We start from the raw sequence: 115,343 nt of genomic DNA, 5'->3' as shown, positions 1-115,343 counted from the left end.
GGCTCCTAGAGCTGCTGCAAATATTGCTGCAGAGAAATCGGCACCACCACGTCCTAGAGTCGTTAGTGTCCCTTTGCGAGTAGATGCAATGTATCCTGGAGCCACTGCTTTACCAGAGAAATGAACAAAGGCTTCACGTATATAACGATAGCTACTTTCAAAATCTACATTTGCCTTACCGTAGTTGTTGTCTGTTTTGATCAACTTCTCTGAAAAAACACGAGGTACATCAAGGTATGCAGATAGAATTAGAGACGAGAGTTGTTCTCCAAATACCATCAGGCGGTCCAATGTTTTTTGTGTAAGCTCACCAATAAGAGATACCCCTTGTAGGATACTCTTTAGTTCTTCCATTTTGTGCAGGATCTCTGTTTCAACCGCTGCATCTTTAAGGTCTAATTTCTTTAAGAAGTCAAGATGAATCGTGGTAATCGTATTCAAAGGCTCAGAAAAGGTTCGTGGCGTGGTGACCGCACTGTGGCCCGCCTCAATAATTAGATCCGTGATGGTGTCGAAAGCAGATACCACTATCAAGGTATCCCCATGGTTGCTTTCGATAATACGTTTTACTTTCTTAATTTGCTCTACTGATTTAAGAGCAACTCCTCCAAATTTGATTACTTTCATCTTATATTTCAATTTTAAGAATATAAAAAAAGACTGAGAAGATGTCCCTCTCAGTCTTTCTTATGGTTATTTAAAACCACAGAATGCTTTGGGGCAATCTACGCATCGGCCTCCGATTTGTTTTGAATGGTTTCAACAATCTTGGTTTCGATCTCTTCTGCCAATTCAACATTATCTTCGATTAATGTCTTCACGGATTCTCTACCTTGGCCTAGTTTGGTTTCGCCATAACTGAACCATGATCCGCTCTTCTTAATAATGCCATATTCAACACCAAGGTCGATAATCTCACCTGTTTTCGAGATTCCTTTACCGTACATGATGTCAAATTCTGCTTTACGGAATGGTGGTGCTACTTTATTTTTTACCACCTTCACTTTGGTATGGTTACCTAAAACCTCTTCGCCGTCTTTGATCTGTGTTCCTCTACGAATATCGATACGAACCGAAGCGTAGAATTTCAAAGCATTTCCCCCCGTGGTGGTTTCAGGATTCCCGAACATCACACCAATCTTTTCTCTAAGTTGGTTGATGAAAATACAACAGGTTTTCGTCTTATTGATCGTACCTGTTAGTTTACGTAATGCTTGAGACATCAAACGAGCTTGAAGTCCCATACGTGAATCACCCATATCTCCTTCGATTTCTGCCTTCGGAGTAAGGGCTGCTACTGAGTCAATTACAACAATGTCTATCGCACCACTACGAATAAGACTATCGGCGATCTCAAGGGCCTCTTCACCATTGTCTGGTTGAGAGATTAAAAGATTGTCAATATCCACCCCTAGGTTTTTTGCATAGTATGGATCGAAAGCATGCTCGGCATCGATAATGGCAGCGATACCACCCGCTTTCTGAGCCTCTGCAATAGCGTGAATAGCCAAGGTCGTTTTACCCGACGATTCTGGTCCATAGATCTCAACAATACGTCCTTTAGGAAGTCCACCAATACCAAGTGCAACATCTAAACCTAAAGAGCCTGTAGAGATGGCAGGAATATTTTCTTCAGCTCTATCACCAAGCTTCATTACTGATCCTTTACCATGAGATTTTTCAATCTTATCCATGGTCATCTGTAATGCTTTCAGTTTTTCTTGTTTAATTTTATCTAACTCTTCGCTCATAATTGTAATACTGCGTCGTTTATTATTATTTTAAATCGTATACTATTTACTCCAATCCTAGTTCTAGTTGATCCGAAATCTGTTGACTGTGTGTTTTTGTTTTCACTTTCTCAAAGATATCGGTAATGATACCGTTCTCATCGATCACAAAAGTCTTACGAATCACTCCCAGATACTCTCTTCCATACAGTTTCTTTAATCCCCAAGCACCATATGCTTGAAGAATCTCTTTTTCTGTATCCGCAATAAGAGGAAATGGTAAACCATGTTTGTCTACAAATTTCTTGTGGCTGGCTGTTGAATCTGGACTTACTCCAATTACTTCATAACCATTGTCTTGCCAAAATTTGTAGTTGTCGCTAAGATTACACGCTTCGGCAGTACAGCCAGGTGTGTTATCTTTGGGATAAAAGTAAAGAATTACCTTCTTTCCACGAAGCGACTCAAGATTTATTATACGATTATTTTGATCTACTCCTTCAAAATTAGGAGCTGCATCACCAACTGATATTGTTGCCATAGCCTATTTAATTAATATATAATACCGTAAAAAATCGCTTACTTCGAATTTACGAAAATAAAGCGAATTCACTATAGAATATAATATCAACTGTTTTTATTTAATAATGTTTAGCCTAATACAATTATTTGCCTGTTTCAATAGTGTTTGTTGTTTATGTTTACTGTAATTAAATCGACGGTTAAAGTATGAAATTATTACATATAAACAAATTTTATGTTGTTATTGATAGGCTTATTTTGCATAAATTAAAAAAACAGTAACATTTATGATGTTTGTCATGAAAATGGTTTTTTAAGTCCATTCGTTAATGATCAAACAAATTGTAAATGTTGATTGTTTTAACCGTTGTGATTATATCAAATACGTGTGCCATTGCTGTTGAGGTAGTTGTAAATAAAAAACATAAAATGGAGTAATCTGAGATATAATAACCTATTTTTGTAATTAGGATATAACCCAATGCTTGGGTTTTTATTTAATCTCTTTGTGAAAGGATTACAATATGAAACAATTCTGTTAACTGCGACCAAGAATCGTGTTTCGCGAAATATGTGGTGGACGTTCATGTAGGATTGGGAATTATAAGACATGGCAATGGTTTTGTGTTGGTCTACCTCTTTTTAGGGATATGTTAAAACTACGTTTTTTGTTATGTGTATATCACAATTAAAAAAACATATAGCAATAACTATTTATGATTGAGATATGAATAGTCTACTTGATGCGTTATTATTTAAAGACGTTGCCAATTGTCGTTTGATGATGAGTGCCAGTTACTTCTAAAGGATTTTGTTCAATAATGGTTGTTTTGTTTCTCCTTCAGAGGTGTTTGAAAACGTAGCATATACAACGTAGCGTGGAATTACATCTGACATATTCTTGTCTTAATGTATCGAATGTAAATTGAGAAAAGTAGTCTAAAGATAGAGGATTAGATTATAAAGAGATATAGATGTTCGAATAATATCAAGTAATAACTACAATAGAAAAAGATCTATCCAAAATTAGGGAATCTTTAGATTCAAGAAGGATAGAATCAATACAGAATTTTTTTTACTTGATGATATGTTTTTAATATTTAGAGTTTAAAAAGAAGTTTATGAAGGGAATAAAAAGAAAAATTGACCTTGATACATGGAATAGAAAAGAGCATTTTGAGTTCTTTCGAAATATGAAAGAGCAATTTCATAGTGTTTGTGTAGAATTAGATGCAACAAAAGCTTATGATTATTGTAAGCAAAATCATATCTCTTTCTTTCTAAGGTATATGCACTCTTTAGGGATGGCAGCTATGGATGTTGAGAATTTTCGCTATAGAATAGAGGATGATCAAGTGTATTGTTATGACTCTGTTGATTTAAGTGCCACTATTGGACGTGAAGATGAAACATTTGGATTTGGTCTATTGGGGTTTACACCAGATTTAAAAAAGTTTGTAGAGAATGCTGAAGGAGAAATCGCACGAGTTAATTCGGTTAATGGTCTAAATCTTAGTTCGAATGCTGGTAAGAATAATTTGATATATTGTTCTGCGATACCTTGGCTTCGGTTTTCATGTATTACGCATGCTAGCAGTTTCTCATCGGATGATTCTTCACCCAAAATTACTTTTGGGAAAAGTGTTATGGATGGAGGTCGAAGAGTGATGCCTGTGTCTATAGCAGCTAATCATGCTTTAGTTGATGGTATTCATATTGCGAAATTAATTGATCGATTACAGTATTATCTTGATACCCCTGTTTAAGTATTGAATAAATACAGTGAGGTGACTATTAAATTCACCTTTCTGTATGGGGTCAGAATAGGTGCTGTTATGTTTTAAAAAAGCATGTGTTAATCATGTAATGTTTGATATTTCTATTTGTTTGTTCTTTTTTATACTACTTGTCAACCATTTTGAATGAAATCTTTTAAAGTTGATGAATAGTTAGATGTTTTAATATTAGTTTTGTTTAGATCATAATTTACATGTTCAAATATCTTTTTTTATAGAAAGTGAGATTTGGAAGATGAAATGAAATGATTCCTTTTTGTTATTAATGAAGATTGATTATTTTCAAGGAAAGATTTTTATATAAAAAATATGACGAACTATAGAGAAACGGGAGGTACAGGTAAGTTCGGAACGATGCCAGTATTCTTTACTGCATTGTCTACCATTTTGGGAGCGATACTGTTCTTGAGATTTGGTTGGGCTGTGGGACAATTGGGTTTTGTTGGAGTGATGGGAGTGATTATTCTTGGTCACATGGTCACCATTCCAACTGCTATGTCTGTTGCAGAGATTGCAACGAATCAAAAAGTTCGTGGAGGTGGTGCTTATTACATCATTTCACGATCATTTGGATTAAACATAGGTGCAGCTGTAGGTATAGCGCTATATCTGTCACAAGCCATAAGTATCGCATTTTATGTTATTGCATTAGGTCAAGCATTTTTGCCGTTACTATCGTGGCTCTCGTCAGAGTTTGGTATTGTGATCTATGATATCCGAATGATTAATATCCCTGTGATGGTGTTGTTGTCACTGTTGATGCTTACCAAGGGAGCGAATGTAGGTGTCAAAGCACTGTATGGAGTTGTTGTTATTTTGTTTGCTTCATTGGCATGTTTCTTTTTGGGAAAAAGTCAGATTGATCCTAGTGAGGTAAATTTGGTGGCACACGTAGCAAACAATAAGAGCTTCTTTTATGTGTTTACCATTGTTTTTCCAGCATTTACGGGGTTGGCCGCAGGGCTTGGATTGTCAGGTGATTTAAAACAGCCAGAGAAAGCAATACCCAAAGGAACGATTTGGGCTACTGTAGTTGGTTTGGTTATATATATCGCCATCGCGATTAAATTCACATATTCTGTTACACCAGAGCAGATGGTGGGAAGTGAGCTTATAATGAGTGATATTGCTATTTGGGGACCTATTATTCCTATTGGTCTAGCAGCAGCATCCATGTCTTCTGCATTGGGCTCTATAATGATTGCACCAAGAACTTTACAAGCTATTGGTGCGGATGGTATATTTACGAATAAGAGAATAAACAGCTGGTTGTCTCATAGTCGTAGTAAAGATAATGAGCCAATCAATGCGTCCTATTTCACGATTGCTATCGCGATGATCTTTGTGGTGGTAGGTGATGTGAACTTTGTGGCGGAGATTATCTCTATGTTCTTTATGATTACTTATGGAACGATATGTTTGATCTCTTTCTTAGAGCATTTTGCTGCCGATCCTGCTTATCGTCCTACATTTAGATCTCATTGGGTTATCTCATTGATCGGAACGATTGCTTCTTTCTGGGTGATGTTTAAAATGAATCTACCTTATGCTGCCTTATCTCTACTCTTTATGGGAATCATTTACTATATGATTACTCGTAATAAGAATGAGAAGCGAGGGTTTAATAAACTGTTTAGAGGTGTTATCTTCCAAATTAGTCGAGAACTACAGGTGTTTGCGCAGCGGGCAGATAGAGGAAGTCGAGAAGAGGGCTGGCGTCCTTTTGCGATCTGTATATCATCAGATACGTTTAAGCGTAGAGGTGCATATGATTTTATGAGATGGTTGTCATATAAATATGGTTCGGGTACCTATATTCACTATATAAAAGGGTTGTTAAATGAAGAGACTAGAGAAGAGTCTCAAGATGTTTTACAAAGATTACTGCGTTTAACTTCTGTAGTAAAGAGTAGGGTCTACTTAGATACGATCATATCTCCATCATATACTAGTGCCATTGCACAGGTGGTACAGTTGTCTGGAATTTCAGGTCGTGGAAATAACCTGATTCTTTTTGAGTACTCTAGGAGTTCCATTGAGAATCTCCAAGATACTCTGTCTAACTATGAGTTAATGGTCTCTTCTGGATTTGATATCTGTATTCTTAACTCTAGTTATAAGGGTTTTGGAAGTAAACGAGAGATTCATATTTGGATATCTCCAGAGGATTATCAAAATGCGAATTTGATGATACTTTTAGGGTATATCCTTTTGGGGCACAAAGATTGGCATAAAGGTTTCATCAAAATCTTTTCTATTGCATCTGAAGGAAAGAGGGAGATTGAACGAGAGTTACTCGTGAAGCAAATAAAGGAAGGCCGTATTCCTATTCATCCATCTAATGTGGAGATTCTGACGGTAAAAGAGGGAGTGAGTCGTAAAGAGATGATTAGAGAACGCTCGATAGATGCGGACTTGACCATCTTGGGATTCCTCTCATCAGATCTTTATCGAGGTGTAGAGAAGTTTGAAGGTTATCATGATATGGGTAATATTCTTTTTGTTGGAGCACATCATCAGAAAGTAATTACAACTCCTGATAATGTAGAGTAGTTTTTAAATTGTAAAAGATTCGTTTTATGGAATCATAGCCTTACCATTTGTGGAAGTATCTTTTCTTTGAAATGCTCTCCATAAATGGTAAGCTTATATAGAATCCCAAAGTATTTGGTGATAGTTCTGCATAACTATATACAATACCCAAAGAGAGTGTTTCAAAGAGTTTATGAAGTGTATATCCTGTTTGTATTCTATCAGGAAGTCCTTCTGTGAATTGTGTCTTTATATAGATGCTTTCATAGGCAGAAGTTTGGTGTAGAAAATCAATCTGTGTCAGCAAAAATCGTCTGCTTTGAAGTGTCAATGTGATATCTGTCCATGGTTTTGAAGTGGCCATTCCATAATCATCTTTTAAGAACCATTCATTAGATATTGCCCTGGTGGTTACATCGGAACTTGTACTTTCATATTGATGGAACTGTGAAAAATGAAAAGGAGTTGTTCCTAGAAATGTACCTGTGTTTAATGTCCAAAGAAGTCTATGAGTACTTCCATATGTGGTTCCATGGTAGGTGAGTTTAAGTTGTTGAAACCACTTCTCTTCGTCTATTTTTGTTCCCAAAGTATAGTGTGCTTGAATAAAGCTCTCCTTCCGATCGGTAAAGAAGTACCTCACTTTTGCCTCTTGGGTGAATAGTAGCATCTCTTCTGTTTGGTTTGGCTCTAGTTGGTTGTTGAGAGGCATATTACTTTCAAAATTACGATCTGATTTATTGTTTAGAGTGAAATCAGTAACATTCTGAAGAGGCAATACTTTTTCTAGCTCGATATCATAACCTATATCCCATTTCGATTTGTTATCCATTCTTCGCCAAGAAAAGGTGGTGTTTTGTGAGCGATAATACTTTTTATAATTGCGTTTGGCAAACAGAATGGCAAAGAGATCTAGCATGGCAAGTTCTCCTTTTTCTTTCTTGAAATCTTCGGATAAATTTTGGATATTGATAAACCAATAATTTATTTGGTCTTTGGTGTACCCCAAATGAACTCTTCCGAGAACCTCTTTGGTAGAGAGGTCATAAGCCAAAGAGCCGTGGATTTCAAAAAGACCTTTATCGTTTATAATCCATTGGGTGGTTAAAGATTGCCATAGGCTAAATCCATCAACTAAATTAAAGGTACTCTCTCCTTTGTCTAATAGACCATGATAGGTAATTATTTTTGTGCTGTCTTTTTTATACCAACTCTTTGGTGATAATATTCCTGGAAGTAGTTCTATCTCTTTGACTTCTATTTTATTAACCTGTTCAAATCCTTGCGCTTTCACTGGATGTGTACTTGTAATAAAGTAGATGGAGAGAATGATTATATAGATATGACGAAATGATCGGTGTATTGACTTCATAGGGTCAAACCTAATAAAAAGATCACAACAAATAATGATAATAAAAAGAATCTGTAACGTGTTTTTTCTTTTCAGGGTAAAAATCAATCCTATACAGTTAGTTATGTATGGTTAGTTTTGTACTTTTATGCAAAACCCAATAAATATTACTTATATATCAATACAAACACCACATGAATAAATTAATATTATGGATTCCTTCATGGTTTTGTCTATTAGCCTTGACTTTGGTCGGTTGTCGTACCAAGCCTAAAGAGATGAAAGAGGTGAAGACTTACGTTATCTATATGGGAGGACAATCCAATATGGTAGGACAGGGGAATAAAAAGTATTTAGGAGATTCAATAAAATTATCTCCAAATGTAAAGTTCTTAGATTATAGTCTTGACGTCTCTTTGAAGAAAAGTGATTATAAGTTTGGTCCAGAATATGGAATGTCCCAAGTACTAACTAAATCTTTCCCGAATAGTAAATTCATATTTATTAAATATGCAATTGGAGGAGCTTCGTTATTAGATTGGGCTCCAGAGTACTCTAAGGAGAAGGCTGAGATTACAGGTCATCCTGAGTTTGGTGATATGTATGGTAAATTTATTCAAAAGATAGAGAAAGAGGTGCCAGAAGAAGACTCTTTTCCTTTGGCTTTTCTGTGGATGCAAGGTGAAAGAGATGCTGTTGTCCCAGATGCAGGTAAGGAGTATGAAGAGAATTTAGATCATTTGATTCGTTCTTTTCGTCGTGACTTAAATGCAGAGAAACTTCCGTTTATTATAGGTCTGATTGATCCAAAGCCCGAGAGATATGTACTGAAGGATCATGTGGTGCATTCTCAAAAGATGATTGCCAAGGAGTTACCAGAAGTATTTACTATAGAGACTTCAGATTTAAGTAAGATGAAAGATCAGGTACATTATGATTCCAAAGGCCAGATGGCTCTTGGAAGACGTTTTGGCCACCAAATAGAGAAAATACTAAAGAAAAAAGAGCATAAGATTATCAGTTTCTAAATAAGAAGATCAGATAAAAGAGAAGGCAGAATATTCAACGAATACTCTGCCTTTTACTTTGATATATTAAAGGTAAATCTTACATCTAAATTAGATGATCATACCTGCTCCTACCGTATTATTTGTTGCTTCATCAATGATAACAAAGCTACCAGTAATTCGGTTTTGTTTGTATGAATCATAGAACAAAGGCTTTGATGTCTTTAGTTTGATTCGAGCGATATCATTCAACCCAACAGTCGTGTCTTCTGCTATTTCAAGTGTGTTGATATCCACTTTGTTAACTACCTCTTGGATGATTCCTAGAACATCAGAAGAAGTATGTTTGATTGTATACTTACCTCTTACACGCATAGGGGTTTCACTCATCCAACAGATCATTGCTTCTATCTGTTGGCTTGATTTAGGGCAGTTGTCAGCAGCACTAATAAGAGAGCCACGACTGATGTCGATTTCGTCTTCTAGCTGAATAGAAACAGATTGAGGTGCAATCGCACGATCTAGTTGTTCCTCATAAAGATTGATGCTTTGGATTTTCGAGACTTGTTCGCCAGGAAAAACTTTTACTTCTTGTCCCACATGAAATTCACCACTAGCCACACGTCCTGCGAATCCTCTGTAGTCGTGAAACTCATCGCTTTGAGGGCGAATGACAAACTGAACAGGAAAGCGAGCATCGTTACGATTAAGATCTTCCCCAACAGGAAGTGTCTCTAACATTTGAAGTAATGTTTTTCCTGTGTACCAAGGGCAACGAGTAGATGGATCTACTACATTGTCTCCATCTCGCGCACTCATCGGGATAAAGTAGAAGTTTTTGATGTCTAACTTCTCCGCAACAGATCTAAATTGTTTCTCGATACGATCATAAGTTTCTTGATCGAAATCTACCAAATCCATTTTATTGATACAGACTACTACGTGTGGAATTTGTAGAAGAGATGCAATATATGCATGACGACGTGTCTGCTCAATAACCCCATTACGAGCATCGATTAAGATAAGTGCAGCATTTGCAGTAGATGCACCCGTAACCATATTACGAGTATACTGAACATGACCAGGAGTATCGGCAATAATAAATTTGCGCTCTGGTGTTGCAAAATAGCGATAAGCTACATCAATCGTAATCCCTTGCTCTCTTTCAGCACGAAGACCATCAGTTAGAAGTGCAAGGTTTACTTGCTCCTCCCCTTTATTTACACTCGCATTTTCGATCGCCTCCATTTGGTCTTCGAAAATAGCTTTACTATCATATAATAAACGACCGATAAGCGTACTCTTTCCATCATCCACACTTCCTGCGGTAGTGAATCGAAGTAGCTCCATGTCTAAATATCCGTTTTCTTTTCCTGTCATCTTTGAAAAAAGATTTTAAAGGTTTAAAAATAATCGTTTGTAGTTGATATGAAGAAACTGCAATTACTTAGAAGTATCCTTGTTTCTTTCTATCTTCCATAGCAGCTTCTGAACGCTTGTCATCAGCACGACCACCACGCTCTGTAACTCTTGTTGAAGCCACCTCTTGGATGATCTCTTCTAAAGTATTTGCTTTAGATAGAGTCAGACCAGTACAAGTAATGTCACCAATCGTTCTACAACGAACTTGCTTGGTTTCATAGTTCTCTCCTGGTTTAAGTGTCAAGCAGTCTGATTTAGCCAACCATGTACCATCTCTTAAGAACACTTCTCTTTCGTGTGTGTAATATAGTGATGGCATCTCGATATTTTCAAGAAGGATATATTGCCAAACATCCATTTCGGTCCAGTTACTAATAGGGAATACACGGAAGTGCTCTCCTACATGTTTCTTACCATTGAAGATGTTCCAAAGTTCAGGACGTTGGTTTTTAGGATCCCATTGTCCAAAATCATCACGATGAGAGAAGAAACGTTCTTTCGCACGAGCTTTTTCTTCATCACGTCTACCACCACCCATGGCACAATCGAACTTCTCGTCTTCAAGTGCATCTAAAAGCGTTGTAGTTTGTAAAGCATTACGACTAGCATTAGGCCCCTTTTCCTCTGCTACACGACCTTGATCAATAGATTCCTGCACATACTTGACAATAAGTCTTGTACCTGTCTTCTCACATAGATCATCACGATAGTCTAATGCTTCTTGGAAATTATGTCCTGTATCGATATGCATCAATGGGAAAGGTACTTTCCCAGGGAAAAATGCTTTTCTTGCTAAGTGGAACATTACAATTGAGTCTTTACCTCCTGAAAATAACATTACAGGACGCTCAAATTGCGCAGCTACTTCTCTTAAAACAAAAATAGATTCTGCTTCAAGTTCTCTTAAGTGATTAATTGTATTTTGGTCCATACAAATTACTTATATTTCATTTCTTTCGTAATAGAAAAATTGACACTTATGGTCAATTAGGTCACAAAAATAGCTATTTGATTAAGGAATTGAAAACTTCCACCATATTACTTTCTTTGGAATGAATGATTAATACTCAAACGATATTAAAATGAAGGTTATTGTTCGGTTTTATTTAGTCTACTTGTGTCGAGAAAATTATCTTACTAGACACAGATCGCTCTTCGTTGAATCTCTTGTTTTACAAAATGATTTTACAATAGATTATCCAGTACCTTCATATTCGATTGTTATTACTTTGGTATAATCCATATCCTCCACGGAAAGTCTTTCTTTGATACTTTAGATCAATGCCTAAAATCTTTACCATGGTAAATTGGTTTAACCCAATTTTTACGTATAACAAATTCTCCAAAAGTCTCTTGCTTATCTCTGTTTGATGCGTAGTCAGAAAGGACTATATCAAGCTCAGTTAGTATTTGAGATTCATTGAGATTCTCTTTAAATAAATTGCTTAAACGGTCTCCACTATGTGATGCTCCTAGATAAAGATTATACTGTCCAGGCGCTTTTCCTATAAGTCCAATTTCTCCTAGTAAAGGTCTACCACAACCATTAGGGCAACCTGTCATACGGATATTTATCTCTTGATCAATAAGGTTTAGTCTTTGCAGTATTGCCTCAATTTTGTCATTTAAAAGAGGAAGATAACGTTCGGCTTCAGAAAAGGCAAGAGAACAGGTATTTAGTGCAACACAAGCAATGGAGTTCATCCTTATTCCGGATAGTTGCTCGGGAAAGAAGCCTGCATCTCGAATGCTCTTCTCTATCAACGACTTATTATCTTCGTTAATATTACCTAAGATTAGATTCTGATTGCCTGTCAATCTGAAATCACAGATGTTCAACTCTGCAATGTTGCGAAGTGTTGACTGGATATTTTTCTCTTTGTCAGAAACCCTTCCTCCTTCAATAAATAAGGTTAAGAACCATTTGTTGTTTACCACTTTTTGCCACCCAAAAGTGTCCCCTGTTTTATGAAATTTAAAAGCTCTTGGTGTTTCTAGTTCGAACCCAAGTGCTTGCTCTAACTCTGCTTTAATCCATCCATCTTTATTGTTGTCGATGGTATATTTAAATCGGGCTCTTTTTCTATCGCTTCGGTTTCCATGCTGTTTTTGGATACGAACAACATGTTCAGCGACATCCACCGCCTTATCTGGTGTTACAAATCCAATCACATCTCCCAATCGAGGATAGGTATCTTCTCTCCCAAAGGTAGATCCCATTCCTCCTCCAACAACTATGTTAAACCCCTCTAGTTTGCCACTCTTCTCGATGGCGATATAACCTAAGTCTTGAGAGAAAATATCACTATCGTTATATGGCGGATTTGCGATGCCTATTTTGAATTTTCGAGGAAGATAGGTCTTACCATATATTGGCTCTACTTCTGCTTTACTATCAGCAACCATCTCTTTGTCTAACCATATTTCATGGTAGGCAGTGGTGCGTGGAGTTAGATGATCACTAATTGCTTGTGCTGTGTTTTGTAATTCGTCATGAATATTAGAACGGTGAGGATGAGGGTTACACATCACATTTCTATTGACATCACCACATGCCGCGATCGTATCCATTAAGTGGTTATTGATAGAGCTAATAGTCGTTTTTAAATTGCTTTTTATTACTCCATGAAGTTGAAATGCCTGTCGTGTTGTAAGTTTTATTGTCTGGTTTGCATATGATTTAGAAAGCTTATCGATACCTAACCATTGGTCTGCTGTTGCTATCCCTCCTGGAAGCCTTACTCGAATAAGAAATGAGAAATCTGGTTCGAGCTTCTGTCTCTGTCTCTCTCTATCGGTATCTCTATCGGTTTGTTGATATAAACCATGGAATTTACTTAACTGGGTATCGTCCTCTGCAATAGCCCCTGTTAGTGTGTTTAATAAACTCTCGTTGAGTGTCCCTTTAAGGTAACGACTCTCTATTTTTATTCTTTCTACATCAGAAAGTTGAATGGTGGTTTTGGTCATAATGGTTGTTTATATATTTAATATATATCTAATTGAAATCTTTGGGTTTTCTTAAGTCCATCTAAATATGTAATGGCAGCTTCATGGGTCAATCCCCCTTGCTTGGAGATAAGCGTTTTGAGAGACTCTTCTACATCTTTAGCCATATGTTTTTTATCTCCACATATATATATATGGGCATTGTCATTATTGATCCATTGCCACAGTCTCTCTTGTTTTTCTGCAATGCGATGTTGTACATATACTTTTTGCTCTTGATCTCTACTAAATGCAGTGTCTATATGGGTAATAGTACTCTTTTTTAGATAGTGGAGCCATTCTCTTTGATATAGAAAATCACTTTTGAAATGTTGCTCGCCGAAGAATAACCAACTCTTTGGTTTGGTGACAGATTCAATGTTATCAATCTCTTGTATGAAAGATCTGTAGGGGGCAATACCTACACCTGCTCCAATCATAATGACAGGAGCCTGTTTGTCTTTCGGTAGTTTAAATCCTTCATTTGATTCGATAAAAATAGGAATAGATTGTCCCTCTTCTACGCGATCAGATATGTAGGTTGAACACGCTCCTTCTTTCTCTCTCCATTCATTTTTATACCGAATGGTATTGGTGGTTATATGTACTTCTTTCCCAACTTCTTTGGAGCTAGATGAGATAGAATATAGTCTTGGTGAAACAGGGGATAACAATTTGATGAAGTCATCAAAAGAGGTCTGTAGTTCGAGGTCATGAAGTAGGTCAAGTATATCTTTATGATAGAGATATTTCTCCGTTGCTTCCCCATTAGAAAGAATCTGTTGTAGGTAATTAGAACGGGTATACTTTTGAAAATTATTTAATACATGAACAGATAATTTAGTCAACTCGACATATTGCTTCAATATTACCTCTGCTTCTTCACTACTCTCTTTGAATAGAGCAGTTTTATTGGGTGATACATTCAGGTAATTGAGGATGTCGTGGACTAACTGAGGAGGGTTAGAGTGATGAATTCCTAATGTATCTCCAGGAGTGTAATTTAGCCCAGATCCTTCCAGTGAAAGCTCAATATGGTAGACCTCCTTGTTTGAATCTGTTCCAGTGATTCTCTGCTTTGTTAAGATGGTGGCAAAAAATGGATTATTTCTATTATACTTTGAATGTCCTTGTGTGTTGTTGGTATATTCTTTTTTAATTATTCCTTCGCTTGATTGGCTCTTAATGATACGTTGTGTCCACTCTAGTGTGGCCTTCTCATAATCAACACCCACTTTTTCTATCGGGATAATTGGGTTTGCTCCTCTTTTTTCTAATGCATCAAAGAAATCAATACCTGCTTGACAGAATTTAGGATAGCTGATATCTCCAAGAGCAAGAACTCCGTAGGATAATCCATCAAACTGAAAAATTCGTTTCCCTTGAAGCGTTTCCAATGCATCTTGTGCTGTGATTGGAGGAATACCATCTCCTTGAGTACTTACCACAATTAATAAATTCTGAACTTCTCCCCACTTCTTAATCGAAAAATCTTCAATAGAGAAATACTCAGATATGTGATGATTCTGCTTTAAACACTTGTCAATAATCTCAGCAGCATGTTTGCTGTGTCCTGTTTGACTACCATATAAAATGGTATACCTTTGTGGTTCGAATATTTCATCTTTCTCGTTTTGATGACGGGTGTCTAAAAAAGCTGATAAAAATCCATGTGCCCATATCTTTTGGTTCGAATCCCATTGCTTTATAATATTTTCTATTTGTGATATTTCTTCTCTTGTTGTCATATTATATTGGTTAATTGTTGTTTCTCGATATAATTTTGAATTAGATTCCTAACTTTTATAGATTGGAAGACATTTTTACCATTAGATCCTACAGAAATTGTCATATCATTGTCTTTGTAAATAGCTGGTGAAACAAAATCACACATAACTGGATTGTCATGAATATTAACGAGGATATGCTTTTTATGTCCATCTAAGAGAATCTTTTGATCTAGAGTGTCATTATTCGAACATGAATAAATGATGTGGTATCCTTCTAAATCAGAGGTGCTATATGTTTTCTCTTTCCAAGAGATTACCATGTCTTTTATTTGTGGTAATATGGTTTGAGCTATAATACTGATATTGTGGGTAAAACGTTGAAGAAGCTTGACTTTCTTTAGTGCACTTTTACCACCTCCAATAATAAGGATGTTTTTGTCTGAGACGTCGACCAAAATAGGCATGAATTGTTTTGACATGATAGTGTGTTTTAGATTTCATATTCTATGTGACTTTCTTTTCCAATGGAAATGCGATTCCATGCTCTCTCATGAAAAAAGTATAGTAACATCTTCGTGAAAAGTTCAATGCCTCCAATGCTGAGGGCATATTCCCATCTCTCTGTGATGATGTAGGAGATAATTAAAGTGTCTATACTACCTAATACTCTCCATGAGATTGATTTTATAATACTCCGATATGCTTTTTCTTTCACGATACTAAGTTTTTATACATCGTAATGAATGATTATAAAGATCTTATTGTATGTAGAGCAAAAGTGAAATAAAAAAAAAGTCCTTTTGCATCTTGATACAAAAGGACTTTTCTATTTAAGAAGATTTACCTTGAATATCACATACAGCAGCAACAACACATCATACACATGAATGTGCATGAGCAACAAGAAGCTGTATGTAATTTCTGGATATTCATAATTGAGTTCTGAGTTCTAGTTGAATACTTATTTTAATACAAATGTAGAATAACAATTAAGATTTTTATGTCTTTTATTGTTAAGTTACTGTTAATTCAATTATGTTTATATTCGATGTCCAATACTTCGGTAGTTTTCCATATAAACAACTAATAGTCAGTTGTTTATCAGTTGAATTATTTTGTTATATCATTAATTTTCAGTATCTTATATATGTGTAAATTACAATATTTAAGTTGACTACTGATGAAAAAAACGATATATAAGGAATGTATTTCTAGAACACTCTCCAAGATGTCAGATATTGGTTTGGCAAGACGTAATTTTATGATTGAGACAATTTATTTATTCTTAAGTATTATGGGAAAAATAAACTTTTTACAGTTGTCTCGTTATGGATCTAAAAATGAAAAAACTTATAGGAATCAATTTGAAAAACGTTTTGACTTTCTGAATTTTAACTATTATCTACTTGAAGAAAATAAGTGTTCTGAATATGTTATAGCTTTTGATCCTTCATACATCAATAAGTCTGGCAAACGTACTGCAGGAATGGATGTGTTCTGGTCAGGGTGTGCAGGAAAGGCCAAACGAGGATTAGAGATTGGAGGTATTGCAGCAGTAGATGTTGTTAAAAACACAGCCTTTCATCTTGAAGCTGTTCAAACAATACCCAAGCCAAAGCAGAATCTAAATGACTGGTATATTAGTGTGATGACTGAAAGGATATCATCGCTTAAAAAGATATCTAAATATCTTGTTGTAGATGCGTGGTTTTCAAATAGAAAGTTCATAACTAACATGATAGAACATGAAGTAAATGTTGTGTCTCGTCTTCGTTGTAATGCTCATCTTAAATATTATTATACGGGATCAAAGACTGGTAAAAGAGGGAGACCTAGAGTGTATGGTGATAAAGTAAACTGTAAAGAGATTGATGAAAAATACTTTGATTTGGTAGAGGAAACAGAAACTTATACCTTATATTCAGCTGTTGTATATTCGATTTCATTGAAGAGAAAAATACGTCTTGCTTATTATCAATCTTTAAATGGTAAAGGGAAAACGGATTACAAAATGTATTTCTCTACAGACATTAATTTAGAGCCAACAAAGATATATGATTATTACAAGAAGCGTTTCCAAATAGAATTTATATACAGAGATGCAAAGCAATACACCGGATTGAATGATTGTCAGGCTCAAAGTGAAAACAAACTCCACTTTCACTTTAATATGTCTATGACATCAGTGAATATAGCTAAGATAGCTGATTGGCTAGATCAAGAGAGTATACAGCAATCCCCTTTTTCATTGAATAACATCAAGAAGCTGAATTTTAATGAGTTAATGCTAAATGTGTTTTTATCTAAAATTGGGGTAAATACTAACTTGCAGAAAATACAGAAAGTGATAAAAAAGATCCGATTATATGGGACAAATGCCGCCTAAAAACTTCCGAAGTATTGATGTCATGTTAAGATGTTTATTATTAAGGGGTAATAAAGGGGCTATCCAAAGAGATGGTTGGATTTGAATATTTATAATGAAAGAGAGGAGTCGGTTAATGAGGTGACAAAATGAATAGTATAACCGATATCTCCTTATCTCTTTCAATGTAAAACAAACATTACAAAATCAAACACATGTCTTTGGTAGCCCCTTCTAAGATTTGAGCAGTTATTTGAGAGAGGTTGTTGAATTGACATTAAGTACTCTCATTATTTAATGTCAAGATTATAATAGAGTTATAAAAATATTCTTGTTTTGAAGGGAAGTAAATATTAAATCAGCTTTTTATCTTATAAACAGCAGACATACCACATGTTTTTATGCACTGACCACACTCGACACATTTGTCTTTATCAATGACTGGAAGTCCGAATCCATTTTGTGTTATTGCATCAAATTTACAAATGCTGAGCATAGGACAACGGTGGTTTTGAGGACATCTGTTAGGATCAACTGTTAGTGCCATAATTTTAATGTTTAGGACATAAAAGTAAGGATTAGGAAGAAGAAGTATGTTTTTAATGACCTTCTTCTCCACATATCAATAGTATCTCAATGATCTTCATATAGAGCCGACCATAGGTTGTTGGTTCGCAAAGAGTTACTTTTTGTAGTTTGATTCTTTTAGAATTTCATCTATTTTATCAAGATCAGTGTCGTCAGTATGTTCGATATCAAGGCTTTGGGTTGCGATATTTGCAAAGACACCATAAACACCATTGACTTGAAGAAGCTTACTGTTTATGTCAGAAACACATGCGCCACAGCTCACATTTTTTACTTTGAATGAAGTTCTCATTTCTTCTCTTTTTTAAAACTATTGACCATCAATGCTCCCATCAAAGAACCATAAAGCGAACTTCTTATAGGGCTACTTGTGATCGGACATGTGCCAGATTCACAACCAATCCACCTCCAATATAGATAACCTCCAACAGCTCCTATGATAATTCCGATAAGAGTGGCTCTGTATTTAATAATTAATGACTTTATCATCACTTCGTTACTTTTAGAACTTTCTCTATCGCTTCAATAAATGCCTCTTTAGGCATTGCTCCTTTAGCTAATTGAGGTTGTTCGTTCAGTGGAATAAAAAGAAGCGATGGTAGACTCTGAATACCAAAAGCGGCAGCTAGCTCTTTCTCTTTCTGAGTGTCCACTTTGTAAATCACTATTTTATCACCATACTCTTTCGCTAATGCTTCTAAAATAGGAGCAGTCATTCGACATGGACCACACCAATCGGCATAAAAGTCAATAATGGCAGGTTTATTCCCTTTGTATTTCCACACTTTGGAATTCTTCTCATAATCGTATACTCTGTCTAAAAAGTCTTGTTTACTTAATTTGACCGTATGATGTGTCTCTGTCGAAGAGTTAATTTCTTTGTTCTCAGTTTTCACCGCTGCATTACCATTATATGTCACCATGGTAATGAGCATCATCGTGAACAGAATAATATTAAATTTCGTCATCTGTTTTGTGTAATGTTTGTTTGTCTGCTAATTGGTATTATCCTCTTCTTTCTTCTTTGGCACATTACAACTGTTCCCTTGACATCCACAAGATGTATTGGTAAGTGCTTGCCAAATGAGTAGGGCTGCAAATAGAAGCCACCCCCATTGTTCGGATTCGATAGAGTAGTAAATTGCATATCCAGCAAATGCTAGTCTCACGATTCTCATTATATTCCAATTTTTCCAATCGATCATGATTATACGTTGATCAGTTCTTTTTCTATTGTCTCTTCTAAAGCTTGCTTGTGCATTGCTCCCGCTTGTAACTTAGGCACTCCCTCTTTAGGAATGAATAATAGAGAAGGAATACTTCTAATTCTAAATACCGCAGAAAGCTCTTGTTCGTTCTCTGTATTTATTTTATATATATCGATTTGACCATCATATTTTTCAGATAACTCCTCAAGGATTGGCGCAATCATTTTGCATGGATTACACCAGTCTGCATAGAAGTCGATCAACGCTGGTCGATCTCCTTTGAATTGCCACTCTTGATTTTTTTCGTAATTAAAGATTTTTTCTTTAAAAAGATCGGTTGTCATTTTTTTTGTTGCCATAATAATATCTCCTTAAATGATTATTTGATTACAAACTTAAGCGAATGGTTTTTATTAGTCAGTGATAAATGTTACAGAGCTTTTTACCTCCTTATTTGTTTGTAATCGATGTCACAAGGCGATTGTTTTTACAGACCTCGTTCAGTGATAAGTGTTACAGTAGCTTGTTTTGATTAGTATGTTAGGTTGCTGTGTTAATTGTTGGAATATATTTGGGATAGGAGGGACCCAATATTTTTATGATTTTCGTAAAATGTAGTGATATAGTTGTTGAAAAATAATAAATTACAAGAACGTTTTCACAAGTTAAAAATGTAATTTCACCAATGATACATAACTATTGGGGAGTTCCAAATGGGGCTTCTCTATAAAAAATATAACCATGAGAATATACCTACTAATTTGTCTCTTCGTTTCTTGCTATGCCTGTAACAAGGTTGAGATTACGAAATGCAATAAGGTACATGTAAATACATCAACTATCACGAAGAATGTGATTATTCATGCAGATGAGTATCTTGCATTAGAAACCAATGAAGATTGTGTTGTTGGCAATATTGATAAACTTATAGCCTATGACAATAAGATATATATCTTAGATAGAGAGGTAGCGGAATCAATTTTCATCTATGATAATTATGGTCGGTTTATTTCGAAAATATCCAATAAAGGAAAAGGTCTGGGCGAATATTTAATGATAGATGACTTTCTTATTGATGACCAGAATGGGGAAATCCGGATTCTAGATTTGGATCAAGGTAAAATCATATGTTATGATGATAATCGCTTTATAAGGGAGGTTGAGATTGATAATGAATTTTGTTTTATAGAGAATTTCGGAGATCATATCATTGGAATTAATGATTACTGTGGGACGAAAGATGACTGTTATGGGGTGTTAGTTCTTGATAAAAATCTAAATGTAGAAAGAAAGTTAGCTCCATTTACTAAGAATGATCATCGAGTTCTGTGGGAGTTAAGAAAACCTGTTTATAAGGATCAGAGTGGGGTATATATCACCGAAGCTTTTTCCAATGTAATACACCGAATGGATAAAGATTTTAACTACGAACCCTATGTTTATATTGACTTTGGCAAAGAAGCATTTCATCTAGATAAAAATGATGTAGATAGAAAAACCTACTTGAAGGAATTGTCAAAAACAGATAAAGCCTTCTTGGTTGATTATTTCATGAAAAACAATCACTTTACTTTCTTCGAATTCTTTTATCAACAATCTATGACGTATTGCTTCTATAGTGATAATAATCCTCATGAAATCATGTTGACACACTCTTTACAAGATGCCAATGGTGTTGTTTATACCCCAATATATATGGATGAGGATTATATGTATTGTATGGTAAAGGCCTCCAACTTCATGAAAGAAGGTTCTGGATATAAACAGAAAGTGGGGGATATCGATTTGATGAATAACCCCATTCTAGCGAAGATACGTGTGTCAGATATTCGTGATATGATAAAAGAATAATAAATTATTTCCGTATAATAGAACTCTAGGGGATAAGTTTGGCATGAACCACCATGGCACCTTACCCCCGAAATTGTTATTGACCACAATTAGATTCTGACTCGTAAAGGTAGTTATACAACTTTACGGATTATTGGAATACGTCTTATTTGTATGGATAAGAAGAAAGTCAAGAAGATACATGTAGGGGACAGAATTATAAACTTTAGTCCTTTAGTAAGAGGAATATCTTTCAGCATTACAGAGCAAGTTGCTAGAATAATTGGATGAATGATATATACCAAGTATGTGTTCTGTGCAAGCGTCTTCATCAAAGCGTCCGTATGGTTGTATTTTTGTTGAAATAATTGAATCAATAATATGATGATGCCAAATCCTGTTAACTGTTCCCAAATGCAGAAGGCTAGAGATTGCCAGTTCACACCTCCCATAAAGCTTGTGATATTGCCTCCCAGTAGAGAGTTAATAACAAATACCAGAGGAAAGAATATAAAGATCAAACAAAGAACAATGATCAACCATTTCTTTGGAGATAGTAATTGAATTTGATCTAACCAATTTTGTTTGGCTAAGCATAAACCAACATAAAAGAGTACGATATATTGCGCAAAGTGTCCCAATTGAAAATTCAGTATAGGAAGACTATAGCCCAGTGGAATAATGCATCGAATAATAAATGAGATCATGGCTGTAAAAAGTGCAATAAGTATCGTGTTTTTAAAATGGAACCGATGATTGTCATTTTTATGTGATAGCCATGATTCCTTGAAAATTAGTGCTACGATAGAGAAAAGAAGTAGTGCAACGACAAACCATAAAGGGCCAGCACCAAGATGATGGATATCCATTACAAAATCTCTCCATGTCACATCTCTACCATAACCGATCTTACAAATACCATTAACTATGGGAGATAATGCAAACATATATACAAGTAACGGTAGCCCTAATCTGATTAACTTATCTTTTATAACCTTTGGACTACTGTTTTTCGTCGCTGAAAAATAGAGAAAGTAAGATGATAACATAAAAAACATCCCCATAAAGAAGGATTGGTTAATAGCAACAAGCCATGTTAGAAGTGTTGTAGTGATGATATTACTCGATGGTTCTAAATAATACCATAACCCTTGAGCTCCATAAGTAATGGCAAGGTGATGTATAATAACCAAACAAGTCAATAATATTCTAAGGTTATCAATGTAAGTTGTACGATTATTTTTCATTGTTTTAAATATAAAAGTTGTATTTGAAAAAAGAAAGTGTGGTTGAGATCTAATGTTTTTATATCTGTGTGAGACGCATTTTTGTAACAGAGCTCTGTGTTCATACAACCTGTATTTACCTTTAGATAGGTATTGTCTAATATCTTTTTACGAACAAAGCCGCTAATTTTATAACGTTGGTAGCGTAGGTACGAGCTTAACTCATTTTTAAAATGTTGCTGTACTGAATAGTTAAGGAAGGGCATGTTTCCCTCAATGCCATATCTCCATCTGGTGCTTGGAGCATGAGTGATAAATGCATAATCGGGATACCTAAAATAGAGTTGCACATTGTTTATTTGTGCATCAATAATCATTAGTAAGGAGTTGAATTTCTTTTCATATCTCATTGCGTATATATATCCTATTCCAACATTGAGGTGAGATGATAATCTCTTTCCAAAAAGAACGGAGCTTTGATGACGAAGGTTCTCTATGTTAGGTTTTAGTTGAGTTGAGGAACTCATATAAGGTAAAATCTCGCCGTAGATATAGAATTTATTTCTCAATAATTGTAGATAAGCGAGCTTATAACTAGCAAACCAGAGATTCGAAATCTCAACATCTTGAAGAACTGAAATGGATAGTTGATTAATGGAAGCTCCCTGAATTATGAATGATCTATTTTGGTTGAAAATTAATGGGTAGTTGAATTCTAACTCAATCAAATTTGCCAGAATATTCTTAGATTGGTCCGTTGATTGAAGAGAGGAATTTAGAAATTCGTTATTTAAACTTAATACAATGAATTCATCTTTAATATTACTCTTGTGATCTGAATGGAACGCAAGACACTCGTTGACATTCAAGGCCATCATAATATAGAAGCTTAAAATTACTCGAATCATTTACACGATTGTTTTACTTTGTTTTAATTGATTATGAAGCAAAACTATAGTGTACATTGTCTGTAGAATAATTTCAACCAATTAGATGCATATCTATTCCGAAATAGATGTGTTTTTATTCATTTTCTTGAACTCAGAAGGTGAGAGGTTGGTGATTCCTTTAAAGGCTCGATTAAATGATGATGGGTTAGCATAACCAAGTTGATAAGAGATCTCTTTCATACTCATGTTTGGTGATTTGATTATAGTCTCTTTTGCTTCTTTAATTCTATAGTTATTCAAAAATTGATTGAAGTTGGTATAACCACATCCAGAATTAATTGCTCTTCTTACAAGATACTCTTTGATTCCAATTTTATCACTCAGATCAGTTATTGTCAGACCAGGTACCCTGTATATTTTGTCATTTTCCACTATCAATTTGATTCTAGTGATAATATCATCTAATCGTTTACTGTTATTTGATGATGTTGTTTTATTAGTATATAAATCACTCTGATGTATTGTAATGTCAACCTTAATCTCGACCAATAAAGAAATAAATATAACTTGACTAATTAATGCAATAATGATTAATGGAGTAGGAAGTTTAAATGGGTGAATATTGGAGAATGAAATCAAAAGTGTAATTCCAATTATTGCATTAATGATGATTGTATTATAACGACTAATTCTTCTCTTTTGTACAAGATCCATTTTATAGCCTTTACAGGCCAAAAGTGTGGCGTAAACTAGGATTGAAATGGATATTAAATACCCAAATTTTGCCATAAAACGGTATTTTACGATGAAGGAAATTAGAAATAATAATAGGTCAATAAAGTAGATTACTAGAAGGATTAAGATAGTTCTCTTGAAAGAGTAATTTTCATCTGAAAAGTACTCTTTACAAAACAATGCATAGGTAAATGGTAGAGCAACTGATATTGGGAATAGGAGAAAAAACACCTTTTTATTGGATAGAACTAGATCCGAATATGTGCTGTAGAATATAATACAGTTTAACGCAAGTGTTAAAATGATCCATGCAATTCTTGATTTTGGTTTGTATCTAATAATTTGTGTGATAATAATTGAGAGTACAAAAAAGAAGATAGATTTAATAACGATTAATACGTATGTCATGTTTAAAATAGTTTGTGACGATTTGTAGTTGAAATTTTGAATTAACAGAATGGACAACTTATCATAAATAGTTGGATATAAAGGTTGTCAATTTCAGAATTGTTCTCCAATTCCGAAATTGATAATCTTTTTTTTAATATGATAACTATCCATTTGTCTTATCACAATAAATTTGCCATTCAGATTATCTTAATAATTCAATATAATGAAAAGAAAATTAATCTCGGTTTTCGCCTTGATCAGTCTCTATTTAATCTCTTTCAAATTAGAGGCACAAGAGTCACAAAAGAACTTAATGGGAATATTTACGGGTGGAGAAGCTGTACACCATATAGGATGGTTCATGAGTCCTGAAGTGAGAAGTTTCTACAACAAATCACAGTTCAAAGATAATAAGAGTTTACTTGTTGGTGGTAAATTAGGGCTTATGATTAATCATTCATTCTATTTTGGTATTACAGGCTATGCCAAAATAGGTGATATGCGATATGAAAAGCAAGAGACTACAGTAGGAGTCGGTATGGGATACGGTGGTCTTTTTATCGGAAAATCATTCCTATTTAATGAAATAATTCATCCAAGAATAGGATTAAGTGGTGGATATGGAGGATCTTCTGAATACTTAATGAAAGATAATGTAAGAGGCGCCAATCACGTTGCAGGATTTATGTACATAGAACCAGAATTGGCCTTAGAGATCAATATTAGCAATCATGTACGTCTCGTTACAGGGGCAACTTATCGGATAGTGAATATGTCAAATTTTGAATTACTCTCTACTGGTGATTTAGATGGTCTATCTATCAATTTAGCTATTGTTTTTGGTAAATTTTGAGTTTTGTATAACATTATTTATACAAGTTTCTTTGTAATTCCTTCCATAGTTTTCATAGGAACTAATATTTGCTCTTTCATTAGAAATTTCATTGAGATTTATTAGAACTTATTGGGCTTGTTCATTAAAATAGTAAAGGACCTGTTTGTTATCATTAGATTTTGAACAGGTTCTTTAGTTAAAATAATTAATATGTTTTTATGTAAACCGATTTACATAAAAACATATATTGTTGTAATCCATGATTTAATAATTATTTCCTAATCATCGTCTTCCCTCTTCCTCTTCTTGTATATACCTGTCGTCGGGTCAATCTCTTCCTTTACCCCTGCGATATCAAATAGTATCTACAAATTCTCACAAAGATTGCCACTAATACTCAGTATTTTAGACATTAGTAAACAATCCGTGGATATTGTCAAACACCAGAGTTGTTCTGTTCTCCTATATTTGTTCGTAAATAAAATAAACTGAAAACACACATGACATATCGTATCTACAGTTCTTTCTTGGGACTAATTCTATTATTATGTTTGAGTAATATCACTTTTGCTAAAAAACAACAACCCAATGTGGTGCTTGTTGTAATTGATGACTTGGGATGGAAAGATCTAGGTTGTTACAACTCTAGTTTATATGAGACTCCAGCCATTGATAAATTGTGTAGCGAAGGAGTTCAATTTACAGACTCATACTCTTCCCATCCGATGTGTATTGGTTCTCGCTTTTCGATTATGACGGGAAAGTATATGGCAAGAAATCTAAAGAGCAAAGAGTATGGTATCATGGACTTAAAAGAGTTTACTATTGCCGAAGCGATGAAGGTGGAAGGATATAAGACTTTCTTTGCAGGCAAATGGCATCTTGGAAATGAAAAAGCATATCCACAACATCAAGGATTTGATATCAATGTCGCAGGACATCATAAGGGATCTCCAGGATCTTATTTCTATCCATATAAGCGTAAAGGAAAACCGGAGTATGATACTCCTGGTTTAGATGATGGGAAAGAGGGAGAGTATATCACCGATCGTTTGACCACAGAGACCGTTCGTTTTATTAAGAAGAATCGTAAGAAACCTTTCTTTGTAATGCTTTCTCACTATGCCGTACATACGCCATTTGAGTCTAAAACAGATTTGAAACAGAAATATGATAAGAAAATCAAATCACAGAATATTAAAGTAGGTTCAAGCCAAAAGGTTTGGAAAGCAGATGAAAAGTTATTCCAAGACAATGCAACCTATGCTGGCATGATTGAGAGTGTTGATCAGAGTATTGCCAGAATTGAAGCGCAATTAAAGAAGCTGAAATTAGATGATAATACGATTGTTATTCTTACCTCTGATAATGGGGGAGATGCTTGTAAAATGGGACATAGAGGTAAAAGTACCTCAAACCTCCCTTTAAAAGCAGGAAAATGCTGGTTATATGAGGGTGGAATACGTATTCCATTAATTGTTAAATGGCCCAATAAGATTCGCCCAGCAAAATCGTCTCATATGGTTTGTAATGTTGATCTCTACCCAACCATTCTAGACCTAGTAAAGGGAAAGGAGTATCCAAACCAATACTTAGATGGAACTAGCTTCTCTACGACTTTATTGAAAGGAAAGAGTGCGCAGCGAAAACCAATATATTGGCATTTTAATGTAGGTACTCGTCTACAGAAAATCATTGGAATGCCTAAGGCAACCGCAATGAGAGATGGTAAATATAAGTTGATTGAGTGGTACGAAAGTGGAAACTATGAGCTTTATGATATAGAGAGTGATATATACGAATCACAGAACTTAAAAGATGAAAAACCTGAGTTAGCAAAAAGTATGCTAAAACAGTTAAGAGAATGGCGCAAGGAGGTGAAAGCGCCTAATTAATAGTTGGATTATTATTTTACAAAGGCGAGGCAGCAACTGTTAGTCAATCTATGTATGCTAAATAATTAGAGCCAAATTGATTGTTGTAAAAGTGTAGATTGTGTTGATGTCTCCCTTTATTTTTATTGATACTTTCAGGATATAAAGTATCATGTTAATCTCTATTCATAAAATTAAATGGACTACTGTTGAACTATATATTGATACTTTGGTCGAACGCTTAAACTTTATACTAATGACACCTTTTTATAATATGAGAAAAAAGACAAACATCTTTGGATATATACTTCTCGTTTCCATTACCTTTTTTATTACATTAAATGCTTTTGCAAAAACAATATCTGATGAACGCAGTACCTCGACAAGAAGAAAACCTTGCTGCGGGGCAAAAGAACCGTTTATTGTCCTTGGTTACCTTCGCCCTAATGAGTTTGAGGATATCGATAAAATGGATCTAAGTAAGACCAATTATATCAATCTCTCCTTTGCAAATATCAATGAGGATGGAAGGTTGATGTTCAAGAAAGATTTTAAACCGTTGGTGAAAAAACTAAGATCTAAAGATATTCGTGTAATGATGGCTATCGGAGGTGGCAAAGTTCATGGTAAGACCGCAGACTATTGGAGAAAGCATCTTTCAGATCCCTATAGAAGTAAATTAGTTGCTAATATGGTTCAATATGTCGAAAAGCACAAGTTAGATGGTATTGATGTCGACTTTGAGAATCAGTTTTTAACGAGTCTAGGAGAAAACTTCAACTTATTTGTATTAGACTTACAGAAGTCACTACATGCAAAGAACAAGCAGATAACAGCTGCTTTTCCCTGTCGAAGAATTAATGCGAATGTCTCAAAGGAGGCTATAGGTGCTTTTGACTTTATAAATATCATGTCCTATGGTACAAAAGGTCCATGGAGACCAGACAATCCTGGTCAACACTCACCTATGTCTCTTGTTAAAACAGTTAATGACTTCTGGGTCAAAGAGCAAGGGGTACCCCATGATAAAATTGTATTTGGACTTCCTTTTTATGGGTTTGATTTCGATCAAATGAAAGGAAATAAGAAAGGTGGGGTAATATGGTCGAAGATTATCAAGAAAAATCCAGAGTATGCTTACATAGATCAGGTAGGACAGTTGTGGTATAATGGTATTCCAACTATTGCGAAGAAAACACACGAAGCTTTAAAATTGTTCGGAGGTGTAATGGTGTGGTCCTATGGTACTGACGTTTACAATGATATGTCTCTCTTAAAAACAATAAATCAAGTGATCGAAGCCGGTCTGAGAGAGAATCAAGATATTCAAACATTTTATCAAGATGGTGATGGTGACGGTTATGGAGATTTGAATAAACCATTTCAAGCATACAACACACCCAAGGGATATGTTGCTAATAGATTAGATACGAATGATAGGGATGCAACAATTCATCCATAAGATTATTGTTTGATCTAAGAATAACAGCACTTACCCTCACCTATTAGGTGCTGTTATTCCTTTAATTATGTCTATTATAGAGATGCGAAGAAAGCAGATGAATTATTGAAGAGGTAAGGTTCATTCCATTTTTATCTATTGGGCTTCATCGTTCGAATTCATAGATTTTGCGATAGGAGAGATGTTTTATTGATATATAAGAATTAAAATATGAGAATAATAAAAATCAAAAAAATAGATTTTTATTATCTTGCATTTATGAATCTATATCTTAGCTCATCTAAATTTTGGTGTACAATTATATTTTACTTCATCCAATTGATTTTTCCCTTAGGTGCAAACTGTAGTGTGAATCTGGATGAAGAGATAATCCTTTGTGATTATGTAAGAAAGAACAGTTCCAATCAAATATCTGATGGGTATAGAGCATTCATCGTTTCATCCGAAGTACAGCTTTCTAATATTTTGGATAGTTCATATCATTTTTTGAAGAGAAATGAAGAGGAAATAATTATTCTCATACTTGAAAATCCCATCCCAACAGCAAAGAGCCTGATCGAAAAACATAAAGCATATGAACTCCTAGAAACTCCTTCTTCTACTTTTATTCGTAGTATTGACCTGCTTGTGAAACAGAATAAACGCCTCATTATTTTTTCTAACGAGAGCTCCTTGACCTTTTTCAATAAAAGAGATCATATATGCTATTATGAGGTAAATGATACGTTTCCTGTAGATTATATGTCTGGTTTTAGAGGAGATCAATCAAAGGACTTAGTTGTTTTCAATATGGATAGTTACGCTTTGAGCCATAGTGAATCACCAGTAGACTCTATTCCAATCCAGTTTAACTCTATTTCGGGCAAATTACCCAACTTCTTTATGACAGAGTTTCCTCAATATTATCACTCTTTTATAGAGTATATGGGTGCTTATAAGTGGCATACTGCAACTGTTCGAATGAATGACTCTCTTTTGAGCGATATGAGCTGGAAGGAGATGCCTAGAATGAGATCTTATGGTAAGGTTCATACTCATGAACGTCAGATTAGTCCACAAAAGGATGGATTTCAATTCTCCCCAGATGTATTCCAATTTAATAAGATTAACTCCTTTGAAACGAAGATATTTCATGCAACCCCAAGAGAGCTTACTGATGGTCTAATTCTTTTTCTTGATTTCAGTAAAGACAACAATAACTTGTTGAACGAAGGGATGATACCAACCTATAGCAAACTGAAGTATGTAAAGGATGAACAGAGGAAGTGGTGTGCCTCTTTTAATGGTGAATCAGACTATATTGATTATGCTTCAGGACTTGATATCATAGACAATTTAACCCTATCTGTATGGGTTAAACCTGAGAATATTGAAGGGAATCAAAGTATACTAGGTAAAGGAGAAACTTTTTCAGTTAAATATAGAGATGGTCGACTGCTATTTACTTCGCCAGGAATTAAAGATCATATTACAGATTCTATCGTTGTTAAGAGTCATCAATGGCAACATATCTCATATGTATTTTCCGCCAATAAAAAGTTGCGGTTTTATATAAATGGTATTTTTGTAGGAGAGAAGAAAGCTGCAGGTGTTACCCCGACCAATAATTCAGTATTGATTGGAACAAATCTTTGGGGAGAATATTTTCATGGGAAGATGGATGATCTGGCAATATGGAATAGATCATTAAGCGATGAAGAGATCATCAAAATATATCAAAAAGGGATTTCATTAGATAGTCCCAAACGCAGTAAATGGTATCTTTTAGGAGTTAGCTGCTTAATCATATTAGTCCTATTGATCTATTTATACAGACGTTCAAAGCGTGGCATTGGTTTACCATACTTCAAAAAAAATAGTCTGATAAACAAACCATCTAACAAGGAACATAGAAGAGATACAACTCCTATAATTGCTCCATCCATCCAGCTTATCGGTAGATTTAGGATGATCAATCGAGATGGTACTGATATATCGTCGAAGTTCTCTACCAGAAGAAAACAACTGTTCATCTTAATCTTGTTATCAAAATACAGAGGTGGAGGGATTGTGTCCTCACAGTTAACAGATAATCTATGGCCTGGGTATTCATCAGATAAAGCAAAAAACAACCGTAGTACTCAAATGAAGAGACTTCGCGAAATACTGAATTTAGATACGGGAGTGTCTATTGAGTTCTTTAATAAAAAATGGTGTATTAATCTTGAACATGATGTTTATCTCGATTTAGATCGATATTTTCAACTCCAAAATAAGATTATTGAAGACCAATATATTCATCTTCCAGATATTGAAGATCTTCTAGATATCCTCGAAAAAGGGCCTCTACTCCCGAACCTAAATGAAATATGGTTAGATGACTTTAAATCTCAATTTGAAGATAAGCTCTTCGATCTATTAATGCCACTATACGAAAACCAAGATTTCATATTAGATAATCATCGTGTTATCCGATTATCCAATGTGTTACTTATTTATGATCCTTTAAATGAAGTTGCTATAGAGCACAAAGTCCGATCGCTTATTAGTTTAAATAAGATATCATTGGCTAGAGACTCTATTACTCATTTCTATAAAATATATCAGCAGTACTACAACCAACCTTATGATGGCTCTTTATCTGAGCTTTTTGAGATGTAGCCTTATGCGAAAAGAGTAATTAAAGTATACCAAGTCTTCTTCATTCTACCACCTTCAAAATTAATGATCACTTAGGGCTTTATCTCTTCTTCTCAAACACCATGTGACCAACTTATCATAGTTTGTATAAAAGCTACTATTGGAAGTATCTTATTCCCTAATAGTACTCGCTTCTCCTTTGATACGGCACATGTTCATTTGATTAGATTGTTCTTGTTCGAGGAGCTTCTATTTCAACTTTCCAAACGATAAGCATTGATCAAAAACGTCTGTTTTCCGATCATTGGAATGTCTGTTTATGTCTGATCAATGTTTGAATATGTTTTTTAATTTAATAAAATGCAAGGTGTTTATTGTTTAAAATCAGATGTTTACTGTCGTATTTGAAGTTGTTACCCCTATTGTTACCCTATTTTTTAACCTCCCATATGATAATATTGGTCATAGATTTTACGATCAGTGTTTACTATGAAACATGTCACAAAATGTTTCAAAAACCAATCATCTTATGGATAAAAAAATGAAGAGTGATAGACGAAAGTTTCTGAAGAATTCCTTATCTGCATTGGCTGCAATAACAATTGTGCCAAGACATGTCTTGGGAGGGAATGGTTTTACTGCACCAAGTGACCAATTAACTAAAGCAATCATAGGTGTTGGAGGAATGGGGCGTGGCCATATCTCATATGAAGGAACTAAACTTCTGGCTGTATGTGATGTGGATCGAAGTCATTTGAAGAAAACATTGGATAAGGTTGGAAAGGGAGTGACAGGTTATACTGATTATAGAGAGTTACTACTTCGAAAAGATGTTGATGTGGTTCATATCGCTACGCCTCCTCACTGGCATGGGTTGATGGCTGTTGAGGCTGCAAGAGCTGGCAAAGATATTTGGTGTGAAAAACCAATGACTCGTACCATAGGAGAAGGAAAGCGTGTGGTGGAAGAGGTAGAGAAGCATGGTAGTATGTTTCGATTAAATACATGGTTCCGATTTAAGGATACTTTTTATGGCCTAGGTACCCCTGTAAAACCATTAAAGAAAGTCATTGATAGTGGCGTTCTTGGGTGGCCATTAAAAGTTACAGTGAGTGGTATAACAGGCTACAACTGGAAATTCTTTTGGAGTGGCAAACATAATCTGCCAGAGATGCCGATTCCTAACCAGCTAGACTATGATATGTGGCTTGGTCCAGCTCCTGAAAAACCATATAATCCTGCCCGTGTTCATTCTAATTTTAGAGGCTATTGGGATTATGATGGAGGTGGATTAGGAGATATGGGACAACATTACTTAGATCCCGTACAGTATCTTTTAGGTAAAGATGACACCAGCCCAATTCGAATAGATGTAGATGCACCCCAACAGCATTACGATGCTGTCGGTTCATGGAGAAGGATTGAATACACATATGCTGATGGGTGTAAGATAATCTTAGATGGTGAAAATAGAGATAAAGATGCTGCATATATTGAAGGTCCGAATGGAAAGATCTTTAAGAATTTTAAATCGGACATCCCCAACTTAGATAAGTTAATTGAGACACTTCCAGATCCAGAGCCTCAGATCGAACTATTTAGTGATTCGGTACGAACTAGACAGAAATTTGCTTTGAATGAAATGAATGGTCATCGATCATGCACACTTGTTAACCTCGGGATCATTGCTGTTCGACTTGGTCGAAGTCTTGATTTTGATCCAGATAAGCAAGTATTCATAGATGATGAAGGTGCAAACCGGTTGATTGACCAACCAATGAGAGCACCATGGACATTTTAAAGAAGTAATTAATATCATTTTAATAATACCAATGTGGTTAATAAAGGATCTATAAAGGTTTGTTGATATATTTTGTGTAAACAAATTAGAACCCAAGAATATAGCTCAGTTATAGATGTAGTTGGTATAACAAATAAATTATGAAACAAATCGTATTATATCTCTCAATAGTCCTCCTATTTCCGTTTACACTGAAATCTCAGGAAAAGGGTGTTGTCGATAGACAAGTTGACGAAATTCTAGTACAGATGCCATGTGAGAACCTGACACAGCTCAATAAATTAATGGATAAAGTATTATCCTATGGTTCTCCCTTCTTAGTAACTCTAACAGAAAAGACTACACCATTAGGAAAAGGGAATAATATAGCTGTACGTTATACAATCAATAGTTTAGCGAGATATACAAGTAACTTGGAGGATAAAAGTAAAAAACAACTCCTTGAAGAGGTGCTGTTGAAAGCAATTCAAACTGAAGAGGATTATGAAGTCAAGGTGTTTTTTATCAATCAATTGAACCTCATTGGTAGTGGCGAAAGTGTTGATAAACTAAAGCCTTTGCTTGTAGATTCACAATACTGTGAACCAGTAAGTCAACTATTTCTATATATCAGAACAGAAAAAGCAAAGAATGCTTTTATCGATGCACTACCAAATGTAGAGGGACAAAGGCTCGTAACGATAGTTAAAGCTTTAGGTGATCTTAAGGGGAAAGAGATCAATGATAAGCTATTAGCACTTGTCGATCATAAGGAACCTAAGCTCCAAAAGGTAGTATATGCATCTTTGGCTTCTATTGGAATGCCTGAATCATATGAAGCTTTTATGGATGCATCTAAGAGGGTGGACTTTGAATATGAGGAAAATAATATTGTTGGGTCTTTTATCACTTATACAGAAGCGCTAGGTGAAAATGGTTATTTAAAGAGCTGTAGAAAAGCATGCAAAAGTATAATAGATCATAATGGAGAGCCAGAATTACTCCACAATAGGGCTGCTGCAATTAATATCTTTGCACATTTTTTTCCCAAGAAGGCCACAAAACTCATACTAAAAGAGGTGGATAATAAGGATGAGAAGTTTCGTTCTTCGATATTAAGCTCTGCCCAAAAGCTAGTGGATAAAAAGAGTGTAAAGAAATGGATTGCAAAAGGAGAGTCATCTTCTGATGCTGTAAAAGAGGATATAATATTGATGTTGGGAAGAGCAGATGAAGATGCTGCAGTACCTTTCTTCATCGAGAGCCTTACCTCTTCTTCAGATCATGTGCGTTCTGCTGCAATCATCTCTTTGGCTTCACTAGCACGAGAAAAAGCCATCCCTACAATTGTTCAACATATTGTGGAAGGAAAAGATATCGATCAATCCAAAGAGTGTTTACTGTGTCTTATCGATTATGAAAAACTAAACTTGATAGGAGAGTCTCTTGATAGCTCAGCGGGAAAATCGAGAGCTGCATTAATTGATGTTATTTCTGCAAAAGCTGGAGATCAATATTTTGAGCAAGTGCTTTCATATTCGAATGATACGAATAGTGATGTAAAAGAAGCGGCTTTAAATGCAATGCAAAGTATCTCAAGAGCCCAAGATTTAGATGCCCTATTGTTACTTCTAGAGAGCGTCGAAAGAACTTATGTTGAGACCATTCAAAAAGCCATTTATCGTGCGGTAGAAGATCAACAAAACATGGATCTTTGTGTAGATAAATTGCTGACCTCATTAGCTCAAAGTGATGATAAAGCTCGTTTTGTAAGAATACTTCCCAAAGTAGGAGGAGAGAAAGCATTGAAGGAAGCTTATGATTTGTATTACCAATCTCAAGGATCCTTAAAAGAGAGTGCATTAGAAGCTTTGTGTGAATGGAAAGATTATACTGCTGCTGCTGCTCTCTATACCATCTGTGAAAAGTCTATAGAGTACCAACATAATGCATTTGTAGGTTTTGTGTCACTAATCTCACATTCCAATCTTCCAAATGACCAAAAGTTATTAGAGCTCAAAAAGATAATGACACTGGCTGCAAGTAATGAGCAAAAACTTAAGGTTATAACCTCTCTGGGAGGAATCAAAACTTATCAATCCTTGATATATGCATCCACGTTCTTAGAAGAGAGTGAATTACAACAAGCAGCCTGCCAATCCATAAGGAAGATAGCACTTCCTAGGGGTGGTAAATCGGACGGTTTTATTGGAGAAGAAACTTTTAAGATTTTAGAGAAAGTAAGAACTTGTATTTCTGGAAAAGATAGTAACTATTTTAAGATTAGTATCCAGAAATATATGGATAAGATGAAGAAGGATGGAGGTTATGTCTCTCTGTTTAATGGAAAAGATTTAAGTCATTGGAAAGGGTTTATAGCACCTCCACTTAAGGTCGAGAAGATGAATGCGAAGGTCTTATCTAAGAGACAACAAATGGCCAATATCAAAATGCATAATAACTGGAGTGTGAAAGATGGAGCAATTGTATTCAGAGGAGGTAAAGGTGCCAATTTGTGTTCAGAGAAAGAGTACGCTGATTTTGAGATGTTGATTGATTGGAGAATAACAAAAAATGGGGATAGTGGAATCTACTTAAGAGGTACACCACAAGTCCAGATTTGGGATATCGCAAGAGTAAAGGTAGGTGCACAAGTAGGATCAGGTGGTCTGTATAACAACAAAAAGAATCCGTCCAAACCTTTAGTGGTAGCCGATAATCCAGTTGGTGAATGGAATACATTTCGTATCAGAATGAAAGGGGATAAGGTGACGGTTTTTCTTAATGGACATCTGGTGGTCAATAGTGTAATAATCGAAAATTATTGGGATCGTAGTCGTCCGATATTCTCTAAAGGAGCTATTGAACTACAGGCTCATGGTACAGATATCAAGTTCAGAGATATCTATGTTCGCGAGATAAAGAACACGATTAATGCAACGCACTAAGAGGAGCTATAAGTGATATTATACACACTATAATAACCATGTGGATAACCATGTGGTCTACTCTAAATGATGCAATATTTAGTATAACCGTTTGTGGTTTTATGCATTAATAATCCTGAATAATTTATTAAAGAGAAACATTGATGAAAAATATAAAAGACTGTAACTATACCTCTTCACAATATATTGCTTTAATATTTTGTCGCGTTCTGATTGGATGGCATTTTTTATATGAAGGGATCGTAAAATTAATGAACCCAAATTGGAGCGCAAAAGCCTTTTTAATGGACTCAAATGGTCTGTTTAAATCTCTATTTTTCGAGATGGCACAAAATAAGATATCCCTACATCTTGTTGATATACTAAATCAATGGGGGCTTATATTGATAGGGTTGGGACTTATGATTGGACTATTCTCTCGCCTATCTTCTATTCTAGGAGTCGTTATGCTTGGTCTTTTCTACTTGTCACACCCTCCAATTATTGGGGCCAACTATCTTTTGCCTTCAGAAGGGAGCTATCTTATTGTAAATAAGAATTTAATAGAATTGGCTTCATTGGTTGTAATATATCTTTTCCCAACCAGCCAAACAATAGGTGTAGATCGATTCATTTTTAATAGATACAGATGATGGAAGATAAAAATATAAATACAAAGCCTAAAAGGCTGAGTCGAAGAGATATATTAAAAGGATTGGCAACCGTACCGATTGTTGGCGCTTTAGCTTATGGTGTTTACCAGAAGAAGAAATATTACGATGTTCTTAACCAAAATCTGCTTGAAGAACTTGACGTGGATGTTAAGCAAAGAGAAGATCTAAAATTTAATACCGATAAAGTATTACGTATCGGTGTTATTGGTTATGGTCGTCGCGCGAGTTACCTCTTAAGGTCATTAGGCTTTGCTCATCCTGATTATATAGAAAAGATGATGCAAAAGGCGAAAGAGAATGAAGGGTGGAATAAGCGATTACAGAACTTCATGGATCAAGAAAACCTTGGAGTTGAAGTTACAGGTATCTGTGATATATATGATGTACACGCAGAAAATGCGATACAAGCATGTCAAAACATCTATCGTCAAGGAAAGAGTGGTAAGATGGGAAAGGCTCCCAAGAGGTATCACACTTACAAAGAGCTATTAGAGTCACCAGATATTGATGCTGTAATCATCGGAACACCTGATCATTGGCACGCGCCAATAGCAATTGAAGCGGCAAAAAAAGGAAAACATGTCTATTGTGAAAAGCCTCTGTCATGGACCATTGAGGAGACCTATGAGGTGAGGAAACAAGTGAAAAAAAATAATATCGTTTTTCAGCTAGGGCATCAGAACAGACAAACAGATAGCTATCATGTTGCCAAAAACATCATTGAGAAAGGAGCTTTAGGGAAAATCTCTCTCATCGAAGTCTGCACAAACCGAAATTCAGATAACGGAGCATGGGTGTATGATATCGATCCCAAAGCAAATAGACGCAATATTGATTGGAAACAATTTATAGGACAGGCACCATGGCATGAATTCGATGTAGCGCGTTTCTTTAGATGGAGATGTTGGTGGGACTATAGTACGGGGTTAAGTGGTGATCTGTTCACCCATGAATTTGATGCGATGAATCAGATATTGGATCTAGGAATGCCTTCTTCTGTGATCGCATCAGGAGGTATATACTATTTTAAAGATGGGAGGACTGTGCCAGATGTATTAACGATGGCATATGAATATGAACATAAAGACATGACGCTGCTCTATAGCGCAACACAGGCAAATCAGAATAATCGAGGTCGTGTCATCATGGGACATGATGCAAGTATGACTGTCGGTAGCACTCTAGAGATTAAAGCTGATCGAAATTCGACCAAGTATAAAGAGAAGATAAAAAATGGATTGATTGACCCCGACAAACCTATCTTTAATTATGTCCCTGGTAGAAATCAAGTAGATGCTGTAAGCTCTGCGACAGAAAAATATTTTGCTGGTAGAGGACTGCTATATACCTATAGGAATGGAAAGCAAGTCGATACCACCTACCTACACTTGAAAGAGTGGTTATACTGTATCCGATTAGAAGATGGGACCCAACCAAGTTGTGATATCGATAGAGCCTTCGAGGAAGCCATGGCATCACATATGGGAACCGTCTCGTATAAAGAAGGACGAAAGGTCTATTGGGACTTCGAGAATGAGAAGATAATCTAAAACAGGATACGATTTGAAATATAAGCACTATGAAAAAAAACAAGATAATAGACGTAGGAGTCGTAGGTTTTGGTCTCTCGGGAAGGGCATTTCACTCCCCTTTCATACATACCAATCCTCTTTTTAATTTATGCTGTATCGTCTCGTCAAAAGATGATGCCAAAACAATATATCCCCAAGTGGAAGTGGTTAGAGATATTGATGATTTGCTAAACATGAATAATATCGAATTGGTGATTATCAGTACTCCTAATCATCTCCATTTTGAACAAGCCCAAAAGGCATTGATGGCTGGGAAACATGTAATCATAGAGAAACCAATTACTCCAACTTCTGAGGAGGTCATCACACTATCTCGGATTGCCCAAGAGAACCACCGATTATTAATCCCGTATCATAATTTTAGATGGAATGGAGATGCACAAGTTGTAAAAGAGATAATAGATAAGGAAGTACTTGGTGATATACATCATTATGAGGTTCATTTTGATCGTTATCAACCTAATTTATCTAACAACCCATGGAGATATACCGACACCACAGCTGGGGGGACACTTTATGATTTGGGAGTGCATCTGATTGACCATACACTAACGATCTTTGGTAAACCAGATGGGGTATACTGTAGGCTTTTTAACCAACGCGAGGGAAGTGTTGTGGACGACAGTTTTGATCTACAGCTCTTGTATAAAGATAAAAGTGTAAGAATAAAAGCAGGAGTATTTGTGAGAGAGACAGGTGCTCGATTTACAGTACATGGAAAGAAAGGATCATTTGTAAAATATGGTATAGATCCACAAGAAGCCATCCTTCGTAATGGGGGCATGCCTATTGGAAACAACTGGGGTGTTCAAGATGAGAAGTATTGGGGAATACTAAATACCGAAATAGATGGATTGCATTATCGAGGAAAGGTGGAGACGATACCAGGCAATTATCATGGTTTCTATGAAAACGTGTATAATGCAATTGTGTTGAATGAAGAGCTAGAAGTGACTTTAGATCAGGCTTATCTAAATATGCTTCTCATAGAAAAATCAATAGAGAGCTATAAGACAGGAATGCCAATAAATATATAAATAACAGATAAAAATATAACCCATGAAAAACAACTTATTATTTCTAATATTACTATTATGTTTTACCTCTTGTGCAAAAAAACAGACCTTGAATCATTTGACAAAACAGGAGCAAAAACAAGGATGGGAACTCCTATTTGATGGAAAAACCACCAATGGCTGGAGAACTTATGGTAAAGATGATATTTCTGGTTGGAAAGTCATCGATGGCGTCCTATATAACTCAGGCAAAGGAAGTGATCATGGAGGCGATATTATTACAATGAAAGAGTACGACAACTTTGAATTATATATTGAATGGCGAATAGACTCAAAAAGCAACAGCGGAATCTTTTATCATGTCAACGATAAAGTTGAGAATGCAATCTATAAAACAGCACCTGAATACCAATTATTGGATGACAAAGGATGGCCTACAAAACTTAATGCTTCGCAATACACAGGGGCAAACTATGCAATGAATCCCCCAACTGGAGCAGAAGTTAGACCTCTTCATGAGTTTAATAATAGCCGTATTATTGTTAATGGACCTCATGTTGAACACTGGTTAAACGGCGTCAAAGTGGTTGATTATGAGTTGTGGTCTGAGAGTTGGGAGCAGAATGTAAAGGATTGTAAATGGAGTAAATATCCCAACTATGGTCGATTCAAAAAGGGACATATAGGCCTTCAAGACCATGGTGGATCTACTCGTTTTAGAAATATAAAAATTCGCAGATTATAGTAATATTCTTTGAAATACTACTTGATTGATAAGCCTCTACTCTTCATTAAGAGAAGAGGCTTTTTTTGAATAAATGGTTTTGAATATAATATGTAGGAGGTACAGATATTAATTAAATAGTGAGCTCGTATTATAAAATATGTAAATATATGTATATTTGTTGTGTGAGACAAACCAAATAATCAACAATTCAAATATTAATCTAATTCCTATTATTACCATGTTATTTATAAAGAAGATTTTAGTCTTTTCTTGCTTTCTTCTGTGTTATACGTCGCTCTATGCCCAAAAGTTTGAGGTTAGAGGTAAAGTAGAAAATAAAAACGGTGAGGCGGTTCACTATGCAAATCTCTATATAGCGAAATTCAACAAAGGTGTTAGTTCAAACAGCGATGGTTTTTTTAAAATCACCTTAGATAAAGGAGAATATGTTCTGACTATTTCTGCCATGGGATACAAAACCCAAAAACAGCAATTGGATGTCAAAGATAACATGACTCTAGATATAAAACTAGAAGGTCTTTCTTATCAGTTGTCTGAAGTGAAGGTAACACCATCGAAATTTGATAGTGCACAATATGTAATGAGGAAAGCTATAGCTAAAGCGCCTCAATATGCCTATAGTGTCAAGCGCTATGAAGCCGATCTATTTGAGTCTACGGAAGTGGATATTCATCATCTCCCAAAGCTTCTTGCAAAGAAATTGCTTAAAGAAGCGAATATCAAAGAGGGGGATTTGGAGTTTACCGAATCATTGAGTCATATTACCTATACTGTCCCCAATAATTTTAAACGAGAGATCAAAGCGATCAACTATGTCCTCCCTCGAGAATTAGAGAAAAGTGGAAACTTTAATATAGTTGTTGAGGACTTATACCGGACCAATGATAAAATATTGGGTAGTATTCTTACCCCTTCTACCTTTGATAAATATCGATATCGTTATAAGGATAGTTATTGGTTAAACGATAAAAAGATACATGTAATTGAATTTAATTCCATATTACCCAAAGGCCCTAAAGGAGAAATAACCATCTTGGACAACTGTTGGAGTATTAGTCAATTCTCTATGAAGATCGATCAGAAGGAATTTTCTTATGAAATAGAGCAGAGTTATTATAAACCCAAGGAAAACATTGTTCTCTTATCTTCCGCTCGATTGACTAATACAATAAATATATTTGGAATACATTTTGATATACACACAAGTGTGTCATATTCATATAGTTTGGTTGATGAGGTAAAAGAGAACGATGTTCTGGTAGCCGACAAGACAAGTAGATCTGACTCCGTATACTTGTCCCCAAAAGAGTTGATTAAACTAGATAAATGGAACAGAAAAATGGGGGCTATTTTGGAGAAAGAGAAATTATCTGTACGAGACCTCTTTCGGATGAAGAAATTAGCACAAAAGAGCACGATAATAGAAAACAATTTAGATGCTTCTGAGATAAATACCTCCTACTTCGATCGTCATCAAAACTATGAAGTGTTGCCTTTTGATTCGGCAAGTGTTGTAAAAGATGAGACATTTTGGAAGAAGTATCGTATCACTCCATTGACTCCACTACAGAAAGATCGTTTGAAACAACAAAAAAAATTCTATGCCACAAAGAATCGGCAGGTAAATAAAGAAACGGCTATGAGTTTAAAGCTCTTAGGATCTCTATTTTTGGGTCAAGATTATAATATCGATAGCACCAACAACAGATCTTTATCTAGTGTTGGACTTATCTACTCTTTAATGGACCCTTTTAATCCGGTAGATGGAGCGAAGCCTGGGGTGTTGATAGATTATGATAATCAAGCCAAAGGGCTTAAGACAGCTCTAGATTTTGAATATGGATTCTCTTCAGAAAGATTGTCGTGTAACTGGAAAGGAGAACAAACCTACAGTAAAAAGCACTCTGCCTCATGGGGTTGTAACGTTGGAACAAAAACGGAGGATTTTAAAAAAGATATGTCTATGCCTTCTTTTATTGATGCTTGTTCAAGCTTATTAATGAAGAAAAACTATAAACGCTACTATCTGTCGAATTACCTGAATCTTTGGCATCTTATGGATATTAGTAAAGGGCTAAGTATAAGAACTGCTATTGGCTATGAACAGAGAAAACAGTTATATAATAATACCAACTACTCTTTTGGTAAGAAAGATGTAATGTATCATAGTAATGTGCCTGAAAATAAAACAGTCACCCCTTCCATGTTAGAAGATTCGAATAGTAGTTATTTTGACCTGTCCTTGACTTATCAGTGGGCCAATAATCCCAAAATGCCTTTAATATCATTGTCATATCATCAGGCCGTTGCGATATCAGATTGGAATACCCAGAGTCGGAATGCCCATCTTTATGGAAATATTCGTCAAAAAATAAGAACATTAAATGCAAATTATAAATTGCAATTTTCAGGAGGTAAAATTTGGAACGCAAGTCACTTCTCCGAATACCAACATTTTATTGGTAGTGAAGTGCCATTCAATTTTTCATTTAAATCACTTCTCAACGACGTAGAAGTCCCTACTTGGGAGTATTTCTCACTAAGACAAGATTATTCCACCAGTGAATCCGATTGGTTTCTTAATGCAACATATACTGCCGAATATCATCGGCTGTTCCTTAAACAACTCCCTATATTACGTGGATTGGAATACGATGAGATAATCACGGTGAACTACCTGAAAAATAGCTTTGAGAGTAGTTATGTTGAGTTCGGTTATGGATTAGGTAATTTATTGGGTTTGGATGTTTCTAGATTAATGTTTAATGTAGGTTATCAGAAATATAGAGAACCAATATATGGTGTGAAACTATTAATACTATGATACTAATCTTGTAAAAAAGAGATGATTATCTTGAACCGTAGTATGACCGTTGAAAAAGAGGGAGTAATACTTTTTACATCGCCTTTAGAGTTATGGCGTGACAGTTGGAAAGAGCACTGTGCGAAATGTAAATGTAAAGGAATCCCTACTATGTTAGACTCAAGAAAGGCCATATTTCTGTTCAAGATCATGGTGTCCTAACTCGTTTAGGAATATGAAAATTAGAGAACTTAAATTAATCTTAGACAGACATCCTTTCGATCTATATAATTCTCTATCTTGTAAAAAGGATAGAGAATTAATAATAGATTAGTTGGGATATTGCTTACCGATTATGGTTTCATTATTCTTTCAATAAGTTCTACAAGGGCTCTTCTATCCATTGCCCCCGCTTGAATAATAGGTTTCCCTTTCATCGGTGCAAATACAAGGGTAGGAATACTACGAATTCCAAAAACTGCCGAAAGTTCTTGCTCTTGCTCTGTGTCTACCTTATAAATATCGATCTTGTCTTTGTAGTCATCCGAAAGCTGTTCTAATATAGGTGCAATCATCTTACATGGGCTACACCAATCTGCATAAAAGTCAATCACTGCGGGCTTATCCCCTTGAAATTCCCATTCACTCTTTTTGTCGTAGTTAAAGACTTTCTCTTTAAACAGCTCGTTATTCATCTTTTTTGTAGCCATAATCCATTATTTTATATTCTTAACACACTATGAAACAGATTAGATAGGTGTAAGGTTCGATCTATTTGACGTCTAATGATCAAAGGGTCGTTTCGATCTATTTTTAAAACGTGTAATCATCGCCTAGATCATCAATTGGTGATATTAATTTGAAATTTATAGATGCAATACAAGGAAAAAAATGTATATTGGGTACTACTACAAATATTTGATATACAAGGTGTCTAAGGTCGTTTTTAGAAGTTAATTTTAAACTGGCCGACTTATGAATTATCAATGCCTTGGCATTCATCAATACTTCCTAGTTACCTGCTAGGAGGTTAACAGCACTCTCCTCCCACCTTTGTCCATGTTTTAGCCATGGTTCATCCATGCTTCAGCCATCGATACCCCCGAAATCGATGGACAAACCATGGACGAACCATGGCTGAACCATGGACAAAGGTAGGAGAAGGTACCTAGGAAGGTAGGAGAAGGGTATAAGGAACTCCCTGTTGTTTATCCATCATATCTTGATTTATTAGATCTTAAGGGTTGTGTGAGTTATTCTAAAGTTTTATAAAGGAATAAATCCTAGTCAGGGTTAATTTTATTTTTTCTCCATGTTTAGAATACACCCTTTTAATTGGGCACCACTGAACTCTCTCATGTTAGAGATGTGTAATTTTAATTCGATCTTTAATTTTACCCTTTTCGTCTCAAATAATGATTTAATATGGTCAGGTTTTGTATTTATACCTGATTGAAATAAACTTAGCCTAATGTTGAATATTTTAATGCTGCATATAAAATTCGTGGCTTTAGGGAACATCCCTACTTTATTAATCTGTAGCACTTTCAGTGCATGTTGTAACATCAGCTCGAAACAAATGAGTTAGTTCATTTGACCAATAAACTTGTCTATTAATGATGATAAATACTGACGTGAACTAAAAGGTTGTTACACTAGCTTGGTAGTTGAATGATAAATTCAGTATTGGTCGTATTGGTGTTGAGCGTCAGGTTTCCTCCCATTTTGATGACCAGCTGCTTACTTAGACTAAGCCCTATGCCTGATCCACTCTCTTTGGTGGTATAGAATGGCGTAAAGATCTGTTTCTCTGTCTCTCTATCTATTGGCATTCCGTTATTTGTAATGGTTATGTGGGTTCGATTATATCGCTGGTGACTCTCAATAATAATCTTAGGATATTTCTGAACAGCGAAGTTAAATGACTCTAAGGCGTTCTTGATGATGTTCATCATGACATGATGAAGTAGTTTGGCATCACAAAATAGAGCTGATTCTTCTGGAATATTACATATGATATCTACTTTGTCAGCATGAGGCATCTCTTTGTAGAGAAGGAGCTGTGAATCAAACTGCTCTTTTATATTGAAGGCTATTGGTTCTGGCTCTGGTAAGATGGTGAACTGACGGTAATTGTTAACAAACTGCACGAGCCCTTTTGCCTGATCTTCGATGATATTAAGGGCTTTTACGGCATTATCGATCTGTTGCTGACCAATTGTGTCAATGGTCGCATTTTGATCCCCTTGTTTAAAGTATCCCAAGATCACGTTGGAGAGGGATATCATGGGTGTCATGGCATTCATGATCTCATGGGATAAGGTTCTAGACAACTTGATCCATGCTTCTGTCTCATTCCTATTTAGTTCGAGAGTGATATCATGCACTGCGACTATAGAGATTCTCTTTCCATCGATAATGAGCTCTGAGGTGTTAAAGAGAAGCTTACTGTTGTCTCCTTCAAACAGATGCTTTTGTTGCTTGTTACTCTTTATTTGATCCTTTAAGAAGGTGGGTATAGAGGTGTTTATTTTGTTTAATGACTGAATATGATGTAAGTTCTCTAGCCCAAGAAGTTGCTTTGCTTTGGGGTTACAATCAATCACTCTATCGTCTTCTCCATATGAGAACAGTCCAGTATTTGATTTGTCTATAATGGCACTATAGTATAGCTCTTTATGTAGGATCTCCTGTTTGTTCTCTTTGTATAGTTGAACAATCTGGTTGATCTTTGTTGCAATATCACGTGATACTGGGCTTCCTTTCTGATCATCTATTTTCATCGAGGAGTCTTTATTGAGGATGCCGAGCAGGTAGTGATCGATCTTCTGTAGCTCACTGTATACCTTTCTGATACTGGCGTAACATAGATAACCACAAAAGATGGAGCATAGTAGCCATACGAGGTGATAAGAGAATATTATCCCATAGAGGATTCCCATGCTTGAAAGAATGATTCCTATGATACTTCCTGCCAGATGAACAAATAGATTTGGGATTCTCATAGGTTGTGTTTCTTTAGTTTGTTGTACAAGGTTTGTCTTGTAATACCTAGCTTGGAAGCGACCCTTGAGAGGTTGCCTTCTGCTGCTTGTAGATGTTGTGAGATAAGCTTTTTCTCCATCTCATGAAGATCCAAATCTAAGAGTTCAAGAGGAGCTGAAGCTTGGGCATTGGTAAGGTTGAGGCTTTCGATACAAGCACTATCTGTCAGTATGGTTGCCTTCTCCATACAATGTCTTAGCTCCCTAATATTTCCAGGCCATGTATATTCAAGCATCTCTTTCTGTACTTTGGTGCTGAGATGAAGAGATGGCTTATTGTATCTCTTTCCATACTGTTTGAGGAAGTGGTTGGCTAGAAGAATGATGTCATGACCACGTCTTCGTAGTGGAGGAAGCTCTATTTGAATGGTATTTACACGATAGTATAGATCTTCGCGAAACTGTCCATTCTGAATCATCTCTTGTATGTTCATATTGGTAGCACAGACAAGTCGCACATCAAAGCTTTCGGCACGATTACTTCCCAGTTTGGTTACTGTACGTGTTTGTAACGCAGACAGTAGTTTCGATTGTAGGTCCAAAGGAAGGTTGCCTAACTCATCTAAAAAGAGAGTTCCCTTATTGGCCGCTTGAAACTTACCAATGCGCTCTTCATTGGCTCCTGTGAAGGCACCTTTGGAATGTCCAAATAGTTCGCTCTCAAAGAGCGTTGCGGCTATCGCTCCCATATCGACGGTGACGAGTAGTTCCTCTTTTCGATGGGACATCTGATGAATATATTCGGCGAATACCTCTTTTCCCGTTCCATTCTCTCCCGTAATCAGTACATTGGCATGGGTTGCAGCTACCTTCTCTGCAATAGCCATCACCTCCTTAATGGCAGGCGAAGTGCCAATGATCTCGACATCTGGGGTGTGTAGTAAGTTCTGCAGTTTGTCGGTCTTACTCTTTAGTTTTCGGTTCTCTTGATGGCTAAGGCTCATCTTTAGCGCAGCATGTATTGTAGTGATGATCTTTTGGTTATTCCATGGTTTAAGAATAAAGTCAAAAGCCCCATTTTTTACCGTCTTGACTGCCAGGTCAATATCTCCAAAAGCCGTAATCATAATGACACTCACATGTGGATGGTTTTGTGTGATTTGACTTAACCAGTAGATCCCCTCATTGCCTGTATTGATTCCAGCATCGAAATTCATATCCAGAAGAACGACATCAATCTGATGCTCTTGGATCTGTTGTAATATCAAGTTAGGATTCTTTAGTGTCAATACCTGATGGAATTCACCACATAAAAGTAACTCTAGCGTGGTGAGAATACTTTGATTGTCATCTATAATAAGAATATTTCCTTTTTTCATAACCATTTAATGCTTTGTAACCTAAAGTTATGAAACTGTATGATGAATTGACACATGGTGTCTAATTTTTTTACACTTACTGTTCTCGTTGTTTTGCTGTTTGTGTTGATAATGAATTGTTTGCATGTTTTGGCACGCAGGTTGAATGAATAAAGACAAACAACAAGCGTCGTTATGAAAAAGATCGTTATTATATGTTTATGGTTTCTGCCGTGTCTCTTATCAGCTCAAGAGAGATGGGATTTGAAAGCGTGTATCTCTTATGGGTTAAAACACAATGCGCAAGTGATGTGTAGCTCCTTAGATGTGGAGGCCCGACGAGCCGACCTAAGGATGAGCAAAGAGGCACTATTACCTAATATATATGGGTTTGCCGATATGCGATCTAACTATGGACGGAGTATTGATGGCAAGACCAACCAACTAAGTAATATACACAACTACAGTAGCAATGCGAATATTTCGACCAGTGTGGTGCTGTTCGAAGGGTTCACCAGAGTTAATGAGATTGCTTACCATCGTTATAATGTGTTACAAGGTAATGATGAAAAGAGACTCGCCGAAAACAGTACGGTGTCTACCATTATCAAGGCATATTATCAATTGCTCTTGGCTTCCGAAATGAAGACGATGGCACAGAAACAGAGAGATATTGGCTATCGACTACACCGTGATATGCAACAGTTTGTTAAAGTAGGACGTGAGTCAAAAGTAAAAGAGCAGAAGCTGTATGCACAATACCTATCTGATAAAAGTAAGTATATCAAAGCTTCTTCAGATGAACAGATGGCACGAAACCAGTTGAACCATGTGCTTTCACTAGATGTGCCTATAAAATTAGATACGACGTTAACCTTTAATACCCCCTTATTTACATTGGATAGTTTGGTCTCTCCATCGATGAACTTAGCCGACTTGAGTAGCTGTTCTCATCAGATTGATAAAGATACGAAACGTCTTAAGATGATAAGAGGAAAACGATTGCCTACTCTTACGCTTGGTGCCTATTATGCAACCAACTACTATTTGTCGAATAAAGATGGCGTAAGAAATGATCCTTTTATCGATCAGATAAATAACAATCAAAACCAACAGATATACTTAAAGTTATCCATCCCTATATATGATAATGGACGACATCGTCGAAATATACGAAAAGCTCGTATTCAATTGTCAATGGATAAGGTGCTGTTGAAGGAGAAAGAGCGAATCGTTCACCAGATGATCCAAGATACTTGGGTGCAATTAAATAGTGCCAAAGAGCGATATAGCGCATCCAAAGCACTATATGATCACAGTTCCATGGCACTAGAACGTGTCCAAAAAGAGCTAAAGGTGGGAATGGTTAACCCGCAAGATGTAGCACTGGTGAGACAGCAGTTCTCTGAAAGCTGGTATGAGATGTTACAAGCTAAATATGAGATGGATATTCAACGACTGCTTTTGAGATATTATGAGTTAGGGGACTGGAGTTTTATTAAAAAATAGAGATCATGGATCGCGTTATAGAAAAGAGATGGAAGTTTAAAATGCGCTATGTCGTCATGCTTTTCGTTATGTTAGTGATAGCATTAACTCTTTATCGACTCTTTTGGATGGAGCATATGACAGTGTATAAAGAGAGAAAAGATCGATTGATCACATCCCAAGTGTCCCAAGGACATTTTAATGACTATATATCGGTGAATGCCAAAGTGGCTCCAATATCTACTATTATTTTAGATGCTCGCATAGGCGGAAGAGTAGAAGCAAAATATGTGGAAGAGGGTACGATGATTGAAAAAGGAGCGGTGATTCTAAAGATGAGCAACCCCGACCTGCATCAAAGCATACTCAATAGTGAGGCGCAGTTGGCTGAAAAGAGTAACTTCTTGCGCAACACGATGGTCACTATGGAGCAGGAGAAGTTGAATATAAAGAAAACGCTTCTTACTTTAGAGTTCGAAATAAAAAATAGACAACGCAAGTGGGAACAGAATAGATTTCTATTTCAAGATAGTTTGATATCCAAAGATCAATATATCGACGCTAAAGAGGCATATGATTATGCCGTTCGTAGCTTTGATCTTTACAAGGAGAGACAGTGTCAAGATTCGATTTATAGAACCAACCAGTTGGAGCAGATGAATAGGAGCTTAGATAACATGAGAGAGAATCTAAAATTGGTGCAACAGCGTAAAAATGCACTAGAAGTCAAAGCTCCTATTTCGGGTCAGTTAACCACATTAGATGTGGAGGTTGGGCAATCGGTCATGAAAGGACGGACGCTAGGACAAGTCGATATTCTTAGTGATTTTAAGATCGTGACGCTGATCGACGAACACTATATTGACAAGGTTCATGTGGGGCAAGAGGCCTCTTTGAAAAGAGGCGATATGACTTTTAAATTAAAGGTGCGAAAAGTCTACCCTGAGGTAAAAGAGGGGAAGTTTAAGACCGAACTTCTCTTTGTAGGAGAAAAGCCAGAGAGGCTCAGAAGGGGACAATCCTACTATATCGATCTTCGGTTGGGAGAAGAGAAGAGCTCTTTGTTGGTCGAGAGGGGACCTTTCTATCTAGATTGTGGAGGAAACTGGGTATATGTTCTTTCTGAAGATGGCAATCGTGCCATTAAAAGAGAGGTGAAGTTGGGACGACAAAACCCCGAATATTATGAGGTGGTCGATGGTCTTAAAGAGGGCGAAACAATAATTATATCACCGTATCAAAAGTATGGTAGTAGTGAACTTTTAAAACTAATCAATTAAACTATATTCTTATGATTAAAATGAAAGCCATCGATAAAGTGTTCCGTACGGAGGAGATTGAGACAGTGGCACTGAATAGTATAGATTTCCATGTCTCGAAGAGTGAATTTGTTGCCATTATGGGACCATCTGGTTGTGGGAAATCAACGTTAATGAACATCTTAGGGTTATTAGATAATCCATGTGGTGGAAGCTATGAGCTGAAGTCGGAAGAGGTCTCTAAGTTAAAAGAGCGAGATCGCACCAAGCATCGTATTGGGAAGATTGGATTTGTATTCCAAAACTTCAACTTGATTGACGATTTAACTGTAGAAGAGAATGTGGCTTTACCTTTAGAGTATCTGTCTAATTCACGTTCTGAACGTAAGCGCTTGGTCACTGATGTCTTAACCCGTATGAATATAGCTCACCGTGCAAAACACTATCCCAAACAACTGTCTGGAGGACAACAGCAGAGAGTCGCTATTGCGCGAGCCGTAGTATCTTCTCCTGATCTAATTCTAGCAGATGAGCCTACAGGAAACCTAGACTCAAAGAATGGACAAGAGGTGATGTCGTTACTTACAGAGCTACATAAATCAGGGACGACAGTTGTGATGGTAACCCATAGCGATCGCGATGCTAGCTATGCCGATAGAGTAGTGCATATGTTGGATGGTAAAGTTGTCGTGGAGAAATTCAAAGAAGCCTAATCCCCCCTACCAATGGTTAATCCCTCAGTGATGAAAAGAAAGATAGCACGTTTTATATATGATTTTAAAAGAGAACTCCTCTCTAATAGTATCAGTATTCTGGGTCTCAGTATTGGTTTAACGACGGTGATATTGACCAGTTGTTGGGCAATGTTTGAATATAGTTATGACCGCTTTAACGACGATTTCGAGAAGATATACTGTGTGAATGCTCGTATTTTGTATAAGGGCAAAAAGATGCAGGATAATACGTTAGGGTCGGCTTATTACTTAGAAGCACCGAAAATGATGCCTGAGATTGAGAGTGCTGCGATGGTCTGTCAAAGAAATGCTACGCTGATCTCCTATGGCACCAAAAAGGTGATGCAAAACGGTATTGTGGCAGTGTCGTCTAACTTCTTCTCTTTCTTTACTTACCCCTTTCTTTATGGCGATCCAACATCTTGTTTAGAAAAGATTAACCATGTGGTCATTGATAGAGAGACGGCGATAAAGATATTCGGAGCATTAAATGTTATTGGAAAGAACATGACATATCGTGGTCATCTGTTGCAAGTCTCTGGGGTGATAGAGAATATGCCACGAAACTCACATCTTCAAGTCCATATGCTTTTTAACCGAGAAACTCTCTATAAGTTCAATCCTAAATGGATCGATTCATGGGTCTATAATGATATGTTTGCTACCTATTATAAGCTTGGAGATCATGTGGATAAAAACAAGCTTGCAAAGAAGATAGAGGCAGAGGTATATGATCACTGTGAGGGAGCCAAAACATTTAAGATAGAGGTCTATTTAAGTTCACTGGAAGCGCAGCATCTTTATAATGATGAGAATTCGATTGTTGCCAAACAGATACATACCTTAGGCTTTTTATCGATCATTATTTTGATTATAGCATGTGTGAATTTCTCCAATGTGTTTATTTCGATCTCCATACTAGATGGGAAGAGGGTGGCACTATATAAGTTATTTGGTGCTTCTCGTTGGCACATCATGTATCAATATTTCAAAAAAGTGCTGGTATATGTGGTTATCGCTACTATCATTGCACTGTTTATGTCCTACCATTTGACCTCATTATTCAATGAGGTGTTTCATGCCGATGTTGAATTGGATTTTGGAAACCCTTCGTTATGGGGACTACTATTGGGGGCAATACTTTTTACAACTTTTATCTCCGTACTTTATCCTGCATTGTGGTTATCTAACTACTCGATTATTGATATTCTATCTGGACGCTTTCGTAAGGTGGGCAAAAATGTAGTACAATATCTCTTTATGATTCTTCAGTTTGTGATCTCTATTGCTTTTATGATTTATGTGATGGGCATCGAGCGACAATTAGAGTTTATCGAAAGTCGGAATGTGGGGCTGAAAAAAGAGAATGTAATCTACTTTCATGCTGCCAACAACCCTACTCGATGTTATGAATATTTCTCTCAAGAAGCCAAAAGAGACGATCATCTTAAAGAGGTCTGTTTTGCTTCGACACTACCATCTTTTTTTATGAGTGGTAATATGGCTGCTCCCATAACTGATAAGGAGAATCAATTTCTTGTGGAACAGAAGAAAGTCTCGAAGAACTATATGGAGTTCTTTGGAATAGAGATGACAGGACAGCGGTTCGGATCTACTGTTCGAGATAAAAGTGTTATTGTGAATGAGTCAATGGTTCATAAGTTAAATCTCAAAGAACCATTAAATAAACCGTTCTATCTTGGGGATAATAAATATATCATACAGGGGGTTGTAAAGGGCATACATTACAATTATACCGACATGGTACAGTACCCTGTTTTGTACTTGCCGGTGGACGAAAGTCAAATAAAAAGGTATTTTACTATAATGGTTCGCGTAGACAATGAATCTAAAGAGAATCTACAGTTGGTGAATACTATTTGGCATAAACTGGAGCCCAATCTAGATATTTATCCCAGTTATCTATCGGAATCATTTGGTCGTTTATACCAGAGTCAAAAAGATCAAAGACGGATGTTTAGTACAGCCATGGTGTTGGCATTTCTACTATCCATACTCGGGATGTTTGCTATGGCAAATCTATCGGTGGTGATGAGACAAAGAGAATTTGCCATCAGAAGAGTCAATGGAGCCACTTCAAGGCAGATATTCCTATTGCAATGGTTCTCATTTATGAAACCCATTATCATCTCTTATGTGATTGCATTACCCATAGCATATCTCTTCATAGAGCGCTTTTTAGAAGACTTTGCCCTAAAAGTGACTATTGGTATAGGTGTATACCTGATAACGGCTCTAATCGTCTTATTTACGACTTTTGTTACTGTTTTCTATCAAGGAGTGAAAGCTTCCAGAACCAATCCTATCGAGGTGTTGCGATATGAGTAAACCTCCTATAATTCAATGATTAAGATTTCAATGTATGAAAAATAAAATAGATCGTTTTATACAAGATTATAAAAAAGCCCTTCTTACCAATACCATCAATCTTTTGGGTATGGCTATAGGTCTGGCTGTAGTGATACTTATTGGCTGGTGGACTCTTGTAGAGCTCAGTTTTGATCGCTTTCATGATGGTGTAGACGAGACATATCGTGTAATGGTCGAAGGGGTCTACAATGATGAGAAGGATATTGACCCTACTGTCTCTCCTTGTTTCTCTACTGAACTTCCTAAGATGATGCCAGATATCAAAGAATTTACTTCGGTTGTACAGGAAAGTGTTAAGATGGTGAAGGCTGAAGGTAAATCATTTTATCAATCGGATATTGGAATGGCATCCAGTAACTTCTTTACGTTCTTTGATTTCCCGCTTCTATTTGGTGATAAAAACCAATGTTTGAACGCTTATGATAAGATCGTAATTGATGAAGTTACCGCATTGAAGTTATATGGAAAGAGAGATGCAATAGGCAAGATATTTGAGTTTCAAGGACACACTTTTAAAGTCTCTGCCATCATGAAAGAGATGCCTTCTAATTCAAGCATACGTTTACGTGTAGTAGGCTCTGTAGCATTTATCTACAAAGCATATCCATGGGCACGAGCTACTTGGTCTGGATTTGATCGTTTCTCTACCTACTATAAGTTTATCCCACGAACAGATCTCGCAGCCTTAGCGGATAAGATGACAAAAAAGATTTATGAAGTTGAGCCGGAAGAACAACGGAATAAAGTTAAAGTCATTTTTCAGCCTTTGAAGGAGGTCCACCTTTATTCGCCATCAGATCGATACAAAAGACTTATCATACTTGTGAGTCTAGCAACTCTTATCTTGGTAATCTCCTGCTTGAACTTCTCTAACCTATTTGTCTTTACATCGTTGTCTCAATTGAAACGAATAGCGATACGTCGTATCTATGGGGCTTCAACGTTCTCGATCATTAGATCGCTCTATTGGAGGTCACTAGTCTATGTCTTATTGTCCTGTGGCTTAGGGCTAATCCTCTCCGTAGGTATGAGCTCCCTGTTTAATGAAGTATTGGGAACAGTAATACATTTTGATTTTACCAATCCAATACTATGGGCTTTTTTGTTTATCGTGATCATAATCGTAAGTGTGGTAACAACCCTATATCCAGCTTGCGTAGTGTTAAAGTCCAATGAGATAGAGAGCTTAAAAGGTACTGCTCTTCATGTCGGCAATAAGAAGGTTCAGAAACTGTTTATTGTCGTTCAATTTACGGTCTCTATTGCTCTACTGTCTTATGTGATGATGGTAAACCAACAGTTTCGTTTTTTGGACCAGAGGGATAATGGGTTGAAGCAAGACAATGTGGTTTTTTTCAATGCATTGGGAGAGATGCCCAAGAAGTATCAACTATTCAAAAAGTTTGTGACCAACTCAGACAACCAACAAGGGTGTTGCTACTCATCTACTTCTCCTGCAAGTTGGGATGATGGTGTAATGGTGGCATTAGCAACAACTCCAACAGATAAAATCCATGCGGAGTATGCATGGGTGTCACGAAACTATTTTGATTTCTTGGGGATAGATGTGCAGGGTGATTGCTTTGACTCTTCCAAGGAGTGCAATAACCTGGTTGTGATAAATAGAGCTGCAGTGGAGCGATTACATCTTAAAGATGCCATTGGCAAGAGAGTGATATTAACTGGAGAAACATTTCTTGTCGCTGGGGTTACATCCGAAGTCCATAGAGACCCTTTCAATGCTTTAGATTACCCACTAGTGTATCGCTATTATTCTTTTACAAATCTATCAGCCGATGACTATATCATGGTAAGAACTACCGGTGAGTCACAAACAGCATTAAGATGGGTTGAAGCCCAGTGGAATAAAGTCAATCCAAACCTTCCTTTTAGGTATGAAATCCTTTCAGAAACATTTAAGCTTAAATATGCCCATCAGAATAATCAAAATAGAATGATGTCACTGCTTATGATCATTGCTCTAATCATCTCGTTGATTGGAATGTTTGCCATGGCGAACTTTACAGTCGAGAGTCGAAGAAAAGAGTTTGCCATACGACGTGTTAATGGTGCCTCTACAGCAAAGATATTTGCCTTACAGGTATTGGACTTTATGATCCCAATATTTCTATCTTACATCCTCTCCATTCCTCTCTTCTTATTCTTTAGTGACCAATTCTTATCTCTATTTGCCTTCAAAGTTACTATCGGGGTATGGAACTATATTATACCATTGGTTATCGTCCTGTCAGTCTCCTTGGTCGCAGTTCTATTCCAATGTATCAAAGCCTCCAGAACTAATCCTATCGAGGTGTTGCGATATGAGTAAAGATTATTGTGTATAAAGTTGTATGTGGTGAGGAGTGCTTGTCGCTTTCTAGGTCTTCCTCTTGTACCTAGAAAGTGACACAAACGAAGCAGTGTATGTCGAATGGTTGAAATATGAGGTTTGATACACAGAGAATGGCACACAGGTGAAACAGAACTTTTTGTGGATGAAAGGCAAGGGAAAAGCAAAGCTAAGGCTGATGTGCAAGTGATAGCACACATATGAAACAGATCCTTGTTTTCCCCTGACTTAATAGGGTTTAAAAACGGTATATGAACGGTCTTAATACGGTGATCATTCAATGTTCGGTCATAGTTCATTCGAAGTTCACTCATCGATTTGGTATTTTCTTCGAATGAACTTCGAGAGAGGTTTGAATTATATTTAAATCATCACCGTATTCAAACCGTTTATAGTCCGTTTTAATTACGTCTTTGGTGGCTGTCATATAACTGCTTGGTTGTTGTTTAATATGGGATAAGTACTTCAACTCTTATTTTTGACTGCTTTTGGTAAGGATGTGATGTTCTTCTCTAAAGAATAATGTGGTCATGGATTAGATGGATGAGCACAGTTTTAAAAGAATTATTAAGACACAAAGCCACGAAGATATGAAGGAAAATATAGCTACAGATTGGATGGGTTTTCATGGATCTTTTGTTGCAATGAACTCCAATACTTCAACAATTCCCTGAAGGGGAAACCGAACTTAGCCCAATGGTGTAGAACCTATGCTGAACGTCAGTTCAGTTTAAGGTTCGGAGCCTTGGGTATATATCACACGCGTTAACCAAAGGCTGAAGGCCTGGCCCCTGTTATTCTGGTTTTATTGTTTTGGTTTCTTTCTGATGCCAATAATTAGAAGTAATTTAAGTATGGTGTTGATATTTAGATGAATATGGCCACGGATTCAACGGATTAGCACAGATCTCTTTGTTGCAATTTTAGACGCGATGTTTGCGTTTAAAATGGTATTACAACTATGTCATTGAAAGGGAAATGGCTATAATAGTTCCAAATTGTTTGGGCCAGGCCTTCAGCCCTTGTTTGTGGGGGTAATGGTTACCCAAGGCTCCATCCTATATTCTGCGCTACCTCGCATTATATGAATTTCACCGTTGGGCTAGATTGGGTCACCCTCTTCGGGGTTCGTTGAAGGTTATTGTGGTTTGTTTCTTTCTGGTGCCAATAATTTGGAACGCTTTAAGTATAGGGTTGATATTTAGGTGAATATGGTCACGGATTCAACGGATCAAACGGATTATCACAGATCTCTTTGTTGCAATCTTAGACGCGATGTTTGCGTTTAAAATGGTATTACAACTATGTCATTGAAAGGGAAATGGCTATAATAGTTCCAAATTGTTTGGGCCAGGCCTTCAGCCCTTGTTTGTGGGGGTAATGGTTACCCAAGGTTCCATCCTATATTCTGCGCTACCGCGCATTATATGAATTTCACCGTTGGGCTAGATTGGGTCACCCTCTTCGGGGTTCGTTGAAGGTTATTGTGGTTTGTTTCTTTCTGATACCAATAATTTGAAATGCTTTAAGTATAAGGTTGATATTTAGGTGAATATGGCCACGAATCCAACTGATCAAACGGATTAGCACAGATCTCTTTGTTGCAATTTTAGACGCGATGTTTGCGTTTAAAATGGTATTACAACTATGTCATTGAAAGGGAAATGGCTATAATAGTTCCAAATTGTTTGGGCCAGGCCTTCAGCCCTTGTTTGTGGGGGTAATGGTTACCCAAGGCTCTATTCTATATTCTGCGCTACCGCGCATTATATGAATTTCACCGTTGGGCTAGGTTCGGTTTCCCTTTCAGGGAAGATTGCAGCTTTGAGTATTCACTTACAGCACTAAATGGAATACGGTGATACGGATTTTAATACAAATTTTAAAAACACCACAAAGACGCTAAGGTTGAAGTGCAAGTGATAGCACACAGATGAAACAGATTTTTAGTAGTTGTTGCGACCTTCCCTGAAAGGGAAAACGAATCTAGCCCAATGGTGGAAAGCATAGTTTGACCGCAAGGTCAAGTTATTGGTTGGAGCCTTGGGGAATGTAGCCTTCTACCATTTAGGGCTGAAGGCCTGACCGATTAATGTTATTGACATGGGGCTAATGGATCATTATTTATGATGAAAGGAGTAGGCCACGGATTTAACGGATTAGATGGATCTACACGGATTTGGTTGTGGCATGATGCCGAGCTGGATCTCAGCGTTCCCAGCTGTTGTGGTATCCCTCTCGTACCAATGAATTGGCACAAATTTGGCTATGTTGTGGATGTGGAACTGATGATACGAAGGAAAACCGCTAAGGTTGAAGCGTAAGAGATAGCACATAGATGAAACAGATCTCTGTTGTGGATGATGCGCAGCGATTTTATAGGTGTGCCGTGAGAAATGGTTGATGGGGATAAGGATGCGCGAGCATCACGCCTGTACGAGGTATGATGCCGAGCGGAGCTCAGCGTTCTCAGCTGTTGTGGTATCCCTTTCGTGCGATGCATTGGTACATGCTAAGCTTTTTGGGTTGCGGTGCGATGGTTGCATCTAATATGTTGTGTTCGTTACTTTTTTCTTCTCTAAACTTTGAGTATCGGTTTAACTTTGTTTTTTCCCATTTCAACTGTCAATTATTCCATCTTACGAATTTGACTCTTTATTTATGACCTAATCCTTAGGATCTTTGTTGTATAAGATAAGAAACCGATAAAGAGAATAATAGTGATGAGACGAGGTGTTTATATTAGTGTGATGGCTGTACTAATAGGCTTATGGGCTAGTGGATGTGCAACAACGGAGCTTAAAGAGGAGGTACATGTTCCTAAGGTGAAGTATCAATTGGCAAAAGCGAGTGGAGCTTCTGAGAAAGAGGTGCTCTATGGGGTGTTGAAAGAGGTGGAGGATGTGAAGTTGTCTTTTCGATTGGCTGGACCAGTGTCATCTATAGCGTTGAAAGAGGGCCAGAGAGTTCGTAAGGGACAGGTGTTGGCTCGTATGGATGTCAGAGACTATCAACTACAATATCGTGCTACCAAAGCCGAATATGACCAAGTAAAAGGGGAGGTGTCTCGACTGAAGGCAATGCATCGATCACATAATCTTTCTGATAATGATTTTGAGAAAGCGGTGGCTGGAGAGAAGCAGATGAAGGTGAAGTTGGATGCAGCAAAGAATGCTTTAAAGGATGTAATTATAACTGCTCCTTTTAATGGTGTGGTCCAGAAAGTCTTTGTAAGTAGTGGCGAGATGGTGAATGCTGGTATGCCAATTATTTCACTTGTTAATACCTCTGCATTGAAAGTACAGGTTTCCGTGCCTTTTGCAACGATTCTAGAGAAAGAACATTTTACTTCGTCTTATTGTAAAAGTAGTTATTATCCTGAAAAGCGATTTCCGTTAGAATATATTGGTTCTACGATGAAGCCGGAAGCCAATAAGCTTTATGCTATGTGGTTTTATCTAGAACGATCAAGTGATTACCCTCTTGTCAGTGGAATGAATGTACAGGTAACTCTATGTTCTGATCGTATGGCATCGAATAAGGTGGTGGTTCCAATGAATGCATGTATACATGACCAGCATGACTGTTATCTCTACTGTTATGAGGATGGCAAAGCTGTAAAGCATAAAGTCGAACTTGTCTCTGTGGATCCAATAGGAGATGCTACTGTTCGAGGTATCGCGCCTCAGGACACTGTGATTACGGCAGGTTTGAAGGCGTTGAGAGATGGAATGAATGTATCACTTCTTAAATAAGGTCGGTCATGAATATTGTAAAAGCATCTTTTAAACAGAAGCGATTGATCTACTTTATGTTGTTCTCTTTACTTGTTTCTGGTGTAGCAGCATTTAAGATATTAGGGAAGTTAGAAGATCCTGAGTTAAAGATTAAGTCGGCTTTGATTATTACTCCTTTTCCTGGAGCTTCTGCGGAAGAGGTGGAGGAGAGTGTCTCTAAGACTTTAGAGAACCATATCCGAACGATTCCGAATATTAAAGAGGTCACTTCAAGATCTCTTGCAAACTATTCGGAGATTAATGTGTCTCTCAAGACGACAGTGCCTGAGAAGGATGTGGATCAATATTGGGATTTTCTTCGTAAGAAAGTGCATGATGCAAAGGCATCATTGCCTAATGGAGCTTATGAGCCTCAAGTCTATGATGATTTTGGTGATGTCTATGGTCTTTTCTATGCTATGGCTTCTGATGGATACGATTATGACGAGATGCGTGAATATTCAAAGGTGGTAAGAGACCGTCTGCTTGCTATTGATGGAGTGAAAAGAGTTTCGTTGAATGGCAATCAAAAAACGGTCATCGATCTCTCTATCGATGTGGATCAATTATCTCATCTTGGGATTATGCCTACTGCCATTGTTTCGACGATAGAAAATCAACTCAATACTGTTTATGCTGGTGCCTATCTAACCGAAGATAATAATATACGTGTGGCTGTGCCAAAACGTCTTAAGGACATTTCTCAGTTGGAGAATATCATGATTACAGGCACACATGACATGCAGTATCGATTGAAAGATATCGCTACCATAGCGCGTAAAGTTGAAGAGCCTTTTAGTTCTCGTATGTATTACAATCAATCTCCTGCGATTGGAATCTCTGTCTCAATGAATCCTGGTGAGAATATTGTTGAGATCGGGAAGCAAGTAGAGGCACAGATTGAAATATTAAAAGAGGAGCTACCTCTTGGAATCTCTTTTCACAAGGTCTATTTTCAATCGGATCTAGTGAAAAGTGCTTTAAGCAAGTTTATGTGGAACTTGGCAGCATCTGTAATTATTGTTATTGGAATCCTATTATTGGTAATGGGCTGGCGTAGTGGTGTGGTCATTGGAACAAGTTTGGTGTTAGCTATTGTAGGAGCCTTTCCATTCTTGTTGATCTTTGGTGGGACCATACAGCGTGTCTCTTTGGGTGCTTTTATTATAGCCATGGGTATGCTGGTGGACAATGCTATTGTAGTCATTGATGGTATTTATGATGACTTGAAGAGGGGCGTCCCTCGAATGGAAGCGATGTCTCGCTCTCCCCAACAAAGGGCGTGGGCTTTATTTGCTGCGACCCTTATAGCGATTTTGTCGTTCTTACCAGTATACTTGTCTCCTGATACTACTGGAGTTTATACTCGAGACTTATTCCTCGTGTTGGCTTCATCTTTGCTTCTTAGTTGGTTCTTAGCAATTTTTCAAGTGCCACTTATGGCGACCAATTTTCTTAAGATATCGAAGAAAGCGAAGGAGAAGCGTGGTGGCTTCAGCGATAAGTTTCGTCAGTTTTTAGATCAAGCGTTGTCTTATCCCAAGACGGTGATATGTATCTCTCTTGTACTGCTGTTATTGTCCATTTGGGGCAGTCGATTTATGAAGCAAGAGTTCTTTCCCAATATGGAATATTCCCAAAACTATTTGACGTATAAACTGCCAGAGGGAACGCAGCCTAAACGTGTAGAGAAGGAGTTAAATGAGATTACTGCTTGGCTACTAAAACAAGATGGGGTGAACAATGTGACTGCCAATATTGGAGGGGCTGCCACCAGATATACTTTGGTGCGTTTAATGCCTGATATGAGTAGTTCATATGGTGAATTGATTATCAAATATAATACGATTGATGATGTTGAGGTGTTACAAGACCGCATTGAATCGTATGTTCATGATCACTATCCTGATGCGATATCTGAAATAAAAAGCTATGCTTTGATTAGTGTGGAGGGGTTGGTTGAAGTGAACTTCTCTGGTGACAATATTGCCGTTTTGAAGGCGTTGGCCGATAGTACAGAGACGATTTTTAAACAGTCGCTTCATGCAAACAGCTACTCAGTAAGAAACAATTGGGAGAGAAAGACCCCTTATTTGGATGTTAACTATAGACAATTGGATGGTACGAGCTATGGGATGACACGACAAGATGCTTCTGTAGCTATGATGATGGGCACTTCAGGAGTACCAATACATCGATACTTTGAAGGAGATACAGAGATTCCTATTAAGCTTAAGATGACCGATATTGGTGGACAACAGATGTCTTGTTTTAAGAATATCCCAGTGTGGGGACAGAGCTCTTTGCACCTACCAATTAGTGAGGTGTTAGCAGGGGATATGCCTCTAGACGAAGTGGAAGAACATCTATTGGAACCTACACCGTTGAGTGCATTTGCTGATCTTAGTATTCAGTGGGAAGAGCCTCTTATTCGAAGAATAGATGGGGTTCGAACTATTAAGGTGTTGTGTAATCCTAAGAAGGGGGCAACGGCATCTGAGATTATGATTGATGTAAAAGCTCAAGTAGAGGCTTTGACTCTTCCTCATGGAGTAAAGATGGAGTGGGAAGGAGAGCAAGGCGATCAAGCCAATGCAATGAAGTATATCATACTATTTATACCATTGGCACTATTCGGTATTTTGATGATTCTGATTCAACAATACCGTAGTTATCGAAAACTATTGATTACAGGTTTCTGTGTTCTATTGGCACTTATAGGTGTGGTCCCATCGATGTTAATTACTGGCAAAGCATTTGGTTTCTTAGCTATTGTAGGAGTCGTCGGGCTGGCAGGAATGATGATTAAGAATGCGGTGATTCTATTCGAAGAGATAGATGTTCAGATCGAAATACAACCGAATAAAAGAGTGGCGTTATTGGATGCTTCTGTATCTAGAGTACGCCCTGTAATGATGGGGGCATTGACCACTATTTTAGGTATGATCCCTCTGGTTGGTGATGTCTTCTTTGGAAGTTTGGCTGTGACGATTATGGGAGGACTATTTATCGGTACTGTCATCACATTGGTGGTCCTTCCTGTATTGTATGTGCTCATGTTCAAATAGTTTATGTAGAAAAGAATATTATGATGAAAGCAAAATATATAATCGTTGCACTGTTCCTATTCATTGTATCCGTGGCAGATGCACAACGCAAGATCGATAGAGATGTTTGTCGTCAGAGTACACTCACTAATAGTGAGGAGATCGGCGGTGCGGAAGGAGCTTATAGAAAAGCTATATACAAACAAAAAGAGATGCGGAGTAACTACTTGCCAAAGATTAAGGCCACAGGGAGTTATATGTACTCTTTTGCTGATCAGAGTTCGGTGTCATGGAATGATACTTTTATGCCCACATCCCATATTGATCCCGCTACTCAAACGATGGTGCCAAACCTATTGCTTGACCCTTCAGGTAAACCTATTGTAGGTGCAGACGGTAACCCACTCTTTAGTCAATATGCGATGTTGCCTGCTGGTGGGGTATACTACGATTTTAACCATACGTTTATGGCTGATATTACTGCTACCCAACCAATTTATATGGGAGGTAAGATACGCCAAGGTAATCATATGGCTGATCTTGGAGTGGCACTATATAACCTAAATAAGCAGAAGACACAAGAAGAGATGATTCTAGAGTGTGATAAGAACTATTGGAATTTTATTGCTGTTACCGAACAGGTAAAGGTGGCTAAGATGTATCTCTCTCTAATCGATTCATTACAGTTGACTGTCAAACAGGCTGTTGAGGTTGGGTTGAAGCATCGTAATGAACTTCTAAAGGTTGAGGTGCAGAGAAATAGTGCCTTGCTCGAACTGCAGGAAGTAGAGAATCAAAAAGAGCTGATTCGTATGTCTCTATGTCGGGTGATGGGGTTAGAGTTAAACGAACAGCTAGAGGCAAAAGATAGCCTTATCGATATCACCAATCCGACCATTACAATGAGAGATGCGGTGATATCTAAACGTGCTGACTATCGTATGTTAAAGAAGAGAGATGAGATAAAGTCTTCTAATGAAAAGGTGGTGGCCTCCGATTTTCTGCCTTCTATTGGAATGAGTGCTGGAGCATACTATCTCGGAGCATTGAATGTGGAGAATATGGGAAGCAGTAATCTGATTAAAGAGGGGTGGGTGCAGAATGCTGTGACTCCTTCTATTGGTGTGAAAGTTTCAATACCTCTATGCCAATGGGGCGAAGGACGTAATAGGATACGTCAGGCACAGATGGAAACAGAGATGGCACAGCTCGAGACAAAGAAGCAAGTGCGCATGATGGAGCTAGAGGTCAAACAAGCCTCATTAAATCTACAGCAAGCATATTCTCGCTCTATGTTAGCCCAAAAGAGTGTGGAACAAGCTGCTTTAAATATGAGAATGAGTAAGGAGGCTTATGACCAAGGGTTGGAGCTTCTTACTGACTATCTTGAGGCACAGACAGTATGGCAAAAACAGTATACTTTGTTTGTGTACTCTAAAGCGAACTATAAGATTGAAGAGACAAAATATCTGAAGTCGATCGGAGAGTTAGTGATTGTTTCAGAACCATAGTCAAAGCTTAGGAATATTTTTCTATTTTTAAGTAATTAGTATAAGGCAATAATTGTTTACCATATGAGTGTATCCGTTGAAGAACATCCAAGAAAGAGTATAAGTAAAAGAGTGATAGAGGTTATTCTTCGTAACCTCCTTATTGCTACCTTTTGTCTGTTTATTTTCTATTTTCTTGACTTTATATCTGGAAATGAAACTGAGGATTCAATATTGGTATATTGTTTTAATGACTATCTATTGATTACCTTTTCGATGATTCTTGTTAGTGAGTTTACTCTATTTCTAGATGAAAAGTTGAATGGGATATTCTCAAGAAATGGAAAATCAACACTGTTTCTTCTAGGTAAGATATTGTTGGGACAGGTCGGATATGTTGTAGTCTTTACGTCTTTAATTGCTTATTACCAAAGATATTTATTTGAGAATCGTTTAAATACTATATTCGTCGTATTTGGAGCCCTATATGTCTTTATGTTTGATATGTGGATGATCACACGTAGTTATAGTAATAAGCTTCAAGAGGAGAGAAACTTGAATAGTCAGCTTCGTGAAGAGAAGCTCCGTGCTGAACTAGATGCTTTGCAGAATCAGATTAATCCACACTTCCTCTTTAATAGCTTAAATGTACTTATCTCGGAGATCTATATGGATCAAGAGAGTGCCGTAACCTATACACAACACCTTTCAGATATCTATCGTTATGTCCTTCAAAGTATAGATCATTATACTGTATCATTAAAAGATGAGATGGCGTTTCTGAATTCATATATCTACCTTCAAAAGATTAAATATGAAACAGCTTTCCAGATTCATGTGGATATTAAAGAGGAGGCTTTGGATAAAAAAATACCCGTACTGGCACTACAGCTGTTGGTAGAGAATGCTATTAAGCATAATGCCATTCTAAAAGATAAACCTTTGGTAATAGATATCTGTTCCGTAGGTAATCGTCTATGCATAACGAACACCTTGAGCCCTAAACCTGTGACCTCTTCGGGAGGGGTGGGTTTGAAGAATTTGAATAGCCGTTATAAACTTCTCGAAGATAAACATATTGAAGTAGAGAAGAGTGCGTCCCATTATCGAGTTATCTTACCACTTATTGAAGATAAAAAGCTATGAGAGTTGTTATTGTTGAAGATGAAATACCAGCACAAAGATTGCTAAAAAAATATATATTAGAGCTTTTCCCTGACACAGAGATTACTGCTATACTCGGAAGTGTTACAGAGGCGGTAAAATGGTTTGAAGAGAATAGAGATCCAGATGTGCTTTTCTTAGATGTACAGTTAGGCGATGGTGTCGGGTTTAATATCTTAGAGCGAGTGAAGATCAAAAGCTTTATTGTCTTTACTACCGCTTTTGATCAATATGCTATCAAAGCGTTTAAAGCAAATGCGATCGATTATATTCTCAAACCTATTAAAGTGGTGGACCTAAAAAGAGTGTTCGATCAAATGGAGCAGAAGAGAGCCCTCTTTCAACCCTCTTCTGACAGCCCTATTAATTTATCTCCCACAACGCCTACAGAGGCAATTCGTACATTACGAAACTACTTCTTAATATCAAAGAATAATGGATGGTATACCTTGGCGGTAAAGAATGTTGCCTACTTCTTTATTGAAGATCATTGGAGTTGTGCTAGAACTTTTGATGGAGAGAAACATCTCATCTCAGAGAGTCTAGGTAATATCATGGAGGGGTTAGATCCTCTGGTTTTTAATAGAGTTAATCGCCAGTTTATATTAAATATTGCATCTGTGGATAAGGTGGAGAATTGGTTTGGAGGAAAATTAGTCGTAATCACTAAACCCAAACATGATGAACATATTACTGTCGGTAGAGAAAAGTCGGTAGAGTTCCGAGATTGGCTTAATCAATAGAGTGATCAATGTGATTATATGCAAATACATATAGATAGAGGCCTGTATATCATTTTTATATGTAAATAGATATAATATGAATAAACTATATGAATTCGTAAAGTACCGAAGGAAGCAACTGCAACTGACAGAGGACGAGTTTGCTGAAAGAGCAGGAGTTGCACTTACTGCCATTCGTAAAATTGAACATGGCAAAGAGAATCTTAGTTTATCTAAAGAGAATCAAGTATTACATATGTTTGGACATGAGTTTGGTCCTCTAACAGAAAAGAGATGAGACAAGCAATTATTAAATATGGAGATGAAACAGCAGGAATCTTAAAAGAAGAAGATAATGGGGTTTATGATTTTCAATATGATAAAAACTATGTGGAACAATATTCAGAACAATTTATCTCTTTTGATATTCCTCTGACGAACCTTCTTTATCAGAATAAACAGTTGTTTCCTTTTTTTGATGGTCTTTGATCAAAATACGATCAGGTTGAGAAATGCTTTTTAGAGCCGTCTATAATCTAAAATGATTAATTATATCGTTTATTATTGTGATATAGATGAGTGTTGGTTTTGAATACGAACAAGGGAACCTCGAATGTGAGACTCCCTTGTTTCTTAGGGTTTAATGCTTTCCCTTAGAGATGTGTGTAATACAAGCTTTCCCTTCTAAAGGTTTAAATACTTCAACAAAAGCAGGATAAACAACTGGGTCAGCGACGACCAATGTTGCATTACAGAAGAAACAGTAATTTGTTCCTTGAACTACTTGTGATGCATAGCATAATGGCTCATATCCAACTCCTACAAATCCTTCCATTGCTTCATGAAAAGCATCTAAAGCATCCATAGGAATGTCTTTACTATAAGGAGTGAAACCTCCACAACAACTTGAATGTGACATAATAACCTGAGATTAAATTAATAACATCGTCTGCGTATCTAATAATTGCTTATTAGACAAAGACTGACACTCAAACAATTACCTTTCAGGTTTGGTTCATTTATTGTTGTTAATATTTATAGGGTTATTTGTGTCGTAAGAACAATGGAGATTGTTTCAAAATATTGGTCCTGCCCTTTTAGTTTTTATCTACAAATGATTGTATCTTATCAACATTGTTTGATTGCAATTAACTAAGATGGATTGAGTGAGAATGAATCGATATAATAGAGAAATAGCGAAAATAAAAGATGCTTGTTATTCAAAGCAGTGGCAGCTTGATACGGTCATTGGTATTAAACCATATATAGACAATCATTATCAGGATGATTTGAATTTAGATCTATTTTCGAGAATAAAGTTTGTTTCAAAGTACCACCTGTTGCGTCTGTATAAAAGGTACTACGGGCTAACTCCAAAACAATATCTAATAGACAAAAGGGTCGAGATGTCGAAAGTGTATATTAGAGATGGCATGTCTATTACAGAAGCATGTAATGAAGTTGGTTTTGAAAGTTTAGGCTCTTTTAGCGCACTATTTAAACGTAAAACAGGTTTTACTCCAACTGAATTTCAAAAGAGCAATTTTCGAGAAGTCGAATAAACTTTTGATTTGGATCTTTGTTTCAGGTTAATCATTATACCAATTCGAATATAAGAGTTGGAGCTAAAACAGAAGATTATGAAAATAAAATTGTTAAGTATTCCTGTAAATGATCAGAATCAAGCACTGTCATTTTATACTGAGAAGTTACAGTTTGTAAAGAAGCTTGATATTCCAGTAGGGGGTGACAATCGATGGTTAACGGTTGTTTCAAATGAGGAACAAGATGGGCCAGAACTACTCTTGGAACCTGCCCCGAAAGAGTTTAGACCCACAAGAGACTATCAAAAAGCACTATTCGAGGCAGGAATACCTTATACGCAATTTGATGTAGATGATGTGCAAAAAGAGTTTGAGCGTTTAACTGGCTTGGGCGTTGAATTTACAACTCATCCTACTGTTATGGGAACAGTTAAAATTGCTGTTTTCAATGATACCTGTGGAAATCTCATACAAATGGTCGAAATACTTTAGGTATTCTATCTGTTTATAGCATTTATACGTTTTACTGTTTTGTAAGCAGTTGGATTGGATAAGGGCAGTAGTTCTAATTATAATGGATTCGTTGGAAACAGATATTTGGTGTACTATTGCCCTTCTTTTATATAATGGTCTTCTTCCATTTAACTCTGACGTTCTCTCGTCCATTTATTCTGTCATCCCAACTCTCCTTTAAATCTTCTCAAAGTGTTGTTCCGTGAATAAACTAAACATACCCATTACTCAAGATCGTTTTGATGAAGCGACTAAATTTTGTGAAGATGCTTTTGTAGACAAAGTACGGGTTATGCTTCTAACGGGATATCAGTGGGGATGGCCTTAGAAATGTGGAACAAATTTAGGTCTCTAGTTTGATTTTCCTTATACTCATAAACTTATGTCCCATTAACAATATCAGTTTATTAATATATTTTGGAACAAATGGTGAACAATTTGATTTATAAGCTGTACATAATTAAACAATATATGTACATATTGAAACATCTATTTTCATTTGAAAGTAGAACTTTCCTGAGGATTTAATATTTGTAAAAAATAGTATATAAGTATTGTTTTAAAGCCAAAGTGCAGAACATTCTTATGTAACTAATTAAGTAGCCAACACGATTTTCTATTCGGTCCACAAAAATAAGAAACTGAAAAACAAATATATCAAGTGTTTACTAGTAATAAGTAAAATCCCTATAACTAAACTATGAACCCACAACTAAAAGAATGCTCCAAAGGTATAGTAAAGACTATCTGCCTTGCTCTAATAGGTATCTCTATGGTATCGTGTCATGTCGCAAAACGAGAGGTCCTTATAGCAGGATCTGGATGGAAAAAGATTGTGCGATATGATTTAGACAACCAAAGGATAGCATGGTCTCATGCTCTTGATAAAGGTCAAGAGTGTAATGAGGTATCACAACCTTCAAAAGGAACTGTTTTGTATTCGTACAAAAAGGGTGCCAAGCTTATTGATTTAGATCATAATATACTCTGGAACTATAATGCACCTAAAGGAACAGAATTACAATCGGTATCTATCACAGAAGATGGAAATATCTTACTTGGTCAATGTGGTAGTCCTGCTACAATAATGGAGTATAGTCAGGACGGAGAACTTCTATCAAAAACCACTTTTGATACTGGCATTAAAAGAGCACATGCACAGTTAAGGCGTGTGAGAAAGACTTCAAGAGATACTTACCTTGTGCCAATCTTTGGAAAAGGAGAAGTCTGGGAAGTGGCAAAGAGTGGGGGTATCTTACGAAAAGTAACTGTTGGAGGAGTCCCTTTCTCCATTGTCGAAATCTCAAAAGACCATTGGATGGTTTCATGTGGTGATGGTCATTATCTCTTAGAGATAAATCCAAATAGTAATGAGGTTATCTCTAAGATTGAGCAAAATGATATAGAGGATATCCCTTTGCGATTTGTTGCTGAATCTGTCCGTTTAAGTAGCGGAAATACGCTTATTTGTAATTGGGGAGGACATGCACGTAAACAAAAGCGTGTTTCTAGTTTAATGGAGATAACACCTGAAAGGAAAGTGGTTTGGAGCATTGCTCTCTCTGACTCTTTGGGTATGGTATCTTCAGTAGACCCATTATGGGATCCCAAGCGTATGAAATAATAGAACCCAATAAAACAATATATTATGAAGTTTAAAACACTAATAGTTGCAGTGTCATTTCTTTTTCTGACATTGAATCTATTTGCTGAGAAGAGATGTGATAGTTCGAGCACTGCTTTGTTACAGAAAAGATCGGCATATCAAGAAGAGATTAAGAAGGATAAACCCTTATTTGTTTCCAAAGAGCTACGTAAGGGCAAGTCTGAGAAAATATCTGTTAATGTATCTGGAGTAAGCCAAATAGTACTCCAATCATGGACAACAAAAGATGGGAATCAGAACGATGATGCGCTATGGATTAACCCCATCCTTATTACCCAAAAAGGAGATACAGTACGAGTAAAACAGGAGCTGTTTTCTAAACATTACGGTTCGAGGCCTTTATGGGAAAAAAATAGACGTAAAAGGGATTTATTATTTAAAGGTAAGGTTTATAAGGATGCTTTTGCAGTTTATGGTAATACCTTACAAGTAATCTCATTGAATAAAAAGTATAAACGATTTGAGGCAGAGGTTGCTATTAGTGATATTGCTAAGAATCAGACCTCTATGCAGTTCTTTGTAGGAGTTAATGATCCTATCGATTTGATTGCGAAGTTAAAGAGGGAGTTTCCTTACTATATGAGTGTGGTTCAATTCGGAAGCATCGGTTTACCGTATTGGTTATTAAATAATGATATCCCTTTAATTGAACCTTTGGTGAAGGGGATGACAAAATCTTTGAATGATCCTAGTTATTTTAATAAGAGAATAAAAGAGGCATCTAGCCTAAAGGGGGATAAGCAAAAGAGAGAATTATTAGATTTGATTCCTTTGATTCAAGAGGTGAAGAAATTGCAAAGTTTGATTTTCTGGGTAAAACCTAGTTCAATTGAATTGGCATTGAATGATATGTACGCTGAGGATAAGAATCAACTTCGTAAATCATTAGATCAACTTGATTTTATAAAAAGGAATTTAGAGTCAGCTAAAAAAGGAATTTATGCATATGATGCTAGTTCATTGGCGACTGCATATAAAATTATTGAAACACAAAAGTCTTTACTGTTAGCGAATAAATTACTAGATGTAGATAAGTTATTGACGGTGCAATATCATTATGATACAATAACAGCCCATCGTGTGATGGCGCGAGATATGGGACTACCTTCGAACAACTGGTCTGTTCATGCATCAAAGAAGAAACGTGGCTACGACTGTGAATTAGTTGAGTTAACAAATCTAAGAGGCAAAATACAGAAGAGAGAAATTTATAAGCCGAAAGAGGATTATCCCATAACGGACGTACAACTTCATTGGGATGGTGAAAGAATCATGTTTACTTCGGTAAGTGAAAAAGATCGTTGGGATCTTTTTGAAATGAAAACTGATGCAACAGGTCTACATCGAGTAACAGACATTAATGAGAAGGATGTTGATTTTTTCGATGGAACATATTTACCTAATGGTAAAATTGTTGTTTCGGCAACCTTGGGTTATAATGGTGTACCATGTGTGAATGGAAAAGATAGAGTTGGTAATTTATCTCTATATGATCCAAAAACTAAGGCACTTAGGCGACTGAATTTTGGACAAGAGAATGACTGGGATCCAGTAGTGATGAATAATGGGAAGGTGATGTATTTACGTTGGGAGTATACCGATAATACCCATTACTTCTCAAGAGTTATGTTGCATATGAATCCTGATGGAACCAATAAGAAAGAGCTCTATGGTAGCGGATCTTATTGGCCCAATACGATGTTTGATGGACAACCTATTCCTGGACAGAATTCTAATAAATTTGTAGCAATTGTTTCTGGACACCATGGAACACCACGTTCTGGACGAATGATTATTTTTGATCCATCGAAAGGGCGACAAGAAGAGAAAGGTGTAGTTCAAGAAATTCCATTTAAAGATAGAAAAGTCGTTCCAACTATTGCGGATAGATTGGTTGATGGTGTATGGCCTCAGTTTGTGAAGCCTTGTTCTTTGGATGATAAATACTTCTTAGTTTCAGCAAAATTGGATAAAGATGCACTATGGGGGATATATTTAGTGGATATTTATGATAATATGACTCCTCTTATTCTTGATGAAACTATTGGTTATTGTGATATTGTTCCAGTAAAAAAGAGAGCATTGCCTCCAGTAATTCCAGAGAAAGTCAAATTAGATCAGAAAGATGCGACTGTTTTTATCCAAGATATTTATGAAGGACAAGGTTTGAAAGGAGTTCCTCGTGGTGCCGTGAAGAAGCTACGTATTTTTGCTTATGAGTATGCATTCATTAATTCACCATCCAATCATGCTGCACAAGGTATTCAGAGTGGATGGGATATGAAGCGCCTACTTGGAACTGTCCCTGTTGAAGAAGATGGCTCAGTAATGTTTAAAGTGCCAGCCAATTTACCTATCTCATTGCAACCTCTAGATGAGGATGGTGCTGCAATGCAGTGGATGAGAAGTTGGATGACTGCGATGCCAGGGGAAGTGGTTTCATGTGTTGGTTGTCATGAACATCAAAATACAATTGCTCGTCCAATGTCAACTATTGCTTCACAAAAAAATCCTGTTGCAATTACTCCACCAGAAGGAGGTGTACGTTCTTTTACATTCAAATTAGAAGTGCAACCAATACTGGATAGAAAATGTATTGGCTGTCATGATGGAAGTGATGGTATTGCAGATTTTAAGGATACATCCATTGATAAGAGAGTTGGTTTTGGTAGAAGCTATTTGGCATTGCATCCATTTGTGAGACGTCAAGGGCCTGAAGCTGATATTTACACGATGAAGCCGATGGAGTACCATGCAAACACTAGTGATCTGATTCAGATGTTAAAGAAAGGCCATCATGGGGTTACGTTGGAAGAAAAAGAGTGGCAATCACTATATAATTGGATTGATTTCAATGCCCCATATCATGGAACTTTTAACAGTACTGAATTGAATGGAGTTGATCAAGTCTGTCGTCGTCAAGAGTTAATGAAGAAATATAATGGAATTTCAGTGGATTGGGAGAAAGAGATTGAGGATTACACTAAATATTTAGAATCACAAGGCCCTGTACAGACTGTGATGCCTAAGAAGTCTGAAGTGAAAGAGATGAAACCTTTACGTGTTCGTAAATGGCCATTTAATCAACGAAAAGCGAAGGATATGGTTGCAACATTCCCGACTAAATTAGTAGAAGTGGCGACAGGTGTGAAGATAAAAATGGTTTATATCCCTAAGGGATCCTTTGTGTCATTTGATCAAGATCTGAATTCTCGACGTGTGGTACAGAATAAAGTGAAAATCCATAAGGGATTTTGGATGAGTGAATCAGAGATTTCAAACGAGCAGTATAGGGCCATTGTACCTGATCATGATAGTCGTTATATTGCACAACAGTGGAAAGATCATACCACCGCAGGTTATCCAGCAAATAAACCGACACAACCAGTAGTTCGTGTTAGTGGAGAAGAGGCGAATAAGTTTTGTGAAGTTCTATCACAAAAGAATAATATGAAGATTATGCTTCCTACAGAACACCAATGGGAGTGGGCTGCGAAATGTGGTACAGATAATGGATTTTGGTTTGGGTCACTTAATTCAGACTTTTCTAAATATGAAAATTTTGCAGATGATCACTTAGCTAATATGGCTGTGATAGGAGTAAACCCTAAACCGATGCCCAAAGGAAGTAGGTTACGCCAATATTACGATTTTATTCCACGAGCGCATCATGTTGATGATATGCAAATGGTAGCAGCAGCGACCAAATCGTATGAACCTAATGCATGGGGATTATATGATATGCTTGGTAATGTTGCAGAGTGGACAAGATCTACTTACGTGGATAATAATGAACTCTCTGGTAAGCCTAGAGAGTATCGAATTGTTAAAGGTGGTTCATGGAGAGATAGACCTGAAATGTCAACTCCTCAGGTTCGTAATTTTTACTATCCATGGCAGAAAGTAACAAAGGTTGGTTTTAGAATTATTATTGAAGAATAGAGATCTAGATTTTTAGTTGGCTTTAAAGCTATTCGACCAGACTTGTTGAAGAATACAAGTCTGGTCTTTTTAGTGTGCCATGCATGTAAATTAACTAATCGGTGCAAGTCCGTAGTGGAGGTTTGTAGAGCCAACCACCTAGCAGAAGGCAAGGGTGCTTATCGTGAGGTATAACCTGAAGGAAGCCGTATGCAAAACTCTGATCCGAGGTATACGAATCTCATTAGGCGGTATATAACTGGATAAGCTTGCTAAACAAAGTAAAGTCCGAATTCTACACAGAGTTAATACCGTAGATGTGGCGGATAGATGGAGTGAAAGTTAATTTCCTTACCATGGGAGATCTCGCAGATGGATACAGTGTATTTTTCCTGTCCATTCAAAAAAAGTTAACTGTGAGAAGTCAGCCGAGGTCATAGTACTGTACCCACTTTACAGGAAGGACTGAATCTTAAATCATTCATAATACAGACTGTTACCTAATGAAGGGATCAATGCAGAAAATATCGGAAGATAGCTACTTAAGTGAAGGTAGAGCGGAACTCGAGAATAACTCAAGAGCGCACACTTTCAAAGGGATAACTGAAGCCATTATGGAAACGAACATTACAACAGATAATTTATTAGAACATGTCCTATAATCAGATAACCTAAATAAGGCTTATTTACAGGTTTATCGTAATAAAGGAGTCATGGAGTTGATAAGATGAAAGTGGAATCATTAAAAGATTATCTCAGATTTCATCGAAAAGTTTTAATAACAGAACTACGAGAAGGTAAGTATTAGCCCGATGGCGAATTATCATTATTTGATGCGGCATATTTGATCGGAGTTTTGAAGAGCAAAGCGTATGAATATGCTAATACGAGGAAAAAGTATTGGCGCATTTCAAAGAGTCCAATTCAACAAACGACTATAACGAATAAGAATTTGGAGAAGGCAGGCTATATTACGCTAAGTGATTATTATCAGAGAGTAAAGTCGTGATTTAGGGAGTCGCCGTATACGAGACCCGTACGTACGGTGGTGTGGGAGGTGTACTGGAAGATAAAATATCTTCCAGCCATCTACCCGATTTTTTCTAAGATCTCCATTGCTCGACCATAAAATAAGGGTTCTCATTATAATGTTTCCAATCCGTTTTTAAAGTATCATGTAGAGTGCTGATCTTACTTCTGAGTTCATGTGAGTATGTTTTGAAGAGTTCCTCATCTCCCATGATATCTCTCTCAATATGCTCTAATAAATTAAAACATATCGTATATTGACCACAGGCGATTAGTGTATTCAACATATTCTGATCCCCAATAAGTTCCTCCTCAGTAAACCAAAGTGTCGTTTTCATGCGCTTTGCCTTTTGAGAGACATCAAGAATTTTCTGACTAGGTTCTAGTAGTTCCTTCGAAAGGTTATTGGCATAGTATCTTTTCCTCTTGTTTACTCGCTTTGGACATAGTTCATAAATGGCATTCATGATCAATCGTGGACGCCATGTTTCATCAGAATATATCTTTGAGTAGTTTCCTCCTCTAATTCGTTTCATAAAAACATTAGCAACCAATGTTTTTACTGAGTTGGCACGATTTAAAATAAGGTTGACATAGGTGTTAAAGTTTAATGTGTCAAATGGTTTCAGCCTTTCGGTAAAATATTCTGGTACACCTAGCCTTTTTGTTAGACCAACAAAACCATTAGATATGGATAATGCTACTGCTCCCATTATTAATGTAATAGTTGCGATAAATGTAGATAGCATAACGGAGAGGACTTGAGAACAAAAAAGTGCAGAGATAATCATGAAAACACTTAATCCTATTAGCCCCAAGCCTATACGTCTAATGTTTCGAAATGAACAGTTGCCAATGAATGAGAATGATTTATTCTCACTTCTAATAAATCGTTCAATATATGGAGAAGAGACATCTGAGATGATATAAAGATCCACAGATTTGTCGTCATCAGACGTATACTCTTTTAACTCTTCAGGATATCTACTCATTCTCTTTTCTGCCCACCATACGGCATCTATACCTTGATTGTCGTTGATTCCTCCATCCATAATACCAATCGGATATGCTATTGGATCTCCATTATATGTAGTGGTTGGAAGGAGAGTAGGATCGTTAAGGTACTGGGATTGATTGTCAATAAAATCATCAGGAAAGTTGATGGGTTCGAATCCCAGAGGAAAACAAGATGAGGCTGCAATAATGTCTGCCAACCGTATCTCTTTAGCCATCTCTAATGGTATCTGAACCTTCTTGTTTCCAATATATCCATAGGTGTAGTTTCCATTTTCATCTTTAGTTTTCTCACTTTTCTGAAATCTAAAAGGGATAGCAAAATTGAATTCTGTAGCATTGAAAGAGATCTCTTTAAGGTGGATGTTAGGATGATCATCCCACAACTTACCTAAATACTCTGATTCGAAACGTTCGTGATAAACAGAAGCAAAAGCATTGATGAGAGTTCTTTGTTTAGTGGAAGGCCATTGGGTATCATCGGCTAAATATTTAAGTGCATCTGTGACTAAGTCAACTTGTCTCATCTGTGAAACTAAATCATTATAACAATCTTTAATTGTTCCACCATTTTTAATCGTTGTAGCATATTTAACACCAGTGAAAGTTCCACCAGAAACGGTCGAAAGAATTCTTATTCGTTCCAAAAGTGATTTGTCTTCCCAAAGAATAGTTGATAGATAGGCTAAGGTTCCTAGATGAAAGGCTGTTGCTCTGTAGCCTCCACCAGACATGGATATGGCTATATTATTGAATGGGTTAAGAGGAAGTTTAGACATAAGGATCGAATTGGAATAAGATAAGATTGTCTACATAAAGATAGTCCAGAAATACATAATTATTGGTATAATAAACAAGTATCTCTTATCGATAACAATAGTTCTATTGAGTGCATAAAGCAACTCAATAGAATAAAAAAGATCTATGTCCTGATCTTTCTGAAAGCACATAGATCTTTTTTCATTTTAATGCACCTTTTGAATTTTTGTTATATAAGGGTCAGCTTCTAAAGGTTTGTATATCTCTATCAATACAGCATACTCAAAAGATTCAGGATAGAGTGGGCTTGCATTGCAGAAGAAGCTGTAGTTTGTGCCATTAACTACCTGCGAGGCATAGTTTAAAGGTTCGTATGCAACACCCGTTAATTTGTTTGTTGCCTCATCAAATATTGTCAATACAACTGATGGAATCTCTTTTTTGTACGCTGTAAAACAGCCACAGTTTGCTGAATCTTTCATGGTAATAACGATTAATAGGTGTACAATTAATACTAGCTTTAAATATTCATGCTAGTCAATGCTATATATGTAAGACATCTTAAATTGATGTTGATATATTGCTTTTATTCAAACAGTTAAAAGGTTGGTTTTGTTTCGTATTAATCTGTTTTTAGCCTTTATAACCTACCTATTTTTAAGGGTTAATTTGTGCATTAATTACTGCTGTGACTAGGGGGGATCTCATAGTAATTACCATATCCTTTAGGCGAAATAAATATTTGATCTAAAACGATTCCCGGTTTATTGACCATGACAGTTATAGCGTGTTCTCCTGTATTATTTATTTTTATACTTCCTTTTACTGACGCGAAATTACGTAACACATTCTGTTTCCATTTATTACTTCTACCTTTGGTGTTTAGGGCAGACTGTTGCATCAGATTATTATCAATATGAATGGTTACGTTATGGTTAAACTTATTTGAGTGAGTGGGTAAGAAACGAAGTTCGTAATTATAAACACCAGGTTTCTTGATCTCAAAGTTGTATTGGATATAGGGGATCTTTTTTGTGAAAAGTATGTCTTCGAGGGGTAATAGTGTCACTGCATTATTACTATATCCTAGACCATTAATTTGATGCCATTGATAACCTTTGGCCCCTTTTGCTTTTACAAAATTTTTAGCCGATATAGAGATAGGGGCAGATAAACTCTGTGATTTGATCTTCTCATTGTGGAGAGAGTTATCTTGAGTTTTGTGGTATGTCGGTTGTTGAAAAACGGGCAGGTTTCTGGGGTTCATTGACATCATATTATTCCATTTTCCATCTCTCATTCTTTTATTATAGACATTCGTGATGTGTGAAATACTATCATATGCATTGGTTGATAGTCTAGAAAAAGAAGATTTTTGGGATTTGATTACGGATAGGTATGACTGTTGTGCATATAAGAATTTTAGATTCATAAATGCAGCTGCCTTTACTGGGTATTCAACCAACTGAAAAAAAGCGTCTATTCGTTGTTTAGGAATGTCTTTTTTTACTCTGTTTACCCGATCGATTAAATCTAAGTATGACTCTATTCTACGCTTAGCACCATTTGAGTTGAATTCGGTCTTTTGGGTCTTTGTTTGAGGTTCTGTTTGACTCCATCCCATAAATTCTGGTCGCCTAATCAATGCGAGTCTATAATATTCATCTAAAATATTTGCGATTTCATCGGTCTTATTGCTATTGAACTCTCGATGACACCAATTTGAAAGATGAAGGTTTATATTATTAGGGTTGATTTCGTTGACATCCCAAGTCATATCAAGAAAAAGTTCCATATTATATTCGTTCGGTTTGATGTCTCCGACATTGGCAATCCATATTTTTCGAGCACCATTTTGATATGCTCGTGACATCTCATACCATATCAATGCCGGTTGTGTTGTGGAGAGCCACAGATAGTCGTGAGGTCTCCCCCAATAGCTAAGATGATAGTATATTCCACTACCTCCACTTCGAGCTTTCTCCGTATCATTGGATAATCGCCTTATATAGCCATAATTGTCATCAGTCCACATTAGAGTAATATCATCAGGAACCTTGAGTCCATTATTATAGATATACAACACCTCTTTGTAGAGAGTCAAGACTTGAGGTATAGATGATAGTGGGGTCTCAATATTTTGAGATAATATTTGACGTTGGTCAGAGATAATATCTTCAGTTAATTTAATTTTCTGCTCTTTTGTTGCATCTCCTTGCATTCCAGAATCATGAATACCACGCATTCCAAGTGTTATTATATTCTTGTTATTCTTTGTTTCGGATATGCGTTCTTGCCAATAAGATTTTATCTTATCACTATTGGTGAAATAGTTATAAGGGCCAAATGATTTAGTACTCCATTCACTAACGTTATTGCGTAGCATTGGTTCTGCATGTGATGTCCCGACGTAGATATGGTACTTCTTTGCCATTGACATATTCCCAGGAATCTTGTAAAAACCTTCCGTACAATGGTGCATGGCTGGCCAAATAGTATTGGCCTTTAATCGTAGTAGCAGTTGAAATATTCTTTCATAAGTCATGGGGCCAATGTCTCTGTTTTGAGGTTCAAATGTTTTGGCAGCCCACGGTTGTAGTCCCCAATCTTCATCATTTAAGAATATTCCCCTAAATTGGACGGATGGAGAGCTTATGATACCATGATGAGGTATTTGAAGATGAATCTCTTTTTTCTTTTGTAGATCGATATCTGCCCACCATTTCCATGGGGAGATGCCAATTCTCTGAGCAAACTCAAATAGTCCATATACAGTACCTCGTATGTCACTCCCGACTATAAAGAGATTTTTCTGCTGGAGTTGTATGCTATATTTTTCCCAATGGTTGTTGGAGAGCTTTTTCTTTTTAGTAAAAGTATTTTGAATAAGTGTATCATTAATCTGTCCAATATATATACCATTGATATCAGAAAAGTGGGTGTTGTCATAATGGATAAGGACCTTCTGTTCTAGAATGTACTCAATATCTTTTGCAATATCTTTTACTGCCCATTTAATTAGTTTATCGCTGTTTTTATCAACATAAATATTGATGTTTTTATTAAGAATATACTCCTTCGTATAGCCATTGCTTTTACATATTAACATGATTATTAATACGCATAGCATGCTCCATCTGTGTTTTGTTTTCATTATGTGTTAGTTTTATAGGTGTTGATACTTTAGTTTTAATTATTCGTGCTTATATCATGATTAAAGTTAATTCATCCATTACAGATCACTTTTTATAAAGATAATTGGATTGACTATGTAATCCATATTACTACATTATTTTATAAGAAGTGTTTCATTTATCATTATGGTTTTTGTTTGCCATATAATGACATCCTGTATGTTATAATGTCGAGCGTAAAGTTGCAGAATATAAGTAATTGAAGCCTTTTACTTACATATCTCTTTTTAGATTGGTAGTTCTCGTATTTTATTTTTCTTGTGAATGTGAAAAAAAGGTCTCTCAATCTGCTTCTTTTGGATATTTTGTATGTTACTGTAAATCAATCGTTTGTATATAGATAAACACCTGTGTGTCTTTATCTATATTTTACTTTAGACAGTGTATTGTAATACATTGAAAATCAGTAGGGTTATTTTACTAAAATAAAGTATTAAAAAGGAACACTTTTAACTGTAAGTTAATATGAGTGTTTAGTTTTAATTTAATATTAAGTCATCAAAAAAAATTATGAATTCGTTTTGATGTAAAAAAAATATCCCTACATTTGGAATGTGATTGAACAATAAGTACAGCGTAGTACTAATTAGCTTACTAGAAAAAAAAGAAAGACAGATATGTTATCGAAGATTACAAATATTATTCTCATCGTCATTATTATTCTCATGAATACCATGTGAGAGAGGTTTTGTATATCTATACATATCGAGTTCAGAAAAGAGCCTTTCTCACAAACATGAGGAAGGCTCTTTTTTTTTGCACAAGAAAAACTGTTAACCATGCATAAGAAACTTAGAAGTAGTATCACCACTGAAGGCCGAAGAATGGCTGGAGCTCGTAGCCTTTGGAGAGCCAATGGGATGAAGGAGAGCCATTTTGGAAAACCGATTATTGCCATTGTAAACTCGTTTACTCAGATGGTTCCTGGTCATGTTCATCTACATGAAGTAGGCCAAGAGGTGAAACGTATTGTGGAATCCAAAGGTTGTTTTGCCGCAGAGTTCAATACGATTGCAGTGGATGATGGTATTGCAATGGGACATGATGGCATGTTATACTCTTTGCCTTCGAGAGAGGTAATTGCAGATAGTGTGGAGTATATGTGTAATGCCCATAAGGTGGATGCAATGATATGTATTTCGAACTGTGATAAAATCACTCCAGGAATGCTAATGGCTTCGATGAGATTAAATATCCCCACACTATTTGTCTCAGGAGGTCCGATGGAAGCAGGAGAGATGGATGGCGAGCATTATGACTTGGTGGATGCAATGGTTAAAGGCGCAGATGACAGTTATGATGATGAAAAGCTAAAGCAGCTAGAGCAGAGTGCATGTCCTACATGTGGATCATGTTCTGGAATGTTTACTGCCAATTCGATGAACTGTTTGACTGAAGCGTTGGGGCTTTCTCTTCCTGGTAATGGGACAGTGGTAGCTACGCATGCTAACCGTAAGAAATTGTTTGAAGATGGTGCGCATCGAATTGTAGAGTTGGCTTATGAATATTATAGAGATGGGAATGAAAACGTTCTTCCACGAGCCATTGCGACTAGAGATGCTTTTATGAATGCGATGACACTAGACATTGCAATGGGTGGATCTACAAATACTGTTTTACATCTATTGGCGATTGCTCATGAAGCTGAAGTGCAGTTTGATATGCATGACATGGATAGACTGTCACGTAAAGTTCCTTGTCTTTGTAAGGTCTCTCCTAACTCTAGCTATCATATTCAAGATGTAAACAGAGCTGGAGGAGTACTTGGTATTCTTGCAGAACTTAGTAGGGCATCTTTGTTGGAGACGAATGTCTACAGAGCGGATGGTTCAACGTTAGAGGAGATTCTAAAGACACATGATGTGTGCTGTGCAACCGTGACTGAAGAGGCGGCAGATCTATATCGTTCCGCTCCAGGTAATCTTGGTCGTAATCTAGTGATGGGATCACAAGATAAATCATATGAACTGTTGGATTTGGATCGTGAGAATGGATGTATACGTTCAGTAGAACATGCATATTATCAGGATGGTGGATTGGCTGTTCTGTTTGGTAACCTTGCAGAAAAGGGCTGCATTGTTAAGACGGCAGGAGTAGACCCTTCTGTATTTGAATTTAAGGGTACAGCAAGAGTATTTGAATCACAAGAGGCTGCATGTAATGGTATTCTAGGAGATGCGGTACAGGCAGGAGATGTTGTAATTATTCGTTATGAAGGCCCTAAAGGAGGTCCTGGAATGCAAGAGATGCTCTATCCAACATCATACCTTAAGTCGATGCAGTTGGATAAAGTATGTGCATTATTAACCGATGGTCGTTTCTCTGGAGGAACTTCTGGCTTATCTATTGGACATGCATCACCTGAAGCCGCAGCTGGAGGTGTGATTGCTTTGGTCGAAGATGGTGATCCTGTGAAGATTGATATTCCTAATAGAACTATCAGTTTAGATGTCCCGGAACCAGAACTACAAGAGCGAAGAAAGAAACAAGAGGCAAGAGGAGAGAAGGCATTTACGCCTGAAACACGAAAGAGAGAAGTATCTAAAGCTTTAAAAGCTTATTCAAAACTAGTATCATCAGCTGATAAAGGAGCGGTGAGACTAATATAAAAGGACCATTCATCATTTAAATCAAACTTATATGACGACCCAAAATAACAGTTCACTTGAGAGAGATGAAGAGAATGTAACAGGAGCGCAAGCATTAATTAAATCGTTACTAGAGGAAGGTGTAGATACCATCTTTGGATATCCAGGAGGTGCGATTATGCCAGTCTATGATGCTTTATATGATTTCCTTGATAAAGTTAATCACGTATTGACTCGTCATGAGCAAGGTGCCATTCATGCTGCACAGGGCTATGCAAGAGTCTCGGGTAAAGTAGGTGTGTGTTTCGCGACTTCAGGTCCTGGAGCAACGAACCTAATTACTGGTATTGCAGATGCTATGATTGATTCGACCCCATTGGTCTGTTTTACTGGACAGGTAACTAGTCCATTATTGGGAACAGATGCTTTTCAAGAGTCTGATATTGTGGGAATGTCGATGCCTGTAACCAAATGGAATTATCAGATTACAGATGCTGATGAAATTACAGATGTGGTTGCGAAAGCATTTTTTATTGCCAAAAGTGGAAGACCAGGGCCTGTATTGATCGATATCTCGAAAGATGCTCAGTTTGCTCCCACTTCATTTAAATATAAGAAGTACCGTCGTATCCGCAGTTATTTGCCAGAACAACCTGTAGAGAAGAAGTCATTAATAGATGCTGCAAGATTAATAAATCAAGCAAAAAAACCTTTGATGTTAGTAGGACAAGGAGTCGTATTGTCGGGAGCAGAAAAGGTTTTACTCCAGTTTGCTGAGAAAACTGGAATACCAATGGCATCAACACTTTTGGGGCTTTCAGCCGTTCCTTCTGATCACCCTCTTTGGAAAGGGATGCTAGGAATGCATGGTAACTATGGACCCAATGTGATGACCAACGAATGTGATTTGTTGTTAGCTGTTGGTATGCGTTTTGATGATAGGGTGACTGGTGATATAAAGACTTATGCTACACAAGCTAAGGTGATTCATGTTGAGATTGACCCTTCTGAAATTAATAAAAATATACCAGCAGAAGTTGCTATCTGTAGTGATGCAAAGAAAGCATTAAAGATGTTGCTTAAGTTGGTGAAAGATAATGATCACACCGCTTGGTGTAATGAGTTTGTTCCCTTTCAAGAAGCGGAATATGAAAAGGTTATTGAGAAGGATATATACCCATCTAAACCTGGTTTAACTATGGGAGAGGTCGTTCATCAAGTTGCTGAAGCAACAAATCATGATGCTATAATGGCTACCGATGTAGGACAACAGCAGATGATTGCAGCTCGTTATTTTAAATTTAAAAATAGTCGTAGTTGTATTACCTCTGGTGGTCTTGGGACGATGGGTTTTGGTCTGCCAGCAGCAGTAGGTGCAGCAGTGGGGAATCCGACCAAACCTGTGATTGCTTTCTTGGGAGATGGTGGATACCAAATGACCATTCAAGAGATGGCTACCATCAAACAAGAGAACTTAAATGTAAAAGTGGTCGTTTTGAATAACGAATTCTTAGGGATGGTAAGACAGTGGCAAGAGCTTTTCTTTGATCGTAGATATTCATTTACAGAGATGCATAACCCTGATTTTATCAAGATTGCAGAAGGTTATGGAATTCCAGCAAGACTGGTGAGAGAAAGAGATGATTTAGCTGCTGCAATTGATGAGATGTTAGCACAAGAGGGACCATATTTCCTAGAAGTGAGGGTAGAGAAAGAAGATAATGTTTTCCCAATGGTTCCTTCTGGAGCGACTATATCTGATGTGAGATTGGGACCTAATTCATAATCGTGACATACTATGCAAAAACAAGAATTTACCATATCAGCCTATACAGAGAACACCATTGGATTGTTGAACCGTATTACCATCATGTTTACTCGTAGACGAATGAATATTGATAGTTTGACCGTTTCTGAATCGGCTATCGCAGGGATAAGTAAGTTTACTATTGTAGTAAAGGATACGGAAGAGAGGATACGCAAATTGTGTGTGCAAATTGAGAGACATGTTGAAGTCTTAAAATGCTTTTATCATCGTAATGATGAGGTGGTACATCAAGAAGTTGCACTATATAAAGTGTCTTCAGAGTCGTTATTGTCAGGAGATCATATAGAGAAACTCGTAAGAGAGTACAATGCTCGTATATTGGAGATTACTCCCAATTTTACTGTGATTGAAAAGACAGGGCATAAAGCCGAAACGCAAGAGCTGTTTGAGAAGTTAAACCCTCATGGTGTACTTCAGTTTATTCGTTCAGGACGTGTCGCGATTACTAGATCAAATATAGAGAAGTTATCAGAGTTTTTGAGAGAAAGAGATCGAGTACAGACAGTACTAGATCACAACAATTAAATAAAGTAAGACAATCGAATTATTCTAACATATTAAAACAAGAAAAATGGCAAAGTTAAATTTCGGAGGGACAGAAGAGAAAGTAGTGATGCGTGAAGAGTTTCCATTGGAAAAAGCACGTGAAACAATGAAAGATGAAACCATTGCTGTAATTGGTTATGGTGTTCAAGGTCCAGGACAGTCTCTTAACCTTCGAGACAATGGATTCAACGTAATTGTTGGTCAGCGTAAAGACTCAAAGACTTGGGACAAAGCTGTGGCTGATGGTTGGGTGCCAGGAGAGAATCTATTTGATATTGAAGAAGCTTGTGAGAAAGCAACTGTGATCCAATACTTGTTGTCTGATGCAGGTCAGATCGCTGTTTGGCCAACGGTGAAGAAGCACCTTACAAAAGGAAAAGCACTTTACTTCTCACATGGTTTTGGTATCACTTTTAACGATAGAACAGGTATCGTACCGCCAGCAGACGTTGATGTTATCTTGGTTGCTCCTAAAGGATCAGGAACAAGTTTGCGTACAATGTTTCTTGAAGGACGTGGCTTGAATTCAAGTTATGCAATCTTCCAAGATGCCACTGGTCGTGCTTATGATAGAGTAATTGCTTTAGGTATTGGTGTAGGTTCAGGTTACCTGTTTGAAACAGATTTCAAACGTGAGGTTTATTCTGACTTGACTGGAGAGCGTGGTACTTTGATGGGATGTATTCAAGGTATTTTTGCTGCACAATACGAAGTATTAAGAGAACAAGGACATACACCATCAGAGGCTTTCAATGAGACGGTTGAAGAGTTGACACAAAGTTTGATGCCATTGGTTGCACAAAATGGTATGGACTGGATGTATGCAAATACTTCAACAACAGCACAACGTGGTGCACTAGATTGGTGGAAGCCTTTCCGTGATGCAACCAAGCCTGTGTTCCAGAAATTGTATGATGAGGTAGCTTGTGGTAATGAAGCACAACGTTCTATTGATTCAAATAGCCAACCAGACTATCGTGTGAAATTAGAGGCAGAATTAAAAGAACTAAGAGATTCTGAGATGTGGCAAGCAGGTCAAACTGTTCGTCAGTTACGTCCAGAAAATAATGAAGGATAATATTTAAAAATCAATCTCTCTTTGCTGTACCTTTCTATATGAGGTACAGCAGAGAGAACCACCATCTTTTAGGATGGTAACCAAAACCGAGTATATACCCAAAAATAGAGAATCAGGATGGCAGATAGAGTCTATATATTTGATACAACATTAAGAGATGGAGAGCAAGTCCCAGGATGTCAGTTAAACACTGTAGAGAAGATAGAGGTAGCAAAAGCTCTCCAAGAGCTCGGCGTCGATGTGATTGAAGCAGGCTTTCCAGTATCAAGTCCAGGTGATTTTAATTCTGTGGTAGAGATCTCTAAAGCGGTAACTTGGCCAACCATATGTGCTTTGACTAGAGCAGTAGAGAAAGATATCGATGTGGCTGCCGATGCACTAAAATATGCCAAAAGAGGGCGTATTCATACAGGTATTGGAACGTCACCATATCATATTAAGTATAAGCTAAACTCTACTGAAGATGAGGTGCTTCAAAGAGCCGTTGCTGCTGTTAAATACGCAAAGAGATATGTGGAAGATGTGGAGTTCTATGCCGAAGATGCAGGCCGTTCTGATAATGTCTATTTAGCTAAAGTTGTGCAGGCGGTAATCGCAGCAGGAGCTACGGTGGTTAATATACCTGATACAACTGGTTACTGTTTGCCTAATCAGTTTGGTGAGAAGATTAAATTCTTAATGGAGAATGTCTCTAATGTTCATAAAGCAATTCTTTCAACTCATTGTCATAATGATTTAGGAATGGCTACTGCCAACAGTATCTCTGGGGTGATGAATGGAGCAAGACAAGTGGAGGTTACTTTGAATGGTATTGGCGAACGTGCCGGTAACACTTCATTAGAAGAGGTGGTGATGACATTGAAGAGTCATCAAGACCTGAATCTTGAGACAAACATTAAGACACAGAATATTTTTAAAACTTCTCGCTTGGTCTCTACCTTGATGAATATGCCTGTTCAAGCCAATAAAGCGATTGTTGGACGAAATGCATTTTCCCACTCTTCAGGTATTCATCAGGATGGTGTCTTAAAGAATCGTGAGACCTACGAGATTATCGATCCAGAAGATGTCGGAATCAAAGAGTCGTCAATTGTTCTAACTGCGCGTAGTGGTAGAGCAGCTTTAAAACACCGTTTAGAAGTGTTGGGTGTGAACCTAGAAGGCGAAAAGCTAGATGAAGTATACCAAGAGTTCTTGAAGCTTGCTGATAAAAAGAAGGACATCAAAGAGGATGACCTCATGGTATTGGTTGGTGAGGTCGAAAAGACGGAAGGGCAGCGTATCAGACTTCACGATATCCAGGTGGTTACAGGGAAGAATATGGAGCCAATGGCTACCGTGAAGTTGAACATTGCAGGAGAACTATTTACTGCATGTAGCGTTGGAAATGGACCCGTTGATGCAGCACTTTCTGCCGTGAAACAAATTATTCACAAGAAAGTCATTTTGGAGGAGTTCTTGATTCAAGCGATCACACGAGGAAGTGATGATATCGGTAAGGTACATATGACCATCAACTATGGTGATCATTTCTATCATGGTTTCGGAGCCAATACAGATATTGTCATAGCATCAGTAGAGGCCTTTATTGATGCTATCAATAAGATTGTCGTAGTATAATTACGATATCTGTTTCTAATTAAATAAAGTAGAACAATTCAACATTATAACATGCAGCCAAAAACATTATTTGATAAAATATGGGATGCCCATGTCGTGAAACAAGTAGAGGGTGGCCCGAATGTAGTCTATATCGATAGACATTTTATTCATGAGGTGACCAGCCCAGTAGCTTTCACTGGTATTGAGAACAGAGGGTTAAAAGTAGCACGCCCAGCACAAACAACAGCTACTCCAGATCATAATGTCCCTACAATTGAGCAAGACAAACCGATTAAAGATGAGGAGTCTCGTTTTCAGGTTGAGACATTAGAGAAAAACTGTTCTAATCATGGTATTCAATATTATGGTTTAGGTAGTCAAAATCACGGTATTGTTCACGTTGTAGGTCCTGAAATGGGATATACACAACCTGGTATGACTATCGTTTGTGGTGATAGCCATACCTCTACTCACGGAGCTTTTGGTAGTATCGCTTTTGGTATTGGAACAAGTGAAGTGGAGATGGTGTTTACCTCTCAGTGTATTATGCAGCCAAAACCAAAGACGATGTTAATCAAAGTTGATGGAGAACTGTCTGATGGAGTAACTGCAAAAGATATTGCGCTGTATGCTATTGCTAAATTGACGACTTCTGGGGGTACTGGTTATTTTATTGAATATGCAGGCTCAGCAGTGGAAAGCCTTTCTATGGAAGGTCGTATGACTCTTTGTAATATGAGTATCGAATGTGGTGCTCGTGGAGGTATGATTGCACCAGATCAAACTACTTTTGACTATGTGGAAGGACGTCCTTTTGCACCAAAAGGTGAAGCTTGGGATAAGGCTTTGGCTGAATGGAAAGAGCTTAAGACGGATAGTGGAGCTGTTTATGATGCAGAATTTCATTATGATGCTGCAGATATCACTCCAATGATCACTTATGGTACGAATCCAGGAATGGGAGTATCTGTGCAAGGGAATATCCCTTCAGGTACTGACCTAGAAGGAACGGATAAAATATCTTTTGAGAAATCATTGGAATATATGGGATTCTCCGCAGGACAACAGATGTTGGGACATCCTATTGACTATGTGTTTGTTGGAAGTTGTACCAATGGTCGTATCGAGGATCTAAGAGCTTTTGCTGCATTTGTTGATGGCAAAAAGAAAGCCGATAGTGTAACTGCATGGATTGTTCCTGGATCAAAAGTAGTAGAGAAACAGGCTCAAGAAGAAGGTCTTGTTGAGGTTTTAGAAGCAGCCGGATTTAAAATGAGAGAGCCTGGATGTTCTGCATGTCTAGCAATGAATGACGATAAGATTCCTGCAGGTAAATATTCAGTATCGACCTCTAACCGTAATTTTGAAGGTCGTCAAGGACCTGGTGCAAGAACGTTGTTGGCAAGCCCATTAGTGGCAGCAGCAGCAGCGATTACAGGAGTGATTACTGATCCGAGAGAGTTATAATCGAAGTCTTATTTGTTTAGTTAATATTGTTATGCCAATAGATAAGTTTGAAACATTACAGAGTACAGCGATCCCATTGCCAATAGAGAATGTGGATACTGATCAAATCATCCCAGCACGATTTCTAAAAGCGACGGAGCGAAAAGGTTTTGGAGATAACCTCTTCCGTGACTGGAGATATCAAAAAGATGGATCTCAAAATGATGATTTCGTATTAAACGATGATCGTTATAGTGGATCGATTTTAGTTGCAGGTAAAAACTTCGGTAGTGGTTCTAGTAGAGAACATGCTGCTTGGGCTATCTATGATCACGGATTTAAAGTGGTTGTATCTAGTTTCTTTGCCGATATTTTTAAAGGAAACGCATTAAACAATGGCTTACTTCCTGTGGTGGTGTCTGAATCGTTTTTAGAGAAAACATTCGATGCAATCGAAAAAGATGCGACAACAAAACTGACGGTGGATCTTGAAGCACAAACGATTACTAACGAAGCGTTAGGGCTTTCAGAGTCGTTTGAAATCAATCCATACAAGAAAGAGTGTCTCTTAAAAGGATACGATGATATCGATTATTTGATTCATATGAAATCAGATATCGAATCTTTTGAAAAGAAATAAATAATGACCGAATTATCTCCACTGCGTGACTTTAATGAACACTAGTGGAGATACAGTTGATAATATCTAGTTACATCTGATTAAAGATGTGATATATTCTTCCCTCAATATGATGAAAAACCGTACCATATCGATCATGGATACTACGCTACGAGATGGTGAGCAAACTTCAGGGGTCTCCTTTGCTGCTCATGAAAAACTCTCGATAGCTAAGTTTTTACTCCAAGAGCTCTCGGTTGATGCTATTGAAATAGCATCGGCAAGAGTGTCTGATGGAGAAATGATAGCTGCAAAGAAGATAATGGATTGGGCACGATCCAAAGGCTTTGCGTCTAAAATAGAGATATTGGGGTTTGTGGATCAAGGAAAATCAATACGTTGGATTGAAGAGGCCGGTGGAGAAGTGTTAAACTTACTTTCAAAAGGTTCTGCCAACCACTTGAAACATCAACTAAGAAAGAGCCTTGCAGAACATATTGAAGAGATAAATAGTTCGATCAACGAAGCATTGTCTAAGGGCATTAATGTAAACCTATATTTGGAGGATTGGTCTAATGGAATGAAGCAGGATGCGTCTCATGTTTATCAACTTCTTGAAGGAGTGAATGTAGATAAGTTAGGGAGGGTAATGCTTCCTGATACTTTAGGTATATTGACCCCACATGAGACCCATACTTTTATTCAAGATATGGTGGATCGTTTTCCAGATATATATTTCGACTTTCATGCCCACAATGATTATGATCTATCCGTGGCCAATGTGTTGTCGGCAATGCAGGCTGGAGCAAAAGGAGTGCACACAACCGTCAATGGTCTTGGCGAGCGAGCTGGAAATGCGCCATTGGCAAGTGTGGTGGCATTGATTCATGATCATACTGATTTTTCGACGAAAGTAGAAGAACGTAAAGTAGCCTTGCTATCTAAAATGGTAGAGTCCTATTCAGGAATCCGTATTTCTCAGAACTGCCCTGTGGTAGGTGAGAATGTGTTTACCCAATGTAGTGGAGTGCATGCAGATGGTGACAACAAACATGGACTATACTATAATGATCTTTTACCAGAACGTTTTGGTCGTGTTCGTAAGTATGCTTTAGGAAAAACATCAGGCAAAGCCAATATCGTAAAAAATTTAGAAGCACTCGGTATTGAGATGGAACCTGCGGAGTTGAAGATTGTTACTGATCGTATTATTGACTTGGCTGACAAGAAAGAGAATGTGACCATAGAAGATCTTCCTTATATTATTTCGGATGTCTTGAGAACACAACAGTTGGAGGAGAAAATCAAACTCTCAAACTACTCTTTGGTACATACGCAAGGTTTGTACCCGACAGCCACTTTGAGTATCGAAATTGATGGTCAAGTACATCAAGCCACATCGGCGGGGGATGGACAGTATGATGCATTTATGAATTCGTTAAGAATGATCTACACCAAACTGAATAAACCTTTCCCTGCTTTAATCGATTATTCTGTGACAATTCCTCCTGGAGGAAGAACAGATGCCTTGGTGGAAACTGTGATCACATGGAACTATGGTAAGATTTTTAAAACCAGAGGTCTAGAGAGCGATCAGACAGAGGCCGCAATTAAGGCGACCATTAAAATGTTAAACATTATTGAGTTAGAAGTAGAAAACTATTAATAAGTAAGAGGTGATGAAATTAAATATAGCAGTATTAGCAGGAGACGGCATCGGTCCAGAGATCGTAGACCAAGCATTGAAAGTAGTAAATGCAGTTGCAAATAAATTTGGACATGATGTTTCGACAAAAGAGGGTATAGTAGGAGCTACTGCTATTGATCAAGTGGGAGATCCTTATCCTGAAGCAACACATGAAATTTGTATGAATGCAGATGCAGTTTTGTTTGGTGCTATAGGTGATCCTCGTTTTGATAATGACCCAACCGCGAAGGTACGTCCAGAACAAGGATTATTAAGAATGCGTAAGCAGCTAGGTTTATATGCAAACCTTCGCCCTGTGACTACTTTTCCCTCTTTGCTACATAAATCACCACTACGAAAAGAGCTTGTTGAAGGAGCCGATTTCCTATGTTTGCGAGAGCTTACTGGTGGTATCTATTTTGGTGATAAAGGGCGTACAGAAGATGGTAATGGTGCTTATGACCATTGTGTATATACCAAAGAAGAAGTAGAACGTATTTTGCATCTTGCTTATAAGTTTGCATTACAAAGAGATAAACGAGTGACTGTTGTTGATAAAGCCAACGTTTTAGAAACATCACGCCTATGGAGAGAGGTGGCACAGAAAATCGAGAAAGAGTATCCTGAGGTGGAGACAGATTATATGTTTGTGGATAATGCTGCAATGCAAATTATCCAATGGCCAAAGAAATTTGATGTGATGGTCACAGAGAACATGTTCGGGGATATTCTAACCGATGAGGCAAGTGTGATCACCGGCTCTCTTGGGCTTCTTCCTTCTGCATCAGTTGGAACACACACGAGTGTTTTTGAACCAATTCACGGTTCATATCCGCAAGCAGCAGGTAAAGATATTGCAAATCCTATTGCAACAATCCTCTCTGCTGCCATGATGTTTGAAACTGCTTTTGACATGAAAGATGAAGGTGCATTGATCCGTAAAGCGGTCTTGGCTTCCATGGATGCAGGAGTGGTAACCGAAGATATCGACAAAGAGAAAAGTTGTAAAACATCGGAAGTTGGAGATTGGATTGCCAACTATATCTCAGTAAATTAATTGTTTAAAGTGATTTTATCAACTTACGGATACTAGTAAAGGTGTTTGTTAAGAAACAACATAAAAGAAGAGGAGTCCATTCCTCTTTTTTTATGCCTATACTTAAGATGATACTCAAATCTAAATTCTTGTCTCTACTATTCCACCTTAACAAAAAGACATGTCCTTCTAAACAAAACGATGGGTAAATGATGGCGTAAGATTAACTCTGTCTAAATTTACTTATATTAGAAGTCATGGAAAGTGTTTAATTAACACTTCTATGTGCCTAACTATAATTAATGACGTATTGTTTATCTTACGGTTTTAGGATGTCTTGCTGGTCTCAATAAGAGAAATTTAGATATTATTTCGTGTGACAAACCTGGTTCAAAAATAAGCAACTAAACGTACGTCAATATATATAGTCAAGGACGGTGTAAAATCACTACGAAAAATAACCCAGACAGAGTTTAATTTACACGACCATCATATTCAGTTAAACCGATATCATACAGTCAACTCCGGAGATTTATGGGCATGGTGTCAATGATAAATTATGAAGAAGCTCAATCTAACTACTTTAATTGGCTCTTTCCGAAACTTGGTGAGTGACCATATTAAATAGAACAATGCTTAGATACCATTATCACATCTGACCACATCAATATCACCTTACTCTGACCAACAAGCTACTATCACCTGCTTTTCCCCTGAGATGGCTCGAAGTTCATTCCAAGTTCACTCGAAGTTCATTCATCGATTTCCCATTTTGGGTGAGGGAATTTCGAATGATCTTGGAATGACATCCAAGAAAAAGCAGGTGATAGTAGCATGTTAGTCAGGTGATAGCGGCCTTAAGAGTTCTTTATGAATCACTATTTATCTAAAACGTCTTAATTTCGCAGGATGTATCCTTTATGATAATATTTCAATGATTCGTTATCTTCTTCCATCTAGAATGTGTTGTCCAATAATTGCACTGCTTTAATAGGCATCTAAACTCTTCTATATTACTAGTTTTGGTGAAGGCGATATGTGGCATTAAGAATACAGGAGTGTGATTGCAATCGATTCTGTTTCCGAGCTGGAGCTGCGTGTTCCTATGAGGGTGAAGAAAGACCATGAATTACCACATTAAGGTCGTTCACGGTTCTTGTGATAACTTGGATCGGAAAAATGCTTCTACTTTAGGAAATAACCGACATCTTAGATAGGGTTTCCTTCGTAGTTTATTGATACTTCAAGGATACTTCATTGATAGTTGCTTCATCAAAAATGTTAAATAGATGAATATTCTATGGTCATGCTATAGGTTTGTAGATGCAAAAGAGTTAAGAAACCATAACGATATATGTTCGTGATGTTTTTCATGAAATTATTATAGTAACGAGTTCAAAAAGCTTAAACCTACAATAAACGATGGTCTGTTTATCGTAATTTAATTGGTGAATATAGCGTTACATTGATGATTTGGTTGCAACGCCATATGGGGTATTCACCAAATCTCGGAAAGAGTCATTTTAATTGATATGCTTTTGAATAAAGGGACCTATGACATCGTAAATACTGAGGTGTTTTCAATGTTCTATTATCTTATTAAATGTTTAAAGATGATTAATACTATTTTTTGTTAAAAGTTTAAGTTGGTTATTTATAGTGATTTACAACGTCATATCGATTATTGTTTATTTCTTGTGGATTGTAATAAAAAGTCCAGTGATTAGTACGGCAGTTCCGATAGTTAAGAATATTAGTATTAGAGAAATTCTAATTATCGGGTAATGGTTTAGTTTTCCGATCTTGAATGCGTGTAGTCCTCGATAGAGAAAATTATTTAGCCGTGTATTGCTATCTTCGTAGTGGATTAATTCTCCTTTTATTAGATCAAATGTGAATGTGCTCTTCCCCTGATCATTAACTTTAATATTGAGTTGATTGTTTTCCCCTTTTGTCATGGTGATTTCATTCTTGGGAAGTAGTTGTTTGAAACGCTCTTTAAGATAGAGAGGGGTCCAAAAGTTCGATTTTACACTACCTGGATTGTAAAAAGTTTCCTGTCCTTCGTGGTCTATCATTTTAGTCATAACCTTTCCTCCAATATTCTTCCATGATATGGCGACAATTGGTTTTGTGTAATCTATTGAAGTAAGATTTTGTTGTACTGTAATGGGTTGTGGAGTCCAGATAGATTTTACTTTCTTTTTAACTCCGATAGGTGCCCAGCTAGGCGCAACATGGTGTAGTGAAAAGAAGCCACTAAGTGTCCATGTTAAAATAATAAGTCCTGCAGGTAGACCTAATGCAAAATGATATTTATGATTTTTCCTTTTATATGGATTGCTTTTTCTTGCTTTAAAGAAAATAATCCAGCCATATAGGTAACCAGATACGATAGCTATGAGACAGAAGACACATAGTACTTTAATTACGTTGATCCATGTTGATGTATGTTGTCTTAGCCATTTGAAGTATAGCCAATGTGGGATGGCTCCAAAATAGGCAATCCAACGCTCTTTGGTTGTAGTCCGCTGTACTACTTCACCTGTACGTGACGATATATAAAGTTGCAAGCCATCGTTGTAGGTGTATTTGTAAATAGGGAGATCTTTTTTTAACCGACTCCATGGTATCCAAGTATCAAGATCTTCTAATATGATCTTTTTAGTTGGTTGTTCTTTCGTTAGGTGTTGGGCATATTGATCGCATGCCACGGGTTTTGTTGTGGTGTAAATACTGAGAAAGACGGTGTCTTTCTCAGTATTGTTAATTTGATTAATTTCTCTCCACCCATAAGCACAATAACTTATTTCTCTATATGATGTGACCGATTTGTTGGTAATGACTTTTTTTGGCAACAACGGTTGGTGTTGGTTTACCCACTGTTTTGAGATATGTGGGAATCCCCCTAACAACATAAAGTATCCACTAATAAACCATACTAACATGATAGGAAGAAAAATCAGTCCAAAGATGCGATGGGTTTTCAAAAGAAATTTAGTCATTGTAATTATAGTTTTAGACCTAATGTAACACTCCAGTTGCGACCAGGTGAAGCGATGTATTGATTGGAATAAACCGCTGAATTATAATATAGTTGATCTGTTAGGTTTTTCACGTTTGCTTGTATCCAGTAGTGCTTTTTATCTAATCGAAGACCTATGTTTTGTACTGTCGATGAAGGAAGTAGGTAGGTGTTGCCACTATCTGAAAATTGAGTGTCTGTATATACCATTCCCCACCATGCCGAGAGGCCTTTAAACATTCCTTGTGATAGTTTATATCTCACACGACCATAGGCCGTATTTTGAGGAGAAAAAGCTCCTTGTTGATCTTTTGAGTCTAGTGTCTTATTGTAGCCATAGCCTCCATTTATATCTAATGCTTTTGTTACGTAATATGTAATATCTAGCTCCAGCCCTGTCGAGTTTATCTCTCCAATTTGGCCATAAACTTTTTTATTATCTTCTTTTCCTAAATAAGACTTGATATTGTTCTTGGTGATTTTATATGCTGTTGCTTGAGCAGATAAATTATTACGTTCGACCTTTATCCCTAGTTCATATTGGATACCGGTCTCAGGATCAAATATTTTGTCATCTCCTGATGGTGTTATCTTGTTTCCATTGGTGTCTTTGTAGATATAGTTCGCATTGTATGTCTCTCTATAAGGTTTGTAGAAGTTAGAAACAGATCCAAAGAGCGATACATTGTTTGCTACTTCATAGACCATACCTAGCTTATAGGAGAAAGCATGATCGGTATATGATCCTTTGTTATCGATATTACTTTTGTTTTTATGCTCATCTACTTTTGCTACCTCTTTATTGAAGAAGAAGTTATCTAATCTTCCGCCTATCATAATCTTAAAATGTTTGGTGACATCAATAAGATCTTGCACGTTGATCCCTACAATAACATCATCATAGGTGTTTACAGCAGATAGTTTGTGGTGTATCTCTCCTTGATTCAATATGGGATTCTCAACAGATATAACTGCATGTTCTCCTGGTCCCCAAACATCATCTTTGCCATATCCTGTATATGAATCACGGAACGTTTGGAAATAGTTGATGCCACTAGCAGTGTGATGTTTCATCCCCAACAGATTAAATGTTGAATGAAATGCAAGTGTGGATTGTATTGTTTTTGTTTTGTGTTGAAATCTAAGTGGGTAGCTTCGTTTAATTTGATTGATGTCGATATATTGTTTCTGATCACCTTTCATGTAGTAGTGGTCTTTCTCCTCTGTATCTGAAGTGATATAAGTCAATTCTTCAGTGGAAAAATAGTCTATATCATCATTGTTGAAAGATGCGGTCAGGTCTAGGTAATTATTGTGGGTGAACTGATGTTTCCAAGATAAGTAGATATTTTGATTCTTTGATTTTAGAAAATCTGTAGGATCATTGTACCTCTGGTCAGGGCTCATATTACTTGGTAGCTCCCCTTTGTTGTATATCTTTGTGTCGTTTTTACTGCTGAATATGTCATTTTTGAATGCTGGAGTTCCTGCTTCTGTATCATACTGATCATCAAAAGCTCCAAGGCGTAATTGTAACTCATCCTTATCTGAAGCTTTCCAACCTAAAGCAAAATATAGATTGTTTTTATTGACACCATTATCTCTCCATCCATCTGATCGGAGTATATTCCCGTCAAGGCGAATGGCTAGTTTGGGACTAATCTGTTTACAGTAATTTAGTTGGAAGTCATTGGTGTTATATGATCCAGTATTAAAAGATATTCGCCCTTCTTCTTTATCCCATGGTGATTTTCGCACAATATTAATAATACCACCAACTGATGAGCCTCCATATAATGCCGATGCAGGTCCTTTGATGAATTCTACTTTTGAGACGTTTGATAGTGAAGTCATAGGAGCACTGCTAGAATAGACCATACGATAATCAATTTGTCCATCTTGCATGACTACCGGTTTGTCAAAACCTCTCAAACGGAAAGTTTGAAATCCGCCATAGTTCATTCTTGTTTTAACACCAGTGGTATAATCAAAAGCTTCATTGATACTGTGGATATCTAATTCTTCTAAAGTTTTTCCTGAAATAGTGCTGGTTGCAGTTGGAATGTACTTGAGTGGAACATCAAGTTGGAGCGCATTTTCACGAGGATGAATTTGATTGGCATGAATTGCTACTTCATGAATCGAAATCGTGTCTTTTCCTAGTTTCTGTGCGTAGGTGGTGACACAGAGAAGTGTAGTGATTAGCGTTAAAAATGTTGTTTGTTTCATTATATGTTCAATTTTAAATAAGTGTTTTTCCTATTCAAAATCAAACTACCAAGTCATAGATATCCATTACTAAGAGATGGTATTCTCTTAGCTCTTTTACCTAGCCATTAATCCCGATAGCCGATTTATTTAAATGACTTAAAGAAGTAGGTTTTCTGACTTTGGATCCTTTGGTTGTTCCTTCCCAATACAATTTAAGTATCAGTGGTTCTAACAACAAGGTTTACTTTTATCCATTACAGCTGCGGGTACAGTCCTTGATTTTCACAAGATTCCCTTATAAACAGACTAATAAGTCCGTTTATGTTCCATCTAAAAGCATGCAATGATAGGAATTATTTTTCACCAATCACCTATTTTTAATGACCAATAGTTGTAATTTTTATTCAACATTTCTTACTTATTAACTTGAAAAGTCGTTAATTTACCTGCGATTGTTATGTTGATTAGAACAAATTAAATAAACACGAATGAACAAAGTTAAGTATGCCCCTTTTTATCTAGCTTCTCTTCTCCCTTTTAGGATATTATATATAATTTCTGATATTGGATTCATCCTTTTATATTGGGTTATACGATATCGTCGTGATGTTGTTTCTTCTAACTTGATGCATGCATTTCCAGAGAAAACAATCGAAGAACGGAAGAAGATAGAACGTGGTTTTTATCGTCATTTTTGTGATATGTTCTTAGAGATGTTAAAAGTGCTTACAGTCTCTGAAGAGTCGATAAAAAAACGATATGTTGTAGAGAATAGTGAATATATCGAGGATCTTTTTCGTCAAAAGAAGAGTGTTGTTCTATATGCAACACATCATGCTAATTGGGAGTGGTTTTCGATTTTTCCATTAAGTATATCCCATCATGTGACAGCTTTCTATAAGCCTCTTCGAAATAGTTATTTTGATGGATTGATGTTATTATTACGTGAGCGTTTTGGGGTGGAGTGTATCCCATCAAAGAAGGGGTATCGGGCTTGTTTAAAACAGCGTAGAGACGGTGTTGTGGCTTTAAATTGTATTATAGGTGACCAGTCTCCAAAAGAGAGTTCTGGTTCATATCGTACTACTTTCTTAAATAGAGAGACATCATTTTTTACTGGGGCTGATGTTATTGCAAAAAAGACAAACCAATGTTTGGTTTATCCTCAATATTCTAAAGTGAAGCGTGGTTACTACCGTGTGACGTTAAAAGAGATTCATCACTCTCCTTCAGAGGTGAATGATTTCTCACTGATAGATCGATATGTTGAATTGTTAGAGGAGTCATTGCATGCATATCCCGAAATGTGGTTGTGGAGTCATAAGCGTTGGAAAAGATAATAATTATCTTTAAATTAGATTTCATAAGTGATAATCTATACCAACTCTTAAAAAAGCTACTTATGAAAAGCAAACTTCTATGTTTGTTGTGTATCCCATTGTTTGTGATGTGTAAAGCAGTACAAGTTGTGCAAACAACACCAACTGATCCTAATGTAAAAATTATAGACGAAAAACCTGAAGAGGTAATCGTGAATAAAAGGTGTCAAAATATTCGATTGGCATTAACATACGCGAAAGAGAGGATGCAGAATTATGACTATAAAAATGCATTGGATACCTTGCAAGGAATGTACACAAAAGGAGTTTATGACTATTCGTTGTTAAAACAGTTAGAAGCGGTGAATTTCGTTCTTGGAGATTATCCTAGTTGTATTTCACTATTAGATAAAATGGAAGAGGAGAAGCCTCATACAGATCAATTGACTATCCACAAAGGTATTGTGTATCGTAAAATTGGTGAGTTTTCTCAAGCGAGAGATCTTTTTTCTGGAGTCCTTGAGAGAGATTCTTCCAACGTCTTTCTATTGGAACAGGTCGGAGATATGTCCAAAGAGATTGGACTTGTCGATCAATATCCAGCATATTATCTCTTAGCATTAAAGAGTGGTGCTTCCTCCTCAGTATTGAATAAGTATCTCTCCTATCTTATGTCAAAGGATTTAAATCAAGAAGCATTAGATGCTGTATATGAATATGCTCCTCCTTTGATGCGTCCCTATAAAAAGTTAAGGTATAGTTATGGTGTAATTCTATATCGATTGAAACGATATCTAGATGCACATGATGTATTTACACAATTAATTGAGGACAAGTCAAGACGATTGCTTTGTTACTATTATGCTGGCTTATCTCTATGCCAAGAAAAAAGATATAAGGATGCTATACCTTTATTAGAATTTTATGTAAAAAATAGTAAAGACATTGATAGCTATGCTCCGTATCATGTGCTAGGGTGCTGTTATATGGATATCAAAGAGAATGATAAGGCAATGAATATGTTCAAATTGGCTGTTAAGATGATATATCCAGAAGAGAAAGCAGTGATGTCTGTATATTCGAAGATGGCAGATGTGTATAGTGAACAGAAGAAATATAAAGATGCAGCACTAGCCTTTCAATCTATAGAAAAGTTCTATCCGAATGAAGAGTATGCTCTATTTCAGATGGCATTATTACACCATTCAAAGACCAAGAATTTTAAGAAAGCAGCCTCTTATTATAGAAAAGTGCTGAAGAATGTTAGCCCAAGTGATACGGCAGATAATGAATTAAAGAAGTACTTTTATATGACTTCGAAGAGTGAATTGAAGAAGCTAGAGAAACATCTGTTCTGGACAAAGTGATATTAATATCCTATAAATTATGAAATGAGCTTTACCCTTGTGTCCTATAATGTGTATCCTTTATAGAAACTATCATCTTAGGGAAAAACAATGTTTCCATTCTTATATCTAGACTTAACAAAATATATTTGCAAGCGATGATAGATTATTTCAAAATTCAATAGGTATAAGCAAAAAGAAGATTCCATTTGTAAAATAGACAAATGGAATCTTTTTTGAGCTATTTTTTATGAAGTCCACACTCTTTGGTATCTGGTGACTCCCAATACCAACGACCTGCTCTTACATCTTCCCCTTCCATAATTGCCCTAGTACATGGCTGACATCCGATAGATGGGTAGTTTTTATCGTGAAGTGTATTGTAAGGAATCCCTTGATTTTTTACATAGTCCCAAACTTTGTCTTCATTCCAATTAATCAAAGGGTTCACCTTGATCATCTGGTTGCCTTCATCCCACTCAACAATATTCATATCTGTTCGTGTTACCGATTGCTCTCTACGCAGGCCACAGATCCATACCTTAAGTCCTTTAAAAGCTCTTTTTAATGGTTGTATCTTTCGGACTTGGCAACATTGCTTTCTTTTCTCAACACTATCGAAGAATAAGTTGATACCTTCTGTATTGACCATCTCTTCTACAGCAGCTGACTCTGGAAAGTATACAGCCATCTTAATACCATATTTTGAATTGGTTCTATGAATAAGATCGTAGGTCTCAGGAAATAGTCTACCTGTGTCTAAAGTAAATATTTTAGCCTCTTTGTCAATAGATAGAACCATCTGTGTTAACACTTGATCTTCTGCTCCAAGACTAGATGCAAGTGCTATTTCACCTTTGAATTCATTTAGAAAAAAAGAAAGAATTTCTTTTGATGACTTATCTTTTAACTGATCATTCCACAATGATATTTGTTCTCTCATTACTATCTCTTTTATTTATCGATTTAAGAAACAAATTGGTTCTTGTAGCAAAGATACAAAATGACAGGTGATCGTGAAAATGATCAAGACCTCAGTTGAAGCTTTAATTTTGATCGTATGGCAGAACGTCTGTGATCGATTTGTTTTATCTCGGTTATTTTACTTCTTAGTAAAGGTTTCTATATACGATAAGTTAGATTCCTGTTTTTCCTTTTTCTTCAGTCGTATCTATATTCTCTCCGAAATTATATTTCATTAAAAATACAGGCTATTTCATTAAATATTTATTCCTGAATTACGTATGAAAACAAAATAGTTCAGGAAATATCTTTGCTTTTGTGAGTAAACTCTGATTGAAATATGATTGTACTATTTCGTTAATCTGTATTTATGTTTCTCATGTGACAATATATTTTATTAGAATACCTAAATCAGGGGATATGCTGAATATTTGTAGACATCTGTTTACTTACTGTTGAGTAGTGTTGGTTTGATATTTACATGATTGTACTGTTATGTGTTGTGGGATAAAAAAGAGTTGTATATCCCTAATTGTTGGTATTGACTTCCTTGATAACACAAATTATGTTTGTATAGAAATATCAAACCAATTTGTCTTTAAATAATGAGATTACTACTTCTGTCTCTAATCGTAATGCAGACGATATCTGTAGGGTTTTGTAAAACAGCAAATCCTGATGCCTATAATAAGTATGCAATATATGTCGTGGTGATGGATGAGGAGGGCACTCCTATTCCTTATGCATCAGTACAGCTAATTCATCATAAAAAAAGTGGAGTGACCAATGCTAATGGAGTTGCTCAATTAACATTGCATACGCATGTTTCTACAGATACGCTCGTGGTTAGATATGTTGGTTATGAAGAGGTGAAGAGAGCATTATACTTCAAGAGGAGTAAACCGATGAAAATTAATATTCGATTAAAAAGTCTTTATGTCGATTTAGATAATGTAGTTGTGCATGGTTATTCAGAAACTTCTCAAATAAAGAGATCTAGTTTTACCGTTTCTGCTATCGAAACCAAACAGATAAAAGGACTGAGTAAAGATATCAATCAAACATTGGAAGAGGTTCCAGGTGTAAAGATACGTCAAACTGGAGGCATGGGTTCGGATTTTAATTTTACTATAAATGGTTTTTCAGGTAATCAAGTGAAGTTTTTTATTGATGGAATCCCTATGGAGTTTTTAGGTCGGTCTTATGGATTGAATAGTCTTCCAATAAATATTGCCCAAAGAATTGAGGTTTATAAAGGGGTTACGCCAGTCTATCTTGGGGCTGACGTTCTTGGGGCTGCGGTGAATATCGTTACAAATAAGCAGAAGAGAGATTATTTGGATTTCTCCTACAGTTATGGCTCTTTCAATCAAAATCAACTGTCTGTATTGTCCAAGAAATTTGTTTCAGAACATGTTGCTTTATTTACTAATGTTATTGGCAATTATGCTGATAATGATTACAAGGTCGATGTCGAGATTTATGATAAAGAAGATCTGTCTTATAAGGGTGTTCAAAAGAGGAGTCGTTTTCACGATGCCTATAAAGGTGCATCTGCTGAGTTTGGCGTAAGTTTGGTAGATCTCCCTTGGGTTGATGAGTTGACACTAAAGATCATTGGCTCTACGGATTATAAAGAGCAACAGACTGGTGTAAATATGACTCAAGTGGCTGGTCAAACATATACTACGAGTAAGATGGGGATGCCCTCAGTATTGTATCGAAAGAGAGGTTTTATTCTAAAAAAGTTGGATTTAAAAGCATTCACTTCAATGAATATAAATAGTACAATGGTTGCAGATACAAGTTCTCGAAAATATAATTGGGATGGTGATTATACGCTAAATGCTATTGGAACATCCGGTGAACTTTTGAGGTATAAAACTTTATTGACCTATCATGATCGAAGTGTGATGTCTAATGTCAGCTTAGACTATCCAATTAATACCCATCAGAAGATCTCTGTAAATAATAGTTATAGTTACTATCGAAGGGAAGGGACCGATGAGGCTAATCCTTATGAAATTCCTTTTAAGGAGCCAAATATATTGAAGAAGAATATTCTTGGAGTATCCTATGAATGGAAGGCATTTTCTGAGAAATGGAGATCCAATATCTTCTACAAGAACTATTGGATGCATCTCGAATCAGTAGAAGCAAGTTATAATACTTATAACCCTATAGAGGCAACATATCATCATCATGGTGCCGGATTTTCATCAACATTTTTTATTACGGATGATTTTCAACTTAAGGGTTCTTTTGAGAAAACATATCGCTTACCCCAGGCAGCCGAAACCTTAGGTAACGGTCTCTTGATTTTAAATAATGCAAATTTGAAACCAGAACAGAGTGATAATTGGAATTTCGGTTTTGTGTGGAATAAGAGTATTGGACTGCACCAATGGATGGTTGAAGGGAATTACTTTTATCGCTCCTCAAAAGATCTTATTCGACTCAATGCAGAGAATATAACCAGCCATTATGAAAATCTTTCCATGGTGAAAGGGAGTAGTTATAATATTGATTTAAGTTATCGTTATAACTCAAGGTTTGCATTGTCCGCAAATGCCACATACTTGGATGATGTAAATAAGTCCAATCAATATGGTTTTTATGATGTAAGAATACCTAATAAACCATATTTATATGGGAACCTGTATTGCTCCTATACTTTTCCTCGCCTTTTAAGACAAAAGGATGCCTTAAGTCTTAGGTGGAACTCAAATTATGTACATCAGTTCTTCTTGGCATGGCCTAATATGGGAACCAAATCCGAGAAATATACGATTCCAGAACAGTTATCTCATAGCCTCTCTGTTCTTTACCAATTAACACCGAAGGTTTCCTTATCCGTTGCATGCAACAACTTATTGGATGCCAGTTTATATGACAATTATGCACTTCAAAAACCAGGTAGATCCTTTATGACTAAAGTGAGATACTATATTTCAAAATAGAAACAACATGAACAAATTAAACATTACAAAATTAAGTCTACTTCTCCTACTAATAGGCTTAATAACTTCTTGTGAAAAGAAAGATGAAGAGATAGATAATAGTGCGAATATTAAGCACGATCAAAAATATGTGGTGGCATTAAGAACGTTAAAAACGGGAAATAGTACTGCAGATTATCTTCTTACAACCAAAGACTTAATGTCCGGTGAAATATCTGCAGAAGGAAATGGATTAGAGCAGATCGGTTGGCGTTTTTTTACTTCCATTTCAGGTCGCTATTTAAGTGTGGGATATGGGGATAATAATATTATCGGCTACACTGTTGATAACAATAGTGGAAAGCTCACAAACTATGGGAAGATGGTTTTTGAGCGATTAGATATGAACCAATCGATTGATGATCGTATTATGTTAGGAATTGGTGCTCCTTGGGGAGGAGGAACAGATGTTTGCACGATGATGATTATCGATACCAAAGAGTTGAAGGCAAACAGTGTGAAGAAGTTGAAGTTAAGTAATATGGCTTTAGAAGCAAATGAGTACCTCTGGCCAACCTCAGCAAGAGTAATCGGAGATAAACTTTTCCTCTCTATTTATAAACTGTCTGGGAGTGATTTCTTAACTCCTGAAACTGATAAAGCATGGGTAAGTGTTTTTAGTTATCCTTCATTGGAATTTATAAAAACGATTGAAGATGATAGAACGGGTCCTATTGGGCAATATGGGAATAGTAAGATGATGGTAGAGACCGAGACTGGTGATATCTATACCTTTTCTTCATGTTCGATTGAAGCTGGATATGACAAGGAGACAAAACCGTCAGGAGTTTTACGAATAAAGAGTGGAACCACAGAATTTGATCCTGGGTATTTCTTCAATATTGAAGAGACGGGGAGTGAAGGCTACGAAGTGGTCTTTACAAAGTATTTAGGCAACGGAAGAGTGTTTGCTCGTGTGGTGACCAAAGATGGAGTGGAGACGAAGTGGAGCTCATTAAGTCCAAGTGTGTTTGGAAGTAAGTATGTAATCATCGATATATTTAAAAAGACCATTTCGGAGATCTCTTCTTTACCAGTGACTTCAGGTACTCGTACTAATAATGTCCTATATGAAAATGGAAAAGTATATACTGTAATTCATGATGCGAACAATAACATTAATATATATCAGATTGATACGCAAACATTGAAAGCAGTAAAAGGTGCTACAGTAAAGGGCTTAGACTTAGCTGGAATCTTTAAAGTGGAGAAAGCACAATAGTCGTTTTTAATCTCAAATTAAATGACCATAGGAGTTCTCTTACTATTTAAGGGGACTCCATTTTTTTATTTGTATGAAGAAAAAGATTTTTATTATACATCAGTATATTGGTTTGGTCACAGGCCTTTTAATGTTCTTGACCTCTATTAGTGGTGCTTTGTATGTTTTTGAGAAGGAACTATTCCATGCGTTTCATCATGATGTTTTGTATGTGGATCAAATAGGTGATCAATCTTTACCTATAGATAAACTGTGGGATATCGCGCAACGTGAAGTTGACGGTTATGACATCACTTCGGTTAAGACTTACCAAGACCCTTCACGGAGTTGGGAATTTAAGTCCTACCATCAAGATAATAGTGCGGTTACTTATTTTGATTGGATAACACAAGACAAAATTGTTTATATAAATCCATATAACGGTAAGGTTATTGGGTTATTAAATCACAAGTATGAGTTTTTCCAATTGGTAAAGATGTTTCATTGGAGTTACTTTCTAAGAACAGCATATGGGCAACCAATTGTAGGAGCTGTCACTTTGCTATTCTTTATTTGTCTTATTACAGGGCTATGGTTATGGTGGCCTAAGAAGGGAATAAAGAAGGGGGCATTTAAACTTAGATTTAATAAATGGCGTGTTCTTAACCGAGATATCCACTTTACTTTAGGGGCATTGACTTTTCCATTAGCAATAGTAATCTGTATTACAGGAATGATTTGGGCCTTTCGATGGATGATGGCAATTGTATATCTGATCTTTAATTTGGGAGTTAATAGTTATGATACTACGGTACCAAAGTCAATAGTAGATCACCAGGATATAGGTATTTATCAAGAGGTCTATTCCACATGTAAAGATATATACACTGATGCTTATGCAATCTCTATATATCAACCTAAAAAGTCAAAAGAGTCAACAGTAAATGTATTTGTTCAGAATGATAAAGCGGTATATTATAATAGTGCTAGACTCTCATTCAATCAATATAATGGACATTTGGTGAGGTCATCAAGTTTTGAAGAGGCTAGTAGTGGAGAAAAAGCGATTATGTTGAACTATGATATTCATGTTGGAGCAATAGGTGGTATTTTTGGGAAGATATTGATGTTTCTAATAGCGATTGTACTTGCAGCGCTCCCAATCACTGGTTATTTTCTGTGGGTCAATAAAAAAAAATAGGTATTATTGTATAATAAATACTGTCTGTTGAAATAAATATTGAAGTAATTAGTTTAACTATTTCCACCTATACTTACAGTTAGTGTGAAATATAGTAGGAAAAAATTTATTCTCTATCCCCTTTCGACTTGTGATGGGAATCAATACTATATTATACTATAATCTATGAAGTTGATAACTAGATCTATAACCTACATCCTTGGAGTCTTTTTAATTATCTATTTTACTACTCCTGTCTTATCCTTCTCGTTTGTTGAGTTTCCTTCTTATTTATTGTTGATATGTATAGTACTCTTGATTAGGTATTGTGTTATTAATGAGTGTTTTAATGAGCTTTGGGTCTCAGTCAATACTAAGGTAGAGCACAAAGAGTATAAGGGTAAGACGAAGAAAACGGATAGTAAGATAAAAAGACCTCGTTTTGCATATTTCGATTTCTTGAGAGTAATGACATTATTATTATCTCTATGGGTTCTGGGATTAAAGTTCTACTCTTCTGCATTATTCCATGCTAAAGCGTACCGTAATTTGATCGGAGACGTGAAGATTAAGTCTAGTTTTGAGGATGATTTTGCCCCAGTATCTACTGTCCAAATTCGAGTTGTAGATAGAGATATGGCATATCGTTTGGGGGATAAAGTTCTTGGGACTATACCATCCTTGGGGAGTCAAGTCGATATTGGGGAGTTTACAATACAGATGGTGAGAGGTAAATTATATTGGATTGCCCCAGTATGTCATTCTGGATTCTTTAAATGGAAAAGAAATAAAAACGGAACACCTGGTTATATAAAAGTGAGTGCAACGGATCCAAGAGACGTCTCGTTTATTGAGAAATATGCAGATCACCCAATTCGTATTAAGTATCAAAAAGAAGCTTATTTTCAAGACTGTCTCGATCGTCATATCTATTTTAATGGATATATGACCAATGGTTTCACGGATGCTACTTTCGAAATTAATGAATTTGGTAAACCATTTTGGATCGTTACACTCTACGATAATAAGGTTGTTGCAAGTGGTGGGGATGCTACAGGTGTTTTGGTTATTGATGTGGAAACAGGCCGAATGAATGAGTATGCTATTGATGATGCACCCAGGTGGATTGATCGAATCCAACCTAAGGCGTTTATATTAGACCAACTAGATGATTGGGGAAGATTTATTCATGGTTTTGGGAATTGGTCTAATCAAGGTATGCTACAGACTACTAAAGGACTCTCTCTTGTTTATGGTAATGATGGTAAATCTTATTGGTATTCAGGACTTACATCAGTTGGTGCCGACGAAGGTACCGTTGGATTTGTTCTGGTTAACACGAGAACTAAAGAAACTATTTGGTATCAACAAGTTGGTGCAACAGAGCAAGCTGCAAGAAAGTCAGCTATGGGGAAAGTCCAAGAAAAAGGATACGAAGCTAGCTTTCCTATTACATACAATATTAATGGAGTTCCTACATATGTAATGTCTTTGAAAGATAAGGGAGGTTTATCCAAAATGACTGCGATGGTTTCGGTAAGAGATTATACCATTGTTGGTGTTGGGAATAATCTAAAAGAGACCTTACGTAACTATAAAAATACTTTGCACCAATTAGATGGAACCATCTCTCCAACACAATCTGAGAATCAAGTTCAAATTAAAGGAACCATCGTACGACTGGGAAGAGATATTAGAGGTGGTAACACGAGTTATTACATGCAGTTAAGGGAGTTTCCTAAAGTTATATTTATTGGAAGTAGTATTATTTCTAATGAGTTACCGATCTCAAATGTAGGGGATACGGTGAAGATTGTAATTGATGATTTTAGCGATCCCTTTATTGATATTGTCTCTTTCGATAATAAGAGTATTACCCAGCGACTAAAAGTGAATAAGAAGATGTTTCGAAAGGATCGATAAGTTGAAGTTGTTGCCTACGAGTGATTAAGAGGGCTGCCTTCTATCGTATGCTCCATATTATTATGCTAATATCTTTGATTAGTGAAATAAATGTATATTTTTGTTAATAATAAATATATTATAGCAAATATTTTAGAATGGTATTGGTCATGCGGTTGTGATAAAGGAATCGATTACTAAATCTGTATGTTCGTTATAATGATTACTAATAAAATCTTTTCTATTATGAGAAAGCTATTTTTATCAATTATATGCACCTTCTGTTTGCTTCCACTTTTTGGTCAAGATCTAATTGTTACTACATCAGGGGATTCAATTGCATGTCTAGTTATTAGAGAAAAGAGTACTAAAGTAAAGATTGAACAGCGCTTGGACAACAAAGTTGTACAGTACTATATGTCAAAACAGATTATTAAAGGAATAAGTAGAGGCTATTATACTAGATTGAGTATTGAAGATTTTGACGATAGTAAAGCATCAAATAGTTTGAATCCATATACAGATTTTGGAGGTGATAGTACTTTGATTATCGGTAATGATAATCCTTCGTTAGAGGCTGTAGTCGAACCTCCAAGAACCCCTTCTATTTTTTTCTCTGTTGAGTATGGGGCCAATTGTTTGCTGTTAAAGGATAAAGAGCGAGGTAAAGGAGTTTCTTCTGGTGGTGGTTTTTGGAAAGTAAACTTTAGCCCAATTGATCTTAATGGAGGCTCTATTGGATTTACTTATATGCATGCAGGAACCTATTCTCCGAGTAGTAAAGTAGGAACAGAATCCAAATTTAATGCATATTTGTTATCCCTTAGGATAGGGCCATCGTTAAGAGGAGAAAATGGTAGTGGATATTTAGATTTTGGATTGGGTGTCGGAAAATATCATTTGGAAGATGTGGGCAAAGAGGAGAAGAATATAGTTGATGTTTCTCGATTTGCTGCAAGTCTTTCTGGAGGATATGTTATTAAGGTGGTAAATGGCTTCAATTTTGTTCTTTCTGTTGGTATTCTTGGGGTGTATGGGTCCGAATTTGAAGAGCAATATGCCCCCGAAGAACCAGATGGATATAAATATACTCCTGAGGTGCTTGCATTACAGTTACATGTGAGCTTAGGGATCATGTTAGGACATTAATGATGTTTGTACGCCAATGCTGTGAATGAACCTGAAATTAATAAGGAACTTTATTATAGATTAATTGTATATTTATTACACTATCTTGCTATGAGTGAACCAAATTATTGTTTCTCATCACAAAGTGACGAATATATTGGTCTTTAGATAAATGGCTACTATAGTATTTGTCTGAAGTAAAATCTAATAATATGAAAAGAGCCTTATCCCTTCTAACTATGTTTGTCATCACATGTAGCTTTGTGATGGCACAAGATCTCCTCATTCTTAAAGATGGAGCCCAGATCCATGGAAAAATATTATCGATTGAAGAAACTACTATTACGATTAAGGTCAAAAGTTCAGGTCAACCGGTTGAAGTCACCTATCTCTTAGAAAATGTCTCGAACTACAAGCTAAATTGTGTTGGCAAGAAGAGACATAAGCCAAAATCACAATTTGCGACACCTTCAAGCTATCGATACTATTTTGGGGTGTATGGTGGGATTGGATCTTCTTGGAGTACTCCTAAATATAGTATTGATAATGGGTTTGTTAAAAGGAGTATAAATATGACTTATGCAGTGAGTCTAACCTTTTATGGACAGCGAAATAGTGGATTTGCATTGGACTATTTTGGAACTAAAAGTTCAAAGGATGTAACAAAGAAATTTAATGATCTATCTTTTACTTTTCCCCAGATAGAGTATAATTCATCGCTAGATGTTTCTACTCATGCGTTTTATCTCTCTTATTGCTACCGTTTCTTCAATCAGTTGACTAAGGCGAACTCATATATTGCTATTGGTGCTGGAGCAGTAAGAAAGAATGTTACAATATTTGATAGTGTTAATACCTATAGCACTGGTGGATTTCGTTTAGGAGCAGGTAACTATCTGTCTCTATCCAAAGGACTTTGTTTAGACTTCGGTTTAAATCTATTCTATCTTTTTCCTATCGACTATAAAGAAGTTCGCATCGATTCCGATGTATTAGACATAATGGGAGATAATGAGATGGGCGACTTTATGATCAATGTTTATATTGGTTTGGTATTGAGAGGGTAGCTTGTGTTTATACCAACCTAATTGGGAAAGAGGAATAAATTTGATTAAGATATTACTACTATTTTCTATCATATCTTAATCAGCTACTCTTTGTAAAAACTCTCTCGAGACCTCCATTGTTCATTGGTGAAGTCTGGAAAGGGTATAGGAAGACCTCCTTGCTTTATGCTCTCTTCGGAGAGAGGGGAGATAGCCATCCATGATAGCAGATCATAAATATCAAATTTAGGAGATGTTTTAGAGTCAACGGCAAGTAAGAAATCATTCAGAACAAAGAAATCCATATCGTGTCTTACTGTTTTTGCCGCCTCTTTATGATATCTCTTCCAACATACTGCATCATGTTGTCGTAATATTTGGTCTGGATTTTCCATCCAATCTACAGATTCACCTAACGATTCGATATGGAGATGATTGCCATTTTCCTGAATCCATATTCCATCGGTTCCCTGAACACGAAAACCTAACGAATATGGTCGAGAAGTATTGGTATTGTGCGTGAGTATAATGGTCTCACCTCTTTGTGTTGTAAGTGTTGATGTAATTACATCGCCTAGTTTCCATGGTAATTTAGCATCAAGATGATCAACCCCTTTGTGTCTCTTAAGGTAATTACCAAGTCCTCTTGATTTGGAGGCAAAAGATGAGATTGAAACAAACCGGTTACCTCTATTGATATCCAATATATAGGCGATAGGGCCTATTCCATGAGAGGGATATAGATCGCCATTTCTTTGAAGAGAATGTGCAGTTCTCCACCTTGCTTCATGTTTTGCATTCGGTCCAAAACAGAACTTTTCATCAAACTTCACCTTTCGTAAGTCGTGCTCATATCCACCCCGAAGATGTACAAGTTCGCCAAATAGCCCTTTTCCAACCATCTGGAATACTGCCATTACATCTCTATGGTAACAGGCATTCTCCAAAATCATAACTTCTGAATTATGGGCTTGATAACTTTTCTGTAGTCGTTCTATATCCTCTATTTTATCAATACTAGAAGCCTCTACTCCGATATAACATGGATATGGAAGTAATTCAAGTAAAATCGGAGTGAATAGGTCCCAAGGTACAGATAGAATCACCCCATCAATATCGTGAACGGACATCATTTCATGGTATCCCTTCTGTGAAGAGTATAACGCAGGTACTGCTTTTCCTTTCTCGTTACACCATCGTTTTATCTCCTCTTCATTGTAATGGGGATCTACAATCGCCATCACAATCACATCCTCTCGTAGAAGTAGATTCTTAAAATGAATCGTACCTCTATATCCCATTCCAATAATCCCAATACGAATCATACTATTTTACTATTCGACGGTTTATATCAACTCTAATTCGAGCGATTGATAAATTGTTTCACATATATTTTGTTTAGCATCACCGTGAGATGATATTTAAGAATCCCCAAACAAAATAGAACAGGTGCATATCTCTTATTTCATTAAGCAAGAGAGAAGTATTATCGCTTCATAATGACCTCTACCACCTTGTGATCCATTACATACCATAGATACCCTTTAACATTCTTAAAGCCCATCGAATTTAAATCATCAATATATCCTTCTACTTGCCTTTGATGTTTCTTAATATCTGCATCCCCAGTTTTATAATCGACAACAATGGCATCATGACCTTGGATCATAATACGATCAGGACGGTGGTTTCCTTGTTTACCACTTCGTACAATCTGACGTTCATTGATCACTTGATATGTGCCATCGAACCATGGCTTTATCTCATTAAGTTCAAGAGCTTCTTTAAGTACCTTTGTGAGCGTGTCCATCTCCTCTTTGGTCAATGCGCCTTCAAAATAGAGTGTCCTAATCTGCTTCTGCATCTCTTCGTGGTTGGCCGATTTCTCAAGTATTTGATGTACTAGCGTACCGTAGTTGATCTTTTGAGATCGTTCACTGGGGTCGATCTCAAAGAATAGTTCAGAGTTCTTTCGTATTGCAATCTTATCGATATAGTTTCCTATATGTATCTCTGGTAACTGTGTAGAGGAGGCGACAGGAAACCCTTTGGTTGGCTTCTCTTCGATAGACTCTTTTTCCGTAGATATGACAGGCAAAGTGCCAAAATCAAATTTGGTTGTCTCTATATCAAAATGTTCGCCAAATTCGATAAAACGTTCTCTATCATCACTATCCATGGCAGGCATTGAGTTCATCATAAGGTATATGAGATCTCCAACACTTTTCAGGCTTTTTGACTTCTTCTTTGGTTGAGGTATCCCCAGCCATAGAGCTTCTTCAGCTCTAGTGAGAGCGACATAGAGTAGGTTAAGGTTATCAATAGCCCCCATAATTTTCTCTTGATAGTAGTATGGAGCAAATAGGGATTTGGCCATGGTACTACTATATTGAACAGGAATGGTGCTTAACGAAGAGAAAGGAGCCTCCTCTGTTTGACACCATAAGGTATTGGGTAACATGGAGGATGGATAGAGGTCCCAATTACAAAATGGGATCATTACAACCTTAAATTCCAGACCTTTGGATTTGTGTACGGTATAGATCTTGATCGCATCAATCTCTTCGGATAACACCAATGTCTTTTTGGCTCCTTTGTGATTCCACCACTCAATAAACGAGGCAATATCCGCCGACTCCATCCTTGAGTATTCCAATATACTATCTAGAAGAGATTGAAGGTACGGCCATTCATTATGAACTTTCTCTAGATGAAAATAGTTGATAACCAACTCTACCAACTCATATAATGGGCGAAATTTCAAACTCTCTAACGTCTCTTCTTTAAAGAATTGATCAAAGAAATGAAATGAAGAGACCTCTTTACAATTGAATATCTCATCCTCTTTCTGAGGAAAAGGGTTTTCTAACAACAATGACAATTGGCCATCTGCTGAGTTGGTGCGTATAAGGTTTTGCGTTCCTGCATCCAATGATGGAAAGATATAGCGTAAGAAGATACCACGCATAGAGGTATAGTCTAAGGTATTCATATCAATAAGGTACCGCAAAGCATGAATCACAAATTGTACGGTGAGTGCATTGGCAATATATAATGAGTCATTAGATACTACCTTCATATCACTATTATGGGTCTCTGTTGCATGATCCATAATGCGGTTGGCAATCATATTTCCTTCGGATACTTTACGAACCAAGATAGCCATCTCACCATAACGATAACCTTGATTACGGTAGTGTTCAATCTGCAGAAGCATACGCTCTAACGACGCTTCATTGGAATCCATCTCCTCTGATGGAATAAACTCGACCTGTACCTGACCTTCGTTCTCTTTCTTTCCTGAATAGTGCTGGAACTGATCTTGATAGGCTTCGGTGATACGTTGTTTTAAATCGTTTTTGAACAGCTCTTCAATAGGGCGCGATTCGATATCCTCATTAAAATCAGCCTGTACAATAGCTGATCCAAAATGAAACATGGTATTGTTGAAGGTAATCACATTCTTTGTACTCCTCCAGTTCGTCTCCAATGTGACATCTTCTGGTTTATAATGGCGAAGATCATACGGCACTTTCTTTGCCAGCAGTTGCCAGTCACTATTTCTCCAACGATAGATAGACTGCTTCACATCTCCAACGACCATCGAAAAGTTTCCTTCCGAAAGGGCATTGTTGATCAAAGGAAAGAAGTTCTGCCATTGAAGTTTTGATGTATCCTGAAACTCATCTAGCATAAAGTGCTTGTAGGTTTCTCCCATCTTCTCAAATACAAATGGGGAACTGTCATCTTCAATCACAGATAATAGTAGTTGTGACGAATCTGATAAGAGCAGAAGGTTCTTCTCTTTGGAGATCTCTGACACGTGCTTGGCAATATCCATCATCACTCCAATTCCTCTTAACTGTGGTAGAATTAACTTGGCCGTGTAAACCCTTGGGGCATCTGTCTCCATCAAAGCCATAATGGATTTTAGATCGTCATTCAACCCGTCGCTAAAGAGTCTTTCAATCTCACCCTTTACTCCATTGGGCTTTGTGGCAGTGACCCATTGTGTAGCATCGTCAATGGCTTTTAATGCCCTACTTCCCAACTCAAAGTAGTACTCTTCTTTATCTGTAATCTTATAAAAAGTGTTTGCAACTCCTGACTTTCCGAACTTAAAATCATTCAGGGCAACACTCGAATCATCAATCATCTTTACCGCATGTGATCCGATCTCTTTCATACGATCTTCATAGCTTAAAATCACCGTTTTAAGCTCTGTGATATAGCCTTGCAAAAAGGCTCTATCTCTTAGTTTATCAATAATTTCAGGACCAAAGTTCTTGAAGTCTTCTTGAAAGATAAGACCACCTTTATTCTCAAGCTCTTGCCTAAAGTTCCACCTCTTGCCTTGCTCGATTCTATCGTCTGCATACTCCAATAACCACTGTTTCAAAGGTAGATTATGATCTACCTCCATAAACAAACGATCCACTGCCTCACTAAGTATCTGCTGGTGATCCAGCTCTGGATTATAAGCCGCATGTAACTGTACTTCTCTAGAAAACGAACGAATCACTTTCTGAAAGAAACTGTCAATGGTACTTACCGAGAAGCGAGCATAATCTTTAAGAATTCTCGATAGAATGGAATGGGCCACCTTACGTACATAGTTCTCAGGCTTATCTAGTTTCTTACATATTGCTTCCAAATGATCCGATGACTCGCCTTTGGCAATAATCGAGAGTTCCTGTAAAATACGACTCTTCATCTCCGAAGTCGCTTTATTGGTAAAAGTAACAGCAAGAATATTACTATATTTTTGAGGGTCCTCTAGAATAAGTAATAAGTACTCTCGGGTAATACTATAAGTCTTTCCTGATCCTGCAGATGCTTTGTATATCTTAAAGAAACTCATGTAGTGCAATAATTACGGTAGAAATAGTTAATGATTATCAAAGATACAAATGTCACACAATTCTTCGTCAGCTTTTCTAACTTTATTGTCTATTACCATCTGCTCTGATTTTATTATTCCTACTTTTGAGGAAAATATTTACTGTAATGGAACATTCAAAAAATACCCTCATCCAAATAAACCAATACGGAATGGGGCATGGCGACCCATCTCTTGCCATTAAACTGATGGGTAGTTACCTAAAGCTTATACTCGATGATGATAGACTTCCTAAGATCATCACCTTCTATAACGCAGGAGTGAAACTTCTACATAAGGATAGTCCTGTTCTTGAAACATTAAAACTTATTGAAGCCCAGGGGGTCGTTCTTCTTGCATGTAAGACATGTCTTGATTTTTATGAAATGAGTGACCTTATGGCGGTAGGAATTCCTGGAACGATGATGGATATCATTACCCTACAAGCCAATGCTTCAAAAGTAATTACCCTTTAACCGGTCGACAGTTATACAAAATCTGTATTAAAGATTTATATGATGGAAAATAAGAGGATGTTGGAGTTGGTAAGAGATGCCGTGGGGGCTACTTCAATTAGCCAAAAAGAGGTGATTCAGCAACTATGGAGTGGTTACGGAACACTGTCTCGTTGCACAATAGAAGGCAAGGAGTTTGAACATGTGATTGTAAAA

General features: G+C 36.7%; 83 protein-coding genes and 1 riboswitch (2 of these 84 cut by a window edge). Of the genes, 52 read left to right on the top strand and 31 right to left on the bottom strand.

Going from position 1 to position 115,343, the window contains the following annotated elements:
• The 3 genes from thrA to bcp all read right to left on the bottom strand — a co-directional run.
• Positions 1–627, bottom strand: partial view of a bifunctional aspartate kinase/homoserine dehydrogenase I gene (thrA, locus tag K5X82_06225; GenBank protein ID QZT38487.1) — the start only. Its footprint begins 1,794 nt before the window's first position; the window shows 627 of its 2,421 coding nt (coding positions 1–627); the start codon lies at positions 625–627; its stop codon lies beyond the left edge, outside the window.
• Positions 628–725: 98 nt separating this feature from the next.
• Positions 726–1,751 (bottom strand): recombinase RecA, encoded by a 1,026-nt coding sequence (gene recA / locus K5X82_06220; protein QZT38486.1) that lies wholly within the window; start codon positions 1,749–1,751, stop codon positions 726–728.
• Between the two features lie 46 nt (positions 1,752–1,797).
• On the bottom strand, positions 1,798–2,271 hold the full coding sequence (bcp, locus tag K5X82_06215) for a thioredoxin-dependent thiol peroxidase (GenBank protein QZT38485.1): 474 nt from the start codon (positions 2,269–2,271) through the stop codon (positions 1,798–1,800).
• A gap of 1,102 nt (positions 2,272–3,373) precedes the next feature.
• On the opposite strand from bcp, the gene K5X82_06210 reads away from it, so the two are divergent.
• The gene (locus tag K5X82_06210; protein QZT38484.1) at positions 3,374–4,018 is read left to right on the top strand and encodes a chloramphenicol acetyltransferase; all 645 of its coding nucleotides are present in this window, start codon (positions 3,374–3,376) and stop codon (positions 4,016–4,018) included.
• A 339-nt stretch (positions 4,019–4,357) separates the two neighbouring features.
• Positions 4,358–6,601: an amino acid permease gene (locus K5X82_06205; protein ID QZT38483.1), complete on the top strand. Its 2,244-nt coding sequence runs from the start codon at positions 4,358–4,360 to the stop codon at positions 6,599–6,601.
• Positions 6,602–6,641: 40 nt separating this feature from the next.
• Here the strand turns inward: K5X82_06205 and K5X82_06200 are convergent, their stop codons facing one another.
• Positions 6,642–7,952, bottom strand: a complete 1,311-nt coding sequence (locus K5X82_06200) for a DUF5686 family protein (protein QZT38482.1) — start codon at positions 7,950–7,952, stop codon at positions 6,642–6,644.
• Between the two features lie 173 nt (positions 7,953–8,125).
• Here K5X82_06200 and K5X82_06195 point away from each other — a divergent pair, with 173 nt between their 5' ends.
• Positions 8,126–8,959: a sialate O-acetylesterase gene (locus K5X82_06195; protein ID QZT38481.1), complete on the top strand. Its 834-nt coding sequence runs from the start codon at positions 8,126–8,128 to the stop codon at positions 8,957–8,959.
• Positions 8,960–9,049: 90 nt separating this feature from the next.
• Here the strand turns inward: K5X82_06195 and K5X82_06190 are convergent, their stop codons facing one another.
• From K5X82_06190 to K5X82_06165, 6 genes are all read right to left on the bottom strand, one after another.
• Positions 9,050–10,288: a GTP-binding protein gene (locus tag K5X82_06190; protein ID QZT39093.1), complete on the bottom strand. Its 1,239-nt coding sequence runs from the start codon at positions 10,286–10,288 to the stop codon at positions 9,050–9,052.
• 97 nt (positions 10,289–10,385) lie between these two features.
• Positions 10,386–11,291, bottom strand: a complete 906-nt coding sequence (gene cysD, locus K5X82_06185; GenBank protein QZT38480.1) for a sulfate adenylyltransferase subunit CysD — start codon at positions 11,289–11,291, stop codon at positions 10,386–10,388.
• Positions 11,292–11,638: 347 nt separating this feature from the next.
• A complete protein-coding gene (locus K5X82_06180; GenBank protein QZT38479.1) occupies positions 11,639–13,330 on the bottom strand; it encodes an NADPH-dependent assimilatory sulfite reductase hemoprotein subunit in 1,692 nt (563 codons plus the stop codon).
• A 17-nt stretch (positions 13,331–13,347) separates the two neighbouring features.
• The gene (locus tag K5X82_06175; GenBank protein QZT38478.1) at positions 13,348–15,096 is read right to left on the bottom strand and encodes a flavodoxin domain-containing protein; all 1,749 of its coding nucleotides are present in this window, start codon (positions 15,094–15,096) and stop codon (positions 13,348–13,350) included.
• Entirely contained in the window at positions 15,093–15,557 is a 465-nt protein-coding gene (locus K5X82_06170) for a bifunctional precorrin-2 dehydrogenase/sirohydrochlorin ferrochelatase (protein QZT38477.1), read from the bottom strand. Before K5X82_06170 ends, K5X82_06175 begins: the two co-directional genes overlap by 4 nt.
• Before the next feature lie 11 nt (positions 15,558–15,568).
• On the bottom strand, positions 15,569–15,793 hold the full coding sequence (locus K5X82_06165) for a DUF2061 domain-containing protein (GenBank protein ID QZT38476.1): 225 nt from the start codon (positions 15,791–15,793) through the stop codon (positions 15,569–15,571).
• 465 nt (positions 15,794–16,258) lie between these two features.
• Between K5X82_06165 and K5X82_06160 the strand changes: the two genes are divergently transcribed.
• Positions 16,259–17,464, top strand: a complete 1,206-nt coding sequence (locus K5X82_06160; protein ID QZT38475.1) for a transposase — start codon at positions 16,259–16,261, stop codon at positions 17,462–17,464.
• Between the two features lie 337 nt (positions 17,465–17,801).
• On the opposite strand, the gene K5X82_06155 is transcribed toward K5X82_06160, so the two are convergent.
• From K5X82_06155 to trxA (K5X82_06130), 6 genes are all read right to left on the bottom strand, one after another.
• On the bottom strand, positions 17,802–17,990 hold the full coding sequence (locus K5X82_06155; protein QZT38474.1) for a 4Fe-4S binding protein: 189 nt from the start codon (positions 17,988–17,990) through the stop codon (positions 17,802–17,804).
• A 135-nt stretch (positions 17,991–18,125) separates the two neighbouring features.
• Positions 18,126–18,323 (bottom strand): heavy-metal-associated domain-containing protein, encoded by a 198-nt coding sequence (locus K5X82_06150; protein ID QZT38473.1) that lies wholly within the window; start codon positions 18,321–18,323, stop codon positions 18,126–18,128.
• The gene (locus K5X82_06145; protein QZT38472.1) at positions 18,320–18,520 is read right to left on the bottom strand and encodes a DUF6132 family protein; all 201 of its coding nucleotides are present in this window, start codon (positions 18,518–18,520) and stop codon (positions 18,320–18,322) included. Before K5X82_06145 ends, K5X82_06150 begins: the two co-directional genes overlap by 4 nt.
• The gene (gene trxA, locus K5X82_06140) at positions 18,520–18,954 is read right to left on the bottom strand and encodes a thioredoxin (GenBank protein ID QZT39092.1); all 435 of its coding nucleotides are present in this window, start codon (positions 18,952–18,954) and stop codon (positions 18,520–18,522) included. Before trxA (K5X82_06140) ends, K5X82_06145 begins: the two co-directional genes overlap by 1 nt.
• Positions 18,955–19,026: 72 nt before the next feature.
• Positions 19,027–19,209, bottom strand: a complete 183-nt coding sequence (locus K5X82_06135) for a hypothetical protein (protein QZT38471.1) — start codon at positions 19,207–19,209, stop codon at positions 19,027–19,029.
• 29 nt (positions 19,210–19,238) lie between these two features.
• A complete protein-coding gene (trxA, locus tag K5X82_06130) occupies positions 19,239–19,583 on the bottom strand; it encodes a thioredoxin (protein ID QZT39091.1) in 345 nt (114 codons plus the stop codon).
• Between the two features lie 397 nt (positions 19,584–19,980).
• On the opposite strand from trxA (K5X82_06130), the gene K5X82_06125 reads away from it, so the two are divergent.
• A complete protein-coding gene (locus K5X82_06125) occupies positions 19,981–21,090 on the top strand; it encodes a 6-bladed beta-propeller (GenBank protein QZT38470.1) in 1,110 nt (369 codons plus the stop codon).
• A 113-nt stretch (positions 21,091–21,203) separates the two neighbouring features.
• On the opposite strand, the gene K5X82_06120 is transcribed toward K5X82_06125, so the two are convergent.
• The 3 genes from K5X82_06120 to K5X82_06110 all read right to left on the bottom strand — a co-directional run bounded on the left by K5X82_06120 (position 21,204) and on the right by K5X82_06110 (position 24,328).
• Positions 21,204–22,316, bottom strand: coding sequence for an acyltransferase (locus tag K5X82_06120; GenBank protein QZT38469.1), 1,113 nt, complete (start codon positions 22,314–22,316; stop codon positions 21,204–21,206).
• Positions 22,313–23,203, bottom strand: a complete 891-nt coding sequence (locus tag K5X82_06115; GenBank protein ID QZT38468.1) for a hypothetical protein — start codon at positions 23,201–23,203, stop codon at positions 22,313–22,315. Before K5X82_06115 ends, K5X82_06120 begins: the two co-directional genes overlap by 4 nt.
• A 93-nt stretch (positions 23,204–23,296) precedes the next feature.
• A complete protein-coding gene (locus K5X82_06110; protein QZT38467.1) occupies positions 23,297–24,328 on the bottom strand; it encodes a helix-turn-helix domain-containing protein in 1,032 nt (343 codons plus the stop codon).
• 205 nt (positions 24,329–24,533) lie between these two features.
• Between K5X82_06110 and K5X82_06105 the strand changes: the two genes are divergently transcribed.
• The 11 genes from K5X82_06105 (at position 24,534) to K5X82_06055 (ending at position 42,661) form a co-directional block, all read left to right on the top strand.
• Entirely contained in the window at positions 24,534–25,163 is a 630-nt protein-coding gene (locus K5X82_06105) for a hypothetical protein (protein QZT38466.1), read from the top strand.
• A 482-nt stretch (positions 25,164–25,645) separates the two neighbouring features.
• The gene (locus K5X82_06100; GenBank protein ID QZT38465.1) at positions 25,646–27,040 is read left to right on the top strand and encodes a sulfatase; all 1,395 of its coding nucleotides are present in this window, start codon (positions 25,646–25,648) and stop codon (positions 27,038–27,040) included.
• Between the two features lie 253 nt (positions 27,041–27,293).
• Positions 27,294–28,481, top strand: a complete 1,188-nt coding sequence (locus K5X82_06095) for a hypothetical protein (protein ID QZT38464.1) — start codon at positions 27,294–27,296, stop codon at positions 28,479–28,481.
• Positions 28,482–28,691: 210 nt separating this feature from the next.
• Positions 28,692–31,121, top strand: a complete 2,430-nt coding sequence (locus K5X82_06090; protein QZT38463.1) for a hypothetical protein — start codon at positions 28,692–28,694, stop codon at positions 31,119–31,121.
• Between the two features lie 508 nt (positions 31,122–31,629).
• The gene (locus K5X82_06085) at positions 31,630–32,901 is read left to right on the top strand and encodes a Gfo/Idh/MocA family oxidoreductase (GenBank protein ID QZT38462.1); all 1,272 of its coding nucleotides are present in this window, start codon (positions 31,630–31,632) and stop codon (positions 32,899–32,901) included.
• Between the two features lie 140 nt (positions 32,902–33,041).
• Positions 33,042–35,828 (top strand): DUF1080 domain-containing protein, encoded by a 2,787-nt coding sequence (locus K5X82_06080; GenBank protein ID QZT38461.1) that lies wholly within the window; start codon positions 33,042–33,044, stop codon positions 35,826–35,828.
• A 143-nt stretch (positions 35,829–35,971) separates the two neighbouring features.
• Positions 35,972–36,460, top strand: a complete 489-nt coding sequence (locus K5X82_06075; protein QZT38460.1) for a DoxX family membrane protein — start codon at positions 35,972–35,974, stop codon at positions 36,458–36,460.
• On the top strand, positions 36,457–38,031 hold the full coding sequence (locus K5X82_06070) for a Gfo/Idh/MocA family oxidoreductase (protein ID QZT38459.1): 1,575 nt from the start codon (positions 36,457–36,459) through the stop codon (positions 38,029–38,031). The genes K5X82_06075 and K5X82_06070 overlap by 4 nt, the downstream gene beginning before the upstream one ends.
• Positions 38,032–38,060: 29 nt before the next feature.
• A complete protein-coding gene (locus K5X82_06065) occupies positions 38,061–39,110 on the top strand; it encodes a Gfo/Idh/MocA family oxidoreductase (protein ID QZT38458.1) in 1,050 nt (349 codons plus the stop codon).
• Between the two features lie 22 nt (positions 39,111–39,132).
• Positions 39,133–39,834 (top strand): DUF1080 domain-containing protein, encoded by a 702-nt coding sequence (locus K5X82_06060; protein ID QZT38457.1) that lies wholly within the window; start codon positions 39,133–39,135, stop codon positions 39,832–39,834.
• A gap of 220 nt (positions 39,835–40,054) precedes the next feature.
• Positions 40,055–42,661, top strand: a complete 2,607-nt coding sequence (locus tag K5X82_06055) for a DUF5686 and carboxypeptidase regulatory-like domain-containing protein (protein ID QZT38456.1) — start codon at positions 40,055–40,057, stop codon at positions 42,659–42,661.
• Positions 42,662–42,993: 332 nt separating this feature from the next.
• On the opposite strand, the gene trxA (K5X82_06050) is transcribed toward K5X82_06055, so the two are convergent.
• The 3 genes from trxA (K5X82_06050) to K5X82_06040 form a co-directional block, all read right to left on the bottom strand.
• On the bottom strand, positions 42,994–43,335 hold the full coding sequence (gene trxA, locus K5X82_06050) for a thioredoxin (GenBank protein ID QZT39090.1): 342 nt from the start codon (positions 43,333–43,335) through the stop codon (positions 42,994–42,996).
• A 960-nt stretch (positions 43,336–44,295) separates the two neighbouring features.
• Positions 44,296–45,645: a PAS domain-containing sensor histidine kinase gene (locus K5X82_06045; protein QZT38455.1), complete on the bottom strand. Its 1,350-nt coding sequence runs from the start codon at positions 45,643–45,645 to the stop codon at positions 44,296–44,298.
• The gene (locus K5X82_06040; GenBank protein ID QZT38454.1) at positions 45,642–47,003 is read right to left on the bottom strand and encodes a sigma-54 dependent transcriptional regulator; all 1,362 of its coding nucleotides are present in this window, start codon (positions 47,001–47,003) and stop codon (positions 45,642–45,644) included. The genes K5X82_06045 and K5X82_06040 overlap by 4 nt, the downstream gene beginning before the upstream one ends.
• Positions 47,004–47,177: 174 nt before the next feature.
• Here K5X82_06040 and K5X82_06035 point away from each other — a divergent pair, with 174 nt between their 5' ends.
• From K5X82_06035 to K5X82_05980, 12 genes are all read left to right on the top strand, one after another.
• Positions 47,178–48,491: a TolC family protein gene (locus K5X82_06035; protein ID QZT38453.1), complete on the top strand. Its 1,314-nt coding sequence runs from the start codon at positions 47,178–47,180 to the stop codon at positions 48,489–48,491.
• A gap of 5 nt (positions 48,492–48,496) precedes the next feature.
• Positions 48,497–49,750 carry an efflux RND transporter periplasmic adaptor subunit gene (locus K5X82_06030; GenBank protein ID QZT38452.1) on the top strand — a complete coding sequence of 418 codons (1,254 nt, stop codon included), beginning with the start codon at positions 48,497–48,499 and terminating at the stop codon, positions 49,748–49,750.
• A gap of 11 nt (positions 49,751–49,761) precedes the next feature.
• A complete protein-coding gene (locus K5X82_06025) occupies positions 49,762–50,442 on the top strand; it encodes an ABC transporter ATP-binding protein (GenBank protein ID QZT38451.1) in 681 nt (226 codons plus the stop codon).
• A 30-nt stretch (positions 50,443–50,472) separates the two neighbouring features.
• Positions 50,473–52,812, top strand: a complete 2,340-nt coding sequence (locus tag K5X82_06020; GenBank protein ID QZT38450.1) for an ABC transporter permease — start codon at positions 50,473–50,475, stop codon at positions 52,810–52,812.
• Between the two features lie 34 nt (positions 52,813–52,846).
• Positions 52,847–55,183: an ABC transporter permease gene (locus K5X82_06015; protein ID QZT38449.1), complete on the top strand. Its 2,337-nt coding sequence runs from the start codon at positions 52,847–52,849 to the stop codon at positions 55,181–55,183.
• Positions 55,184–57,927: 2,744 nt separating this feature from the next.
• Positions 57,928–58,959 carry an efflux RND transporter periplasmic adaptor subunit gene (locus K5X82_06010; GenBank protein QZT38448.1) on the top strand — a complete coding sequence of 344 codons (1,032 nt, stop codon included), beginning with the start codon at positions 57,928–57,930 and terminating at the stop codon, positions 58,957–58,959.
• 8 nt (positions 58,960–58,967) lie between these two features.
• Complete coding sequence (locus K5X82_06005) at positions 58,968–62,048, top strand: efflux RND transporter permease subunit (GenBank protein ID QZT38447.1); 3,081 nt, start codon at positions 58,968–58,970, stop codon at positions 62,046–62,048.
• A gap of 20 nt (positions 62,049–62,068) precedes the next feature.
• Entirely contained in the window at positions 62,069–63,538 is a 1,470-nt protein-coding gene (locus K5X82_06000; protein QZT38446.1) for a TolC family protein, read from the top strand.
• A gap of 63 nt (positions 63,539–63,601) precedes the next feature.
• Positions 63,602–64,663, top strand: a complete 1,062-nt coding sequence (locus tag K5X82_05995; protein ID QZT38445.1) for a histidine kinase — start codon at positions 63,602–63,604, stop codon at positions 64,661–64,663.
• Positions 64,660–65,424, top strand: coding sequence for a LytTR family DNA-binding domain-containing protein (locus tag K5X82_05990; GenBank protein ID QZT38444.1), 765 nt, complete (start codon positions 64,660–64,662; stop codon positions 65,422–65,424). The genes K5X82_05995 and K5X82_05990 overlap by 4 nt, the downstream gene beginning before the upstream one ends.
• Before the next feature lie 76 nt (positions 65,425–65,500).
• Positions 65,501–65,701: a helix-turn-helix domain-containing protein gene (locus K5X82_05985; protein ID QZT38443.1), complete on the top strand. Its 201-nt coding sequence runs from the start codon at positions 65,501–65,503 to the stop codon at positions 65,699–65,701.
• The gene (locus K5X82_05980; GenBank protein QZT38442.1) at positions 65,698–65,892 is read left to right on the top strand and encodes a HipA N-terminal domain-containing protein; all 195 of its coding nucleotides are present in this window, start codon (positions 65,698–65,700) and stop codon (positions 65,890–65,892) included. The genes K5X82_05985 and K5X82_05980 overlap by 4 nt, the downstream gene beginning before the upstream one ends.
• A gap of 151 nt (positions 65,893–66,043) precedes the next feature.
• On the opposite strand, the gene K5X82_05975 is transcribed toward K5X82_05980, so the two are convergent.
• Complete coding sequence (locus K5X82_05975) at positions 66,044–66,322, bottom strand: hypothetical protein (GenBank protein ID QZT38441.1); 279 nt, start codon at positions 66,320–66,322, stop codon at positions 66,044–66,046.
• Positions 66,323–66,575: 253 nt separating this feature from the next.
• On the opposite strand from K5X82_05975, the gene K5X82_05970 reads away from it, so the two are divergent.
• From K5X82_05970 to K5X82_05950, 5 genes are all read left to right on the top strand, one after another.
• The gene (locus K5X82_05970; protein ID QZT38440.1) at positions 66,576–66,965 is read left to right on the top strand and encodes an AraC family transcriptional regulator; all 390 of its coding nucleotides are present in this window, start codon (positions 66,576–66,578) and stop codon (positions 66,963–66,965) included.
• 78 nt (positions 66,966–67,043) lie between these two features.
• The gene (locus tag K5X82_05965; GenBank protein ID QZT38439.1) at positions 67,044–67,439 is read left to right on the top strand and encodes a VOC family protein; all 396 of its coding nucleotides are present in this window, start codon (positions 67,044–67,046) and stop codon (positions 67,437–67,439) included.
• A 721-nt stretch (positions 67,440–68,160) separates the two neighbouring features.
• On the top strand, positions 68,161–69,084 hold the full coding sequence (locus tag K5X82_05960) for a hypothetical protein (GenBank protein QZT38438.1): 924 nt from the start codon (positions 68,161–68,163) through the stop codon (positions 69,082–69,084).
• Between the two features lie 24 nt (positions 69,085–69,108).
• The gene (locus tag K5X82_05955) at positions 69,109–73,068 is read left to right on the top strand and encodes an SUMF1/EgtB/PvdO family nonheme iron enzyme (GenBank protein QZT38437.1); all 3,960 of its coding nucleotides are present in this window, start codon (positions 69,109–69,111) and stop codon (positions 73,066–73,068) included.
• 494 nt (positions 73,069–73,562) lie between these two features.
• The gene (locus tag K5X82_05950; protein QZT38436.1) at positions 73,563–73,709 is read left to right on the top strand and encodes a hypothetical protein; all 147 of its coding nucleotides are present in this window, start codon (positions 73,563–73,565) and stop codon (positions 73,707–73,709) included.
• Between the two features lie 441 nt (positions 73,710–74,150).
• On the opposite strand, the gene K5X82_05945 is transcribed toward K5X82_05950, so the two are convergent.
• From K5X82_05945 to K5X82_05935, 3 genes are all read right to left on the bottom strand, one after another.
• The gene (locus K5X82_05945; protein ID QZT38435.1) at positions 74,151–75,869 is read right to left on the bottom strand and encodes a patatin-like phospholipase family protein; all 1,719 of its coding nucleotides are present in this window, start codon (positions 75,867–75,869) and stop codon (positions 74,151–74,153) included.
• A 186-nt stretch (positions 75,870–76,055) separates the two neighbouring features.
• Positions 76,056–76,331, bottom strand: a complete 276-nt coding sequence (locus K5X82_05940) for a hypothetical protein (GenBank protein ID QZT38434.1) — start codon at positions 76,329–76,331, stop codon at positions 76,056–76,058.
• Between the two features lie 194 nt (positions 76,332–76,525).
• Positions 76,526–79,003, bottom strand: coding sequence for a glycosyl hydrolase 115 family protein (locus K5X82_05935; protein ID QZT38433.1), 2,478 nt, complete (start codon positions 79,001–79,003; stop codon positions 76,526–76,528).
• Positions 79,004–79,822: 819 nt separating this feature from the next.
• Here K5X82_05935 and ilvD point away from each other — a divergent pair.
• The 9 genes from ilvD to leuB all read left to right on the top strand — a co-directional run bounded on the left by ilvD (position 79,823) and on the right by leuB (position 91,494).
• A complete protein-coding gene (gene ilvD, locus K5X82_05930) occupies positions 79,823–81,652 on the top strand; it encodes a dihydroxy-acid dehydratase (protein ID QZT38432.1) in 1,830 nt (609 codons plus the stop codon).
• Positions 81,653–81,683: 31 nt separating this feature from the next.
• Positions 81,684–83,417 (top strand): biosynthetic-type acetolactate synthase large subunit, encoded by a 1,734-nt coding sequence (gene ilvB / locus K5X82_05925; GenBank protein ID QZT38431.1) that lies wholly within the window; start codon positions 81,684–81,686, stop codon positions 83,415–83,417.
• Between the two features lie 12 nt (positions 83,418–83,429).
• Complete coding sequence (gene ilvN / locus K5X82_05920) at positions 83,430–83,984, top strand: acetolactate synthase small subunit (GenBank protein ID QZT38430.1); 555 nt, start codon at positions 83,430–83,432, stop codon at positions 83,982–83,984.
• 46 nt (positions 83,985–84,030) lie between these two features.
• Positions 84,031–85,083, top strand: coding sequence for a ketol-acid reductoisomerase (gene ilvC / locus K5X82_05915; GenBank protein QZT38429.1), 1,053 nt, complete (start codon positions 84,031–84,033; stop codon positions 85,081–85,083).
• Positions 85,084–85,200: 117 nt separating this feature from the next.
• On the top strand, positions 85,201–86,703 hold the full coding sequence (locus tag K5X82_05910) for a 2-isopropylmalate synthase (GenBank protein ID QZT38428.1): 1,503 nt from the start codon (positions 85,201–85,203) through the stop codon (positions 86,701–86,703).
• A 51-nt stretch (positions 86,704–86,754) separates the two neighbouring features.
• Positions 86,755–88,152, top strand: a complete 1,398-nt coding sequence (gene leuC / locus K5X82_05905; GenBank protein ID QZT38427.1) for a 3-isopropylmalate dehydratase large subunit — start codon at positions 86,755–86,757, stop codon at positions 88,150–88,152.
• A 31-nt stretch (positions 88,153–88,183) separates the two neighbouring features.
• Positions 88,184–88,771 (top strand): 3-isopropylmalate dehydratase small subunit, encoded by a 588-nt coding sequence (gene leuD, locus K5X82_05900; GenBank protein QZT38426.1) that lies wholly within the window; start codon positions 88,184–88,186, stop codon positions 88,769–88,771.
• A gap of 109 nt (positions 88,772–88,880) precedes the next feature.
• Complete coding sequence (locus K5X82_05895) at positions 88,881–90,416, top strand: 2-isopropylmalate synthase (GenBank protein ID QZT38425.1); 1,536 nt, start codon at positions 88,881–88,883, stop codon at positions 90,414–90,416.
• Positions 90,417–90,429: 13 nt separating this feature from the next.
• Positions 90,430–91,494 carry a 3-isopropylmalate dehydrogenase gene (gene leuB / locus K5X82_05890; GenBank protein ID QZT38424.1) on the top strand — a complete coding sequence of 355 codons (1,065 nt, stop codon included), beginning with the start codon at positions 90,430–90,432 and terminating at the stop codon, positions 91,492–91,494.
• A 1,667-nt stretch (positions 91,495–93,161) separates the two neighbouring features.
• Here leuB and K5X82_05885 read toward each other — a convergent pair.
• Both K5X82_05885 and K5X82_05880 read right to left on the bottom strand, forming a co-directional pair.
• Positions 93,162–94,478, bottom strand: a complete 1,317-nt coding sequence (locus K5X82_05885; GenBank protein ID QZT38423.1) for a PepSY domain-containing protein — start codon at positions 94,476–94,478, stop codon at positions 93,162–93,164.
• Positions 94,479–94,483: 5 nt separating this feature from the next.
• A complete protein-coding gene (locus K5X82_05880; protein ID QZT38422.1) occupies positions 94,484–96,727 on the bottom strand; it encodes a TonB-dependent receptor in 2,244 nt (747 codons plus the stop codon).
• A gap of 127 nt (positions 96,728–96,854) precedes the next feature.
• A riboswitch (cobalamin riboswitch) is annotated at positions 96,855–97,056 on the bottom strand.
• 141 nt (positions 97,057–97,197) lie between these two features.
• Here K5X82_05880 and K5X82_05875 point away from each other — a divergent pair.
• Complete coding sequence (locus K5X82_05875; GenBank protein ID QZT38421.1) at positions 97,198–98,049, top strand: lysophospholipid acyltransferase family protein; 852 nt, start codon at positions 97,198–97,200, stop codon at positions 98,047–98,049.
• Positions 98,050–98,111: 62 nt separating this feature from the next.
• A complete protein-coding gene (locus K5X82_05870) occupies positions 98,112–99,395 on the top strand; it encodes a tetratricopeptide repeat protein (GenBank protein ID QZT38420.1) in 1,284 nt (427 codons plus the stop codon).
• Positions 99,396–99,615: 220 nt separating this feature from the next.
• Here K5X82_05870 and K5X82_05865 read toward each other — a convergent pair whose 3' ends face one another.
• Positions 99,616–100,317, bottom strand: coding sequence for a phosphoadenylyl-sulfate reductase (locus K5X82_05865; GenBank protein QZT38419.1), 702 nt, complete (start codon positions 100,315–100,317; stop codon positions 99,616–99,618).
• Between the two features lie 625 nt (positions 100,318–100,942).
• On the opposite strand from K5X82_05865, the gene K5X82_05860 reads away from it, so the two are divergent.
• From K5X82_05860 to K5X82_05835, 6 genes are all read left to right on the top strand, one after another.
• Positions 100,943–103,297 (top strand): TonB-dependent receptor, encoded by a 2,355-nt coding sequence (locus K5X82_05860; protein ID QZT38418.1) that lies wholly within the window; start codon positions 100,943–100,945, stop codon positions 103,295–103,297.
• Between the two features lie 7 nt (positions 103,298–103,304).
• Complete coding sequence (locus K5X82_05855; GenBank protein ID QZT38417.1) at positions 103,305–104,558, top strand: DUF4374 domain-containing protein; 1,254 nt, start codon at positions 103,305–103,307, stop codon at positions 104,556–104,558.
• Between the two features lie 73 nt (positions 104,559–104,631).
• Positions 104,632–105,738: a PepSY domain-containing protein gene (locus tag K5X82_05850; protein ID QZT38416.1), complete on the top strand. Its 1,107-nt coding sequence runs from the start codon at positions 104,632–104,634 to the stop codon at positions 105,736–105,738.
• Between the two features lie 165 nt (positions 105,739–105,903).
• A complete protein-coding gene (locus K5X82_05845) occupies positions 105,904–107,640 on the top strand; it encodes a hypothetical protein (protein ID QZT38415.1) in 1,737 nt (578 codons plus the stop codon).
• 225 nt (positions 107,641–107,865) lie between these two features.
• Positions 107,866–108,768, top strand: a complete 903-nt coding sequence (locus K5X82_05840) for a hypothetical protein (GenBank protein ID QZT38414.1) — start codon at positions 107,866–107,868, stop codon at positions 108,766–108,768.
• A gap of 191 nt (positions 108,769–108,959) precedes the next feature.
• Positions 108,960–109,814 carry a hypothetical protein gene (locus K5X82_05835; GenBank protein ID QZT38413.1) on the top strand — a complete coding sequence of 285 codons (855 nt, stop codon included), beginning with the start codon at positions 108,960–108,962 and terminating at the stop codon, positions 109,812–109,814.
• A gap of 83 nt (positions 109,815–109,897) precedes the next feature.
• On the opposite strand, the gene K5X82_05830 is transcribed toward K5X82_05835, so the two are convergent.
• Both K5X82_05830 and K5X82_05825 read right to left on the bottom strand, forming a co-directional pair.
• Positions 109,898–111,118: a hypothetical protein gene (locus tag K5X82_05830; protein ID QZT38412.1), complete on the bottom strand. Its 1,221-nt coding sequence runs from the start codon at positions 111,116–111,118 to the stop codon at positions 109,898–109,900.
• A 161-nt stretch (positions 111,119–111,279) separates the two neighbouring features.
• Positions 111,280–114,654: a UvrD-helicase domain-containing protein gene (locus tag K5X82_05825; protein ID QZT38411.1), complete on the bottom strand. Its 3,375-nt coding sequence runs from the start codon at positions 114,652–114,654 to the stop codon at positions 111,280–111,282.
• Positions 114,655–114,800: 146 nt separating this feature from the next.
• Here K5X82_05825 and K5X82_05820 point away from each other — a divergent pair, with 146 nt between their 5' ends.
• Both K5X82_05820 and K5X82_05815 read left to right on the top strand, forming a co-directional pair.
• Positions 114,801–115,148, top strand: coding sequence for a DsrE family protein (locus K5X82_05820; GenBank protein ID QZT38410.1), 348 nt, complete (start codon positions 114,801–114,803; stop codon positions 115,146–115,148).
• 39 nt (positions 115,149–115,187) lie between these two features.
• Positions 115,188–115,343, top strand: the 5' end (the start) of a protein-coding gene (locus K5X82_05815; protein QZT38409.1) for an ecdysteroid 22-kinase family protein. Its footprint extends 834 nt past the window's final position; only the first 156 of its 990 coding nucleotides appear in the window; it begins with the start codon at positions 115,188–115,190; the stop codon falls past the right edge of the window.

It is taken from the genome of Prolixibacteraceae bacterium (assembly GCA_019856515.1).
Taxonomy (GTDB): Bacteria; Bacteroidota; Bacteroidia; order Bacteroidales; family Prolixibacteraceae; genus Halosquirtibacter; species Halosquirtibacter xylanolyticus.
The sequence above is the reverse complement of the archived record's forward strand: the minus strand, read 5'-3'. Positions and strand labels throughout refer to the sequence as shown.

Bases quoted from the DNA above. Each gene is read 5' to 3' on its own strand.
- K5X82_05990 (QZT38444.1), top strand. From the start codon at position 64,660: ATGAGAGTTGTTATTGTTGAAGATGAAATACCAGCACAAAGATTGCTA.
- K5X82_06035 (QZT38453.1), top strand. From the start codon at position 47,178: ATGAAAAAGATCGTTATTATATGTTTATGGTTTCTGCCGTGTCTCTTA.
- K5X82_06175 (QZT38478.1), bottom strand. From the start codon at position 15,096: ATGACAACAAGAGAAGAAATATCACAAATAGAAAATATTATAAAGCAA.
- K5X82_06000 (QZT38446.1), top strand. From the start codon at position 62,069: ATGATGAAAGCAAAATATATAATCGTTGCACTGTTCCTATTCATTGTA.
- K5X82_06205 (QZT38483.1), top strand. From the start codon at position 4,358: ATGACGAACTATAGAGAAACGGGAGGTACAGGTAAGTTCGGAACGATG.
- ilvN (QZT38430.1), top strand. From the start codon at position 83,430: ATGCAAAAACAAGAATTTACCATATCAGCCTATACAGAGAACACCATT.
- ilvB (QZT38431.1), top strand. From the start codon at position 81,684: ATGACGACCCAAAATAACAGTTCACTTGAGAGAGATGAAGAGAATGTA.
- trxA (QZT39091.1), bottom strand. From the start codon at position 19,583: ATGACAACCGATCTTTTTAAAGAAAAAATCTTTAATTACGAAAAAAAT.
- K5X82_06170 (QZT38477.1), bottom strand. From the start codon at position 15,557: ATGTCAAAACAATTCATGCCTATTTTGGTCGACGTCTCAGACAAAAAC.
- cysD (QZT38480.1), bottom strand. From the start codon at position 11,291: ATGGACCAAAATACAATTAATCACTTAAGAGAACTTGAAGCAGAATCT.
- K5X82_06065 (QZT38458.1), top strand. From the start codon at position 38,061: ATGAAAAAAAACAAGATAATAGACGTAGGAGTCGTAGGTTTTGGTCTC.
- K5X82_05980 (QZT38442.1), top strand. From the start codon at position 65,698: ATGAGACAAGCAATTATTAAATATGGAGATGAAACAGCAGGAATCTTA.
- K5X82_05840 (QZT38414.1), top strand. From the start codon at position 107,866: ATGAGAAAGCTATTTTTATCAATTATATGCACCTTCTGTTTGCTTCCA.
- K5X82_05870 (QZT38420.1), top strand. From the start codon at position 98,112: ATGAAAAGCAAACTTCTATGTTTGTTGTGTATCCCATTGTTTGTGATG.
- K5X82_06010 (QZT38448.1), top strand. From the start codon at position 57,928: ATGAGACGAGGTGTTTATATTAGTGTGATGGCTGTACTAATAGGCTTA.
- K5X82_05875 (QZT38421.1), top strand. From the start codon at position 97,198: ATGAACAAAGTTAAGTATGCCCCTTTTTATCTAGCTTCTCTTCTCCCT.
- K5X82_06195 (QZT38481.1), top strand. From the start codon at position 8,126: ATGAATAAATTAATATTATGGATTCCTTCATGGTTTTGTCTATTAGCC.
- K5X82_05935 (QZT38433.1), bottom strand. From the start codon at position 79,003: ATGAAAACAAAACACAGATGGAGCATGCTATGCGTATTAATAATCATG.
- K5X82_06095 (QZT38464.1), top strand. From the start codon at position 27,294: ATGAGAAAAAAGACAAACATCTTTGGATATATACTTCTCGTTTCCATT.
- leuD (QZT38426.1), top strand. From the start codon at position 88,184: ATGCCAATAGATAAGTTTGAAACATTACAGAGTACAGCGATCCCATTG.
- K5X82_06120 (QZT38469.1), bottom strand. From the start codon at position 22,316: ATGAAAAATAATCGTACAACTTACATTGATAACCTTAGAATATTATTG.
- K5X82_05820 (QZT38410.1), top strand. From the start codon at position 114,801: ATGGAACATTCAAAAAATACCCTCATCCAAATAAACCAATACGGAATG.
- K5X82_05960 (QZT38438.1), top strand. From the start codon at position 68,161: ATGAACCCACAACTAAAAGAATGCTCCAAAGGTATAGTAAAGACTATC.
- K5X82_06200 (QZT38482.1), bottom strand. From the start codon at position 7,952: ATGAAGTCAATACACCGATCATTTCGTCATATCTATATAATCATTCTC.
- K5X82_05940 (QZT38434.1), bottom strand. From the start codon at position 76,331: ATGAAAGATTCAGCAAACTGTGGCTGTTTTACAGCGTACAAAAAAGAG.
- K5X82_06040 (QZT38454.1), bottom strand. From the start codon at position 47,003: ATGAAAAAAGGAAATATTCTTATTATAGATGACAATCAAAGTATTCTC.
- K5X82_06100 (QZT38465.1), top strand. From the start codon at position 25,646: ATGACATATCGTATCTACAGTTCTTTCTTGGGACTAATTCTATTATTA.
- K5X82_06180 (QZT38479.1), bottom strand. From the start codon at position 13,330: ATGACCAAAACCACCATTCAACTTTCTGATGTAGAAAGAATAAAAATA.
- K5X82_05995 (QZT38445.1), top strand. From the start codon at position 63,602: ATGAGTGTATCCGTTGAAGAACATCCAAGAAAGAGTATAAGTAAAAGA.
- recA (QZT38486.1), bottom strand. From the start codon at position 1,751: ATGAGCGAAGAGTTAGATAAAATTAAACAAGAAAAACTGAAAGCATTA.
- K5X82_06190 (QZT39093.1), bottom strand. From the start codon at position 10,288: ATGGAGCTACTTCGATTCACTACCGCAGGAAGTGTGGATGATGGAAAG.
- K5X82_05850 (QZT38416.1), top strand. From the start codon at position 104,632: ATGAAGAAAAAGATTTTTATTATACATCAGTATATTGGTTTGGTCACA.
- K5X82_06070 (QZT38459.1), top strand. From the start codon at position 36,457: ATGATGGAAGATAAAAATATAAATACAAAGCCTAAAAGGCTGAGTCGA.
- K5X82_06025 (QZT38451.1), top strand. From the start codon at position 49,762: ATGATTAAAATGAAAGCCATCGATAAAGTGTTCCGTACGGAGGAGATT.
- K5X82_05955 (QZT38437.1), top strand. From the start codon at position 69,109: ATGAAGTTTAAAACACTAATAGTTGCAGTGTCATTTCTTTTTCTGACA.
- K5X82_05835 (QZT38413.1), top strand. From the start codon at position 108,960: ATGAAAAGAGCCTTATCCCTTCTAACTATGTTTGTCATCACATGTAGC.
- K5X82_06150 (QZT38473.1), bottom strand. From the start codon at position 18,323: ATGAGAACTTCATTCAAAGTAAAAAATGTGAGCTGTGGCGCATGTGTT.
- K5X82_06060 (QZT38457.1), top strand. From the start codon at position 39,133: ATGAAAAACAACTTATTATTTCTAATATTACTATTATGTTTTACCTCT.
- K5X82_06090 (QZT38463.1), top strand. From the start codon at position 28,692: ATGAGAATAATAAAAATCAAAAAAATAGATTTTTATTATCTTGCATTT.
- K5X82_05895 (QZT38425.1), top strand. From the start codon at position 88,881: ATGATGAAAAACCGTACCATATCGATCATGGATACTACGCTACGAGAT.
- K5X82_05860 (QZT38418.1), top strand. From the start codon at position 100,943: ATGAGATTACTACTTCTGTCTCTAATCGTAATGCAGACGATATCTGTA.
- K5X82_06005 (QZT38447.1), top strand. From the start codon at position 58,968: ATGAATATTGTAAAAGCATCTTTTAAACAGAAGCGATTGATCTACTTT.
- K5X82_05865 (QZT38419.1), bottom strand. From the start codon at position 100,317: ATGAGAGAACAAATATCATTGTGGAATGATCAGTTAAAAGATAAGTCA.
- K5X82_06020 (QZT38450.1), top strand. From the start codon at position 50,473: ATGAAAAGAAAGATAGCACGTTTTATATATGATTTTAAAAGAGAACTC.
- leuB (QZT38424.1), top strand. From the start codon at position 90,430: ATGAAATTAAATATAGCAGTATTAGCAGGAGACGGCATCGGTCCAGAG.
- K5X82_06015 (QZT38449.1), top strand. From the start codon at position 52,847: ATGAAAAATAAAATAGATCGTTTTATACAAGATTATAAAAAAGCCCTT.
- K5X82_06055 (QZT38456.1), top strand. From the start codon at position 40,055: ATGTTATTTATAAAGAAGATTTTAGTCTTTTCTTGCTTTCTTCTGTGT.
- K5X82_06080 (QZT38461.1), top strand. From the start codon at position 33,042: ATGAAACAAATCGTATTATATCTCTCAATAGTCCTCCTATTTCCGTTT.
- K5X82_06075 (QZT38460.1), top strand. From the start codon at position 35,972: ATGAAAAATATAAAAGACTGTAACTATACCTCTTCACAATATATTGCT.
- K5X82_05950 (QZT38436.1), top strand. From the start codon at position 73,563: ATGCAGAAAATATCGGAAGATAGCTACTTAAGTGAAGGTAGAGCGGAA.
- K5X82_05910 (QZT38428.1), top strand. From the start codon at position 85,201: ATGGCAGATAGAGTCTATATATTTGATACAACATTAAGAGATGGAGAG.
- ilvD (QZT38432.1), top strand. From the start codon at position 79,823: ATGCATAAGAAACTTAGAAGTAGTATCACCACTGAAGGCCGAAGAATG.
- K5X82_05965 (QZT38439.1), top strand. From the start codon at position 67,044: ATGAAAATAAAATTGTTAAGTATTCCTGTAAATGATCAGAATCAAGCA.
- K5X82_05880 (QZT38422.1), bottom strand. From the start codon at position 96,727: ATGAAACAAACAACATTTTTAACGCTAATCACTACACTTCTCTGTGTC.
- K5X82_06125 (QZT38470.1), top strand. From the start codon at position 19,981: ATGAGAATATACCTACTAATTTGTCTCTTCGTTTCTTGCTATGCCTGT.
- K5X82_05845 (QZT38415.1), top strand. From the start codon at position 105,904: ATGAAGTTGATAACTAGATCTATAACCTACATCCTTGGAGTCTTTTTA.
- leuC (QZT38427.1), top strand. From the start codon at position 86,755: ATGCAGCCAAAAACATTATTTGATAAAATATGGGATGCCCATGTCGTG.
- K5X82_06155 (QZT38474.1), bottom strand. From the start codon at position 17,990: ATGGCACTAACAGTTGATCCTAACAGATGTCCTCAAAACCACCGTTGT.
- K5X82_06160 (QZT38475.1), top strand. From the start codon at position 16,259: ATGAAAAAAACGATATATAAGGAATGTATTTCTAGAACACTCTCCAAG.
- K5X82_06045 (QZT38455.1), bottom strand. From the start codon at position 45,645: ATGAGAATCCCAAATCTATTTGTTCATCTGGCAGGAAGTATCATAGGA.
- ilvC (QZT38429.1), top strand. From the start codon at position 84,031: ATGGCAAAGTTAAATTTCGGAGGGACAGAAGAGAAAGTAGTGATGCGT.
- K5X82_06030 (QZT38452.1), top strand. From the start codon at position 48,497: ATGGATCGCGTTATAGAAAAGAGATGGAAGTTTAAAATGCGCTATGTC.
- bcp (QZT38485.1), bottom strand. From the start codon at position 2,271: ATGGCAACAATATCAGTTGGTGATGCAGCTCCTAATTTTGAAGGAGTA.
- K5X82_05885 (QZT38423.1), bottom strand. From the start codon at position 94,478: ATGACTAAATTTCTTTTGAAAACCCATCGCATCTTTGGACTGATTTTT.
- K5X82_06085 (QZT38462.1), top strand. From the start codon at position 31,630: ATGGATAAAAAAATGAAGAGTGATAGACGAAAGTTTCTGAAGAATTCC.
- K5X82_06210 (QZT38484.1), top strand. From the start codon at position 3,374: ATGAAGGGAATAAAAAGAAAAATTGACCTTGATACATGGAATAGAAAA.
- trxA (QZT39090.1), bottom strand. From the start codon at position 43,335: ATGAATAACGAGCTGTTTAAAGAGAAAGTCTTTAACTACGACAAAAAG.
- K5X82_05985 (QZT38443.1), top strand. From the start codon at position 65,501: ATGAATAAACTATATGAATTCGTAAAGTACCGAAGGAAGCAACTGCAA.
- K5X82_05945 (QZT38435.1), bottom strand. From the start codon at position 75,869: ATGTCTAAACTTCCTCTTAACCCATTCAATAATATAGCCATATCCATG.
- K5X82_06145 (QZT38472.1), bottom strand. From the start codon at position 18,520: ATGATAAAGTCATTAATTATTAAATACAGAGCCACTCTTATCGGAATT.
- K5X82_05825 (QZT38411.1), bottom strand. From the start codon at position 114,654: ATGAGTTTCTTTAAGATATACAAAGCATCTGCAGGATCAGGAAAGACT.
- K5X82_05855 (QZT38417.1), top strand. From the start codon at position 103,305: ATGAACAAATTAAACATTACAAAATTAAGTCTACTTCTCCTACTAATA.
- K5X82_06110 (QZT38467.1), bottom strand. From the start codon at position 24,328: ATGACATACGTATTAATCGTTATTAAATCTATCTTCTTTTTTGTACTC.
- K5X82_06135 (QZT38471.1), bottom strand. From the start codon at position 19,209: ATGAGAATCGTGAGACTAGCATTTGCTGGATATGCAATTTACTACTCT.
- K5X82_05970 (QZT38440.1), top strand. From the start codon at position 66,576: ATGAATCGATATAATAGAGAAATAGCGAAAATAAAAGATGCTTGTTAT.
- K5X82_05975 (QZT38441.1), bottom strand. From the start codon at position 66,322: ATGTCACATTCAAGTTGTTGTGGAGGTTTCACTCCTTATAGTAAAGAC.
- trxA (QZT39092.1), bottom strand. From the start codon at position 18,954: ATGGTGACATATAATGGTAATGCAGCGGTGAAAACTGAGAACAAAGAA.
- K5X82_05830 (QZT38412.1), bottom strand. From the start codon at position 111,118: ATGATTCGTATTGGGATTATTGGAATGGGATATAGAGGTACGATTCAT.
- K5X82_06115 (QZT38468.1), bottom strand. From the start codon at position 23,203: ATGATTCGAGTAATTTTAAGCTTCTATATTATGATGGCCTTGAATGTC.
- K5X82_06105 (QZT38466.1), top strand. From the start codon at position 24,534: ATGAAAAGAAAATTAATCTCGGTTTTCGCCTTGATCAGTCTCTATTTA.